This is a genomic window from Streptomyces vastus, assembly GCF_039532825.1.
Taxonomy (GTDB): domain Bacteria; phylum Actinomycetota; class Actinomycetes; order Streptomycetales; family Streptomycetaceae; genus Streptomyces; species Streptomyces vastus.
Map to the genome: position 1 here is coordinate 57672 of NZ_BAAASJ010000021.1, position 115343 is coordinate 173014.

The 115343-nt window shown below is 69.6% G+C and carries 95 protein-coding genes and 10 pseudogenes (1 of these 105 only partly in view); 53 read left to right on the forward strand and 52 right to left on the reverse strand.

The genetic code is table 11. From position 1 onward, the window contains the following. The 5 genes from ABD357_RS09210 to ABD357_RS09230 all read left to right on the forward strand — a co-directional run. Positions 1 to 2571: the 3' portion of a glycoside hydrolase family 38 N-terminal domain-containing protein gene (locus ABD357_RS09210; RefSeq protein WP_344388884.1), read on the forward strand. 1722 nt of this gene lie to the left of the window's left edge; only the last 2571 of its 4293 coding nucleotides appear in the window; the start codon falls outside the window, past its left edge; it ends in the stop codon at positions 2569 to 2571. Continuing rightward, positions 2568 to 3236 carry a peptidyl-prolyl cis-trans isomerase gene (locus tag ABD357_RS09215; protein ID WP_344388885.1) on the forward strand — a complete coding sequence of 223 codons (669 nt, stop codon included), beginning with the start codon at positions 2568 to 2570 and terminating at the stop codon, positions 3234 to 3236. Before ABD357_RS09210 ends, ABD357_RS09215 begins: the two co-directional genes overlap by 4 nt. 177 nt (positions 3237 to 3413) lie before the next feature. Then, positions 3414 to 4784: an extracellular solute-binding protein gene (locus tag ABD357_RS09220; protein WP_344388886.1), complete on the forward strand. Its 1371-nt coding sequence runs from the start codon at positions 3414 to 3416 to the stop codon at positions 4782 to 4784. Next, complete coding sequence (locus ABD357_RS09225; protein ID WP_344388887.1) at positions 4784 to 5803, forward strand: carbohydrate ABC transporter permease; 1020 nt, start codon at positions 4784 to 4786, stop codon at positions 5801 to 5803. Before ABD357_RS09220 ends, ABD357_RS09225 begins: the two co-directional genes overlap by 1 nt. Further along, positions 5800 to 6714 (forward strand): carbohydrate ABC transporter permease, encoded by a 915-nt coding sequence (locus tag ABD357_RS09230; RefSeq protein ID WP_344388888.1) that lies wholly within the window; start codon positions 5800 to 5802, stop codon positions 6712 to 6714. Before ABD357_RS09225 ends, ABD357_RS09230 begins: the two co-directional genes overlap by 4 nt. Here ABD357_RS09230 and ABD357_RS09235 read toward each other — a convergent pair. Further along, a complete protein-coding gene (locus ABD357_RS09235; RefSeq protein WP_344389038.1) occupies positions 6678 to 8921 on the reverse strand; it encodes a glycoside hydrolase family 3 N-terminal domain-containing protein in 2244 nt (747 codons plus the stop codon). The two genes, ABD357_RS09230 and ABD357_RS09235, sit on opposite strands and share 37 nt — an antisense overlap. A 62-nt stretch (positions 8922 to 8983) precedes the next feature. Then, a complete protein-coding gene (locus ABD357_RS09240; protein ID WP_344389040.1) occupies positions 8984 to 10222 on the reverse strand; it encodes a glycoside hydrolase 5 family protein in 1239 nt (412 codons plus the stop codon). Positions 10223 to 10330: 108 nt separating this feature from the next. Between ABD357_RS09240 and ABD357_RS09245 the strand changes: the two genes are divergently transcribed. Next, positions 10331 to 11356 carry an N-acetylglucosamine kinase gene (locus ABD357_RS09245; RefSeq protein ID WP_344388889.1) on the forward strand — a complete coding sequence of 342 codons (1026 nt, stop codon included), beginning with the start codon at positions 10331 to 10333 and terminating at the stop codon, positions 11354 to 11356. 183 nt (positions 11357 to 11539) lie between these two features. Here the strand turns inward: ABD357_RS09245 and ABD357_RS09250 are convergent, their stop codons facing one another. From ABD357_RS09250 to ABD357_RS09265, 4 genes are all read right to left on the reverse strand, one after another. Then, positions 11540 to 11926, reverse strand: coding sequence for a PIN-like domain-containing protein (locus ABD357_RS09250; protein ID WP_344388890.1), 387 nt, complete (start codon positions 11924 to 11926; stop codon positions 11540 to 11542). Beyond that, positions 11916 to 12572, reverse strand: a complete 657-nt coding sequence (locus ABD357_RS09255; RefSeq protein WP_344388891.1) for a DUF433 domain-containing protein — start codon at positions 12570 to 12572, stop codon at positions 11916 to 11918. The genes ABD357_RS09250 and ABD357_RS09255 overlap by 11 nt, the downstream gene beginning before the upstream one ends. A 140-nt stretch (positions 12573 to 12712) precedes the next feature. Continuing rightward, positions 12713 to 12916 (reverse strand): DUF397 domain-containing protein, encoded by a 204-nt coding sequence (locus ABD357_RS09260; RefSeq protein WP_344388892.1) that lies wholly within the window; start codon positions 12914 to 12916, stop codon positions 12713 to 12715. Then, a complete protein-coding gene (locus ABD357_RS09265; protein ID WP_344389041.1) occupies positions 12913 to 13785 on the reverse strand; it encodes a helix-turn-helix domain-containing protein in 873 nt (290 codons plus the stop codon). The genes ABD357_RS09260 and ABD357_RS09265 overlap by 4 nt, the downstream gene beginning before the upstream one ends. Positions 13786 to 14032: 247 nt before the next feature. Between ABD357_RS09265 and ABD357_RS09270 the strand changes: the two genes are divergently transcribed. After that, a complete protein-coding gene (locus ABD357_RS09270; protein WP_344388893.1) occupies positions 14033 to 14659 on the forward strand; it encodes an ATP-binding protein in 627 nt (208 codons plus the stop codon). Positions 14660 to 14753: 94 nt separating this feature from the next. Next, a pseudogene (locus ABD357_RS09275) lies at positions 14754 to 15251 on the forward strand (MerR family transcriptional regulator); the annotation flags it as partial. On the opposite strand, the pseudogene ABD357_RS09280 reads toward ABD357_RS09275, so the two are convergent. Further along, a pseudogene (locus ABD357_RS09280) lies at positions 15232 to 15999 on the reverse strand (glycoside hydrolase family 3 N-terminal domain-containing protein); the annotation flags it as partial. The pseudogenes ABD357_RS09275 and ABD357_RS09280 sit on opposite strands and share 20 nt — an antisense overlap. A gap of 173 nt (positions 16000 to 16172) precedes the next feature. Between ABD357_RS09280 and ABD357_RS09285 the strand changes: the two are divergent. The 11 genes and pseudogenes from ABD357_RS09285 to ABD357_RS09335 all read left to right on the forward strand — a co-directional run bounded on the left by ABD357_RS09285 (position 16173) and on the right by ABD357_RS09335 (position 26378). Then, positions 16173 to 17105, forward strand: coding sequence for an SCO3242 family prenyltransferase (locus ABD357_RS09285; RefSeq protein ID WP_344388894.1), 933 nt, complete (start codon positions 16173 to 16175; stop codon positions 17103 to 17105). Between the two features lie 40 nt (positions 17106 to 17145). Further along, positions 17146 to 18063: a sugar phosphate isomerase/epimerase family protein gene (locus ABD357_RS09290; protein ID WP_344388895.1), complete on the forward strand. Its 918-nt coding sequence runs from the start codon at positions 17146 to 17148 to the stop codon at positions 18061 to 18063. A gap of 26 nt (positions 18064 to 18089) precedes the next feature. Further along, positions 18090 to 18482 (forward strand): EboA domain-containing protein, encoded by a 393-nt coding sequence (locus tag ABD357_RS44590; RefSeq protein ID WP_425584782.1) that lies wholly within the window; start codon positions 18090 to 18092, stop codon positions 18480 to 18482. Between the two features lie 2 nt (positions 18483 to 18484). Continuing rightward, a complete protein-coding gene (locus tag ABD357_RS09300) occupies positions 18485 to 19351 on the forward strand; it encodes a TatD family hydrolase (protein ID WP_344388897.1) in 867 nt (288 codons plus the stop codon). 7 nt (positions 19352 to 19358) lie between these two features. Next, positions 19359 to 19529: pseudogene (locus ABD357_RS44595) on the forward strand (metabolite traffic protein EboE); the annotation flags it as partial. Next, positions 19528 to 19797: pseudogene (locus ABD357_RS09305) on the forward strand (metabolite traffic protein EboE); the annotation flags it as partial. The pseudogenes ABD357_RS44595 and ABD357_RS09305, both read left to right, overlap by 2 nt. Next, positions 19794 to 21215 (forward strand): alkaline phosphatase family protein, encoded by a 1422-nt coding sequence (locus tag ABD357_RS09310; RefSeq protein WP_344388898.1) that lies wholly within the window; start codon positions 19794 to 19796, stop codon positions 21213 to 21215. The pseudogene ABD357_RS09305 and the gene ABD357_RS09310, both read left to right, overlap by 4 nt. After that, positions 21212 to 22403, forward strand: a pseudogene (locus ABD357_RS44600) (cytochrome P450). Before ABD357_RS09310 ends, ABD357_RS44600 begins: the two are co-directional and overlap by 4 nt. Positions 22404 to 22670: 267 nt before the next feature. Continuing rightward, a complete protein-coding gene (locus ABD357_RS09325) occupies positions 22671 to 23264 on the forward strand; it encodes a polysaccharide lyase family 7 protein (protein WP_344388901.1) in 594 nt (197 codons plus the stop codon). 3 nt (positions 23265 to 23267) lie between these two features. Next, positions 23268 to 24017 (forward strand): polysaccharide lyase family 20 protein, encoded by a 750-nt coding sequence (locus ABD357_RS09330; RefSeq protein WP_344388902.1) that lies wholly within the window; start codon positions 23268 to 23270, stop codon positions 24015 to 24017. A gap of 48 nt (positions 24018 to 24065) precedes the next feature. Continuing rightward, complete coding sequence (locus ABD357_RS09335; RefSeq protein ID WP_344388903.1) at positions 24066 to 26378, forward strand: glycosyl hydrolase family 95 catalytic domain-containing protein; 2313 nt, start codon at positions 24066 to 24068, stop codon at positions 26376 to 26378. A 229-nt stretch (positions 26379 to 26607) separates the two neighbouring features. On the opposite strand, the gene ABD357_RS09340 is transcribed toward ABD357_RS09335, so the two are convergent. Then, positions 26608 to 27486 carry a PhzF family phenazine biosynthesis isomerase gene (locus ABD357_RS09340; protein WP_344388904.1) on the reverse strand — a complete coding sequence of 293 codons (879 nt, stop codon included), beginning with the start codon at positions 27484 to 27486 and terminating at the stop codon, positions 26608 to 26610. A 383-nt stretch (positions 27487 to 27869) separates the two neighbouring features. Between ABD357_RS09340 and ABD357_RS09345 the strand changes: the two are divergent. From ABD357_RS09345 to ABD357_RS09365, 5 genes and pseudogenes are all read left to right on the forward strand, one after another. Next, positions 27870 to 29828, forward strand: a pseudogene (locus ABD357_RS09345) (sensor histidine kinase); the annotation flags it as partial. A gap of 1256 nt (positions 29829 to 31084) precedes the next feature. Beyond that, positions 31085 to 31510: a roadblock/LC7 domain-containing protein gene (locus ABD357_RS09350; RefSeq protein ID WP_344388906.1), complete on the forward strand. Its 426-nt coding sequence runs from the start codon at positions 31085 to 31087 to the stop codon at positions 31508 to 31510. A 1-nt stretch (position 31511) separates the two neighbouring features. Further along, positions 31512 to 31868 carry a DUF742 domain-containing protein gene (locus ABD357_RS09355; RefSeq protein ID WP_344388908.1) on the forward strand — a complete coding sequence of 119 codons (357 nt, stop codon included), beginning with the start codon at positions 31512 to 31514 and terminating at the stop codon, positions 31866 to 31868. After that, positions 31855 to 32493, forward strand: coding sequence for a GTP-binding protein (locus ABD357_RS09360; protein WP_425584783.1), 639 nt, complete (start codon positions 31855 to 31857; stop codon positions 32491 to 32493). Before ABD357_RS09355 ends, ABD357_RS09360 begins: the two co-directional genes overlap by 14 nt. A gap of 243 nt (positions 32494 to 32736) precedes the next feature. Next, entirely contained in the window at positions 32737 to 33744 is a 1008-nt protein-coding gene (locus ABD357_RS09365) for a lysylphosphatidylglycerol synthase transmembrane domain-containing protein (protein ID WP_344388910.1), read from the forward strand. Positions 33745 to 33877: 133 nt separating this feature from the next. On the opposite strand, the gene ABD357_RS09370 is transcribed toward ABD357_RS09365, so the two are convergent. After that, positions 33878 to 34447, reverse strand: a complete 570-nt coding sequence (locus tag ABD357_RS09370; protein ID WP_344388912.1) for a hypothetical protein — start codon at positions 34445 to 34447, stop codon at positions 33878 to 33880. Positions 34448 to 34497: 50 nt separating this feature from the next. Here ABD357_RS09370 and ABD357_RS09375 point away from each other — a divergent pair, with 50 nt between their 5' ends. Further along, positions 34498 to 35367 (forward strand): SDR family oxidoreductase, encoded by an 870-nt coding sequence (locus ABD357_RS09375; RefSeq protein ID WP_344388914.1) that lies wholly within the window; start codon positions 34498 to 34500, stop codon positions 35365 to 35367. Here the strand turns inward: ABD357_RS09375 and ABD357_RS09380 are convergent, their stop codons facing one another. The 6 genes from ABD357_RS09380 to ABD357_RS44605 all read right to left on the reverse strand — a co-directional run bounded on the left by ABD357_RS09380 (position 35368) and on the right by ABD357_RS44605 (position 43051). Further along, a complete protein-coding gene (locus ABD357_RS09380; protein ID WP_344388915.1) occupies positions 35368 to 36465 on the reverse strand; it encodes a fatty acid desaturase family protein in 1098 nt (365 codons plus the stop codon). A gap of 134 nt (positions 36466 to 36599) precedes the next feature. Continuing rightward, complete coding sequence (locus ABD357_RS09385) at positions 36600 to 36803, reverse strand: cold-shock protein (RefSeq protein WP_344388916.1); 204 nt, start codon at positions 36801 to 36803, stop codon at positions 36600 to 36602. Positions 36804 to 37103: 300 nt separating this feature from the next. Further along, positions 37104 to 38459 (reverse strand): FAD-dependent oxidoreductase, encoded by a 1356-nt coding sequence (locus ABD357_RS09390; protein WP_344389044.1) that lies wholly within the window; start codon positions 38457 to 38459, stop codon positions 37104 to 37106. A gap of 364 nt (positions 38460 to 38823) precedes the next feature. Continuing rightward, entirely contained in the window at positions 38824 to 40101 is a 1278-nt protein-coding gene (locus ABD357_RS09395; RefSeq protein WP_425584784.1) for an MFS transporter, read from the reverse strand. A gap of 17 nt (positions 40102 to 40118) precedes the next feature. Continuing rightward, positions 40119 to 41240, reverse strand: coding sequence for a PLP-dependent cysteine synthase family protein (locus ABD357_RS09400; protein WP_344388918.1), 1122 nt, complete (start codon positions 41238 to 41240; stop codon positions 40119 to 40121). A gap of 1526 nt (positions 41241 to 42766) precedes the next feature. After that, the gene (locus ABD357_RS44605; protein ID WP_425584785.1) at positions 42767 to 43051 is read right to left on the reverse strand and encodes a DUF305 domain-containing protein; all 285 of its coding nucleotides are present in this window, start codon (positions 43049 to 43051) and stop codon (positions 42767 to 42769) included. A gap of 378 nt (positions 43052 to 43429) precedes the next feature. On the opposite strand from ABD357_RS44605, the gene ABD357_RS09410 reads away from it, so the two are divergent. Continuing rightward, positions 43430 to 43966, forward strand: a complete 537-nt coding sequence (locus tag ABD357_RS09410; RefSeq protein WP_344388919.1) for a DUF4396 domain-containing protein — start codon at positions 43430 to 43432, stop codon at positions 43964 to 43966. Between the two features lie 85 nt (positions 43967 to 44051). On the opposite strand, the pseudogene ABD357_RS09415 reads toward ABD357_RS09410, so the two are convergent. From ABD357_RS09415 to ABD357_RS09445, 7 genes and pseudogenes are all read right to left on the reverse strand, one after another. Continuing rightward, positions 44052 to 44241: pseudogene (locus ABD357_RS09415) on the reverse strand (peptide-methionine (R)-S-oxide reductase); the annotation flags it as partial. Between the two features lie 12 nt (positions 44242 to 44253). Beyond that, the gene (locus ABD357_RS09420; RefSeq protein WP_344388920.1) at positions 44254 to 44739 is read right to left on the reverse strand and encodes a hypothetical protein; all 486 of its coding nucleotides are present in this window, start codon (positions 44737 to 44739) and stop codon (positions 44254 to 44256) included. Further along, the gene (locus ABD357_RS09425; protein ID WP_344388921.1) at positions 44736 to 45065 is read right to left on the reverse strand and encodes a plasmid mobilization protein; all 330 of its coding nucleotides are present in this window, start codon (positions 45063 to 45065) and stop codon (positions 44736 to 44738) included. The genes ABD357_RS09420 and ABD357_RS09425 overlap by 4 nt, the downstream gene beginning before the upstream one ends. A gap of 70 nt (positions 45066 to 45135) precedes the next feature. After that, positions 45136 to 45543, reverse strand: coding sequence for a peptide-methionine (R)-S-oxide reductase MsrB (gene msrB, locus ABD357_RS09430; protein WP_344388922.1), 408 nt, complete (start codon positions 45541 to 45543; stop codon positions 45136 to 45138). Positions 45544 to 45556: 13 nt separating this feature from the next. Beyond that, entirely contained in the window at positions 45557 to 46945 is a 1389-nt protein-coding gene (gene murC / locus ABD357_RS09435) for a UDP-N-acetylmuramate--L-alanine ligase (RefSeq protein WP_344388923.1), read from the reverse strand. A 193-nt stretch (positions 46946 to 47138) separates the two neighbouring features. Beyond that, a complete protein-coding gene (locus tag ABD357_RS09440; RefSeq protein ID WP_344388924.1) occupies positions 47139 to 47612 on the reverse strand; it encodes an indole-3-glycerol phosphate synthase in 474 nt (157 codons plus the stop codon). Between the two features lie 158 nt (positions 47613 to 47770). Further along, a complete protein-coding gene (locus ABD357_RS09445) occupies positions 47771 to 48556 on the reverse strand; it encodes a pyrimidine reductase family protein (protein WP_344388926.1) in 786 nt (261 codons plus the stop codon). A gap of 36 nt (positions 48557 to 48592) precedes the next feature. On the opposite strand from ABD357_RS09445, the gene zapE reads away from it, so the two are divergent. From zapE to ABD357_RS09490, 9 genes are all read left to right on the forward strand, one after another. Then, positions 48593 to 49687 (forward strand): cell division protein ZapE, encoded by a 1095-nt coding sequence (gene zapE, locus ABD357_RS09450; RefSeq protein ID WP_344388928.1) that lies wholly within the window; start codon positions 48593 to 48595, stop codon positions 49685 to 49687. Between the two features lie 135 nt (positions 49688 to 49822). Further along, positions 49823 to 50188, forward strand: a complete 366-nt coding sequence (locus tag ABD357_RS09455) for a hypothetical protein (RefSeq protein WP_344388929.1) — start codon at positions 49823 to 49825, stop codon at positions 50186 to 50188. Positions 50189 to 50368: 180 nt separating this feature from the next. Further along, the gene (locus ABD357_RS09460; RefSeq protein ID WP_344388930.1) at positions 50369 to 50959 is read left to right on the forward strand and encodes a carbonic anhydrase; all 591 of its coding nucleotides are present in this window, start codon (positions 50369 to 50371) and stop codon (positions 50957 to 50959) included. A 7-nt stretch (positions 50960 to 50966) separates the two neighbouring features. Continuing rightward, the gene (locus tag ABD357_RS09465) at positions 50967 to 52424 is read left to right on the forward strand and encodes a SulP family inorganic anion transporter (RefSeq protein ID WP_344388931.1); all 1458 of its coding nucleotides are present in this window, start codon (positions 50967 to 50969) and stop codon (positions 52422 to 52424) included. A gap of 142 nt (positions 52425 to 52566) precedes the next feature. After that, positions 52567 to 53448, forward strand: coding sequence for a slipin family protein (locus ABD357_RS09470; protein WP_344388932.1), 882 nt, complete (start codon positions 52567 to 52569; stop codon positions 53446 to 53448). A gap of 90 nt (positions 53449 to 53538) precedes the next feature. After that, positions 53539 to 54915: a PhoX family protein gene (locus ABD357_RS09475; RefSeq protein ID WP_344388934.1), complete on the forward strand. Its 1377-nt coding sequence runs from the start codon at positions 53539 to 53541 to the stop codon at positions 54913 to 54915. A gap of 127 nt (positions 54916 to 55042) precedes the next feature. After that, positions 55043 to 55903 (forward strand): aldo/keto reductase, encoded by an 861-nt coding sequence (locus ABD357_RS09480; RefSeq protein WP_344388936.1) that lies wholly within the window; start codon positions 55043 to 55045, stop codon positions 55901 to 55903. An 84-nt stretch (positions 55904 to 55987) separates the two neighbouring features. Next, positions 55988 to 56185: a hypothetical protein gene (locus ABD357_RS09485; RefSeq protein WP_344388938.1), complete on the forward strand. Its 198-nt coding sequence runs from the start codon at positions 55988 to 55990 to the stop codon at positions 56183 to 56185. Positions 56186 to 56282: 97 nt separating this feature from the next. Then, positions 56283 to 57113, forward strand: a complete 831-nt coding sequence (locus ABD357_RS09490; RefSeq protein WP_344388940.1) for a peptidyl-tRNA hydrolase — start codon at positions 56283 to 56285, stop codon at positions 57111 to 57113. A 506-nt stretch (positions 57114 to 57619) separates the two neighbouring features. On the opposite strand, the gene ABD357_RS09495 is transcribed toward ABD357_RS09490, so the two are convergent. After that, positions 57620 to 58993: an NAD-binding protein gene (locus ABD357_RS09495; protein WP_344388942.1), complete on the reverse strand. Its 1374-nt coding sequence runs from the start codon at positions 58991 to 58993 to the stop codon at positions 57620 to 57622. A 470-nt stretch (positions 58994 to 59463) separates the two neighbouring features. Further along, entirely contained in the window at positions 59464 to 61863 is a 2400-nt protein-coding gene (locus ABD357_RS09500; protein WP_344388944.1) for a beta-alanine-activating enzyme beta-propeller domain-containing protein, read from the reverse strand. 375 nt (positions 61864 to 62238) lie between these two features. On the opposite strand from ABD357_RS09500, the gene ABD357_RS09505 reads away from it, so the two are divergent. The 4 genes from ABD357_RS09505 to ABD357_RS09520 all read left to right on the forward strand — a co-directional run bounded on the left by ABD357_RS09505 (position 62239) and on the right by ABD357_RS09520 (position 67364). Then, the gene (locus ABD357_RS09505; RefSeq protein ID WP_344388946.1) at positions 62239 to 63384 is read left to right on the forward strand and encodes a GNAT family N-acetyltransferase; all 1146 of its coding nucleotides are present in this window, start codon (positions 62239 to 62241) and stop codon (positions 63382 to 63384) included. 109 nt (positions 63385 to 63493) lie between these two features. Beyond that, on the forward strand, positions 63494 to 64723 hold the full coding sequence (locus ABD357_RS09510) for a DegT/DnrJ/EryC1/StrS family aminotransferase (RefSeq protein ID WP_344388948.1): 1230 nt from the start codon (positions 63494 to 63496) through the stop codon (positions 64721 to 64723). A gap of 115 nt (positions 64724 to 64838) precedes the next feature. After that, a complete protein-coding gene (locus ABD357_RS09515; protein ID WP_344388949.1) occupies positions 64839 to 65948 on the forward strand; it encodes a class I SAM-dependent methyltransferase in 1110 nt (369 codons plus the stop codon). Between the two features lie 105 nt (positions 65949 to 66053). After that, positions 66054 to 67364: an MbnB/TglH/ChrH family RiPP precursor modification enzyme gene (locus tag ABD357_RS09520; protein ID WP_344388950.1), complete on the forward strand. Its 1311-nt coding sequence runs from the start codon at positions 66054 to 66056 to the stop codon at positions 67362 to 67364. A 9-nt stretch (positions 67365 to 67373) separates the two neighbouring features. Here ABD357_RS09520 and hemQ read toward each other — a convergent pair whose 3' ends face one another. Together hemQ and hemG are read right to left on the reverse strand one after the other, a co-directional pair. Beyond that, entirely contained in the window at positions 67374 to 68105 is a 732-nt protein-coding gene (gene hemQ, locus ABD357_RS09525) for a hydrogen peroxide-dependent heme synthase (protein ID WP_344388951.1), read from the reverse strand. A 4-nt stretch (positions 68106 to 68109) separates the two neighbouring features. After that, positions 68110 to 69591, reverse strand: coding sequence for a protoporphyrinogen oxidase (hemG, locus tag ABD357_RS09530; RefSeq protein WP_344388952.1), 1482 nt, complete (start codon positions 69589 to 69591; stop codon positions 68110 to 68112). A gap of 169 nt (positions 69592 to 69760) precedes the next feature. Here hemG and ABD357_RS09535 point away from each other — a divergent pair, with 169 nt between their 5' ends. Both ABD357_RS09535 and ABD357_RS09540 read left to right on the forward strand, forming a co-directional pair. Then, positions 69761 to 70783, forward strand: coding sequence for a DUF4349 domain-containing protein (locus ABD357_RS09535; RefSeq protein WP_344388954.1), 1023 nt, complete (start codon positions 69761 to 69763; stop codon positions 70781 to 70783). Between the two features lie 27 nt (positions 70784 to 70810). Then, complete coding sequence (locus ABD357_RS09540; protein WP_344388956.1) at positions 70811 to 72199, forward strand: FAD-dependent oxidoreductase; 1389 nt, start codon at positions 70811 to 70813, stop codon at positions 72197 to 72199. Positions 72200 to 72470: 271 nt separating this feature from the next. Here the strand turns inward: ABD357_RS09540 and ABD357_RS09545 are convergent, their stop codons facing one another. Then, entirely contained in the window at positions 72471 to 72803 is a 333-nt protein-coding gene (locus ABD357_RS09545) for a hypothetical protein (RefSeq protein WP_165341865.1), read from the reverse strand. A gap of 113 nt (positions 72804 to 72916) precedes the next feature. Between ABD357_RS09545 and ABD357_RS09550 the strand changes: the two genes are divergently transcribed. Continuing rightward, complete coding sequence (locus ABD357_RS09550) at positions 72917 to 73750, forward strand: rhomboid family intramembrane serine protease (protein ID WP_344388959.1); 834 nt, start codon at positions 72917 to 72919, stop codon at positions 73748 to 73750. On the opposite strand, the gene hemE is transcribed toward ABD357_RS09550, so the two are convergent. After that, on the reverse strand, positions 73747 to 74814 hold the full coding sequence (hemE, locus tag ABD357_RS09555; RefSeq protein ID WP_344388961.1) for a uroporphyrinogen decarboxylase: 1068 nt from the start codon (positions 74812 to 74814) through the stop codon (positions 73747 to 73749). The two genes, ABD357_RS09550 and hemE, sit on opposite strands and share 4 nt — an antisense overlap. 293 nt (positions 74815 to 75107) lie before the next feature. Between hemE and ABD357_RS09560 the strand changes: the two genes are divergently transcribed. Beyond that, on the forward strand, positions 75108 to 75794 hold the full coding sequence (locus ABD357_RS09560) for a DUF3000 domain-containing protein (protein WP_344388963.1): 687 nt from the start codon (positions 75108 to 75110) through the stop codon (positions 75792 to 75794). 327 nt (positions 75795 to 76121) lie between these two features. Then, positions 76122 to 76787 carry a helix-turn-helix transcriptional regulator gene (locus ABD357_RS09565; RefSeq protein ID WP_344388965.1) on the forward strand — a complete coding sequence of 222 codons (666 nt, stop codon included), beginning with the start codon at positions 76122 to 76124 and terminating at the stop codon, positions 76785 to 76787. 92 nt (positions 76788 to 76879) lie between these two features. On the opposite strand, the gene ABD357_RS09570 is transcribed toward ABD357_RS09565, so the two are convergent. Continuing rightward, a complete protein-coding gene (locus ABD357_RS09570; RefSeq protein ID WP_344388966.1) occupies positions 76880 to 77899 on the reverse strand; it encodes an aldo/keto reductase in 1020 nt (339 codons plus the stop codon). A 109-nt stretch (positions 77900 to 78008) separates the two neighbouring features. Here ABD357_RS09570 and ABD357_RS09575 point away from each other — a divergent pair, with 109 nt between their 5' ends. Both ABD357_RS09575 and ABD357_RS09580 read left to right on the forward strand, forming a co-directional pair. Next, positions 78009 to 78689 (forward strand): TetR/AcrR family transcriptional regulator, encoded by a 681-nt coding sequence (locus ABD357_RS09575; RefSeq protein ID WP_344388967.1) that lies wholly within the window; start codon positions 78009 to 78011, stop codon positions 78687 to 78689. After that, positions 78686 to 79978 carry an HRDC domain-containing protein gene (locus ABD357_RS09580; RefSeq protein ID WP_344388968.1) on the forward strand — a complete coding sequence of 431 codons (1293 nt, stop codon included), beginning with the start codon at positions 78686 to 78688 and terminating at the stop codon, positions 79976 to 79978. Before ABD357_RS09575 ends, ABD357_RS09580 begins: the two co-directional genes overlap by 4 nt. On the opposite strand, the pseudogene ABD357_RS09585 reads toward ABD357_RS09580, so the two are convergent. After that, positions 79956 to 80129: pseudogene (locus ABD357_RS09585) on the reverse strand (carbohydrate ABC transporter permease); the annotation flags it as partial. The gene ABD357_RS09580 and the pseudogene ABD357_RS09585 sit on opposite strands and share 23 nt — an antisense overlap. A 257-nt stretch (positions 80130 to 80386) precedes the next feature. On the opposite strand from ABD357_RS09585, the gene ABD357_RS09590 reads away from it, so the two are divergent. Next, positions 80387 to 81604: a thiolase family protein gene (locus ABD357_RS09590; RefSeq protein WP_344388970.1), complete on the forward strand. Its 1218-nt coding sequence runs from the start codon at positions 80387 to 80389 to the stop codon at positions 81602 to 81604. Between the two features lie 73 nt (positions 81605 to 81677). Beyond that, positions 81678 to 83807, forward strand: a complete 2130-nt coding sequence (locus ABD357_RS09595; protein ID WP_344388972.1) for a 3-hydroxyacyl-CoA dehydrogenase NAD-binding domain-containing protein — start codon at positions 81678 to 81680, stop codon at positions 83805 to 83807. Positions 83808 to 83938: 131 nt separating this feature from the next. On the opposite strand, the gene ABD357_RS09600 is transcribed toward ABD357_RS09595, so the two are convergent. Next, on the reverse strand, positions 83939 to 84982 hold the full coding sequence (locus ABD357_RS09600; RefSeq protein WP_344389045.1) for a PLL family lectin: 1044 nt from the start codon (positions 84980 to 84982) through the stop codon (positions 83939 to 83941). Between the two features lie 69 nt (positions 84983 to 85051). On the opposite strand from ABD357_RS09600, the gene ABD357_RS09605 reads away from it, so the two are divergent. Continuing rightward, complete coding sequence (locus tag ABD357_RS09605; RefSeq protein WP_344388973.1) at positions 85052 to 85426, forward strand: PIN domain-containing protein; 375 nt, start codon at positions 85052 to 85054, stop codon at positions 85424 to 85426. A gap of 39 nt (positions 85427 to 85465) precedes the next feature. Here the strand turns inward: ABD357_RS09605 and ABD357_RS09610 are convergent, their stop codons facing one another. The 9 genes from ABD357_RS09610 to ngcE form a co-directional block, all read right to left on the reverse strand. Next, a complete protein-coding gene (locus ABD357_RS09610; RefSeq protein ID WP_344388975.1) occupies positions 85466 to 86992 on the reverse strand; it encodes an amino acid permease in 1527 nt (508 codons plus the stop codon). A gap of 148 nt (positions 86993 to 87140) precedes the next feature. Next, complete coding sequence (dxs, locus tag ABD357_RS09615; protein ID WP_344388977.1) at positions 87141 to 89069, reverse strand: 1-deoxy-D-xylulose-5-phosphate synthase; 1929 nt, start codon at positions 89067 to 89069, stop codon at positions 87141 to 87143. A gap of 120 nt (positions 89070 to 89189) precedes the next feature. Further along, entirely contained in the window at positions 89190 to 90488 is a 1299-nt protein-coding gene (locus tag ABD357_RS09620) for a sugar ABC transporter permease (RefSeq protein ID WP_344388979.1), read from the reverse strand. Continuing rightward, on the reverse strand, positions 90485 to 91276 hold the full coding sequence (locus ABD357_RS09625; RefSeq protein WP_344388981.1) for an ATP-binding cassette domain-containing protein: 792 nt from the start codon (positions 91274 to 91276) through the stop codon (positions 90485 to 90487). Before ABD357_RS09625 ends, ABD357_RS09620 begins: the two co-directional genes overlap by 4 nt. A gap of 123 nt (positions 91277 to 91399) precedes the next feature. Then, the gene (locus tag ABD357_RS09630) at positions 91400 to 92503 is read right to left on the reverse strand and encodes an ABC transporter substrate-binding protein (RefSeq protein WP_344389046.1); all 1104 of its coding nucleotides are present in this window, start codon (positions 92501 to 92503) and stop codon (positions 91400 to 91402) included. A 134-nt stretch (positions 92504 to 92637) separates the two neighbouring features. After that, positions 92638 to 93837, reverse strand: coding sequence for an ROK family transcriptional regulator (locus ABD357_RS09635; RefSeq protein WP_344388983.1), 1200 nt, complete (start codon positions 93835 to 93837; stop codon positions 92638 to 92640). Positions 93838 to 94034: 197 nt separating this feature from the next. Then, on the reverse strand, positions 94035 to 94958 hold the full coding sequence (locus ABD357_RS09640; RefSeq protein WP_344388985.1) for a carbohydrate ABC transporter permease: 924 nt from the start codon (positions 94956 to 94958) through the stop codon (positions 94035 to 94037). Between the two features lie 3 nt (positions 94959 to 94961). Further along, the gene (locus tag ABD357_RS09645; protein WP_344388987.1) at positions 94962 to 95891 is read right to left on the reverse strand and encodes a carbohydrate ABC transporter permease; all 930 of its coding nucleotides are present in this window, start codon (positions 95889 to 95891) and stop codon (positions 94962 to 94964) included. 92 nt (positions 95892 to 95983) lie between these two features. Then, positions 95984 to 97435 carry an N-acetylglucosamine/diacetylchitobiose ABC transporter substrate-binding protein gene (gene ngcE / locus ABD357_RS09650; protein ID WP_344388989.1) on the reverse strand — a complete coding sequence of 484 codons (1452 nt, stop codon included), beginning with the start codon at positions 97433 to 97435 and terminating at the stop codon, positions 95984 to 95986. A gap of 519 nt (positions 97436 to 97954) precedes the next feature. On the opposite strand from ngcE, the gene ABD357_RS09655 reads away from it, so the two are divergent. Continuing rightward, a complete protein-coding gene (locus tag ABD357_RS09655) occupies positions 97955 to 101764 on the forward strand; it encodes a GH92 family glycosyl hydrolase (RefSeq protein ID WP_344388990.1) in 3810 nt (1269 codons plus the stop codon). Positions 101765 to 101828: 64 nt separating this feature from the next. On the opposite strand, the gene ABD357_RS09660 is transcribed toward ABD357_RS09655, so the two are convergent. From ABD357_RS09660 to ABD357_RS09715, 11 genes and pseudogenes are all read right to left on the reverse strand, one after another. Continuing rightward, positions 101829 to 102245, reverse strand: coding sequence for a PIN domain-containing protein (locus ABD357_RS09660; RefSeq protein WP_344388991.1), 417 nt, complete (start codon positions 102243 to 102245; stop codon positions 101829 to 101831). Next, positions 102245 to 102490 carry a type II toxin-antitoxin system VapB family antitoxin gene (locus tag ABD357_RS09665; RefSeq protein ID WP_344388993.1) on the reverse strand — a complete coding sequence of 82 codons (246 nt, stop codon included), beginning with the start codon at positions 102488 to 102490 and terminating at the stop codon, positions 102245 to 102247. The genes ABD357_RS09660 and ABD357_RS09665 overlap by 1 nt, the downstream gene beginning before the upstream one ends. Before the next feature lie 127 nt (positions 102491 to 102617). After that, on the reverse strand, positions 102618 to 103664 hold the full coding sequence (locus ABD357_RS09670) for a lytic polysaccharide monooxygenase (protein WP_344388994.1): 1047 nt from the start codon (positions 103662 to 103664) through the stop codon (positions 102618 to 102620). A 994-nt stretch (positions 103665 to 104658) separates the two neighbouring features. Then, positions 104659 to 105252: pseudogene (locus ABD357_RS09675) on the reverse strand (ferredoxin reductase); the annotation flags it as partial. Positions 105253 to 105265: 13 nt separating this feature from the next. Then, on the reverse strand, positions 105266 to 105931 hold the full coding sequence (locus tag ABD357_RS09680; protein WP_344388995.1) for an MSMEG_1061 family FMN-dependent PPOX-type flavoprotein: 666 nt from the start codon (positions 105929 to 105931) through the stop codon (positions 105266 to 105268). A 63-nt stretch (positions 105932 to 105994) separates the two neighbouring features. After that, the gene (locus ABD357_RS09685) at positions 105995 to 106393 is read right to left on the reverse strand and encodes an acetamidase/formamidase family protein (protein ID WP_344388996.1); all 399 of its coding nucleotides are present in this window, start codon (positions 106391 to 106393) and stop codon (positions 105995 to 105997) included. A gap of 4 nt (positions 106394 to 106397) precedes the next feature. After that, positions 106398 to 106919 (reverse strand): acetamidase/formamidase family protein, encoded by a 522-nt coding sequence (locus ABD357_RS09690; RefSeq protein WP_344388998.1) that lies wholly within the window; start codon positions 106917 to 106919, stop codon positions 106398 to 106400. A gap of 117 nt (positions 106920 to 107036) precedes the next feature. Then, positions 107037 to 107351: an NIPSNAP family protein gene (locus tag ABD357_RS09695; protein ID WP_344389000.1), complete on the reverse strand. Its 315-nt coding sequence runs from the start codon at positions 107349 to 107351 to the stop codon at positions 107037 to 107039. 34 nt (positions 107352 to 107385) lie between these two features. Continuing rightward, entirely contained in the window at positions 107386 to 107871 is a 486-nt protein-coding gene (locus tag ABD357_RS09700) for a nuclear transport factor 2 family protein (RefSeq protein ID WP_344389002.1), read from the reverse strand. After that, positions 107868 to 109654: pseudogene (locus tag ABD357_RS09710) on the reverse strand (CocE/NonD family hydrolase). Before ABD357_RS09710 ends, ABD357_RS09700 begins: the two are co-directional and overlap by 4 nt. Continuing rightward, a complete protein-coding gene (locus ABD357_RS09715) occupies positions 109651 to 110772 on the reverse strand; it encodes an FAD-dependent oxidoreductase (protein WP_344389007.1) in 1122 nt (373 codons plus the stop codon). Before ABD357_RS09715 ends, ABD357_RS09710 begins: the two are co-directional and overlap by 4 nt. A gap of 191 nt (positions 110773 to 110963) precedes the next feature. On the opposite strand from ABD357_RS09715, the gene ABD357_RS09720 reads away from it, so the two are divergent. After that, positions 110964 to 111884, forward strand: a complete 921-nt coding sequence (locus ABD357_RS09720; protein WP_344389009.1) for a LysR family transcriptional regulator — start codon at positions 110964 to 110966, stop codon at positions 111882 to 111884. 250 nt (positions 111885 to 112134) lie between these two features. Then, positions 112135 to 112743 (forward strand): NAD(P)-dependent oxidoreductase, encoded by a 609-nt coding sequence (locus ABD357_RS09725; protein ID WP_344389011.1) that lies wholly within the window; start codon positions 112135 to 112137, stop codon positions 112741 to 112743. On the opposite strand, the gene ABD357_RS09730 is transcribed toward ABD357_RS09725, so the two are convergent. Next, the gene (locus tag ABD357_RS09730; RefSeq protein ID WP_344389013.1) at positions 112744 to 113643 is read right to left on the reverse strand and encodes a LysR family transcriptional regulator; all 900 of its coding nucleotides are present in this window, start codon (positions 113641 to 113643) and stop codon (positions 112744 to 112746) included. A 56-nt stretch (positions 113644 to 113699) separates the two neighbouring features. On the opposite strand from ABD357_RS09730, the gene ABD357_RS09735 reads away from it, so the two are divergent. Further along, complete coding sequence (locus ABD357_RS09735) at positions 113700 to 114479, forward strand: inositol monophosphatase family protein (protein ID WP_344389015.1); 780 nt, start codon at positions 113700 to 113702, stop codon at positions 114477 to 114479. Positions 114480 to 115343: the final 864 nt, after the last annotated feature.

A 115343-nucleotide genomic window follows, 5' to 3' on the forward strand; every position in this document is an offset into this window, starting at 1 on the left:
GTACCGCAGGTGCCGGGCATGGGCCTGCGCGCCCTGCCACTCGCCGAGGGCTCCGTGGCCGGGTGGACGCCGGGCGAGGGAACCACCATCCGCAACGACTTCTACGAGGTGACCGTCGATCCGGCGCGCGGCGGGGGCGTCAGCCGGTTGCGCGCGATGGCGGAGGGCGGCCGGGATCTGCTGCGCGCCGGGGACATCGGCAACGAGCTGGTCGTGCAGGAGGAGTACCCGAGGCATCCGCGTTTCGGCGAGGGCCCCTGGCATCTCACCCCGACCGGTACGACCGTCGCCCGCAGCCGCGAGGTGACCGCCGACGTACGGGTCGAACACTCGCCCGCCGGATCCCGTGTCACGGTCACCGCGGACCTCGGCCTCTTCCGCTACACCCAGCGGCTGTGCCTCTGGGAGGGGATCGCGCGACTCGACGTGTCCACCACCATCGACGGTTACGACGGCGCCGACCGGCTCATCCGCGTGCGGTGGCCGTCGGACGTGCGGGGTGGGCTGCCTGTGCATGAGGTGGCGGACGCGGTGATCGGGCGCGGGTTCGGGTTCGTGGACGTCGACAGCGAGCAGTTCCCCTGGACGTTGGACAATCCGGCCAACACTTGGTTCGGGCTTGGCTCCACCGCACGGACCGAACTCCGGGACGACGCGGGCACGTTGCTCGGGCACCGGGCGATCGGGGTCGCCGAGTTGATCTACGGCTCCTGGGAGGAGGCCGGCGAGCTCGGGGCCCCGCTCGCTGCGGCCCTCGTCCGCGCCGGCGTCACGGCGACTTCGACGGTCGCGGACGGTCCTCGGTACGGCGACCTGGAGGTCGACTCCAACCTCCCCGACATCCGTATCGCCGTCGGCGCCCCCGACCGCAACGCTGTGGTCGCCGAGGCGCTGGGCTGGGACCCGGCCGCCGGGCGCGAGCTGCGGCGGCAACTGGCCGAGCGGGGTGTGGCGGCGGTGTGGGTCGCGCCGCGCGCGGGGCTGCGCGAGGAGTGGGTGCCGGGGGCGGACCTCCGTGACCTGGAGCGGCTGCCGCTGCTCGTGGTGGCGGGCGCCCGCCCCGAGGACGACGCGAAGGCGGTCGCCGAGCTGGTGACCGACCTGGAGGAGGCGACGGTACGGGCCACCGCGGCGGGCGGTGGTGAGGCCCTGCCACCGGGTGACGCCTGGGACGGCCGCAGCTTCGCCGTCCTCAACCGCGGCACGCCGGGCTGCGTGGTGACCTCCTCCGGCGACCTCTACATGTCCCTGATGCGCTCCTGCACCGGCTGGCCCTCGGGCATCTGGATCGACCCGCCCCGCCGCACCACCCCCGACGGCTCGTCCTTCCAGCTCCAGCGCTGGTCCCACACCTTCGAGTACGCGGTGATGGGCGGCGAGGGCGACTGGCGCGAACTGCAACTCCCGCAGGCGGGCCATGAGTTCAACCATCCGCTCACGGCGCGGTTGCGTGCGGCTGCCGGCCAGACGGCGGGCGCCCCCGTACTCGCGAGGCGGACGGCTCTGCTGGCGCTCGAGCCGGAGGGCCAAGTACTCCTCGACGCCCTCAAGCCGCTCGGCTCCCCGCTGGCGCGGGGCAGCGTGACACCGGCCGACCCGGCGCGTGGGGTCGCGGTGCGCATGCACGAGGTGTCGGGCCGGCCGGTGCCGGCGCGGGTGCGCGGGCCGTTGCCTTGGACGGGCGGCTCGCGGGCCGACGTTCTGGAGACGCCGGGGGAGCCACTGGTCCTGGAGGGCGGTGTCCTCGGTGTCGGGCTGACCGGGTTCGAGGTCGCCACGATCCTGGCGACGCCCGGGGACGGCTCCCCCGGCTCGACGCAGGGGCCCGGGATCGCCGCGTACGAACCCGCCGAACCCGTCCCGACCCGGTACTGGCTGCACAACTGCGGGCCCGCGCCGCGCGGGAACATGCCCGTGACCGTGTACGTCTCGCCGAGTGCGCTCACCGTCGACGGGCAGCCCGTCACCGCCACCGTGCGGGTCGCCTCGGAGCTCACCGACGCACCCGTGTCGGGCGACGTGACCCTGCACGTACCGCCCGGCTGGCTCGCCGAGCCCGACCGGCTGCCGTACGCGCTGGGGCCCGGTGGATTCACCCTCGCGGAGTGCACGGTGACACCCGCCCCTGATGCCGTACCCGGCCGGCACTGGCTCGCGGCACGGCTGTCGTACGGCGGGCAGGTGTACGAGGATGTCGTGGCCCTCGATGTGCCAGGCGCGGTTCAGGAGGGCGAGCCGGACGGGCGTACCGGTCCAACTCTCGTGGCGCAGTTGGGAGTTGAGTGGATCCGGGTGCGCAGGGGTGAGCGGACACGGGTTCCGGTGAGCGTGCGCAACACGACCCGTGGTCCGATCAATGGCACCCTGTGGGCCGTTTCCTCGTGGGGCACTTGGCCGGGTGTGGATCCCGGCTGCCAAGGGTTCGCCGTGGCGCCCGGGGAGCAGGTGGAGTGCGTCATCGAGGTGGACGGCGGGGCGGTGCCGCCGGGCTCGTACTGGCTGCTGGCGAAGGTCGCCTGGCACGGCAACGTCGCCTACACCGAGGCCGTTCCGCTGGAGGTGACCCCGTGACGGGGCACGCACATGCAAATCCGCGCGCGCGTCCGCCCCATGGTGCCGCCGCCCTGGTGCACGGCGAACCGCTCGCCGAGGAGCGCGTGGACGCCCTGCTGGAAGCCGTACCGCCGCGTGACCGCGAGGCGCGTCCCGAGGGCCTGGCGCGTGCGGAGCGGCAGCGTCGGCGGTGGGCGACCCAGGTGGCCGTCGCGGACGAGCTGGCGCAACGCGCCTGCGCCGAGCGGGGGTTGAGCCCTCCCGACGAACCCGCGTCGCACCACCAGGTGCTCGCCGTGGCCGAGGCCGACGTCGCCGGACTCGGCAGCATCGTCGCAGTGGTACTCGCCTACTCCCCCGCTGCACGCACGCTGCTCGCCAGTCTCACCGACGAGCAGGACATCCCCGAAGCGGCGGTACGGGACTACTACGACCGCAACCGGGACCGCTTCCTCACCCCGGAGGCCCTGCGGCGAGGGGTCGACCCCTTCGGTGGGGCGGCGCCTGCCGACTTCCTGCCGTACCGGCGGGTGCGGGAGGGCATCGCCCGCGAGCTGCGACGGGCGGCGGGCCGTCGTGCCTTCTTCGCCTGGCTCGACGGGGCTCGTACCGGCGTCGTGTACGCCGTCGGCCACGAGCACCCGGGCGACCCCTCGCACCCGGACCACGAGCACCGGCACTGACCGGCATCGGGCGTCGGGAACAAGTACCGGTCCCGACCCCGAGCCGGAACCCAAAAGCAACACGTCGCCCCATTGACCTCCGATGAATTTTGGTCCACATTTTCATCAATCAGTGTCCAAGTTGGTGAATTGAACCAGCGGCTGAACCAGCGGAAGCCTGGTCGCAGGAGGGCAAAAATGCACGCAAGAAGACTCACCGGATCCCTGGCCGGCCTCATCGTCCTGTCGCTGACAGCGGCCGGCTGCGGTCTCTCCGGAGGCTCCGGGGACGGCGAGGCCACCGCCGGCGGCTGCAAGGTCGACAAGGGCAACGTCGGTTCCGGCAAGCTCACCGGCGACGTCAAGGGCAAGATCACCTTCCAGACGACCAACTTGAAGAAAGACTTCGGGACGTTCTTCAACGGAGTGATCAAGGCGTTCGAGAAGGAACACCCCGGCACCTCCGTCAAGTGGGTCGACGACCCGGGCGACGCCAAGTTCACCGAGCGGAACGTCGCGGACGCGCAGGCCTGCACGCTGCCCGACGTGATCAACCTCAACAAGGTCACCGCCACTGCCCTCACCAAGTCCGGCTACCTGCTCAACCTCGACGAGAAGGACCCCGAGGCGTCGAAGCCCTTCGTGAAGGCGTTCTGGGACTCCAGCGCCCTCAAGGACACCTCCGGCTCGGACATCCACACCGTGCTGCCCTGGTACACCGGCGGAATCAACCTGACGTACAACACCGAGATGCTGGAGAAGGCCGGTATCGACCCCGAGAAGCCGCCGACGACCCTCTTCGGGTTGTTCGAGGACTACGAGAAGATCGCCAAGTCGGCCAAGGGCAAGTACTACGCGACGATGGCCAACCCGATCTGGCGCATCCCGGCCGACTGGCAGCAGATGGACATCAAGGTGTACTCCGACGACGGCAAGTCCTTCGTCTTCGCCGACGACCCCAGGACCACCGAGTGGGTCGCCTGGATGAAGAGGCTGTACCAGGGAGGCGCGATGCCGAAGGACTCGCTGTCGTCCAGCGACGACCCCTCCACGCCCTACAGCAACGGCCAGGTGGCCTACGGATCGACGAACCCCAGCTTCGTGCGCTTCGTGCAGCAGAACAGCCCGTCGGTCTACGACAAGACGGGCGTCGGCCAGTACCCGTTCGACAAGCTCGGCCACACCACCGGCGCCCCGCAGTACATCTCCGTCCCCGCGACCAGCAAGAACGCACCCACCGCGCTGGCGTTCGCGAAGTTCCTCACCAACGCGGAGAACCAGACGGCCTGGTGCAAGGACCCGAACGTCGTGATCTTCCCGACGACCACCGAGTCGCTGGAGGACCCGTTCTTCACCACGGTGACCGGAGACGACCCCTTCGCCGAGGCCCGCAAGGTGGTCGCCGAGCAGCTCAAGACCGCCACCGCTGACGAGGTCGTCCTCTCCGACCCGCAGCGGAACGCGATCGTGGCCCAGGTGCAGCTGGCCATGCAGGGCAAGAAGAGCCCCGAACAGGCGGTCAAGGACGCCCAGGACAAGGCCAACGAGCTGCTGACGCAGGGCAGTTGATGACAGCGACACAGACCGCGAAGCCGACGGCCGGGCCAGGTGGGGCGAGCAGCGCCGCACCGGGCCCGGCCCCGGGCCGTCTGCGGCGTCTGGGCCGGGCACTGCGGCCCGGGCCCGCGCCGGGCGCCAACGGCGCCGCCCTGTACCGCCGCTGGTGGCTGCCCTGGGTGTGGGCCCTCCCCGCCATCGTGTGCGCGGCGGGCTTCGGCGTGTTCCCCTTCCTCAACACCCTCCTGCTGTCGTTCACCGACGCCAAGCCGCTCGGCGGCGCGGCGAACTTCGTCGGGCTGTCCAACTACACCCGCATGCTCGGCGACGACGACTTCTGGCTGGCGACCCGCAACAGCGTGCTGTACGCGGTGATCGTGGTGCCGCTGATGGTGCTGCTGCCGCTGCTGCTCGCCGTGCTGGTGGAGAAGAAGCTGCCCGGCATCGGGTTCTTCCGGTCCGCCTTCTACACGCCGGTGATCGCCTCCAGCGTGGTCGTCGGACTGAGCTGGCAGTGGCTGCTCAAGGACGAGGGACTGGTCAACGTCTGGCTGGAGAAGGCGCATCTGATCAGGGAGGCCATCCCCTTCCTGTCCGATCCGTGGCTGATCCTGCTGTCCGCGATGGGCCTGACTCTGTGGAAGGGGCTCGGCTGGTACATGATCTTCTACCTCGCCGCCCTGGGGAACGTCTCGCAGGACCTGCACGAGGCGGCGGCCATGGACGGCGCGGGCGCTGTCCGGCGCTTCTGGCACATCACCGTGCCGGGCGTGCGTCAGACGATGCTGCTGGTCGGCGTGCTGACGGGCATCGGCTCGCTGCGCGTGTTCACCGAGATCTACATGCTCGGCAGCCCCACAGGCGGCCCCGGCGGCCAGGCCCGCACGCTGCCCTTCTACATCCGCGACGTCGGGCTCGATCCGCTGAGCGGCAACGCCGGGTACGGCGCCGCGGTCAGCGTCGCTCTGTTCGCACTGACCTTGGGCCTCACACTGCTGGCGCAGCGCCTCACCAGGGGGGATGAGGAATGACCACGAGCACCCCGACCGCCCCGAGCACGCCGAGCACCCCGGCCGCCCCGCGGCCCGCCCGGCGGCGCTTCCGCTGGCGGGACTACGGACGCCCCCGCGAACTCGTGGTCCGCTATCTCCTGCTGCTCTTCGTGCTGGCGATCACCGTCGGTCCGCTGCTGTGGCAGTTCCTGGCTTCGCTGAAGGGGACGACGGAGGACGTCTTCGGCGCGAACGCCACCCTCCTGCCCCAGGAGCCGACGCTGCGGGCGTACCAACAGGTCTTCGACCAGGTGCCCGTGGCGACGTACATCAGGAACAGCATGATCGTGGTGGTGCTGTCCCTCGTCAGCCAGCTGCTGTTCTCCACCCTGGCCGGCTACATGCTCTCCAAACCGGCGTGGCGGGGCCGAAAGGCGGTCTGGGTCCTGCTGGTCGCCTCGATGATGTTCCCCTTCGAGGCGATCATGGTGTCCCTCTTCCTCAGCGTGAGGGACCTGGGGCTGGTGGACAGCCTGGCGGGCGTGTGGCTCCCGGGCTTCGTCGGCGCCATCAATGTCCTCATCATGCGGGCCGCGTTCCTCGCCGTCCCCCGGGAGATCGAGGATTCGGCCATGCTCGACGGGGCGGGAGAGTGGCAGCGCTTCCGGCTTCTGTACCTTCCGAGCGCCTTCGGTGCGATGTCGGTCGTCGCCATCAACACCTTCATCGCCGCCTGGGACGACTTCCTGTGGCCGCTGATCGTGCTGCGCTCCGAGGAGAACTTCACCCTCACGCTGGGACTGGCCCGGCTGCAGACCTCGTCGTTCGGCTACGACCAGCGGGTGGTGATGGCCGGGTCGGTGATCTCCCTGATTCCGGTGCTCGTGCTGTTCGCCATCACGCAACGGTGGTTCTACAAGGGCGTCGCGTCGGGAGCTGTGAAGTTCTGATCCACGCGGAACAGGACGGGTACCGCGTCCAGCGCGGCCCGCGCCGACTCGGCGATCCGGACCTCCAGCGTGCCGGGCAGCACGGCGCTCTCCAGGTCGGCGCCGACCTGGGCCAGTTGGTCGGCGCCGAGGGGGAACGTGACGGTACGGCACTCGCCGGGAGCGAGGTCGAGGGAGCGGAAGGCGCGTAGTTCGAGGGTGCGCGGCCACACGGGGGTGAGCAGCCGCCGTATGTACAGCTGGACGACGGTACGGCCCCGCCGCTCCCCCGTGTTGGTGACATCGACCTCGACGGTGTGCCCCGACAGGCCCGACAGACGAGGCGGGCCGTACGCGAAGGTCGTGTACGACAGTCCGTGCCCGAAGGAGTACAGCGGCTCGGCGCTGTCGTCCACGTAGGCGCCGTACTCGGTGTCCTTGTGGTTGTAGTAGACGGGGAGTTGGGCTGCCGACCGCGGGACGGAGACGGGAAGCCGGCCGACCGGTTCCGCGTGCCCGAGCAGGACCTCGGCGATCGCATCTCCTCCCCACGGGCCCGGATACCAGACGGTGAGCAGTGCCGCCGTGAGGTCCGCCGCCTCCGGGACGGCGTGTGGGCGCCCCTGCACCAGGACCACCACGGCGGGGGTGCCGGTCACCGAGGCGGCGCGCAACAGCTCGTACTGCGCCTCGCCGAGCCGCAGCCCGGCGAGGTCGACGCCCTCGCCACAGGTCATCTCGGAACCCGTCTGTTGTGCCGCCCCGTTGGCCGCGAAGCCGGTCTCCGGGGTACGGGCACTACTGCCGCCGAGCACGAGCACGGCCAGGTCCGCGGCGTCGGCGAGGGCGACGGCTTCGGGTACGCCGGAGGTGTCGTCGCCGGTGAGGGCGCAGCCGCGGGCGTGGGTGATCTCCACCCCGGGCGGGGCGAGCCGCCGCAGCCCGTCGAGCACGCTCGTGCCGGTGCCGGGGCGTTGCGGGGCCGTGTAGTCGCCGAGTTGGTGCGCGGTGGTGGCGGCGTGCGGTCCCAGGACGGCGATACGGGTCGCGGTCGAGGGGATCGGGAGGACGCCGCCGTCGTTGTGGAGGAGGGTGACCGCGGCTCGGGCGAGGGCCGTGCTCAGATCCCGGCCGAGGGCCGCGAGGGTTGTGGGAGCGGTTGCCAACCGGTCTGCTGCACAGGGGCGTTCGAAGAGGCCGAGGCGGAACTTCAGGCGCAGGACTCGGGCGACGGCGGCATTGAGGGACTCCTCGCTCACCAGCCCTCGCTCGACGGCCTCCTCCAGGTGCGTGAAGCCCTCGTCCCACAGGCTCAGGTCGACACCGGCACTGAGGGCGAGCGCACCCGCGGAGATCGTGTCGCCGGTGATCCGGGCCAGCCGGTCCACGGCCAGCCCGTCTGCCATGACCAGCCCCTCGAAGCCCCAGCGGCGGCGGAGCAGGTCGTGCAGCAGGGCGCGGTTGCCGGAGCAGGGCATCCCGTCGACCTCGTTGTACGCGGCCATGACGGCGGCGGCCCCGGCCCGTACGCCGGCCCTCGCGGCGGGGAGGTGGATCTCGTGCAGCTCGCGGGAGCCGAGTTCGGACTCGGCGGAGTTGCGGCCGCCGATGGTGGCGCCCTGGCCGGCGAAGTGCTTCAGCACGACGGGGGCCTTGTCGGGGGCGAAGAGATCGCCGGGGTTCCCCTGCATGCCGCGTACGAGCGCCTCGGTGAGACGGGACGCGAGGTACGGGTCCTCGCCGAAGCACTCCTCTGTGCGGCCCCAGCGGGGGTCACGGGCGATGTCCAGTGCGGAGACGAGCGCCAAGTGGCCGCCACGGGCCCGGAGTTCGGCCGCCGCATGGGCCGCGGCCTGCTCGTACAGCTCTGGATCCCAGGTGGCGCCAACGGCCAGGTTCACCGGGAAGACGGTGCCGTCCAGGGCCATGTGACCGTGGGGGACCTCCTCGACGAACAGGGCCGGTATGCCGAGCCTGCTTTCGCCCACGACGTGGCGCTGCACCATCTCGGCGAGCGCCGCGCTGTCCGCGGCGCCGGCTCCGGTGGCGTGGTCAACGCCTGACCAGGCGTCGGCTCGGAGCAGTCCGTACAGGGCGCCGAGGCCGGCGAAGCGCTCGGTTTCGGCGTACAGCGCCTCGGTGAGTTCGAACCCTGACGGAGTGCGCCGGTAGGCGTCCCAGCCGTACATGCGCTGGTTGAGCTGCCCGACCTTCTCGCGCAGGGTCATCCGGCCCAGCAGGTCACGGACGCGGGCTTCTATGGGGGCGGTGGGGTTGCGATAGAGGGCGTTCACGGCAGCCGAATGAGTTCGCTGATACGCCGTGCCGCCATGTACTCCGCGTCATCCGCCCGCGCCGCCGGCACCACCGCCGGGCGGAGCCCTTCCATGCGCAGCCGCATCCACTCCTCGAAGTACGCGCCCCCCGGGCCGGACACCGACCGGGTGGCCGGCGTGCAGTCCAGAACCAGCGCGGTCTCGCGAGGCTGCGCCGGGTGTGACCCGGTGCGCAGCTTCGCCACCGTGTCGGCGAGAGCCGAGGCGATGGGCTTGGCCCGGCCCGTGGAGTCGAAGAGGCCCAGGGTGTACTCCAGTTCCGGGAAGTCGGTCAGGGAGCGGTCCACGTCGTGGGAGCACCACCAGGTCACGCCCCACAGGTCCGTGCAGTCGGCCGCGTTGAGGACGGTCGCGCGGGCGAAATCCGGGGCGTCGGGCGCGGGGATGTGCGGCTCGGGCGCTCCGGTCTCCTGGACCCAGACCGGGCGGCGGGCCGGTTCGGTGGCGTACGCCTTGGCGAGTTCCACTCCGTACTCGGCGAGGTGCCGTACCTGCGGGGAGCGGGGGCCGTAGCGGCGGGCGCAGTCGGCGGAGAACACCCAGGGGTGGACGGTGGTCAGGTCGCCCTTGCGGGCGGAGGCCTCGGGGGTGAAGGGGTGGTCGTCGCCGTACCAGGCGGCGTCGTATGCGGAGTGGGTGACCAGGCCTTTTGCGCCCAGTCCGGAGCGGGCGGCGGTCAGCAGCGTGTCGAGGTAGTGGTCCACCTGGGCCGGGGTGACCGGGTTGTGTTCGACCAGGTTGTTGAGCTCGTTGCCGAGCTGGAGGCCGAGGAGGTTGGGGCGGTCGGCGAGGGCGCGGCCCAGGACCCTCAGCAGTTCGGCCTGGGCCTCGATGGCCTCGGGGTCGGTGAACACATTGCGGTGGTGCCAGCTGCGGGTCCACTCCGGGTAGAAGTCGAAGCTGGACAGGTGGCCCTGAATGCCGTCCACGAGGACGTCGAGGCCGGCCTCGGCAGCCAGGTCGACCAGGCGCACCAGTTGGTCGACGGCGGCGGTGCGGATGAGCGTGCGGTTGGGCTGGAGGAGCGGCCAGAGGTGGAAGATCCGTACGTGGTCGAGGCCCAGGCCGGCTATCTGCGCCAGGTCCTCGCGCGCGTGCGCCGCGTCGAAGTCGTGCCAGGAGTGGAACCAGCCGCGACGGGGGGTGTAGTTGACGCCGAAGCGCGGGTTTGCGGGCGCGGTGGGAGTGTTGATGGGTACCTCCTCCTGGTCTGGCCCGCCGGAACACGTCAGGCCTCCTCGGACCTGTCGGCCCTCGTCGGACCTTGTCTGCGGCGAATGTATCAACCACCATGGTCACCAATGAACAATGATTTGAACCAGGATTTCGTGGTCGGCCTGGACGCGGGCGGCACACGTACGCGCGCCGTTCTGGCGTACGCACGCGACGGCCGCCCGCGAGGGGCGGGCGCGGCAGGACCGGGCAACGCCCTGACCGTCCCCGTACCTCAGCTCACCGACCACCTCGCCGAGGCGGTCGCGGAGGCCGTGCCGGAAGGGCTGCGCGGCCGGGTGGTGGCCGTGGCGGGCGGGTTCGCGGGCGCTTCGCGGACCGCCGATGACGAGCCCGGCCGGCTCAACGCCCACTCCGCCCTCACCTCGGCGCTGCGGCGGTTGGGCATCGCCGCCGCATCGGTCGAGGTCTACAGCGACATCGAGGCCGCCTTCGCCTCCGCGCCCGGCGCCCCCGCGAACGGCCTCGCCCTGGTCGCCGGTACCGGCGCGGTCGCGGCCCGCATCACCGACCGCCGCTGCACCGCCACCGCGGGCGGTGACGGGTGGCTCCTCGGCGACGACGGCAGCGGCTTCTGGATCGGGCGCGAGGCGGTGCGTTCGGCGCTGCGTATGGCGGATGGGCGGGGTGGTTCCACGGTGCTGGCGGCGCTGGTCGGCCGGGCGTTCGCCCTCCCGGACGACGTGTTGCCGGGCGGTGGTGGGCCTGAGGGGCCTGCCTTCACGTCGCGGGCACAACGCGAGGCGTATCGCATGCGGCTGCTGCCCGCGGTCATGGCTCAGCCGCCGATCCGGCTCGCCGGGCTCGCGCCGCTGGTGAGCGAGGCGGCCCGGGGCGCGGATGCCGTCGGCTCGGCCATTCTCCGCGAGGCGGCCGATCAACTCACCGAGACAGTCCGCGCGTTGGGCTGCCGCCCGGGGGAACGGCTGGTCGCCACTGGCGGGCTGCTCGGCGCGGACGGGCCTCTCACGGTGGCCGTGCATCGTCGCCTGGAGGAGCTCGGACTTGAGGTCGACCGGGTGACGGACGGCTGTGGCGGTGCGGTGGCGCTGGCCTGCCTGGAGCGCGAGCTCGCTCCGCGGGTTGTGCGGTAGGGCGGCTGTGGGTTCGTCGCGGCTGTTCACGCCCCTGCCGATGAATGGGTCGCAGCCGCCCATACGAACCTGTTAAGCGCAATCGAGCAGGAGAGAGAACCGAGCTGATAAACGCGCTCTACGCGCGGGGAGTGAATTACTGAACGTGACGATGGTGCTTGCCCGTGCGATGGTCAGTGCGAGTCACGGCCAGGTGCGTTCGATTCGATCTGCTCGGACGGCATATGCGGCGGGGCCGCCCCGTGCCACTGCCTTGTGGATGCTGTCCTGGCTGGCATGCAGACGCTCTACCATCTCCATGGTCCGCAGTTGCTGGTTGTCGAGGTAGAACAGCACGGCCGAACTCTCCCGCACCGGCTCGATCTCCCGGTCCCGGGTCTTGATCCGGCCGTCCTTGGAGAGAGGAACCCATCCACAGCCCAGGCCGTGCCTGATCCAGTCCTCGTCGGGTACGTCCTGAGCGTCGGCCGGAAAGACTTCGGCGAGGCGGTGCACGATCCACCCCAGCTGCCTGAGCTCCTCTGCTACCCGCCGACCGAGATTCCGGTCAAGAAAGAACTCAGGCGGCAAGACGCACCACGGCTCGGCAGAGCTCCTCCACCTCTTCGGCGGTCATGTCGTATTCGTAGGCGATGTCGTCGATCGACTCGCCCGCGTCCCACAGGTCTGTCACGGCTTTCACCGGTACGCGGTTGGCCTCAACCACCGGGAGCCCGTGGCCGAAGCGCGGGTCAATGACGACCGGCACCGACTCCGGGTACTGGCGGAGCCTGAGGCTGGAAGGGAACTCGTCACCGGCGTCCCATGACAGATAGCGCAGATAGTCCGCCACGACCTCATGGATGGGGGCCTGGCCGTCGCGGGCACGGCGCAGATCACCCAAACCGTGGTCGATGAAGATGTCGACGCCGTCAGTTGCGATGCGTTTCGACACTAGACCGTAAGGCGTGTCGAAGGCCCTGCGCACGGCTGCGGCGGCTTCCCGGATCTCCGTCATCCTCAGGCCCAGATCGCGCAAGGAACGCAGGACGTAGGCCTCGGCCACAGCTACGAAAGGAACGGTTGGCTGGCCTCGCCGCACGGAGGCAATGTGATGGACCAGAGGAGCGCCGGCGGCCTGCCCGCGCAGCCACGTGTCCAGTGTGGACCGAGGAATCTGCAAGTACTGGGAGGTCTCCGTCGGAGTCAGCAGACCCTCATCAAATCTGTCGATCATGATCCTCGCCTCCCTTCGCTACGTCGTGCGCTGCCGCATGCTTGCACATTCAGGATGCCATCGGTCCAGGTCGGTCGAACGTTCACCCGATGGCGTGGGGCTCGGGTGCCAGTGCGGAGGTCGGGCGTCGGCGCGGGCGTTCAGTCCATGTGAGCGATGAATGTGCGCCAGGCTTGAGGGGTGAAGGTGATCACTGGGCCGGTGGGGCGCTTGCTGTCGCGGACGGGGATGAGGGCGGGGATGTTGTCGGCGACTTCGACGCACTCGCCTTGCCCGCCGCTGTAGCTGCTGACGCGCCATATCGCTTCTGCGGGAACAGGCGAGAGGAAGTGGTCACGGCTCATTGCGTGTACTCCTTGGCGATGCGACGGATCAACCTGAGCGATTCCGTTGGCGGCAACGCCGATGTGCGAGCGTCGTCGAAGAGTTCGCGATAGTGGGCCACCTCGGACTCCTGCTCCATCCAGATGTTGCCGATCGGGGTCTCTGTCAGGACGAGGTCCAGCGCTGATACCCGCGGGAAGCTCAGCAGTAGGTACGGGCCGAACATACCTGAGTGCGCACCGCGCGAGAACGGCAGTACCTGGACGGTGATATTGGGCATTTCGGCCATGGTGGCCAGGTGTTCAAGCTGGTCGCGCATCACGGCGGGTCCCCCAACCTGCTGGCGGAGAACGCCTTCGGCGAGTACGGCCCAGAGCTCCAACGGCGCCTCACCGGCGAGTCGTTCCTGCCGGGCGATCCGCACTTGCACGAACTGATCAATCTCCTCCGCCGTCTTCCATGCGCGAGACGCCACGGTGATCGCTCGTCCATAGGCGGGTGTTTGCAGGAGCCCCGGGATCAGCTGAGCCTGGAACGTCTTGATGCCGTCGCAGATGTTCTCCATCTCGATGTAGTCCCGGTACGTATCAGCGAGGACGGCACCGTACTGATGCCACCAGCCTTCGCGTCGACGCCGGTTGGCTCTGCGGGCGAGGGAGCCGAGGCGTTCGCGTGTCTCAGAGTCCCCCACTTCGTACGCCTGCATGAGGGCGATCAGGTCTGGGGTGCGCACGGGCACGTGACCGTTCTCGATGCGGCTGATCTTCCCCTTGGTGCAGTCGAGCGCGTCGGCCGCTTGTGTGGTGGTCAGCCCCGCAGCTTCACGCAAGCGCCTTAGTTCGTCCCCCAGTTGGCGCCCGAGCACGGTGGATGGTTTGACGTTTGGCATACGTAACTCCCTACCAGGGCTATTGCCGCACTGCCCGCAGGTTACCCGAAAGGGTGAATTGAGGTCTGGCTCTCCCTTCAACGTTGCGCCATCTCGCCGTTTCGCGGCACCCTTTTCGTGGCGGGAGTCCGAACTTCCGCAGGCTCGCGGGGACTTGAGCACCATCTATCGACCCTCAGGGGGCGTCATGACAGAGAGCTTCGGCTCGAACGAGGTCACCTTCCGACTGTCCCGTTGCCATCGAAGTGTGCCGAGGTCCCGAGCGGCGCTGCATGCCGTACTCGGCGAATGGGGCGTGGCCCAAGACGTCCTAGACACCGCCGAGTTGGTGCTCTCGGAGCTGGTGACCAATGCGCTGCGCGTACCTGTGCCGAGTGATCGACAGGTGGGCGTACGGATCGCGCGATCGCTGGAGGACGGCCTGCTGCGGCTGGAGGTCAGCGACGCGGGCGCGGGCAGGCCCGAAGTGCGGGAGCCCGGTGACGACGAGACCGGAGGGCGCGGGCTGTTGCTCGTGGAGACGTTGGCTCACCGCTGGGGAGTTGACGAGCGCGTGGGCGGGATCGGGAAAACCGTATGGGCGGAGCTCAAAGCGCCGGACATCGTGGCTCAGCCCGTCGACAGAGAGGTCGCCGCCGTCATGGTCCGGCCCGGACAGCGCGTGCAGGTGCGGGGCGAGTGGCGCGCTGTCCGTACCGTACGAAGTGAGCAGTACGCGACCGGTGGAGTCGCCGTGGTGCTGGGGCTGGACGAGGGCCCGGCACTGCGCATGCCCGCGGCCGAGCCGCTGACCGTACGGAGTGAGGGAGATGTGAAGCGGACCGGCCGGGGCTCACTGCGGGGGCACATCCACACCTCCGACGACTTCGATTGAACTGCCCGACGACCTGGCTGTTGCTGGCCATGAGGTTGGTGACGCCCCACGTTGATGTTGACCTTCGAGTTGGTTGAAGCTCAATGATGGCGAGGTGCCAAACTCTGAGCTGATGCCGATCGGGGTCTTTGCCCAACGCAGTGGCCTGACCTCCAGCGCGTTGCGGTTCTACGCCGACTCCGGGCTGCTGCTCCCTGCCGAAGTAGACCCGGTCTCGGGCTACCGCTACTACGGCGCTGACCAGGTGGCGCGGGCGACCGCGCTGCGTCAGCTCCGTGAGATCGCTATGCCCCTCGCTGCTGTCGAGGCGGTCCTCGACGCCGGGGCTGACGAGGCATCCCGGCTGCTCGATGAGCATGTCGCGAAGATCGTCGGGGATGCGGCAGCGGGACTGCAGAAGGCTGCTGTCATCAAGTCCGCGCTTGGCGGCAACGTGCCGGGTCTGCTGTTTGCCACGCTGAAGGGTCCCGTGCTGGCGGACGCGGTCGAGCAGGTCCTGACCGCGACCGCACATGAGCCGGGAATGCCGGTACTCGCCGGCCTGCACATAGAGGCGAGTCATGAGGCGGTCGCTCGTCGCGCAGCAGGCCGCTCAGGATGCGGGGGCTCAGTGTGGCCGGGCGGTCGGGATCCAGTGCGGGGAACACGACATGCGCGCTCATCAGCATCGGTACGCCTACGGCGATCGCGGCCCGGAAGGGGGCGAGGTCGAGTTCGTCGTACGGACGCGGGTCGACCGCCACATCGTGGTGGCTGTCGGTGACGGTGCCCCCGTGGCCGGGGAAGTGCTTGGCGCATGACGCGACGCCGCGTGCCTGGGTGGCGGTGATCCAGGCGCGCAGATGCCGGGAGACCAGCTGGGGGTCGGCGCCGAAGGAGCGGGTGCGCACGATCGGGTTCAGGGGATGGTGCTGGAGGTCGGCGACAGGGGCGTACGAGGCCGTGATGCCGAGGGAGGCCAGGTGTCCGGCCAGGGCGTCGGCGCAGCGGGCGGTGAGCCGGGTGTCGTCCACGACGCCCAGGGCGAAGGAGCCGGGGACTTCCGGTGCGCCCGCGCTCACCAGGTGTCCGATGCCGCCGCCCTCGTTGTCGATGGCCACGAGCAGATCGGGGCGGATGCCGCGCAGCGTGTCCGTGAGTTCGCGGACCTGTTCCGCGTCGCGCACATTGCGGGTGAACAGGATGACGCCGCCGAGGCCGCGGTCGATGAGCCGCTTCAGGGTGTCGGGGACGGTCGTGGTGCCGTCGAATCCGGCGACGAGACAGCGGTGGACGGCCTCGTCCAGGTCGGGAGGGAGGGGGGCCGGACCGCCGGCGTACGGGTGCTCGGTGTGGGTCACCCCGGAAATACTCTGGTTCACTGAACCGGAAGTCAATAAGGTGGATGGATGGCCAATTCAGCTATGGACACACTCAGCGCACAGACGGAAACATCCACCCGTTGCCACATTCATCACAGAATTCCCACAAAGCTCAAGAATGAATGTTCAAGCAGCGCGTGTAACTTGCTGTCATGAACGACCGGAAAGCGGACGTCCGCTTCGGATCCCGGCCCGTACGCCTCGCTGGCCTGGCAAGTCTCGTACGCGCCCCGGCCGCCCTGAGTGTGCCCGGCGACATACTCGCGGGGGCCGCCGCCGCGGGGCGCCCACTGGGACCGCGCACGGTCGGCACGATGGCCTCCTCCGTCTGCCTCTACTGGGCCGGGATGGCCCTCAACGACTACGCCGACGCCACCATCGACGCCGTCGAACGCCCCCAGCGCCCCGTCCCCTCCGGCCGAGTCCCACGTCGTACGGCCCTCTCCCTGGCCGGCGGACTGACCGCCGCGGGGCTCGGACTCGCGGCCCTCTCCGGCGGTCGCCGCGGCCTCGGTGTCGCGCTGCCGCTGACGGGGCTGGTCTGGGCATACGACCTCAAGCTGAAGTCGACGAAGGCCGGTCCCGCCGCGATGGCCGGGGCACGGGCCCTGGACGTGCTCGCGGGCGCGGTCGCAGCCGGCGGGGCGAAGTCCGGGCGGCGTGGGCTCGTGCCCGCGGCCCTGGTCGGGCTGCACACGTACACGCTCACCGCCCTCAGCCGGCACGAGATCTCCGGCGCCCCGGCGCGGCTGCCCGCGGCCACGCTCGGAGTGTCGGCCGCGACAGCGCTGGCGGCAGCGGGCACGGCACCCTCCGGACCGGGGCGGCACCCTGACGCGCGTACCGCCGCGGTCGCCGCCGCCGGAGCGCTCGGCTACCTCGGCACGTACGGACTGGCACAGGTCAAGGCCGTACGGGAGCCGTCCGGGGAGAACGTACGGCGGGCCGTGGGGGCCGGGATTCTAGGGCTGGTGCCGTTGCAGACGGCGTTGACCGCTCGGGGCGGGTCGCCGGTGGCGGCGGCCGCGCTGGGGGCCGTGCATCCGCTGGCACGGCGGCTGGCCCGGCGCGTGTCACCGACCTGACCCGAAGAGCGACCTCAAAGCAACCCGAGGACAGCCACTCATGGATCTGCGATTCGGCTACGGCACCAACGGTTTCACCAACCACCGCCTGAGCGATGCGCTCGCCGTGCTCTCCGACCTCGGCTACGACGGGGTGGCCCTGACCCTCGACCACGGCCACCTCGATCCGTACGCCGAGGACCTTCCGCGCCAAGTCAACGCGCTCGCTGGGGAGTTGGCGTGGTACGGGCTCAGCGTCACGGTCGAGACGGGGGCGCCCTATTTACTCGACCCGTGGGGCAAGCACGAGCCGACGCTGATGTCGGAGGGGGCGCAGCGGCGCGTCGATCTGCTGCGGCGGGCGATCTGGATCGCGGCCGACCTGGGTTCGCCCACCGTCCATCTGTGCAGTGGCGCCGCGCCGAAGGGACTGCCGGAGGAGGACGCGTGGAAGCGGCTCACGGCAGGTATGGAGACCGTGCTGCAGACGGCGGAGGCCAATGGCGTAACCCTCGCCTTCGAGCCGGAGCCGTACATGTTCGTCGACACCGTGGGGCGGTGCCTGGAACTCGGGAAACGGCTCGGCGGGCATGAGCTGTACGGGATCACGCTGGACATCGGGCACGCGCACTGCGTCGAGGAGATCCCGCTGCTGGAGTGCGTACAACTGGCCGCACCCCAGCTGCTGAACGTGCAGATCGAGGACATGCGGCGCGGTGTCCACCAGCATCTCGAATTCGGTGAAGGCGAGATCGACTTCGTCCCGGTGCTGGCCGCCCTCGGTGGACTCGGGCATCAGGGGCTGGTCTCCGTCGAGATCCAGGGCGGCTCGCTCGACGCCGCCGAAGTCGCCCGACGCTCCATCGAGTTCCTCCGACGGACGGCACTCGAAGCACCGACGGTTCAGAAGGAGCAGAGAGAGCAGAAGGCACAAGAGGAAGTACAAGAAGCGCAAGCAGCACAGAGAGCGCGACCATGATCTCCGGCATACCTGAAACCCGTTCAGTGCTCGAACCCGGGGCCCGCGCCCGGCTCGACACCTCCGTCGACCGCGTCCCCGCCGATCCCACGGCCATCGGCGTCCCCTTCCCCGCCGTCCGCCGCCGCTGCGGCCGGGCCAGGATCGACGACCACTGGACCGTCGACGAGGCCGCCCTCGGGCCGTACGCCGCGAGACACCTGCCGGACGACGAGTACCGGCAGGCCGTCCTGAAGTGCGTGTTCCACGAGATCCCGCTCGACCGTGTCGCCGGACTCGGCAAGCGGGCCGACACCGAACTCGCCCGGATGCCGGCCGACTTCGCACGCGAGCGGATCGCGGCCGGACGTGGCGTGCCCGAGGACACCACTTCCGTCATCCGAGCCTTCGCGCCCGCCGCCCTCGATGGAGTCCCCTGATCATGCGCATCTTCGATCCCCACATCCACATGACGTCGCGTACGACCGACGACTACGAGGCCATGTACGCCGCCGGGGTGCGCGCCCTCGTCGAACCGGCCTTCTGGCTGGGCCAGCCCCGTACCTCGCCCGAGAGCTTCTACGACTACTTCGACTCGCTGCTCGGCTGGGAGCCGTACCGCGCCGGGCAGTTCGGCATCCAGCACTTCTGCACGATCGCCCTCAACCCGAAGGAAGCCAACGATCCGCGCTGCATGCCGGTACTGGACGAGCTGCCGCGCTATCTCGCCAAGGACCGGGTCGTCGCCGTCGGCGAGATCGGCTACGACTCGATGACCAAGGAGGAGGACGAGGCCCTGGCCCGCCAGCTCCAGCTCGCCATCGAGCACGAACTCCCGGCCCTCGTCCACACCCCGCACCGCGACAAGGCGGCGGGCACACGGCGGACTCTGGATGTCGTACGGGAGTCGGGGATCGCCCCCGAGCTGGTCGTGCTCGACCATCTCAATGAACTCACCGTCGGCATGGTCCTCGACAGCGGCTGCTGGGCCGGGTTCTCGGTCTATCCGAAGACGAAGATGAGCGAGGAGCGGATGGTAGGGATCCTCCAGGAGCACGGGACCGAGCGGGTGATGGTCAACTCGGCGGCGGACTGGGGGCGCAGCGATCCGCTGAAGACCCGCAAGACCGGTCTGTCGATGCTGGCCGCCGGGTTCGCAGTGGACGAGGTCGACCGGGTGTTGTGGCGCAACCCGGTCGCCTTCTACGGGCAGAGCGGCCGGCTGGACCTCGACCCGGTCCTGGACGAGCCGAAGCCCGACGAATCCGCGACCCATCAGGGCAACTCCATCAAGCGCGGCGGAGAGTGAGCGGGCGATGCGCCTGCGCCATCCCGACGGGACACCCATCCACCTCGCGTACTGCAGCAACGTCCATCAGGCGGAGGACCTGGACGGGGTGCTCGCGCAGCTCGCCGCGTACGCCGAACCCGTACGGGAGCGGCTCGGCATCGGCCTGTGGCCGGCCCGCGATGTCGTCACCGAACTCCGACCGAGGCGCCTGGCGGGTGCACTTCCATGCCCCGTTGCATGCCGAGCCCGAAGCCCCGCTCCGTACGACCGCGCCACAGCTCACCGCCGTACTCTCCGAACTGCTCGGTGGTCCGGTCGCCGACTGTGACCACATAGAGGTGGAGACCTACACCTGGTCCGTGCTGCCTCGGCCGCCCGCCGACCTGGCCGGGGGCATCGCCGCCGAACTCGCCTGGGCCAGAGACCGGTTGACGGGGCTCGGCCTGAAGGAGGAAACGTCATGACCGACCGGCTCGTCGTGCTCGACATCGTGGGGCTCACCCCGACGCTGCTGCGCCATATGCCCGCCGTCGCCGCCCTCGGTGAACGTGGGTTCCAGGCCACGCTCGGGACCACCCTGCCCGCGGTGACCTGCACCGCCCAGTCCACGTTCCTCACCGGGGAACCGCCGAGCACCCACGGCGCGGTCGCCAACGGCTGGTACTTCCGCGACCTCGGCGAAGTCCTGCTGTGGCGGCAGCACAACGCGCTCGTCGGCGGCGAGAAGATCTGGGAGACGGCCAGGAAGAGCGACCCCAACTACAAGGTCGCGAACATCTGCTGGTGGTACGCGATGGGGGCGGACGTCGACTTCACCGTCACTCCGCGGCCCGTCTACTACTCCGACGGCCGCAAGGAACCCGACTGCTACACCTGGCCGCCCTCCCTGCACGACGAACTCACCGACCGGCTCGGCCCGTTCCCCCTGTTCACCTACTGGGGGCCGAACGCAGGCATGCCCTCCACCCAGTGGATCCTCGGCGCCGCCCGGCAGGTCTTCGACGAGCACCGCCCGGACCTGACCCTGGTCTACATCCCGCAGATGGACTACGAGCCCCAGCGCTCCGGCCCGGACTCCCCCGCCACCGCCCGCGCCGCCCGCCAACTCGACGAGGCGCTCCGCCCGTTGATCGACCACTTCCTCGCCGAAGGCGCCACCGTCGTGGCGCTCAGCGAGTACGGCATCACCCCGGTCTCCCGCCCCGTCGACATCAACCGCACCCTGCGCCGTGCCGGACTGCTGGACGTGTACACGCAGGACGGCATGGAGTACCTGGACCCCTGGACCTCCCGCGCGTTCGCCGTCGCCGATCACCAGGTGGCGCATGTGTACGTGCGGGACCCGGCCGACACCGCGGCCGTCGCGAAGATCGTCGGCGAACTCGGCGGTGTGGAGCGGGTGCTGGACGCCGAGGGCAAGGCGGCCTACGGCCTCGATCACGAGCGCTCCGGCGAGCTGGTCGCCCTCGCCGAGTCCGATGCCTGGTTCACGTACTACTACTGGCTGGACGATGAGCGCGCCCCGGACTTCGCCCGCCAGGTGGAGATCCATCGCAAGCCCGGCTACGACCCCGCCGAGCTGCTGTACGACGAGACAGTCCCGGCGGTGAAGTTGAAGGCCGTGGGTCAGATCGCCCGGAAGAAGCTCGGGTTCCGCTACCGGATACAGACCGTCCCGCTGGATCCGTCGGGGGTGCGCGGCAGCCACGGCCGGCTGCCGGAGGATCCGGACCACGGGCCCGTACTGCTGTGTTCGGAGCCGGGTCCCGCGCGTACGGAGTTCGCGGCCACGGACGTCAAGCCGCTGCTGCTGCGGCTCGCGGGACTTGAGCAAGAGGGACTTCCGGAAGAGGAAGAGAAGGAAGAAGGGCACGCCGAATGACCTCCCCCACGCACCCGGCCCTGCCCACGGACCGTCCGCTCCTCGATCCCCCGCCCGAGTACGCCAAGTGGCGTGCTGAGGAGCACGTTCAGCGGGTGACGATCTGGGGCGAGAACAGCCCTTGGCTGATCACCCGTCACGAGGACGCCCGCGCGGTGCTCGCCGATCCGCGCTTCAGCGCGGACGCGACGCTGGCCGGTTTCCCGGGGATGCGGCCGCAGGCGCCGCCGCGTGCGCCGGGCCAGTTCTTCATGATGGATCCGCCCGACCACACCCGGCTGCGCCGGATGCTGATCCCCGCCTTCACCTTCCGGCGCATCGAGCAACTGCGGCCCGCGATCGGCCGGATCTGCGAGGAACTGATCGACGCGATGACGGTCCGACGCCGCCACCGGCGCCGATCTCGTCGAGTCGTACGCCCTCCCGCTGCCCTCCCTCGTGATCTGCGAGCTGCTCGGGGTGCCGTACGAGGACCATGACTTCTTCCAGCGGCAGTCGAAGTCGATCAGCAGCCTCGCCTCGGGCCCGGAGGAGATGCTGGCGGCGCGCAAGGCCCTGCACGCCTACCTCGGTGAACTGCTGGCCCTGCGGATGAAGGAGCCCGCCGACGATCTGGTCTCGCGCCTCGCGACCGAGCGGGTGGCGACCGGTGAGGCCACGGAGGCGGAGGCGGTCGGGCTCGCCTCGCTGCTGCTCGTGGCGGGGCACGAGACGACGGCGAACATGTTCCCGCTGGCCGTGGTCGTGTTGCTGCGCCACCCCGAGCAGTTGGCCGCCCTGCGCGCGGACCCGGAGGCGTGGCCGGGCGCGGTGGAGGAGCTGCTGCGGTATCTGACCGTGGTGCACTCCGGGCTGCGGCGGATCGCGACCGAGGACGTGGAGGTGGCCGGGGTCCGGATCCGGGCCGGGGAGGGCGTGGTCGTGGCCCTGCAGGCCGCCGACCGCGACGCGTCCGTCTTCGCCGATCCCGACGAGCTGGACATCCGGCGCGACACGAGCGGTCATCTGGCCTTCGGCCACGGCCTCCACCAGTGCATCGGCCAGTCCCTGGCCCGCGCGGAACTCCAGATCGGCCTCCCGGCCCTGTTCCGCCGGCTCCCCGGGCTGCAACTGACCGCCCCACCCGAGGACTTCGCGCTCCGGGCCAGCTCCGTCCACGGCGTCCGCGCCCTCCCCGTCACCTGGTGAAAGGTCCTCCCTTCACGTATCACTCAGTACCACGCCCGCTGAGTAAGGTCCAGACCTAGCGACCAGTACATCGGATCTATCCTCGACACGTCCGACATGTTGACGCGCTTCTGCGCCAGCTTCTACGTTGCGTCGAGAGATAGCTCCGATGAATGCTTTCGCTGAGGGAGTGACATGAACCCATCAAGACGTAGCCCGTCGAGACGTTCGGTTCTTGCCGCCGGAGGCTTACTCGCGGGGGGCGCCGCCTGGGCTATGACCCCGTCGGTGTCCTCCGCCGTGGCCGCGTCTCCCACGGACGGCTGGCAGAAGACCTCGTTCACCTACGGCATGCAGAAACCGTGGAATCTCAGTCTGAGCGAGCGTTACAGCAACAGCGGTGGCGTCCACCGGATGTGGGTGTACGACACCGACGAGCCCATGTCGCAGGGCAGTTCCACGGACCCGCGCACCGAGATGCGCTGGAGGCAGGAGTACACGTCCGGGCAGCACATGTGGGACGCCGACGTGTATCTCCCGTCCGGTACGAACGGCGCGACCTTTGTGCAGATCCTCCGGGTGATCCACCCCGAGGGCACCCCCGCCACGGACTTCATGCTCAACGCGTACAGCGCGAGCGGCGGCACGGTGCGGGCGTACGACCGTACGGTCCTGAAGACCAACGCGTACAACACCTGGTTCAACGTCAAGCTGGAGCACAACGCCTCCAGCCGCAGCGTCAAGGTTTATTTCGACGACGAGCTGGTGCTGACGACCGAGGACCGCGGCCCGGCCACCCGCCACTTCAAGAACGGCGTCTACCACCACGGCAGCGGTCGCGCCGAGGCACGCTTCCGCAACATCACGTACTGGACGCGGTGAGCCGTGCGGAGACGAAGGGCACTCACCGCGATCGGCGGACTCGGCCTCGCCGGTGCCACCGCCGCGCTCCTGCCGGGACGGGCGGACGCCGCCGACGAGGTGTACTTCCAGAACCGTGGCAGCGTCGAGGGCTGGGACCACGCCTACACACAGAAGGACGGCGTGATCGAGACCGCCGACTCGCCCACGTACAAAGGCGCGCACGCTCTCGCGGCGACACAGACGTACATCGACGAGACCGGGGGCTACCACTCCGAAGTGATCAAGCGCGGCGCGCAGAGCGTCGGTGAGGACCGGTACTACGGCCAGGCGATCCGCCTCGCGTCCGACTGGACGTTCCACGACCAGAACGTCACCTTCCAGCAGTGGTCGCCCGAAGCCCCCGAAGGACCCTGGCTGTTGATGTTCGTCATCGGGTCCACGATCCAGTTCGGCGGCTCCGGCGGCATCAAGGGGACGGCCGGGTCGATCAGTGGCCTGCGGGGCACCTGGATCAGGATCGTCACCCGGCTGAAGCTCGCGGGCGACGGCCAGGGCGCCTTCGAGGTGTGGCTGAACGGCACGAAGACGGTGAGCCGGACCGGCGTCACCGTACTGCCGTCCACCTCAAGGACGATCCGCTGGTCCAACGGGATCTACTGCACCGCCTGGCGCGACGGCACGCCCAGCGGCCCGCGCACGCTGACGGTGCTGCACGACAGCCACCGGATCGCCTCGACGTACGCCCTGGCCGACCCGGCCGGCTGGGCCTGACGCCGACCCCCACCACCCCTCACTGTTGTCACTCTTGGAGGCACCCGCATGACCTCTCGCAGAGCAGTGCTCGGCTCGGCGCTGGGCGGTACGACGCTTGCCGCCCTGCCAGGAGTCGCCGAGGCTCTTCCCTCCCGGGCCACCGAAGCCGAAGACCTCGCCGCCGGGGCCGGCGATGGCCCCGGCCGCGGTCGCTGGAAGCTGCGTAACCGTATGGAGTCGGACGGTGCGTGGGCCGACTTCCTGCGCAAGCAGGATCTGGTGTGGCGCAGGCTGCCCGCGCTGTGGCACGAAGGGCCGTTTCTGGGGGACGGGCGGCTGGGCAGCATGGTGTACCGGGAGCCGGGGGCGAACAGCATTCGCTTCACCGTGCAGCACGGTGAAGTGCAGGACCACCGGCCCGAGTTCGGGAGTGGCTGGGGGACGTGCCGGCTGCCCGTCGGGCATCTGACGCTCGACCCGGTCGGCACCATCAGTGCGGTCGACTGGCGCTTAAGTCTGTGGAACGCCGAGCTCACCGGCACGATCAGCACCGACAAGGGCACCCTGACCCTCTCCGCCTTCATCCATGACGGCATCTTCGCCGCGCGCGTGACTCCCGACGGCGACGAGGAGGTGCGCTGGACGTTCCATCCCGAGGACGCCGTCAGCCCTCGGAAGATCAGCGAGGCACCGCCGGCCGGGTACGTCGCCAACCCGCCCTGGACCACCCGGACTTCGGGCGACATCGAGCAGGTACTCCAGCCGCTGATCGGCGGCGGCCAGACGGCGACGGCCTACCGCCGCTCGGGCGACACACTCCTGCTCGGCGTCGCCCACAGCCACCCCTCCGACACCCGCGCCGGGGAGGTCTCGCTGCGGAAGGTCCAGCGCGCCGCCCCGTACGGCGTGCTCCGCGCGCTCCACACCCGCTGGTGGCACGCCTTCTACCGCAAGAGCTTCGTCTCGATCCCCGACGAGCGGCTGCAGAGTTTCCACTGGATCCAGCTCTACAAGGTCGCGTCCGCCAGCCGCGCCGACGGCCCGGTGATGGCCACCTGCGGGCCCTGGCTGGAGCCCACGCCCTGGCCCGCCGTGTGGTGGAACCTCAACGTGCAGCTGGAGTACTGGCTCATCCACGGCTCCAACCACCTGGAACTCGACTCGCTCGCCACCACCCTGAGGCAGAACCAGCAACAATTGATCGCGAACGTGCCGGCCGCGTACCGCTCGGACAGCGCCGGAGTCGGCCGCAGCTCCGACATGTTCGCCAACCGCAGCGCCCCCACCCCGGGCAGCGGCGGTGAGTCGGGCAATCTGACCTGGGCGCTGCACAACGTGTGGCTGAGCTACCGCCACACCATGGACGATTCGTTGCTGCGCGACACGGTGTTCCCGCTGCTGCGCCGCTCGATCAACTACTACCTGCACTTCCTCCAGCCGGACAGCGACGGCAAGCTGCACCTGCCGTCGACGCTGTCGCCGGAGTATCCCGTCGTACCGCCGAAGGACACCAACTACGATCTGGCGCTGATCCGCTGGGGCTGCACCACGCTCCTGGAGGCAGCCGAGCGGCTGGGGGTCGACGACCCGCTGAAGCCGCGCTGGCAGGAGGTGCTGGCGAAGCTGACGCCGTATCCGGTGGACGAGAACGGCTTCATGATCGGTGCGGACACCCCGTACGCCCAGTCCCACCGCCACTACTCGCACCTGCTGATGGTGTACCCGCTGTATCTCGTGAACTGGGAGCAGCCGGAGCAGCGCGAGCTGATCGAGAAGTCGGTCGTCCACTGGCACGCGGTGACCGGATCCCACCGCGGCTACAGCTATACGGGCGCCGCGTCGATGTACGCGATGATGGGCCGCGGCTCCACGGCGCTGGAGTATCTGAAGAAGTTCTTCGACCCCAGCACGCGGTATCCGTGCCGGGCCAACACCCACTACACCGAGGCCGGTCCGGTCATCGAGACACCGCTGTCGGCGTCGCAGTCGCTGCACGACATGCTCTGCCAGAGCTGGGGCGGTGTCGTACGGATCTTCCCTGCCGTTCCGGATTCCTGGGCCGATGTCACGCTGCACGACTTCCGCACGCAGGGGGCCTTCCTGGTCAGCGCGGTTCGCAGGGGCGGGGTCACCCGTTTCGTACGCGTACGGAGCCTGGCGGGTGAGCGGCTCGAGATCCGGCACGGTCTGACGGGCGGGCCGGTGACCGCGGTGCTCGACGACGGCAGCCGGGCGCGCACGCATACGACGGACGACGGCACCCTGGTGATCGAGCTGGCCAAGGGCCGGGAGGTGCTGTTGTACGCCGGTGAACGCCCCGAACTCGACATCGCTCCGGTGGCCTTGAGCGAGCCGGGCGAGCCGTGGGGACTGCCGTAGTACGTCTTCATGGGTAGGCCTTCAGCTCCGCTGAGCGGAGTCCGGCGCTGTACCGCGCCCCGTCAGGGGCGCGGGGCTGTATCAATGTACGACTCCGCCGCGATGGGGGTCCCCCGCTCATGGGGGTCCCCCGCTCGAGCGAAGCCGAGGGTGGGGGAGAAGCCGAGCGTGGGGAGCGCCCAGCCTCGGACGGCCCGCACCTTTTGGTACCGCGCTCCGCGCGGAGCGCCTAGCGCGGGTCACCGATCGGGCGCGCCCGGCCGGTGACCCGTACCCGTGGATCCGTCGGGTCGACGTCCACGAGCAGTTCGCTGGGGCGGCCCATGTCCTCGCCCTGGCGGAGCGTGAGGGTCATCGGCTCGCGGACCAGGCCGAGGGTGCGCAGATAGCCGCCGAAGGCGGCGGCTGCCGCTCCCGTCGCGGGGTCCTCTTCCACGCCCCCGACCGGGAAGGGGTCGCGGGCGTGGAAGAGGTCGTCCTTCTCGCGCCAGACCAGTTGGAGCGTGGTCCAGCCATGCTGTCGCATCACGTCGGCGAGGCCGTCGAAGTCGTACGCGAGATCCGCCAGCCTGGCGCGGGAGGCGACGGCGAGCACGAGGTGCTCGGCCCCGCCGAAGGCCACGTGCGGCGGCAGTTCCGGGTCCAGGTCGCCCTCGGCCCAGCGCAGCACGGCGAGCGCCGGGGCGGTCTCGTCCGGGGTGGCCGGCCGGGAGCGGGTCGGGACGCTGGTGAGGGTGGCGCGCACCGTCCCGTCGGGGTCGGCGGCCGTGGACACTGGGATCTCTCCGGCCGGGGTATCGAAGACGAACTCCCCGGGCCCGTTCCGCTCGGCGAGCGCCACGGCGGTCGCCACGGTGGCGTGCCCACAGAACGGAACCTCGACGAGAGGGCTGAAGTACCGCACCCGAAAGCGGCGTTCGGCATCCTCCCGCGCCGTGACGAACGCCGTCTCCGAGTAACCGACGTCGGCGGCGAGGGCCAGCATCCGGCTGGGGTCGAGCCCGGCGGCGTCCAGAACGATCCCGGCGGGGTTGCCGCCGTCATCGCCGAACCCCTCCGGGGTGAAGGCGGAGTAGCGCAGAACGTCGGTGCTGGTTTCGGGTCTCATGGCTGCACGCTCCCACGAGGCAGCACGCTTGAGAAACGAGTTGTCGTCGACGAGTCGACGTGACCGTTCACCGATGAACGCAACCGTGGCCCGGACGCCGTCCGACTGATCAGCCCACGGTCACCAACGGACAGGTGCGGACGATGAGTTAGGAGACGGTCACCCACGGCTTTCATACCGCCTCATCACCAAGCTTTTAGGTCTCTCACGGTGCGTACGGACGCTGGTACGGATAGCATCCTGCGCACCCGTCGTGTGATGTCGGACACGCGGCCACCCACCGCTTTCGTCTCACCGCTCGCCTCCCCACTACCCGATACCGCTCACAGCTCATAGCTCATAGCTCACAGCTCACAGTTCTTCGCTCCCGCCCTAGGACGACGATGTCTCCACGGACAGGTCCCCGCCGTCTCGGCTCCATACGTCTCTCCCTGATCCTTCTGGCGTTGGTCCCCAGCGTCACCCTCGCTGCGATGTGGGGGGTGACGACGACGCAGATGTTCTCCGAAGGGCTACGGCTGCGGGCCCAGACGGAGCTGAGCAGGTCGACCGGCGCCATGGGCACCGACGCGACGCTCGCGCTGCAGCGGGAGCGGAGCCTGTCGGCTGCCTGGCTGGCCACTCCCGGCAGCTCCAGGGCCCTGCTGGACAAGCAGCGGGAACGTACGGACGCACAGGTCGCCAAACTGATCGGCCGGTCGGATGTGATCGACAAGGCGCCCGAACGGATAGGGAACCGGCTGTACTCCGTCATCGCCGCCGCGGGCAGCCTGGAGTTCTACCGGAACCAGGTCGACGGCCGCACCGACATCGCCCGGCAGTCACTGGACCAGTACACCGCGATCATCGACGACCAGATACACGCCTTCCAGGAGCTCTCCAAGGTCGACGACGGTGACCTCACCTCGCAGGCCGAACCGCTCGTCGCGCTGGAACACGCCGCGGAACTGGTCTCCCAGGAGAACACCCTGCTCACCCTGGCCTGGCCGTCCGGCAGGCTGGACGAGGAGTCGCACGCCGCCTTCGTCCAGTTGGTGAACGCCCGGCGCTGGCTCGTCGAGGACCAGATCGTCCACTCCGTGAGCGGCACGGCGAAGACACAGACCGAGCGCATCCTCCAGGGGGCCGCCTGGAAGGACCTGGAGGCCGTCGAGACCCAGGTGCTCCAGGCACCTGCGACGGGCCGCGGCGACACCCGGAAGATCAACCTGCCGGACGCGCGGGACCAGTGGAACAACGCGATGGGCCAACTCACGGTCCAGTACCCGGATCTGATCCAGCGGCAGACCACGGCACTGCTCGACCGCAGCAGTGACGACGCCCATGCACTGCTGGTCAAGGCCGCCGCGCTGAGCGCCGGCGGACTCGTCGCCCTGCTGCTGTGCGTCGTACTGTCCTGGCGCATCACCCGCTCCCTGTTCCGGCGGCTGCGCGGGCTGCGGATGGCCACCCTCAGCCTCGCTCAGGAGCGGCTGCCCGACGTGGTCGCACGGCTCGACCGGGGCGAGAAGGTGGACGCGGACTCCGCCGCGCCCCCGCTGGACTACGGCCGGGACGAACTCGGCCAGGTGGCGCAGGCTTTCAACACCGCCCAGCGCACGGCCGTCCACACCGCGGTGGAGCTCGCCGACACCCGGCGCGGCTTCCAGAAGGTGATCCTGGGGATCGCCCGGCAGAGCCAGAACCTGGTCAATCTCCAGCTCAGCAAGCTCGATTCGCTGGAACGCGAGCACCAGGACCCGCACATCCTCAAGGGCCTGTACGAACTCGACTCCAACGCGAGCCAGCTCCGCCGCTACGAGGAGAACCTCGTCATCATCAGCGGCGAGCGGCCGGGCCGCAGCTGGGCCGAGCCGGTCGCGCTGATCGACATCCTGCGCAGCGCCGTCGGCGAGGTCGCGGAGTACCAGCGGGTGGAGGTGCACACCGACGAGGAGGTGTCCCTCGCTCCGCCCGCGGTGGCGGACGTCATCCATCTGCTGGCCGAACTCATCGACAACGCGACCGCTTACTCGCCCGCTCCCAGCCCGGTCGGGGTACGGGCCGCGATGGTGGCCAAGGGCCTGGCCATCGAGGTCGAGGACCGCGGTCTCGGGATGTCGGAGGACGACTACGCGGCGTTCAACGCCCAGCTGGCGGTGAAGCCGCAGTTCGACGTGGTGGCGCTGGCCGACGATCTCCGGCTCGGCATGTTCGTGATCGCCCGGCTCGCCACGCGGCACGGCATCGCCGTCACGCTGCGGTCGTCTCCGTACGGCGGGACAACGGCGATCGTGCTGGTGCCGCACGACATCGTGGTGCGGGAGGGCCCCACGGCCGATACGGATGCCGCAGGCTCGGACTCGGCGTACGCTCCGGCGGGCGAAGCGGACGTCCCGGCCCAAGGGGGCCATAAACCCCGGACGCCCCCGGGGCCCCAAGAGCCCCAGGAGCCCCAGGAGTCCGCCAAGCCGCTCGCGGCCCTCGCGGAAACCTCGTCCGACATGTCCGGACCGGCCTCGCCCGGACCGGCCTCGACCAGACCGAGGTCGGTCGGACCAGGCTCGGCCGATACGCAGCGCCCTGACCGGCACAGCCACGCACGCAGCCACGTGACCCGGCCCGCGACCCGGCCAAGGACGGCCGATACGACCGGATCCGCATCCGGCCCGGGGTCCGGTTCCGCCGGATCCGCGTCCGAGTCTGTGTCCGCGTCCGCGTCCGGACCGGCGTCGACGTCCGCGTCCGGACCGGCGTCGACGTCCGGGCCCGGCCCGGGGTCCGCGTCCAGGTCAGGCCCGGGGTCCGCGTTCGGTTCAGGGTCGGGGTCCGCGTTCGGTTCAGGGTCGGGGTCCGCGTTCGGTTCAGGGTCGGGGTCCGCGTTCGGTTCAGGGTCGGGGTCCGCGTTCGGTTCAGGGTCAGGCTCCAGGTCAGGCCCGGCGTCCGGGTCTGCATCCAGACCCGGGGCCCCGTCCGGGTCCGGGCCGGGGTCCGGGTCCGGGCCGGGGTCCGGGTCCGGGCCGGGGTCCGGGTCCGGGCCGGGGTCCGGGTCCGCGTTCGGGTCCGCGTTCGGGTCCGCGTTCGGTTCAGGGTCAGGCTCCGGACCCGGCCCGGCGTCATCCAGGCCCGGGGCCCCGTCCGGGTCCGGGCCGGGGTCCGGGCCAGAGTCCGGGCCGGGGTCCGGGCCAGAGTCCGGGCCGGGGTCCGGGCCGGGGTCCGGGCCGGGGTCCGGGCCAGAGTCCGGGCCGGGGTCCGGGTCAGGCCCCGGGCCCGCGTCCGGCCGGGGTTCCAGCCAGCGCAGCGGCCTCGCTCCGCTGCCGCGCCGCGTACCGCAGACCAGCCTCGCCACCGAGTTGCGAGAGGACTCCGTGCCTGCCCGGGCTGACGACCCGTTGGAGGACTTCGACGCGGAGCGCGCGGCCTCCTCGCTGTCCGGTTTCCAGCGCGGAACGCTTCGGGCCCGTGACGAGGGTGAGGAGTGGACGTACAACGAAGGAGGAAACGAACTAGGAAACGGAGGAGAGGAAGCCCCACCCGCGAGCCCAGGTACGCAGGTCCCCGTCCCCGGAAAAACCGTCACCTCGACTCCACCGGCAGACCGCTCATGAAGGACACAGAAATGACACGCCCCATCCCCGCCACGCACAGCCAGCTCGACCAGCTGCTCACCGGACTGGTGGACCGGGTCGCCGAGGTGAACCACGCCGTCGTGCTCTCCGACGACGGACTGGTCGTCAGCAGGTCCACGGCGTTCCTGCGCGACGACGCCGAGCGGCTGGCGGCGACCGCCTCCGGCCTTGTGAGCCTCAGCAAGGGCGTCAGCATGGACTTCCGCGGCGGCCCCGTACGCCAGGCGCTCATCGAGATGCGCAACGGCTACCTGATCATCACCGCCGCCGGAACCGGCGCCCATCTCGCCGTGCTCACCCACCAAGGCGCGGACGTCGGCGTGGTGGCGTACCAGATGAACCTGCTCGTGAAGAAGATCGGCGAGCACCTGAGTGCGTCGCCGCGGGGCACGGTCGCCGCCGACCGCGGCGAGTGAGGTGAGCGGAGGCGAGGCGGCGGGTCGTCTCGTACGGCCGTTCGCGCTGACCGGCGGCAGGACCCGGCCCGACCGCAGCGACTTCTCCCTCATCACGACGGTGTCCGCGGTGGACCCGCCGCCCACCTGGGCCGCCCGGACGCAGCCCGAGCACGCCCGGATCGTGCGGCTGTGCGCGAAGCCGATCGCCGTCGCGGAGCTCGCGGCCCACCTCGACCTGCCGGTGAGCGTGGTCTCCATCATGCTGTGCGATCTGCTGGCGGCGGGCCGAATCACCGTTCATGCGCCGCGTCCTGTCTCCGGGACGCCGGACATGGACCTGCTGCAGAAAGTGAGGGACGGCCTTGGCCGGCTCTGACGCACCCGTCAACGGGACTCCAGTCCAAGGGACTTCGGCCAAAAGAGCCCAGGCCCAGGGGAACTCGGCACCCGACACGGTCAAGATCCTGATCGCCGGCGGCTTCGGGGTCGGGAAGACCACCATGGTCGGGTCGGTCAGCGAGATCGTCCCGCTGCACACCGAGGAACGGCTGACCTCCGCGAGTCTGGGCGTCGACGACCTCCAGGGCCTCGACGGGAAGAAGTCCACCACCGTGGCGCTGGACTTCGGCCGGATCACGATCGGCCAGGACCTGGTGCTGTATCTCTTCGGTACGCCCGGACAGCAGCGGTTCTGGTTCATGTGGAACGACCTCGCGATCGGCGCGCTGGGAGCCGTGGTCCTCCTCGACGTACGCAGACCCGAGTCCAGCTTCGCCGCGATCGACTTCTTCGAGCGGCGGGGCATCCCGTTCGTCATCGGCGTCAACGGCTTCCACGGGCAGCATCCGTACACACCCGAGGAGATCCGGGAGTCCCTGGCGCTCCCCGAGGGCACCAGAGTGCTGCTCTGCGACGCACGTGAGCGCGAGTCGTCCCGGGACGTACTGATCGCTCTGCTGGACCAGTTGATCGCCGCTTCGGCAAAGGCCTCGGCGTCGTAAGGAGAGCCGTAAGGAGAGCCCTAGGAGACAGGTCACAGGGAGACAAAGGCCACAGAGAGGCGTTCTTGCTGCGGAAACAGGGCATCATCCTCGGCACCGTCGCCCGCCCGCTGGCGCCTCTTCGGCTCCAGGACACCGTGCCGTCATACCGGGAGGGAACGGTTCCCGCTGTCCCCCTCTGCCTCGCCTTGCATCCGTCACGCCCGCCCCCCACGGGCGTGCCGCGAAAGGACGACGTGCGCTGTGTCCTTGCTCCCGCTCGACAAACTCCCCGGGCCGCTCCCCGCCACCACCCCCGGCCCCGTCCGCTCCCCCTCCCGTACCCGCCACGCCCTTCGGGCACTGAGTCTGCTCCCGCTCCTTCTGGTCGCGGCCTGGGCGGCACTCGACTGGCGCACCGTGTACGACGGCGCCGCCCAGCTGGCCTCCGCCGACCCCTGGTGGCTGCTGTCCGGTTTCTTCTTCATGTGCATGGGCTGGGTGGCAGCCGCGTGCGTCCGTCAGGGCGCCCTGCCGGAACGGCTCCCACCGGGGCTGCTGCTCGCCTCCCAGGTCGCCGCCGGCACCGCGAACCATGTGCTCCCGGCGAGCATCGGCGCCCACGCCGTCACGCTCCGCTTCCTCCAGCGCCAGGGCATATCCCTCACCAGGGGCACCGCCTCGCTCGCGCTGTACTCGCTGGTCAAACCCCTGGCGAAGACGCTGGTACTCCTCGTCTTCCTGGTGTTCTTCCCGGGCGTGCTGGGGCTGGGTGAACTCGTCCCGGACGAACGGACGTTGCACCTGATCGCCGGAGGCGTGGCGACCGGTCTGGCCGTGGCCGCGCTGCTTCTGACGTTCGTACGTCCGCTGCGGCGCCCGATCCTCAAGTTCGTACGCACCGCCCTGACCGACGCACGGATCCTGCATGCCCGGCCCAGCCGCGTCCTCGCCCTCTGGGGCGGAGCCGCCGCCACCCCGCTGCTCCAGGCAAGCGTGATCGCCTCGGTCGGCTTCTCGCTGGGCCTGCCGCTGTCCTGGGCGCAGGTGACGTTCGCGCTCCTCGTCGCCAGCACCGCGGTCGGAGCCGTACCCGCACCGGGCGGCATCGGTCCCATCGACGCGGCCCTGGTGTTCACCATGGTCCTCTTCGGCGCCCCCATGAGCCTGGCCACGGCAACGATCATCGGCTACCGGGTCCTGACGATCTGGGTGCCGCTGCTGCCGGGGATGTTCACGCTCTCGTGGCTGGTGCAGCGCAGGGTGTTGTGAGCCGAGCCAAGGCCCAGTGGCCGTTGGACCGACATGTCGAGGGCGACGATGCCGGTCTTGGTGTCGAGGTGCAAGTGCGCGCCGTACACGGGGTGGGCGCCGTCGTCCATGGGGCGGTGACGTCGATCGGGACTCAGCGGCCGGTCCCCGAAACGGCCGCGAGCAGTCCGTTGACCACCAGCTCCGCCAGTGCCTCCGCCGTGGCTGTGAGCTGCTGCGGTGAGGCGGCGTCGGCCCTGCCCGGGCGCCGCGCCAGAGGCATCTCCAGCATTCCCGCGACGGGAGGGATGACGGCGAAGAACAGCACGTCGAGCGGGACGGGTGTCATGCGTCCGGAGGCCACGAGCCTGTCGATGACGGACACCAGGGTCTGCAGGACCGGGCTGATGTAGTGCTCGTACAGGTGGTCCAACCGCTCGCCGTCCCGATTGAGTTCGTCGACGAAGAGCCGCCCGATCAGTGGCTCGTCGGCCGCTGTCCGGTAGAAGCCGGTGATGATCTGCCACAGCTGCTCGGCCTCGTCGAACGAGGGGTCCGGCTGCGGCAGGCTCGCGATCTGTGCCCCAGGGCGGCGTCCACCACCGCGCGCCAGAACGCCGCCTTGGATCCGTACCGGTCGTTGATGAAGTTGTGGCTGACGCCGAGGCGGCGGGCCAGCTCGCGTGCGGAGGGATGGTCGTAGCCCAGCTCGGCGAAGGCACATGTGAGACTCGGCCGGACGGCAAACTCACCCAACCGAAAGGGACGCCAACCATGACCGACCTTCCCGAATCAACGCTGGCGGTCACCGGAGCAACGGGACGCCTGGGTGGGCGCGTCGCCCGCCGCCTGGCCGAGCGCGGCATGGCGCAGCGGTTGCTGGTGCGTAACCCGGAGCGGGCGCCCGAGCTGCCCGGTGCCACGGCGATCGGCGGCAGTTACCACGACCATGACGCCGTAGTCCGCGGCCTGAGCGGGGCGAAGACCGTGTTCATGGTGTCCGCTTCCGAGAGCGCCGACCGGCTCGACCAGCACAGGGCTTTCGTGGACGCCGCGGCAGAGGCGGGCGTCGGGCACCTCGTCTACGTGTCCTTCTTCGGCGCCGCGCCCGACGCCGTGTTCACGCTGGCCCGTGATCACTTCCACACCGAGGAGCACATCCGGGCCAGCGGGATGGCGTACACCTTCCTGCGCGACAATCTGTACGCCGGGTTCATCCCCGACCTGGCCGGCGAGGACGGTGTGATCCGCGGTCCGGCCGGGCAGGGACGTGCGGCCTTCGTATCCCACGACGACATCGCCGACGCCGCCGCCGCGGTCCTCGCCCGGCCGGCCGGGCACGCCGGTGCCATCTACGACCTGACCGGTCCCGAGTCCCTGACGCTGGACGAGGCTGCGGAGATCGTGTCGGAGGTGCTCGGCCGCACCGTCACGTACCACCCCGAGACGGTCGAGGAGGCATACGCCTCCCGCGCCTCCTACGGTGCCCCGCAGTGGCAGCTCGACGCTTGGGTGTCCACCTACACGGCCATCGCGGCCGGCCGGCTCGACGGCGTCAGCGACGCAGTCCCCCGCCTCACCGGCCACCCCGCCACCCCCCTCGCCGACGTCATCCGCGCCGCCCGGGGAGGGGCCGGCAGGTGATCAGTACTCCAGCTCGGGGCGCAGGCGCAGCGGGCCGCCGACCGCGTGGAGGTGCTGTAGCACTTGGGCGTAGGAGTGGAATAGCCCGGTCTCGTGGTAGGCGATGTCGTGCCGGGCGCAGAACGTGCGCACGAGTTCTTGGGCATGGCGCAGGCTGGGCCGCGGCATGGAGGGGAACAGGTGGTGTTCGATCTGGTAGTTCAGTCCGCCGAGCATGAAGTCGGTGAGCCGTCGGCCGCGGATGTTGCGCGAGGTCAGTACCTGTCGACGAAGGAAATCGATCTTGTCGTCCTTGGCGAACATCGGCATGCCCTTGTGGTTGGGGGCGAACGAGCATCCCATGTACAGCCCGAACAGCCCTTGGTGCACGGCGACGAAGCACACGGCCTGCAGGGGAGGCAGCACCCAGAACACGGCGCCGAGGTAGCCGCCTAGATGCGCCGTCAGCATGCCTGCCTCGGCCACCTTCGTCCTCCGCGAAGTACGGGCACCGGCGCGCTCGAGCAGCGCCCGCACGCCGGCGACGTGCAGGGCGAGTCCCTCCAGAAGCAGCATCGGGAAGAACAGCCAGGCCTGGTGGCGGGTCAGCCAGGCGTACGCTCCGCTGCGGACGCGGGCGTGGTCCTGGGTGAAGGCGATCGCGCCGTCGGCGATGTCCGGGTCGCGGTCGACGTGGTTGGGGTGGGAGTGGTGCCGGTTGTGCTTGGAGATCCACCAGCCGTAGCTGAGACCGATCAGCAGGTCGGCGTGCACGCGGCCGAGCAGGTTGTTGACGCGCTTGGAGCCGGAGATCTGGTGATGGCCGGCGTCGTGCCCGATGAACCCGGTCTGGGTGAACATCACCGCGAGGAAGGCGGCGGTCACCATCTGCCACCACGACGGTCCGATCAGGGCGAATGCGGTCCACCCGGCGGCCAGCAGAAGCAGGTTCCCCCCGATCTTGACGGAGTAGTAGCCGGGTCGCCTCTTCAGCAGCCCGCTCCGCTTCACCTCTCGGGACAGAGCGGCGTAGTCGCTGCCCCGGCTGCCGGGCGACGGTTCGGTCGTCGCGGCGTAGTCCGCCGGATCAGTACTCCGGGCGCTGATGTCAGTGGCCACAGGGTTCCTTTCGGGGTGCACGGGCGCTGCCTGCCCGGCATGGGGAGGGGCGCCGGATGCGGCACCGTACGGAGGCAGCACGAGGCAGGCCCGCGGCGCGGGCCTGCCTCGGAATGGGGTTCGACTGGCTGTCCTCAGAGCGCGCGGACCTGGTCCGCCTGCATGCCCTTGGGGCCCTGGCTGGCGGTGAACTCCACCCGCTGGTTCTCCTCCAGAGAGCGGAAACCACCCGTGTCGATCGCCGAGTGGTGGACGAAGATGTCGGCGCCGCCCTCATCGGGGGCGATGAAGCCGAATCCCTTGTCCGGGTTGAACCACTTCACGGTTCCTTGAGCCATGTGATGTCTCCTTCGAGATGGCGAGTAGTGCGGGAAACGCGCGCTCGCACGATCCCGGGCTGCTGGTCGCCAGCCGTCGAAGAAAACCCCCGAAAACGACAAAGCGCCCGCTGTCAGAACTCCGCGGGCGCTTCCACGTTCGCAAACTTCAACTACAACCACTGCCTACAACGTCCGGAGGGCCGGGAACGTTCCCGGCCTCCGGCCACGGGCTCGAACCTTCCGCCCAGCGGGTTTTCCAGGGCGGACGGGCCGATGCGCGGACCGGCGCGAAAAGATGCCGTCGGCTGCCGGCCTCACTCAGGCCCTCGGTTCCTCCGGTGTCGCCGGCGGCTCGGTGGGTGCCGGCGGTGGCGGACGGAAGAGGACGGCCCGGGCCACGGGCGGGGCGAACAGTGCGCTGACGGGCGCGGAGAGGGTCAGTACGGAGCGGAAGGCGCGCCCCACGACGGCGTCGCCGGGGGAACGCTCCTGGACTCGCCGCAGGTACCAGTCTGCGACGCGGTCCGCGGGCTCGCCGGCGACCGCGGTGCCGACCGCGCCCGGCATCTTGCGGTCTGCCCCGGCGGAGATGTCCCATGCCTGCCGGGACGCCGCCAGGAGCGCCCGCTGCACGTGCCGCGTCGTGGGGGTCCGGCGCGGATCGGCCAGTGCGTCGCGCAGGGCTACCGCGCTCATCGCGGCGACGGCCATGCCCTGCCCGTAGATCGGGTTGAAGGTGCACAGGGCGTCGCCGGTGGCGAGGAATCCGGCCGGGCGGCGGCCGGGCAGGTCGTAGCGGCGGCGGATGTTCGCGGTCCGCCGGTAGCCGAACGCCGGTGAGAGCGGTTCGGCCTCGTCCAGCCACCGGTGCAGGAGCGGATGCGGCAGCCTCTTGGTGTACGTCACGAACTCGTCGTCGTCCGTGGGCGGTTCGTCGCCGCGTAACCCGGAGACGATGACCAGGTGGGTGCCGTCTTCCAGGGGCAGCGCACCGCCGCCGTGGACCTCGGCGGGGCTGGGGTAGACGTAGTAGCCGAGGGTGTCGCCGTCCAGTGCGCCGCTCTTGCCCCGGTAGACGCGGGAGGCGTACGCGAGCCCCGTGTCGATGGTCTCCTCGTGCGGGGCCTCGGCCCCGATCGCCGTGAACCACTGAGGGACCTTCGTGCCGCCGCCGGAGGCGTCGACGACCAGGTCGGCCTCGAGGGTCCGCTGCTTCTCGCGGTCGTCGCCGGAGCGGTCACGCAGCAGCACACCCCGCACGCGCGAGGCGTCACCGAGGAGCCCGACGACATCTGTCCCCTCCACCACGCTGATCACCGGGTTGGCGAGGACGCGCCTCCGCACCAGCTCCTCGAGCTGCGCGCGGGAACCGGTGTAGATGTGCGTCGTCGCGGGCAGCCGCCGGAGCCAGCGCCCGTCCTGCCGCTGCACCATGTCCGAGGGCATGCCCACGCGCGGCGCCCCCGCCGCCCGCAGCTCCGCCAGGAAGCCCGGCAGCAGCGATTCCAGGGCCACCTGCCCGCCCTCCAGCAGGACATGCGGATGCCGGCCCTGCGGTACGCCGGGCCGCGGCTTGATGCCGTCCGGGAACCGGTCGCGCTCGACGACGGTCACCCGCTCGGCGTGCCCGGCAAGGACATGCGCCGCGAGCAGCCCCGCGAGGCTCCCGCCCACGACGACCGCATGCCGCCCGCCCCGGCCGCCGCCCACACCCCAACGGGCTGTTTCTCCGGCAGAGTTCACCGATCCGCTCCCCTGGTCGCCACGTCGTGAGAAGGCACCAGTATCCCGCTCCGCAAAGGGGGTTGACCGTGTTCCAGCCCTTCTGCGCGTCCCGGATACGCCCGCCCCGGATCACTCCACCGGCCCCGCCATCAGGGCGCGTTGCGGCAGGAGGGTGTCGATCAGCGGCCGTGCTAGTGGGCGACCGGCGTGCCCCGCAGCCCCGGGCGCGCGGGGATCATGTGGCTTCTCCGGTGGACACTGGCAGGGGCGGGCGCATGCGGCGCCCGCCCCTGGTTCGTGGACCTGCGGCGGGTCAGGCGGCGACGGGCTGCGACTCGGGCTCGGGGGTCACCAGACGGCCGGTACGGTGCAGGCCGTACAGGGCGGCCGCACAGGCGAGGCCGAGCGCACACAGCGAGACCCACGGCAGCGCCGGCATCCCCGCCTCGCGGGCCGCGTCCAGCGCGGCACCGGTGAGCAGGTTGCCGAGCGTGATGCCGACCCCGCAGATGGTGTTGTACAGCCCGTAGTGCGTGGCCACGAGCCGATCACCGGAGAGGCGCACGATGGTGTCCATCTCGAAGGGGTACGCGATCATCGTGCCGATCGCGAGCAGCAGCGCGGCGAGCGTCGGCGGCACCGCGGCCAGCAGCCACAAACCCACTCCTGACCCGGGTACGGGCACGGCGGTGGCCATCAGCAACGGCACGAACGCCAGCCCCATGATCGCCAGCCCTCGGGTCAGCGCCTGGCCGGGTTCGTACCGGGCCTTGCACCAGGCGGTCACCCTCGTCTGCCCGACGATGGTGCTCAGCCCGGAGACCGCGAACAGCACCGCCACGGCGGCCGTACCGAACTCGCCGTCACCACCGAGCCTGCGCACCTCCAGCGGCAGGGACAGATACACCTGGAAGGTGAGGACGTACGAGCCGATCATGGCGCCGGAGAAGAGCAGGAACGGCCGGTTGGCGAGGATGCCGCGCCACTGGGCGAGCACACCGTCCCGGCCCTGGCTCTCCTTGCCCTTGGTGTCCTCGGCCCGCCGGGCGGGCAGCGCGCGGATCTGCACGACGGACAGCAGTGCGAAGATCGCGGCCGACACCAGGCAGGTGACGCGGAAGTCCACCCCGGTCAGCACCATGCCCACGAGCGGGCCAAGCAGGATGCCGGCCTGGTAGAAGACGTTGAACAGCGCGAACGCCTCGACCCTGCGCTCCCCCGCGTCCGCGGCGAGATACGCCCGGACCGCCGGGTTGAACAGCGCGCCGGCGAGCCCGGTGGCCGCCGACGCGGCGATCAGTGCGGCCAGCGAGTCGACCAGTCCGAGCGTCGCGAAACCGACCGTACGCAGCACGCATCCGGCCACGATCATCGGCTTGTAGCCGAGGCGGTCGGCGAGTGTTCCGCCGACGAGGAACATGCCCTGCTGGCTGAAGTTCCGTACACCGAGGATGAGTCCGACGACCCAGCCGGCGAGACCGAGGGTGCCGGACAGGTGGGCGGCCAGGTAGGGCATCAGCATGTAGAAGCCGAGGTTGATGGTGAACTGATTGACCATCAACAACTGGACGCTCCGGTCGTAGGAGCGCATCTGCGTGAGTGTCGCCCTCACCGCGAACCACCCGTCCCTGTAACCGTCTCCGAAACGGCCCCCGCCACCAGGGCGACCGGATCGGTGACCGCCGCGCAGCGGGTCCAGCGGGTGACTTCCTTCTCATCGGGACGGCCGACGACCTCCGGCTCGGGCGCCGGGGTCACGCCCAACAGCCCGTGTTCGGCGCAGTATTCGTCGTCGTAGACCGTCTCCAGATAGCGCTGGGGTCCATCGGGGAAGATCGCCACGATACGGGTGCCCGGCGGGGTCGTACGCGCGACCCAGCCGGCCACCAGCGCGACCGCGCCGACACTCCAGCCACCGGTGGCGTAGTGGGAGGCGGCCAACTGCCTGCAGGCCCAGACGGATTCGCCGGGGGCCACCCAGTGCGCCTCGCTGAAGTTCTCGTATGCCACGTTGCGCGGGTAGATGCTGGAGCCGAGACCGCGCATCAGGCGGGGCCGGGCGGGCTGGCCGAAGATGGTCGAGCCCACGGTGTCCACGCCCACCACCCGCAGCTCGGGGTACAGCTGACGCAGGACACGCGAGGTCCCCGCGGAGTGGCCTCCTGTGCCGACGCTGCAGACGAGTACGTCGATGTGGCCCATCTGCGAGGCGAGTTCGAGGGCGAGCGGAGTGTAGGCGGCGACGTTGTCGGGGTTGTTGTACTGGTCGGGGCACCAGGCTCCGGGGTGTTCCGCCATGAGTTCGGCGACGCGGTCGCGGCGGGCCTGCTGCCAGCCTCCGGTCGGGTGCGGGTCGGGGACCATGTCGACGGTCGCGCCGTAGGCGGCGAGCAGCCGGTTCATCGACGGTTCGAGGCCGGGGTCGGTGACCAGGGTGACGGGGTGGCCGTAGACCATTCCGGCCAGGGCGAGGCCGAGGCCGAGGGTGCCGCTGGTCGACTCGATGATCGGGCGTCCCGGCCGCAAGTCGCCGCGAGCTCGGGCCCGTTCAACCATGTGCAGTGCGGGGCGGTCCTTGATGCCGCCGGGGTTGAAGCCCTCCAGCTTCGCCCAGAAGCCGCGGTCCGGCTCGGTGAACGGCTGGGAGATCCGCAGAACGGGGGTGTTGCCGACTAGCCCCTGGAGCGTGGGGCCGGCAGGAGTGGGGTCGCTCGTGGTCAGTGAGTGCATTTCGTTCGCTCTCGTATCGATACGGACGCGTGCGGATGCTCATCTCGCGCGACGGCCAAGGCACGACGCGCGGCGGGCGACGAGGGTCGGCCCGCGAGGCGGCCTCTATATGCGCCACCTGCAGATGGCGGTGAGAGCGGACCGGCCGCCGCTCGGCAGCAGTCTTCGCACGGCGCCAGGGGGCTGTCGTACGGGAGTTGCTGTGGCGTCCGTCAACGACAGCGCGGTGACGGCCGGCGGCGGGACCCGTGGAGACGGCTGCGGGACGAAGGCATGTCCGAGGCGGGGGCCGTGGCAACGGTCGGGAGACTCGGACGCGTCGGGGTTCTCACCGTCGAAGCCCTCGGCGGGCGGAGGGGCTTCACTCGAGACCGCGGCCGATCGAACGGGCGGCTCCAGCGCGTGGCGTTGATCGGCGAGGCACGCCGGCAGCATGAACAGCAGGGCGAACAGCGTGCTCCGGATGAGCAGGCTCCTCCGGAGCGGACGTAACCGTGAGGCACGGGAACTGGAACGGGCAGGGATGGGCGGCACAGGTCCTCCGCGGGGCGGTCACTGCCCGTACGGGAGCACTCCCGGTCGGGGCAGGGATCAGTGGGGGGTGAGAGAGAGCCGTCGACCGTCCCGGCGCCACGCCGTGGGCGCTTCGCACAGGAGGTCGGACGTGATGTACCGGTCGCCGGGAGAAGGCATGACGCGGTCTTGGGCCGAGTCCAGGAATCCCGGGAAGGGGGCGACCGGTGCGGAAGGCGCCGACCTAGATACGAAGAACCGTGGAGTCCGCCGCTTGCGTTCTCGGAGCCGCGAAGTCCCGTGCCGCGGCGGCAGCATGGCGGGCGGGCGCGGAGCCGGGCCCCTCGTCGCCGTTCTCCGAGCTCAGCGGAGACAGGCAGGGCACCGCCACATCGGGACCCTGCGGAGGCTGCCCCATCACACAGTCCGCATCGGCGTGCTGCTGTCCGTGGCCGTCGTGATGACCCTCCGGCTGCTCGCCCGTCGGCTGCGCCGAGGTAGCACTCGCAACGTCTACGAGTTCGACGGCGGACCCGGAATGAACGCCCGACGCAGAGACGCCCTTTTCGGAGGCGAGGTGACTCACCGTGGCGTCAGGACTGACGGCATGCGTATACAGCAGACCGAAGAGGAACAGGCCCAACCCCATGACACGCCACAGAGCCGCTGATGAGCGGCTCCTTGGCGTGCGAGATGGAGACCAGGCCGTAATCATGCCGTGATCCTAACCCGACGGCGAGGACCCGGCATGCCGTCCCAGGAGAACATCGCGTGAACCCAGCCACATGAGGGCGCCAAGGTCACCTGATAGGGACAATTGCGCCGAGCTTGTGGGAATTTCACAGTTCGCAAACGACTTGTTCCGCCCCGCTCCAGGGCCGTGAGAAGAGAGGACCGGGTGGCCGGACGGCAGTGTGCACCGCCCGGCACCCCCGCTTCTGTCGCCGCGTCAGCTCTTACCGAGCTTCTTGTTCATCTGCTCGATCTCGGCCGCCTGGGCCGTGATCACGGCCTCAGCGAGCTTCATGGCGGTCCTGGACCCCCTTGATCTTCGCGGCGAGGTCCTTGACCTCCGGTGAAGAGGCGCGGCTGTCGGCCAGTTCGGCCATGTCGACGGCCCGACGGTGGTGCTGGATCATCTCCTCGACGAAGGAGACGTCCTGGTCGTTGTGGTCGCCGGCCTTTGCCGAGGCGGACGCGGACGGGCTGGAGCTGTGGAACGAGACGATCGAGGCGCACCGCCGCGCCGTGCGCGACGCGGGCCCACAGTGACCCTGTCCGGGCTGCGCGACGGACACCCCACACCGGACGGCCGGAGGCCGACGAGCGGGCACGAGCACGACGGCCGCCGCGCAGGGCACTCCGGCCGCTGACTCGTTGCACACAGTTGGCCGGCACCGCGACGCGAACCGCACCACCGCACCACCGCACCACCGCACCACCGCACCACCGCACCACCGCACCACCGCACCACCGCACCACCGCACCACCGCACCACCGCACCACCGCACCGACACCATCTGCGAATCCACAGACGTCGCACACAGCTGGGCCGTGCCCCACCGGCCGTCAGCAAAGGCTCGAAAACACCCTCGCATATATACCCCCGTGGGGTATAAAGTTCTCGACCGTGAGCTCGAGGACGGGCCGCTATCGAGGGGAATGGGGATAAGGACATGGAGCACAGCGCTCACCACACCGGCACCGGGCACGACCAGGCCGCCCACGAGGGCCATCACAGTCAGGCCGACCACGCGATGCCCCACGGCGCGCACGGGAGAGTGTCCTGGGCCATGGCGGCGAAGGCGACGCTCCACTGCCTGACCGGGTGCGCCATCGGCGAGATCCTCGGCATGGTCATCGGCACCGCCCTGATGTGGGGCAACGTGCCGACCATGGTCCTGGCGATCACGCTCGCGTTCCTGTTCGGCTACTCATTCACGCTGTTCGCCGTACACCGGGCCGGCCTGGACTTCAAGACCGCGATCAAGGTGGCGCTGGCCGCCGACACCGTCTCGATCGCGGTGATGGAGTTCGTCGACAACACCATCATCGCCCTCACCCCGGGCGCGATGGACGCCCACCTTTCCGACGGGCTGTTCTGGTTCGCCCTCCTGGGCGGATTCGCGGTCGCCTTCGTGATCACCACGCCCGTGAACAAGTGGATGATCGGCCGCGGCAAGGGCCACGCAGTCGTCCACGCCTACCACTGACAACCTGCCCCACCCACGCGCCGCCCGGGACACCCCCACAGCACGGGGGTATCCCGGGCGGCGCGTTCACACCACCGCACCAGCGTCATTCCTCGTCCGGCACCAACCGCAGTGAAACCGAGTGGATGCAGTACCGCTGGTCCGTCGGCGTCGGGTAACCCTCGCCCTCGAAGACGTGGCCCAGGTGGGAGCCACAGCGCGCACCGCACCTCGGTGCGCACCATCCCGTGCGAATGATCGGACACGAGTTCCACCGCGTCCGAGTCGCGTGGATCGTTCCGCCACGCTCACACCGGGACGACGTGAACGTCCGGCGGCTGCAGCACCTCCAGGTACGCGTGGATGTCATCCGGGTCACTCGTGAAGATCACCGCGCTGCCGTGCCGGGCAGCAGCCAGCGCCACCCACGCGTCCACCGCGTCCGGGCGCTTCTTCGCCGGCAGGGCCGCCTGTCCGAGCGCCGTCCCGATGCGCCGCCAATCGGTGACATCCGGGCCGGTCGCACAGGCCAGACACTCCGGCCGACCCGCCTTCGTCTCCCGCATCGCGGGCTCGGCCGACCGGGCCTGCGGAACCGTGCACCCCTTCAACGCCCCGGCCAGAGCGTGCACCAGGGCCGGGTCGGGACGCCAGACCTGCGCCAGAACAGGACCGAGCACCAGCGCACGGTGCTCGGAAGTGCGCAGCCCTTCGTGCAGAGCGACCGCTTTGGCCTTGCGGTCGGCGAGAGCGACCAGCATGCCGGAGTCGTACACCGGCACCCGCCCACTCACGCGGCGGGTCCCGATGTCCGGCTTCCCCGCCGATCCTCACCTCGCGCCAGCGCCAACGCCTCATCGACGTCTCGGCGCTCCTGCTCGGTCAGCTCCCCCGCCTGGGCCGTCGGCTCCGCCGCAATCGCACCGGCCTCTTCTTCCGCCCGCGCGATCAGTGCGTCCACCCCCGCGAACTGCTCCTCTATGGCATCACTCTCCGCCATCTGTCGCGTCGCCGCGTGCACCAGGTACGCCGAAACGTCCATACCCGCCCGCTCCGCATGCTGCCTGATTCGCTCGGCCTGTGCCTTCTCCAGACTGATGCTGATCCGCGTCTTCGCCATATTGGTAGCGTATGACGCGTATTACGGAGGTTCAAGGGCGGCCGGACCAACTACAAAAGGCGCTTTCTGGTCACTCCTCGCCCGCCACCAGCCGCAACGAGATCGAGTTGATGCAATACCGCTGATCCGTCGGCGTCGGATACCCCTCGCCCTCAAAAACGTGTCCGAGATGCGACCCGCACCGAGCGCACCTCACCTCGGTGCGCACCATCCCGTGCGAATGATCGGACACGAGTTCCACCGCGTCCGAGTCGCGTGGATCGTAGAAGCTGGGCCAGCCGCAGTGGGACTCGAACTTCGTGTCCGAGGTGAAGAGTTCGGCGCCGCAGGCGCGGCAGGAGTAGACACCCTTCGTCTTGGTGTCGGTGTACTCGCCGGTGAACGCGGGCTCCGTGCCGGCCTGGCGCAGGACCGTGTACTCGGCCGGGGTCAGCTCGGCCCGCCACTGCTCGTCCGGCTTTTCGATGTCGTACGACATGAAGCTCAGCCCCTTACTTCGACTGGAGGCGGTCCAGGATGCGCGGGCCCAGGTCGGTCACGTCACCCGCGCCCATGGTGAGAACGAGATCGCCCGGCACGGCCATTCCCGCGACCACGGCGGGGGCGTCCGCCTTGTCGTGCACCGGCGTCACCTCCGCGCCCGCCGCCCGTGCCGCGTCGACGATCAGCTCGCTCGTCACGCCGGGGATCGGGTCCTCGCGCGCCGGATAGATGTCGAGGACGATCGACGCGTCGGCCAGGGACAGTGCCTGGCCCATCTCCCGGCCCAGTTCCTGGGTGCGGGAGAAGAGGTGCGGCTGGAAGACGACGAGGATGCGGCCGGAGGCGCCCGCCCGCATCGCCTCCAGGTCGGCGGTCATCTCCGTCGGGTGGTGGGCGTACGAGTCGATGACCTGCACGCCCGCCGCCTCGCCCTTGAGCTGAAGGCGGCGCTTGACTCCGGTGTACGCCCCGAGCGCCCGCGCGAGCTCGGCCGCGGGGACGCCGAGCGCGACGCCCGCCGCCAGCGCGGCCACCGCGTTGCCCGCGTAGTGCCGGCCGGGCACCGAGACCGTGAAGGTCAGCTCCTCGCCGTCCAGCAGGACCGTGACCTCGCTCTTCAGGCCGTGCGGCACGATCGAGACGATACGTACGTCCGCGTCCTCGGCCTCGCCGTACGTGACGACCCTGGGCCCACCGGAAACTCGCGACGTCAGCTCCCGCGCGCCCTCGTGGTCCGCCGAGATCACCAGTGTGCCGCCGGGCACGATGCGGCCCGCGAACGTCTCGAAGGACTCGTAGATCTCGTCCATGGAGGCGTAGTTGGCGTGGTGGTCCAGCTCCACGTTCAGCACGATGGCCACCTCGGGCGCGTACTTGTGGAAGCTGCGGTCGCTTTCGTCGGCCTCGGCGACGAAGATCTCCCCGTCGCCGTGCAGCGCGTTCGAGCCGGGGGCGTCGAGGTCCCCGCCGATCGCGTACGAGGGAGCCAGGCCGAGCTCCGACAGCGACACCGCCAGCATGGACGTGGTCGTCGTCTTGCCGTGCGTACCCGCCACCGCGAGGGGCCGCAGCCCCTCCATCAGCGAAGCGAGGGCGTCCGACCGGTGGACCACCGGGATCCCGAGCTCGGCGGCCCGGGCCAGCTCCGGGTTGTCCGCACGGATCGCGGACGAGACGACCACGCACGTGGCGTCATCGGCAAGGTGCTCGGCAGCGTGCCCGATGTGCACGGTCGCGCCCAGCGCCCGCAGCGCCTCAGCCGTCGCGGACTCCTTGGCGTCACTCCCCGCCACCTTGGCCCCACGCTGAGCAAGAATCTTCGCGATCCCCGACATCCCGGCCCCACCGATCCCGATGAAGTGCGGTCGGTCCATGGCGGTAGGAAGGCCGGCTGCCATGCGTGTTTCTCCCCAGATGCGGTACGACGGTGAGTGCGCCCCGCTCAGGAGCGCGGCCCCAGCCTATTCGTTGTCGCGGGCGCACAGCGCCCCGACAGGGGCGCGGGGAACTGCGCGACCAGCCACAGCCGTCACGCAGCCGACAAACAAACAACAACCCCTACGGCGCTTCCTGCTCCAGCCCAGCGCAGCGCTACGCCTTGCTGTGCGAGAACAGCTTCAAAACCGGCACCCCCACCTTGTGCCGAGCCCGCGAGGCCCAGTCGCGGTGGAAGAACTCCTCCACGTAGTGGGGATCGGTGAGCACGATCACCTCATCGGCGTCGGCCTCCTCGACAAGGGACTTGAGCGAATCCAGCGGATGGTGCTCGATCAACCGCCCCACCGCCTGCGCCCCCGCCGCCCGCAGGGCGACCAGCGAGACGTCGAGGGCCCGCTGCCCCTCACTGACCGCCTGCTCCCCGGCGGGAGCCTCCAGCTCGTGCGCCGCCTCGTCCAGCGAGCCGAGTGCCACGTCGTCGATGGCCCGCAGCAGCCGGGCCGCCTGCTCGCCGCGGGGCTGGAGCAGCACATGGAAGGCGACCTCCTCGTCCCCGTGCAAACCGGTGACGAACTCCACGTCGGCGGACGTGAGGGCCTTCTCGATCATCAAAACGCTTGTGAACACGACAGGCGCCCCTTCTCCTCCGAGGGCCGTCGTTGGCCCTGCCTCCTCCGTGGACCCGTTTCCAGGCCCGCGAAAATCATCCTGCCCCGTACCCGTACGGATACCGCGAGAACTAGTGTGCCCGCGGAAGCAGACCCGGAACGATCAACTCCGCTGCGTCACGTCCGACGGTATCGGCTGAACAGGAACCCGGCCTCCTCCAGCAGAGACGTCAGCTCGAACCGCCTGGGCACGGCCACCCGAGGCCCCCCGGCGATGCGCTGCGCGTCCCCCGCCGTGAGCATCGGCGAGACCGTGAGGCACAGCTCGTCGAGTACCCCCGCCGCGACCAGCTGACCGAGCAGCCGCGGCCCGCCCTCGGTCAGCAACCGGTGCAGACCGCGCTCACCCAGGGCGCGTACGGCCCGGGCGGGGTCCACACCCATGCCGTCACCGGCGATCACCACCTGGACGCCGGCCTTCTCGGCGGTCGCGATCCGGTCGGGAGCCGCCGCGGCTCCCGTGAGCAGCAGCGTGGGCACCAGGGGCGAGGTGAACAGCGGCAGCGTGAAGTCCAGCTCGAGGCTTGCGCTCACCACCGCGATCGCGGGCGCCGGGCCTTGTCCGGCGGCCTCCCGGAGCGCGGCGAAGTCCTCACGCGCCCGTGCGGGCCGGTAACCCTCCTGCCGTACCGTCTCCGCACCGACCAGCACCACATCCGCGAGGCCCCGCAGCGTGCCGAAGATCCGCATGTCGGTGGCGCCGGAGATGGGCTGTGAGCGGCCGTCGTGCTGGGCGGCGCCGTCGAGCGTGGAGACCATGTTGGCCCGCAGCCAGGGCTCGCGGCCGCCCGGACCGTGCTCGGGATACGCATAGGCCGCGGCCAGCTCGGCCAGGCTCCACTCGCGCTCCGCGTCGCCCCCGGAGGGCGCTGTCTCGTCGGTCACAGGGAACAGGCGTCGCATGTCGGCAGTGTGGCACGCCCCGTAGAGTGAGTAAGCGTGTCCACCTCCACCGCAGCCTCCGGGACCGGCCCGCCCGCCGACGCGACCCCGCTGTCCCTGTGCGCCCGCGAGCCGCACGTCCCCGCGGACCGGCTGGTCGCCGAGATGGTGCCGCCGCCGCGTTTCGACTCGGTCCGCTTCAGTACGTACATCCCGGACCCGAACCAGCCCAGCCAGAGCGAGGCCGTCAGGGTGCTCGACGGCTTCGCGACCGGTCTCGGCGGGGCGCACGCCGGCGGGGCGGGCAGGCGGCGCTGGTTCTCCCGCAAGCCGGAGGCCCGGCCTGCCGGCCCTCGCGGTGTCTACCTCGACGGCGGTTACGGCGTCGGCAAGACACACCTGCTCGCCTCGCTGTGGCACGCGACCCCGGCGGAGCCCGCGCTCAAGGCCTTCGGCACGTTCGTGGAGCTGACGAACCTGGTCGGCGCGCTCGGTTTCCAGCAGACCGTGAAGACGCTGTCCGGTCACCGTCTGCTGTGCATCGACGAGTTCGAGCTGGACGACCCGGGCGACACGGTCCTCGTGTCCACGCTGCTGGGCAAGCTGGTCGAGGCGGGCGTGGCGCTCGCAGCCACCTCGAACACGCTGCCCGGCAAGCTCGGCGAGGGCCGGTTCGCGTCGGCCGACTTCCTGCGGGAGATCCAGGGGCTTTCCGCGCACTTCCGCGCGCTGCGCATCGACGGCGAGGACTACCGCCACCGCGGGCTGCCCGAGGCCCCGGCGCCGTTCTCCGACGAACAGGTCACCGAGGCGGCGTACGCCACCGAGGGCGCCGCGCTCGACGACTTCCCGCAGCTGCTGGCACACCTCGCCCGGGTCCACCCCAGCCGGTACGGCGCGCTGACCGGCGGCCTGAAGGCGGTGTGCCTCACGCATGTCGGGCCGGTCCCGGACCAGTCGACCGCGCTGCGGCTCGTGGTCCTCGCCGACCGGCTCTACGACCGTGAAGTGCCGGTCCTCGCCTCCGGTTTGCCCTTCGACCAGTTGTTCAGCGAGGAGATGCTGAAGGGCGGTTACAGGAAGAAGTACTTCCGGGCCATTTCCCGGCTCACCGCGCTGGCCCGCGACGCGAAGCCGTTGGTGGAGAGCTGACCGCGAGGAACTCTCACCGGCCCCTTCAGGTTCTCTTCAGGGTGAAACGCTAAGTTAACCCTGCAAACAACTTCCCGCGTTAACTTGGTTGTTGACGTGAGAAGCCTTGACCGGAGAGCGGCTGAGAGGGGGCGCATGTTACGAGGCACGACGGCCCGGACGCTGTACTGCGTACTCGCCGCCGTCCTACTGGCCCTGCAGCTCTTTGCTCCCACCGCCTCCGTCGCGTCCGCACACCCGAGGACCGAAACCGCGGGCGACGCCGAAGCGTTCGACTGCGGCGAGGGCAAGCATCTCAACGCCGAGACGCCACCCCTGAGGGTCCGCGACCGGCAGCGCTCCGCGGACTCCGCCCAGGAGAATCCGGCGCGCGCCCTGTGCGCCCGGAATCCCGCGGCCGAGCACGGGGACACAGCACACGCCGTGGCCGCCGAGTCGCTCCGTACGAGCAGACCGTCAAGAGCCCACTCCACGGCGGTACTTCAGGTCTTCCGTTGCTGATCTGACCGCCGGGAACGAACCGTTCACGACCCACCCTCACCACGCCACGTCTGCCGAGCGCGCGACGTGGGGGTCGTGCCGACGTGCCCGCATGCGCTCTGTCTCGTCAACCGACGTGCCGTCACGGCACGTCGGGTACACACCGACGCGCCCTCATGGCGCGCCAGGAGGAACTGACACATGCAGCCCCTCATCGATCACGCACGCTCCTTCCGCAAGCAGTCGGCTGAGCGCCCGGAGGAGTTCGCCCGCCTCGCCGAAGGCCAGTCCCCGCAGGTGCTGTTCATCACCTGCTCCGACTCGCGGGTCGTCCCGGCCCTGATCACCGGAGCCCGGCCCGGTGAACTCTTCGAGCTGCGCACCGCGGGCAACATCGTGCCCCCGTACGCCTCCGAGCAGCCCACCGGTGAGGCGGCCACCATCGAGTACGCGGTGGAGGTCCTCGGAGTCGACGACATCGTCGTCTGCGGTCACTCCCACTGCGGTGCCGTCGGCGCCCTGGTCCGCGACGAGGACCTGACCGCCGTACCCGCCGTCCGCGACTGGCTCGCGCACGCAACACCCAAGCCGACAGGCGCGGTTGAGGACCCGACCGTCACCGACGCCGTTCAGGGCCACATACTCACCCAGCTGCTGCGGCTCCGCTCGTACCCCTGCGTGGAGCGACGCCTGACAGCGGGTCAACTACGCCTGCACGGCTGGTTCTACGAGATCCACACCGGCTCCGTACTGGCCCACGACGCCCAGTCCGACGTCTTCGCGGAGCTCTGAGGCCGCGATGCTCACCAAGTTCCCCTATCTGCGGCAGGACTTCGCCGCCTCCCTCGTCGTCTTCCTCGTCGCCCTGCCGCTGTGCGTGGGCGTCGCCGTCGCCTCCGGCGTACCGGCCGAACTCGGCCTGGTCACCGGCATCGTGGGCGGGCTCGTGACCGGATTCCTGCCCGGCAGCAGCCTGCAGGTCTCGGGTCCGGCCGCCGGTCTGACCGTGCTGGTCTTCGAGGCCGTACGCGAGTTCGGGCTGCCCGTGCTCGGCGTCATCGTGCTGGCCACCGGACTGGTCCAACTCCTCATGGGTGCCCTGAAGTTGGGACGTTACTTCCGGGCCATCTCGGTGGCCGTCGTCGAGGGCATGCTGGCCGGGATCGGGCTCGTCCTGATCGCCGGGCAGCTCTACTCGGCGGCGGGCGTGGAGGCCCCGGCCTCCGGTCTGGCCAAGCTGGCCGGGCTGCCGGGGCTGCTCGCCGACTCGGCCGGATCCGCCGAGGCGATGGCCTCGCTCGCTCTCGGGGCCGGCACGATCGTCGTACTCGTCCTGTGGAAGCACCTGCCGCGACAGGTGCGTACGGTGCCGGGGGCTCTCGGCGCGGTCGCGCTCGCCACGATCGTGGCGCTGGTGTTCTCCCTGCCCGTGGCGACCGTCGAGGTCCAGGGCCTGCTCGACTCGATCCAGCCGCCGGGCTTCGACGCCTTCGGTGAGCTGGCGAGCGTGGGGCTGCTCGGCACGATCGTGGCCTTCGTACTGATCGCCTCAGCGGAGTCGCTGTTCAGCGCCGCCGCCGTGGACCGGCTGCACGACGGACCGCGCACCGAGTACGACGAGGAACTGATGGCGCAGGGCGCGGGCAACACCGTCTGCGGTGTGCTGGGCGCGCTGCCGATGACCGCGGTGATCGTGCGCAGCTCGGCGAACGTCCAGGCGGGCGCGAAGACCAAGGCGTCCCGGGTGATGCACGGTGTGTGGCTGCTGCTGTTTGCGGCGCTGCTGCCCGCGGTGCTCGCCTGCATTCCGCTGCCGGCGCTCGCGGGCATCCTGGTGCACGCGGGCTGGAAGCTCATCCCGCTGCGGGGGATCGTTTCGATGTGGCGTGATCACCGGGGCGAGGCGCTGATCCTGTGCGTCACGGCCGTGTCGATCGTCGCGGTGAACATGTTCGAGGGCGTCCTGATCGGGCTCGGTCTGGCCGTCGCCAAGACGGCCTGGGAGGCCTCGCACATCAAGCTGGAGATCATCGACAAGGGAGCGGGTCCGGTCCAGGCGTACCTGTCCGGCAACGCCACCTTCCTGCGGCTGCCGAAGATCCTCGACAACCTGGAGGCACTGCCCCAGGACCGGCCGGTGGAGCTGGACCTGTCCGGACTGCACCACCTGGACCACGCCTGCCGTACGGCCCTGGAGAACTGGGCCGAGCGGCACAGCGCGACGGGGACCGAGCCGGTGAAGGTCAATACGCCGTAGCCGACCGTCCACGCCGGCGATCAAGATCCTGGTCCGAGGCTCGACCGGAGCCTCGGACCAGGCATATTGTGAAAAGAGCGACATAAGGCTACGTAAGGGACGCCTCGAACGACAGGGCCTCGACCGGCAGGGGGTCGTCATCGTGCTTGAGGAGTTGCTGGCCGCGGGCGTGGCGGCCGGGAGCGCGGGGCTGGTGTACGTCGCGGCCGCGGCACGGATCGTCAGGCAGTACGAGCGGGGTGTCGTCCTGCGGCTCGGGCGGCTGATGGGTGAGCCCCGCCGGCCCGGATTCACCATGATCATCCCCGCCATCGACAAGCTGCACAAGGTGAACATGCAGATCGTGACGATGCCCGTGCCCGCCCAGGAGGGCATCACACGGGACAACGTGACGGTGCGGGTCGACGCGGTGGTCTACTTCAAGGTCATCGACGCGGCCAACGCGATCATCCGGGTCCAGGACTACCGCTTCGCGGTTTCACAGATGGCGCAGACCTCGCTGCGTTCGATCATCGGCAAGAGCGACCTCGACGACCTCCTGTCGAACCGCGAGAAGCTCAACCAGGGCCTGGAGCTGATGATCGACAGCCCGGCGGTGGGCTGGGGCGTACAGGTCGACCGGGTCGAGATCAAGGACGTGTCCCTGCCGGAAACAATGAAGCGGTCGATGGCCCGGCAGGCCGAGGCCGACCGGGAACGCCGGGCCCGGATCATCAACGCCGACGCGGAACTCCAGGCCTCGAAGAAGCTGTCGCAGGCCGCCGGGGTGATGGCCGAACAGCCCGCCGCGCTCCAACTCCGGCTGCTGCAAACGGTCGTGGCGGTCGCCGCCGAGAAGAACTCGACGCTGGTGCTGCCGTTCCCGGTGGAGTTGCTGCGGTTCCTGGAGCGGGCGCAGCAGGCCCAGCCCTCTCCAGCCCTCGGCGAACGGGGTGAGTCCACGGCTCCGCCGACTGCCCCGACGCCCCCGCCGTCCGGGCCTCCTGACGATCAGTCATCACCTGTGTCGCCCGACGATCAGTGAGACGCCACGCTACGCGCGTGGTTCACGCGGCCTCCGCCGCGTGGTACACACGTGCGGGTCACAGTCCTGTCCGCCAACAGGAAGGCCCCCATGTCCGCCACACGACGGCAAGTACTCGCCCGGTCCGGTGCCCTGGGAGCGGGCATCGCGTTCTCCGGTGCCCTGTCCGAACTCTTCACCGGTACGGCCACCGCGCTCGGCCACTCCGGATACGGCCCACTCGTCCCCGACCCCAAGGGCCTGCTCGACCTGCCGGAAGGTTTCCGCTACCGCGTGCTGTCCCGCGAGGGCGACGAACTCCGCTCCGGCGAGGGCAAGGTGCCCGGCAACCACGACGGCATGGCCGCCTTCGCCGGGCGTTCCGCAGGCAGGCACTCAGGCCGCGTCCACCTGGTCCGCAACCACGAGAACCGCAACACCGCGACGCTCGCCGTCCCGACGGTCAAGGGACTGACGTACGACCCGATGGGCAAGGGCGGCTGTACGACGCTGACGCTCGACGAGCACGGAAAGGTGCTCGGGGAACGGGTCGCCATCGCCGGTACCGCCGTCAACTGCGCGGGCGGACCCACCCCTTGGGGCACCTGGCTGACCTGCGAGGAGAACGAAGACAAGGCCGGCACGAACGGCTACACCAAGGACCACGGCTTCATCTTCGAGGTCGACCCGGCGGATCCGTACCGCACCGGTGCCGTGCCGCTGACCGCGATGGGCCGCTTCCAGCACGAGGCGATCGCCGTCGACCCGAAGCGCGGCATCGTCTACGAGACCGAGGACGCCTTCGAGAAGCCCTTCGGCCTCTTCTACCGCTTCCTGCCCAACAAGCCGGAGGGCGGCAGGAGTTCGCTCCGCGCGGGCGGCCGGCTCCAGGCGATGCGCGTGCCGGGCGTCCCGGACCTGTCCACGATCCAGGAAACGGGCGCCACGTTCGACGGCGTCGAATGGGCGGACGTACCGGACCCGCTCGCCGCCCAAACCCCCATCCGCCTCCAGGACTTCGGCCCCAAGGGCATCACCCACGCCCAGAAACTGGAGGGCTGCTACTGGGGCGGCCGGAGCGTGTACTTCGTCTCGTCCTTCGCCCGCAGCGCCGAGGGCTCCGCCGCCGACCACTACGGCCAGATCTGGCGCTACGACCCCGCCGCCCGCTGCCTCACCCTGGTGATCGTCTTCGGCCCGGACACCGACGTGCAACTTCCCGGCGAGTCCCCCGACAACATCGCCCTCGCCCCCACCGGCGGCCTGATGGTCTGCGAGGACGGCGAGGGAGCCCAGCACGTGTACGGCGTGACGCGGCGAGGCGAGGTGTACGCGATGGCCCGCAACCGCCAGAACATCGGCACGCCCGAGGAGCCCGAGTGGGGCGAGTTCGCGGGCGTCACCTTCTCCCCGGACGGCAAGACGATGTACGTGAACTGCTATCGCCCGGGGACGACGTTCGCGGTGACGGGGCCCTGGCGAAGGTAGCCCCGCCACGCGGTGCCGAGCGATTCATCACCACTGCTGCTCAAAGCGATCGGATTCTCGTGTTGGACGGCAAAAAAGTCGGGGAGGAGGCTGGGCGTACCGAATGACTCCCCCAGGAGGAACCTCCATGCAGACACGCACCATCGGCGAGGTCCAGGTCGGCGCGATCGGTCTGGGCGGTATGCCGATGTCCATCGAGGGGCGCCCCGACGAGCGGCGTTCGGTCGCGACGATCCACGCCGCGCTGGAGGCCGGCGTGACCCTGATCGACACCGCGGACGCCTACCACCTGCACGCCCACGAGGTCGGCCACAACGAGTCCCTGATCGCCCGTGCAGTGGCCGAGTACGGCGGAGACACCTCGGACGTGCTGATCGCGACGAAGGGCGGTCACCTGCGTCCGGGCGACGGCTCATGGACGCAGAACGGCTCGCCGGAGTACTTGAAGAAGGCCTGCGACGCGTCGCTTGAGCGGCTCGGCGTCGAGGCCATCGGGCTCTACCAGTTCCACCGGCCGGACCCGAGGGTCCCCTACGCGGAGTCGGTCGGGGCGATCCGCGATCTGCTGGACGCGGGCAAGATCCGCTTCGCGGGTATCTCGAACGCTGATCCCGATCAGATCCGGGAGGCAGGCGAGATCCTCGGCGGCCGGCTGGTGAGTGTGCAGAACCAGTTCTCGCCCAAATTCCGCTCCAGCGAACCGGAGTTGGAGCTCTGCGCGGAACTGGGCATCGCGTTCCTGCCGTGGAGCCCGCTGGGCGGGATCGCACAGGCCGGTGAACTGGGCTCGCGGTTCGCCGTGTTCGCGGACGTGGCGCAGGCGCACGGAGTGAGCCCGCAGCAGGTGTGCCTGGCGTGGATGCTCGCGAAGGCGCCGGTGGTGATCCCGATTCCGGGTTCCTCACGCCCCGAGACCATCCGCGACTCGGTCGCCGCGACGGAGCTGAAGCTGTCCGCCGAGGAGCTGACCCGACTCGACGCGGCGTGACGAGCTGACGAGGAGCGCGGAGGAGGCGGGTTCACCGGTGCGGGCATCGTCGCACCGGGTCCGGCCCCGGCCTACGCTGAAGCCATGAGCGACTACTGCGGCGCCGGTGGCTCCGAGGCCGCCCGGGAGGCCCCGGATGCTCCGGCGAGGGCCGAGGGCCCGCCATTCGCCGAGTGCGTGCTGTGCCAAAAGCCCACGGAGTACCCGGAGTCGTACAAGGGGATCACGCTGTGCCCCGTCTGCGAGTGGCAGGAGGCGCAGCGCACCACCTGCTCCGGGTGATCAACTGCGGCGCGCGGTGAGCGCGTACGCCACCGCCGTGCCCATACGTTCGGCCGCGCGCAGAGGAACCGATCTTGCGCCTGGCAGACTGGAGGGCGTGAGCAGCGACCAGACGACCACTCCGGGCGGCCAGGCCGGCAGTGAGGACAGCCCCTTCCGCCATGAGCAGACCGACCGCGACAAGGCGCCCCAGTTCGTACTGCCGTTGGTCGTCCGTATCGAGCGGAGCGAGCCCCCGGCGCGTACGGACGCACTGGAAACCGCTGCCCGCGCCGTCCTGGTGATGCTCAGCGACGAGCGGTCGCAAGGGGGTGGGGGTACCTCCCGCTCGTGGGGGTCCCCCCGCTCGAGCGAAGCCGAGAGTGGGGGAGAGTGGGCGCAGGCCATGCGGGACTGGGAGGACGCCCGGATCCGCAAGGTGGTGCGGCGGGCGCGGGGCGCCGAGTGGCGGCGGGCCGAGGCGTTGCCGGGCATCACGGTCACGGGCAGGTCGGCCGAGGTGCGCGTCTTCCCGCCGGTCCCCCTGGACGGCTGGCCCAAGGACCTGGCCCGCCTTCAGGTCTCCGGCACGGAACTCGACGACCCGGAAGCACCGGGGGACCCCGACCCGACGTCCCCCGTGCTCTGGCTCAGCCCCGATGTCGACATGTCGGCCGGCAAGGCCATGGCCCAGGCCGGTCACGGCGCCCAACTCGCCTGGTGGGAACTCCCCGACGAGGCCCGCAAGGCCTGGCGCGACGCCGGCTTCCCCCTCTCCGTCCGCACCGCGCCTCCTGCCCTGTGGGCCCAACTCACCACGAGCGGGATCCCGTTGGTACGCGACGCGGGTTTCACGGAGATCGCGCCCGGGCTGACCGTCGCGGTCGAGGGATACGAGCGGGCCGGCGCCCTGCCGGAAGGCGCGCGACGACCGGCCACCTGGCACTGAGTACGCGGCATCGTCCGGCAGAGCGACGGCTCCTGCCGCCTGGCCCAGGGTGACCCGCAGGATGCGGTCCGCGCCGTCCGGCCGGCCTCCGGGGGTGCGGATTTGCGGTGACCGAGGGGCGCAGGGTCCCCGCCCCACCCGGCAACCGTGCCCCCACGGCCCGGCCGGGTGGCAAGCGTCCGGCGCGGCGGGCCCCCACGCACCCGACCCACTCCAGCCAGGAGCGGAGAAGGCAGCAGGAACCGAACACGATCGGCACCCCCGACCGGCCACACCGGCCGGACGGGGCCAGACTCGGGGCAGGCTTCCACCGCCACGCCCACACCACCCCCGTCCGAAGACGGCCGTGGCCGAGTCACCCTCCGAAGCGGTCCCGGACACCCGGGATCACCCAGGAAGCCCAGGCCGATTAGAGATGCTGTAGACGTGGTTGCCGAAGGGCCCGGGGGCCGGATCCCCGGAGGTGGTCAGGCGCAGAATCACTTGACCCGGACCACTTGAACGAATCAGGTGTCCTGCTGGTGATGGCACCGCGACCCGTGCGGCCACTGGGTGAACGCCCCGTTCTCACGCTCCACCAGCAGCCGTCGGCCCTGAGCGAGCACGCCGCGTGGCCGTAGGCCAGTAAGGCTCGCGGTCGTGTAGGCGGCGCTCAGGCTGGCGAGGTCGCGGACGATGCCGATGCTGAACAGGGACTGAGTCTCGGCTATGGCCTCATGGTCGCCCGCCCGGATGACGACCCGCAGATCGGGTGCGACGGCCCGTGCGGCCACGGCCACCGCGATGTTGTCCAGGTCGTCGGAGGCGACGGCGGCCATGGCGTGGGCCATGTCGAGGCCGAGCTTGCGCAGCACGAACCTGTCCCGGGCGTCGGCGACGACGACGGGGATGCCGAGTGCCTTCGCCAGCCGGAGGTTGGGGGCCGCAGGGTTGCGTTCCACCGCGATCACACCGAGGCCGAGCGCCTGCAACCGGGTGCACAGCCGGAGCCCGACCTGTCCGAATCCGACGACCACCACGTGGCCCGCCCGGGGAAGTGCCCGGGGACCCACCATGCCGATCGAGCGCGGGGCCAACAGACGGTCGACCATTCCGGCGGTGAAGACGGCGGTGAACACGATGGTGATCAGCATGGCGATACTGCTGAACACCAGGTAGGCGGGCCCGCCGTGCGCGGCTGCGGGTCCGACGGTAGCCAGGGTTCGCGCCGCTTCGAAGAGGGCTTCCATCGGCGGCCGGTGGTTGAGGGTCACGGACCAGATCCAGTCCGCCAGCAGTACCGCGAAGAGACCGGCAAGGCCGGTCAGCATGATCCGTGAGCTGCCGTCGTGCGGTCGCAGCTGGCCCCTGACCTTGCCCAGCCGTGCCCGGTATCTCAGGGAGCGCGGCGGCCGGTAGGTATCGAGGCGTACGGCGTCCTCCTCCCAGCGGGCGCCGACATGTCCCGCGGGCGTCCGGCTGAGCGCCAGCAGCTCGGGCTGGAGGCAGGCGGCCAGCAGGACGGGGGCGGCGACATCGGCCGGTGAGGTGACCCGGCAGTTGGGGACCGTTCTCTCGAGTTGGCCCGCGACCGTCCGGTCGAAAACCGTCACCACCAGGGCTACGCCTGGACAGATGTGCTCGACCGCGAGCGCGTAGCGCAGGGACTCGACATCGTCGTCGAAGAGAACCGCGACGCCTGCCACCTTCCGGTCCAGGGCCCGCCGCAGTTCTTCGTCCGTGGGTTGGGTCATGTGGCACACGACGTTCCCTGCCGAATGCAGCGAACCGCAGACCCTGCGCGCCGCATCGCTGCCGATCACGACGTAGTACTGCTGCTGTGCCTCGTCCCCGGTGAACTCCGAGAGTTCAGAGGGGTCAGAGAGCGAAGGCGCAGTCATCTGAGCGGTAGGGGTCGCAGTCGAGGCATCGGAGGGTCCGGCAGCCGCCGCATCCGATGAGCAACCGGCCGCAATGGCATGTGGGGTCACTCGGATCATCGGATTCCCGGTCCGTGACCGGTTGGCGGCGGATACCGGCGGCTGCCGGCACGGGACGCCTGCTGGCGAAGCTCATGGACTACTCCCATCGGGGTGGAGCACGATTGGCGGGGCACGGTGACACGGCGCCGGCGCGTACAGGCAGTGGAGAGCGGTACGGGATGGAAGGCCCCCTCGGCGGCGGAGCAGGCCGAGCTCGTCGGCGAAGCTGGGCGGGGATCACCCGCGTGGAATGCCGCGACACCGAACGTAGGGCGATCCCGTCTCTCACGCTATGAGCAGATGTCACGCCCCTGACCCCCTTGAATCCGACAGATGCTCAAGGGACGTGGCGAACACCGGGGGCACACGCGCCAGTCTCCCCGCGGCGCTCAGCGGTTGACCGCGAACACCGTGCCGCTGTCGTTGCCCACGTACACCGTGCCGCCGGTCGCCGCGGGTGAGGAGCGGATGTCCTCGCCGGTGCGGTGCCTCCACCGCTGCTTGCCCGTGTCCTTTCGTACGGCATAGAGGTTGCCGTTCTTGCTGCCCACGTACACGACGTCGCCGAGGACGGTCGGCGACGAGTAGACGATGGTGCCGATCGTGAAATTCCACCTCTGCTTCCCGGTGAGGGCGTCGACCGCGTACAGATTGCCGTCGTCGCTTCCCACGTAGACCACTCCGTCGGACACCACCGGTGAAGAGCCCACGCCGCCCCGTGTGGCGAAGGTCCAAAGGCGTTTGCCCGTATCGCAGTTGACGGCGTAGAGGTTGCCGTCGTAGCTGCCCGCGTAGACGACGCGGTCCGCGATCGCCGGTGAGGACTTGACCTCGCCGTCCGTGTCGAAGGCCCAGGCGCGTTCTCCGGTCACCGCGTCGATGCCGTACAGCCGGAAGTCCTCGCTGCCGACGAAGACCTTGCCCCACGCGACCACCGGGGAGGAACGGATCCGGCCCTCGGCGGCGAACGCCCACTTCCGGTCGCCGGAACGGGCGCCCACGGCGTACAGCCGGCCGTCGTCACTGCCCGCGTAGACCACTCCCCCGGCGACCACGGGTGAGGAGTTGACCTCTCCGCCCGCGGTGAACTGCCAGCGCTGGTCGCCGGTCTTCACGTCGACGGCATACAGGTGATAGTCCGCGCTGCCGAAGTAGGCGAGGCCGCCGGCCACGGCGGGACAGGTGTAGACGCCGTTACCGGTGCTGAACGCCCAGCGTCGCTTGCCGGTTTCGGTGTCCAGGGCGTACATGTTCCCGTCCTTGCTTCCGGCGTACACCAGCCCGCCCGCGGCGAGGAGGGCGGGCGCCACCGGGCCTCCGGTGCTGTACGTCCATCTCCGGCTGCCCGGTGTCGGGCCGGTCCCGGGGTCGTTCAGGGGGTCGTTGCCCGCGCTCTCGTCGGGGTCGTCCTGGTCGCCGCGCCCCAGCCAGTAGGTGCCCGCGCCCACTGCGGCGACGGTGCCTGCTCCGGCGAGCGCGATCAGCACGCGGCGACGGGTGGGCGTATCGGGATCGCGGTCTCCCCCGCCACCCGGAAGCGGTCCGCCGGTCGGCAGCGGTCCGCTGCCCGACGGCCCGGGTGATGGATCGCCCGACGGCCCGGGTGGTGACGGCTGCGGTCGCAATCGCGCGTCCGTCCAGGTGGGCGGACCGCTCGGGGGTACGGGGCCCGGGACGCCCGGACCGGAGTACCGCGGGCCCTCGGGCGAGGCGACGGTCGGTGTCCGGAGCGCCTCGGATGCCCACGCGGTTTGCCCGGACGGCTCCTGCGGCAGGCGGGGATCCACCGCGACCCCGGTTCCCCCGACTCCGGCCCCGGCTGTGGCGGGCCGCCGGCCCGTCTCCGGCACCTGGCCGCCCATGCCGGCCTCCTCGGCCCGCCGCACCGAGGCGGCCACCGGCGCGGGCAGCCAGGCCCCGCCGTGCAGGGCGAGGGTGACTGTGTCCTTTCCGTACTGGCCGTACGCCGCCGTGGGTGACGGAAGGATGCGACGGGCGAACTCCGCGAGCAGCTCCGCGACCGTGGGCCGGCGTGCCGGATCCTTCTCGAGGCAGTGGGCGAGGAGCGGGCGCAGCCCTTCCGGTACCGCGGACAGGTCGGGCTCGTCGTGGACCACGCCGAAGCCGATCCCGGCCGCAGGGCCAGAGCTGAAGGGCGCCTCGCCACAAGCGGCGAAAACAAGCACGCTCCCGAGGGCGAACACATCGGCGGGCGTACCGGCGCGTCCACCCGTCAGCTGCTCGGGCGACATGAACGCGGGCGTGCCGACGACGACTCCGCTGCGGGTCAGCGAACTCGAACCGGCACTGATCGCGATCCCGAAGTCGATCACCTTGGGCCCGTCGGGAGCCAGCAGCACATTGGAGGGCTTGAGATCCCGGTGCACGAGGCCCGCCGCATGGATGGCCTGGAGCGCCTCGCTCAGCCCGGCGCCCAGCGCGAGCACCGAGGATTCGGGCAGCGGACCGTGCCGCGCGATGGTGGCGTCGAGCGAGATACCCGCGACATGGACGGTGGCGAGCCACGGCGGGTCTCCGTACGGATCCGCGTCGACGACCGCGGCCGTGAACGCCCCGCTGACAGCGCGGGCGGCGGCCGCCTCCCGGGCGAACCGCTGCCGGAACTCGGGGTCGTCGGTGAGTTCGGGCCGGATCGTCTTGACGGCGACCGCGCGCCCGCCCGGCGACCGCCCCAGGTAGACGCGCCCCATCCCGCCGGCTCCGAGGCGGCCCATGATGCGGTACGGGCCCACCTGCCGCGGGTCGCTGCTTTCCAACGGCTGTGCCATGGGCCCCCCTGACCCCGCCGGAGGGTCTCGCCCCCCGGATGTCTGTCCCGTCCATGATGTCCGGCAGGCGCAGAATACGCACCTCACTGTGCGCTCGGACGCGGGCGGAGTACGCGGGGGTTCCACAGCACGCGGCACCCCCCTGCTGCTGAAGAGCTGAAGGGGCCGGGAGTTACTGTAAGTCGCCGTAAGTTGCCGGGAGTTGCGATGGATATCCCTGAACAGACCTTGTCACCCGATCTATAGCATTTCATTGCAACGAACACTCTTGACATCCTGCGGGCTGTTTCGCCACGTTTGAGCTCTGCCGAGTAGCAGGACAAGGCAGGACGGACGCGGAGAACGCGTGTTGGGGGAAACGGGGGGCGGTCGCCCATGCGATCGATCAGCAGTGATGGCGACATCACAGACATCACCATCCACAGAGCCGAGCATCTCGACGCCTCGCTCAGCCGGGCCTGGCACAAGGCGATGGACGAGTCGCCCGACTACGCCAACCCCTTCCTGGCACCGGAGTTCGCGGCGGGGATCGGCGGTTGCCGCGGTGGCGCGCGGACAGCGGTCCTGCACGAGAGAGGCGAACCCGTCGGCTTCTTCCCGTACGAACGCAACTCCTTCGGCGTCGGCCGGGCCATAGGTCTCGGGCTCTCCGACTGCCAGGCCCTCGTGCACCGCCCCGGGATCACCTGGGACACCGAGCAACTGCTGCGCGCCTGCGGGCTGTCCGTCTTCGAGTTCGACCATCTCGTCGCGGAGCAGAAGCCGTTCGGCAGGCACGTCACGGGGACGTTCCCCTCACCGGTGCTCGACCTGAAGCCCGGCGACGGCGACTACGCCCAGTGGCTGCGGGCCGCATACCCGGGGATCGCCAAGACGACGCTGAAGAAGGAGCGGCGCCTGGGGCGCGACCTGGGCGAGATGCGGTTCGTCTTCGACGAGCGCGACCCGCGGGTGCTGCGCACGCTGATGCGGTGGAAGTCCGCGCAGTACCGCAGGACGGGACGGATGGACCGGTTCGCGCGGCCGTGGATCGTGGAACTGGTGGACCATCTGTTCCAGGTGCGCGAGGAGCACTTCACCGGTGTGCTGTCCGTGGTGTACGCGGGCGACCGCCCGGTGGCCGCCCACTTCGGGCCGAGATCGCGCACGGTGTTCGCGGCCTGGTTCACCGCGTACGACCCCGAGTTCCGCTACTACTCGCCCGGCCTGATCATGCACCTGCGGATGGCCGAGGCGGCGGCCCGGGACGGCGTACGGCTGATGGATATGGGCCGCGGCGACAAGGAGTACAAGGACTGGCTCAAGACCCGCGAGCTGCGCGTCGCCGAGGGCTTCGCGACCCGCCCCCACCCGGTGGCGACCGCGCACCGGCTGTGGCGCAGACCGGTGCGCGGCCTGCGGAACACGGTCCTGGCCCATCCCACCCTGCGCGAACCGGCCGACCGGCTGCTGAAGACGGTCGGCACGTTACGTACGTCGGGCCGGACGGGCTCCGGCAGCGCCGTACCCCGCACACGCTGAGCAGGACACCCTCGTACGCCACGTCGTACGCCCACTTGTGCACCCCTTGTAGCCCACTTGTGCACCCCATCGAACGACCCCTGACGGCCCTTCGACGTAAGAGGTGACCATGCCGTACGGATCGCGGCTCGCCGCGACGATGACACGGCGGCTCGGACGCGAATGCGTCTACACGCCCTCGGCACGGCTGGCGCTGTACCTGGCACTACGACGCTGGTGCCGGCCGGGCGCGCGCGTCCTGATGTCGCCGGTGAACGACGACGTGATCCTCTTCGTGGTCCTCGCGGCCGGGCTGCGCCCGGTGCAGGCCCCGGTGTCCAAGTGGGACGGCAATATCGACCCCGCCGCCGTACCCGAGTCGACCTGGCGGAACGTGGACGCCGTACTGACCACGAACCTGTACGGGTTGCCGGACCGCGTCGTCGAACTGCGGCGCCGCTGCGAGGAGTTGGGGATCCCGCTGCTCGAGGACGCGGCACACGCGATCGGCACGCATGTGGACGGGCAGCCGATCGGGACGTTCGGGAAGGCGGCGGCGTTCAGCCTGTCCAAGCATGTGGCGGCGATGGCCGGCGGTTTCCTCGCCGTCGAGGACGCGCGCACCCGGCGGGAGCTGGAACTGCTGCGCGACGATCTCCTCGAACCGGCCCGCCTGCGCACCGACCTGGCCGCGGCACTGCGTCCGCTGGCGCGTTCCGCCGTGCGCAGCCTCCATCTGGTGCGTCCCGCGTGGCGCACGATGCGGCGCCTCGGTCTGCTGGAACGCGACGGCTTCCGCATGCCCCTGCACGCGCCACGGCTGGCCCGCAGCGCTCGTGAGGCGCCCAGCCTGAAGGCGTACGAGCCATGGGTACGCGTCGACCTCCACGACTTCCGCTCCCGCCACGGAGCCCTGGTCCGCGGCCAGTTGAAGCTCCGCATGGCAGGCCTCGACGCGAACCTCGCCCACCGCAGGGTCGGCACCTCCCTGCTCTCGGGCACCGTCTGGGCCTCCCCGGCGCTGCGCGACCGAGCCACCCACGAGGGCCCTCCTCCCGTCTTCCGCGTTCCGCTCCTGGTCCACGACCGCGACGCCCTCGTGGAACGTCTGGTGAACCACGGCGTGGTCGCCGGATACATCTACGATCCCCCGCTCGACGACTACGCGGGCTCGGAGTTCACCGAACCGTCCCCCGCCCCGTCGGCGGCCCGCTGGTTCGCCTCACACGTGCTTCCGGCCGACCCGCTCCTGGCCCGCAGGATCACCGCCGCCCTGACCAGGGAGCAGGCCACGACCGCGTACCCGTCCCTCCTGGCACCATTGCCGGGCCCGGCGCCACGGACGCCCTTGGGACAGTGAGAAGCGCCCAACTCTGACTACACATCGTGACCATTCGGTGACGGCATGAAGTGTCGCGTGGGATTGTGGACAGGACCGGTCCGCCAGCGGAAACCCGAAACAGGAGGTCACGACCATGACCGACGCATCCGCGCCCACCCCGAACGCCGAACGGCTGGCCGAGGAGATCCTCACGGGCATGCGCTCGGCCCTCGAGATCCTCGCCGTCGAGGTCGGCGTACGCCGCGGCCTGTACGAGGCGCTGGCCGCGCACGGTCCCATGGCGCCCCGCGAACTGTCCAAGACGGCGGGCATCCATGCGCGGTACGCCCGCGAGTGGCTGGAGCAGCAGGCGGTCGCCGGGATCCTGACCGCGTCCGGGCCGGCCGCCTCCGCTCCCGACAACGACGGCTACGACCGGCGCTTCTCCCTGCCGGCCGAACACCGTCGCGTACTGCTGGACCGCGACGACCCGTGCTACATGGCGGCCGGTCCGCAGTTCATCGCCTCGATCGCCGAGACCCTGCCCGAGGTGCTGGAGGCCTTCGGCACGGGCGGGGGCGTGCCGTACGAGCACTACGGCCGGGGCACCCGTGAAGGCATCGCCGGACTGAACCGTCCCATGTTCCAACCGGAGACGCTCCGCTCCTGGGTCGCGGCCCTGCCGGACGTCCACCGACGGCTCACCCACGACTCCGGCGCCCGCGCACTCGACCTGGGCTGCGGCCTCGGCTGGTCGACGATCGCCCTGGCCCGCGCCTTCCCCACGGCCCGGCTGACCGGTATCGACCTGGACGCCGCCTCCGTCGAACAGGCCCGGCGCAACGCCGACGAGGCCGGACTCGGTGACCGGATCGCCTTCGTCCACACCGACGCGGCCGGGGCGGGCCTCGACGGCGCCGTGGACCTGGTCACCGTGTTCGAGGCGCTGCACGACATGGCGGATCCGGTCGGAGCGCTGGCCTCGGTGCGCCGGCTGCTGGCTCCGTCAGGCGCAGTGCTGATCGCGGACGAGAAGGTGAGCGAGGACTTCACCGCTCCGGGGCCGGACGTGGACCGCCTCAACTACGCCTTCAGCGTGCTGCACTGCCTCCCGGCCACCCGCGCGGAGGGCGCGAAGGTGGAGGCCGGCACAGTCCTGCGCCCCGCAACGGTGCGCGCGTACGCCCACGAGGCGGGATACAGCTCGGCGGAGATCCTGCCGGTCGCCCACGACCTGTGGCGCTTCTACCGCCTTTCGCCTTGATCCGCGCCCGCCGCTCGTACAGCCCCGACCCGGCGAACCTCAAATGTTGCTCTGAACGTTCCTGCCGCTGGGTTCGGCCCCACGTTTCGGGGCCATGACCCCGTCATGCAGCGACTGGGTACGGGAATCGGATGGCGGCCGGAAATCGCCGAGGCCGTCGAGCGCATGCCCGGCATCGACTGGGTCGAGGCCGTCGCGGAGAACGTGTGCCCGGGACACATCCCCGATTCACTGCGGCGCCTGCGCGACCGCGGCGTCACGGTCATACCGCACGGCGTCTCACTCGGCCTCGGCGGCGCCGAACGGCCCGACGAGGACCGCCTCACCGCCCTCGCCGAGCGCGCCGAGGCGCTCGCCGCACCGCTCGTCACGGAGCACATCGCGTTCGTGCGCGCGGGCGGCCTCCTCACCGCCTCGCCACGGCTGGAGGCCGGGCACCTGCTGCCCGTGCCGCGTACCCGGGACGCCCTCGACGTCCTGTGCGAGAACATCCGTGTCGCGCAGGCCTCCCTGCCCGTGCCGCTTGCCGTCGAGAACATCGCGGCGCTGTTCTCCTGGCCGGGCGAGGAGATGACCGAGGGGCAGTTCCTGTACGAACTGGTCGACCGTACCGGCGTACGTCTTCTCATCGACGTGGCCAACCTCCACACCAACCACGTCAACCGCGGCGAGGACCCCGCCAAGGCCCTCGACGAACTGCCCGTCGAGGCCATCGCATACGTCCACGTCGCCGGCGGCTTCGAACGCGACGGCGTCTGGCACGACAGCCACGCCCACGCCGTACCCCCGGCGGTACTCGACATCCTCGCGGACCTGGCGTCCCGGGTGCGCCCACCGGGCGTACTCCTGGAGCGGGACGAGAACTTCCCCGAACCGGCTGAGCTGGAGCGGGAGTTGGCGGCGATCAGGGGGACGGTGGAGAAGGCGAAGGCTCCGAACGCAATCGGCGAGCCTTCAGGCGTGCGGGACGGGGGCGCCCCGCAGGACACCACAGGCAACGAAGCTTCCCGTCAGCGCCTCGCCCTCGCCCAGGCCGCCCTGCTCTCCGCGCTCGTCGCCGGGACCCCCGCTCCCGAGGGCTTCGACCGGACGCGGCTGGCGGTGCAGGCGCGGGCCCTCGCCTCGAAGCGGGCCGACGTCGTCGCCAAGGTCGCTCCGGAACTGCCGGAGATCCTGGCGGGGGCGTACCGGCCGGAGTTCCTGGCGTACGCGAACGGCCACCCGATGACGGACGGCTACCGGCACGACGCGCTGGCCTTCGCCGAGCACCTGCTTCTGCACGGCCGCCTCGAAGACGCCGACGTACAGCGGGAGTTGAGCGACTGGTGGCTGGAGCGCTCAGGCCCCGCCCCGCTGTCGCGACGCCCGGCGGCCCGGCTGGCGCGGGCCACACGACGGGTTCTGCTGAGGCGCTGAGGCGGCTGCTCAGGCCAGGCCCGCGACCAGGTCGCCGATGTCCTTACGGCGCCCGGTGTAGAACGGGACCTCCTCGCGGACGTGCATCCGGGCCTCGGAGGCGCGCAGGTGGCGCATGAGGTCGACGATGCGGTACAGCTCGTCGGCCTCGAAGGCGAGGATCCACTCGTAGTCGCCCAGCGAGAACGAGGCGACCGTGTTGGCGCGCACGTCCGGGTAGCCGCGGGCCATCTTGCCGTGGTCGGCGAGCATGCGGCGGCGGTCCTCGTCGGGCAGCAGATACCAGTCGTAGGAGCGCACGAACGGGTAGACGCTGATGTAGTTGCGCGGCGTCTCGTCGGCGAGGAACGCCGGGATGTGCGAGCGGTTGAACTCGGCGGGGCGGTGCAGCGCCATGTTCGACCAGACCGGCTCCAGGGCCCGCCCCAGCTTCGTACGGCGGAAGAGGTTGTACGCCTCCTGGAGCTGGTCGGAGGTCTCCGCGTGCCACCAGATCATGAGGTCGGCGTCGGCGCGCAGCCCTGACACGTCGTACGTGCCGCGGATCGTGACGTCCTTGGCGGCGAGCTGGTCGAAGAGCTCCTGGACCTCGTCCGCGTAGCCGGCGCGGTCCTCGGGGAGGACGTCTCGCAGCTTGAAGACGGACCACAGGGTGTAGCGGATGACCTCGTTCAGGTCCTTGGCCAGCTTGCCCTTGTTCGGGATCTTGTCGGGGCCGGTGGTGGGGGCGTCGTCACTCATGGGGCTATTCTCCCGCGCCGCCGTGCAAGCTCTGCACCGGGTTGGTGATCAATTCGTCCAGCCCGCCGCGGTCGCCTCTCAGCTGGTCCACGGCGGCGTTGGCGCTCGCGATGCACGCCGGGATCCCGACTCCGTCGTACGCCGCACCGCACACGGCGAGGCCCGGCAGCTTGCCGACGTGCTCCCGGATGCGGGCCACCCGCGCGTAGTGCCCGACGGGGTACTGGGGCAGGCCGTCGGTCCAGCGGGTGACACCGGCCGCTATGGGCGTGGCGTCGAGGCCGGTGGCTTCGCGCAGGTCGTGGCGCGAGACGTCGACGAGTTCGCCGTCCTCGCGTCCGAGGATCTCCGTCTCGCCGTACCGCCCCACGGACGTCCTGAGGACCATCACGTCCGGGTTCTCCTCGTCGATCCACCCCCACTTCTGGGAAGCGAACGTCGACGCCTTGATGGTCCGCCCGTCAACAGGCGGCACCAGAAAACCGCTCCCTTCAGGGAGGCGGATGTCACCGCGGCGGTAGGCGAGCGTGATGAGCGCCATGGAGGCGTACTCGACACCGGCGAGCTCAGCCGCGGCAGCGGGCGCTTCGTCCCGCAGCAACGCGGCAGCCGCTGCGGCGGGAACGGCGACGACAACGCCGTCGGCGTGCAGCACGCGCCCTCCGGCGACGACGCGCCAGGCCAGTTCACCAGATCGCCCGGCCGCCTCCCCCGCGGACCTGCGCAGCTCTGTCACCTGCGCCCCGGTGACGATCTCGCCGCCGCGCGCCCGCACCGACTCGGCCACCGCGAGCGGCAGTTGGCCGCAGCCGCCCTCGATGCCCATGAAGACGGGGCCGGTCTGCTGCGCGGCAGCCGCCCGGGCCTGGATGCCGCGGACCGCCTCTGTCAGCGATGTGTGCGTACGTGCCGCCTCGAAGAGCTGGGGGACGGCCGAGCGCATGGAGATGCGGTAGGCGTCGCCCGCGTAGACACCGCCCAGGAGTGGCTCGATGAGGCGGTCCACCACCTCGTGGCCGAGCCGGGCCGCCACGTACTCCCCCACTGCCACGTCCTCGCCGATCTCCGTGCGCGGCAGGTCGGCGTCGCGCTCGATGCGCTGCACGCCCTCCGCGGAGAGCAGTCCGGCGAGGGCCGACGCGGTGCCGGGCACACCCATGACGTGGCCCTTGGGCATGGGCCGCAGCGCCCCCCGCGTCCAGATCGACGCGCTCGCCGTCGCGGGCGGCCGCAGCCGGGCGTCGAGGCCCACCTCGCGGGCGAGCGCCACCGCCTCGGGGCGCCGGGCCAGCATCGACTCGGCCCCGAAGTCGACCCGCGCACCGGCGATCTCGCCGGGGAGCAGCTTGCCGCCGAGCCGGTCCGAGCCCTCCAGGACGGTCACGCGCGCGCCGCTGTCCAGCAACCGGTGGGCGGCGGCCAGACCGGCGATGCCGCCGCCGATGACGACGACGTGACCGGGCCCGGTACGAGTGTCTGCGTGCATGTCTCCACTGTCCCACTCCCCACTGACAACCCTTCGGCCCCCTTCAGCCCGCGGTGTCCATGACGAGTCCGGACCGTGACCTGTTCGGGACCGGATACCTCCAACGTCCCGCCCCACTCGGGCGTCGAAGGAGCGTCAGTCATCACGAGACTCTCGGGGGTACGCAGACATGCAGACGCGTGGCACCACGCCCAGGCACGAAACGTCCAGGCTCCGACCCGTACGATCCCCACGGCCTGTCCGCACTCTCGCGACCCTCGCGGCACTGCTGTTGGCCGCCGCCCTCGCGCTCACGGGGTGCACCGGCGCGAACGACGCCGGCACCACCTCGGACAGCGGCGGTGAAGCCGCTTCCCGCGCCGACGCGGGCGCGGCCGACCACCGGCAGGAGGAGGACAGCAGTGGCAAGGACCAGCAGGCCACCGCGCCACCGAAGCTGAGCGCCACCCACATCATCCGTACCGCGTCCCTGACCGTGCAGGTCAAGGACGTACCCAAGGCTCTCGCCGCGGCCCGTACCGCCGTCGAGAACGCAGGCGGCATCGTCGGCAACGAGACCACCGACCGCGACTCCAAGGGTCGTGAGCGCTCGCGGGTCGTCCTGCGGGTGCCCACGGACCGGTACGAGGAGGTGCTCTCGGACCTGGAGGGCTCCGGCAAGCTGATCAACCGGACGGCGAAGGCGGAGGACGTCACGGACCAGGTCGTCGACGTGGAGAGCCGCATCAAGACGCAGCGCGCCAGCGTCATCCGGATCCGCGAGCTGATGGACCAGGCGACCAAGCTCAGCGACGTGGTCACGCTGGAAGGCGAGTTGAGCACCCGCCAGGCCGACCTCGAGTCCCTGCTGGCCCAGCAGGCGTCCCTGAAGGACCGTACGAGCCTTGCCACGATCACCCTGTCGCTGTCCGAGACGCCCGTGAAGGCGGCGGAGGACGAGGACCCGGGGCTGGCGGACGCGCTCTCTGGTGGCTGGAACGCGTTCGTCGCCACGTTCCGCTGGATCGCGATGGCCCTCGCCGCGGTACTGCCCTTCGTGGTGGGCGCGGCTCTGCTCCTGCTGCTGTGGGTGCGTTTCCTGCGCCACCGGCTGCCGCGCCGTCCGGCCACGGCGGACGCGGGAACGGGTACGGCGGGCATGCCTCTGCCGGTCGCCCGGCCGGCACCGGGAGAGGAGGGCCGGCAGGACTGAAATGCCGCACCCCCGTAGCGTGTTCGCATGAGCATGAGCCGTACGAGAGAACGCCTGGTGGTCGTCGGAGGGGACGCGGCCGGCATGGCCGCCGCGTCCCAGGCGCGCCGTATGAAGGGTCCCGACGAACTGGAGATCATCGCGTTCGAGCGCGGCCACTTCAGCTCGTACTCCGCATGCGGCATCCCGTACTGGGTGGGCGGCGACGTCGCCGACCGGGACCAGCTGATCGCGCGCAGCCCCGAGGAGCACCGGGAGCGCGGGATCGACCTGCGGATGCGTACGGAGGTGACGGCGCTGGATGTCGCGGACGGCCGGGTCCGCGCCCGTGACCTGGAGTCCGGGGCCGAGGCGTGGACGTCGTACGACAAGCTCGTGATCGCGACGGGCGCCCGGCCGATCCGTCCGCCGCTGCCCGGCATCGACGCCCCGGGGGTGCACGGCGTGCAGACCCTCGACGACGGCCAGGCCCTGATCGACACACTGGCCCGTACGTCCGGCCGGCGCGCGGTGGTGGTCGGCGCCGGCTACATCGGCGTGGAGATGGCCGAGGCGCTGGTGAACCGCGGGTACGAGGTGACAGTGGTCAACCGCGGCAAGGAGCCGATGTCCACGCTCGACCCCGACATGGGTCGGCTGGTGCACCAGGCCATGGAGGGCCTGGGCATCACGATGGTGAACGACGCCGAGGTCACCAAGATCCTCATCGGCGAGGACGGCCGGGTCCGCGCCGTCGCCACGGAGGACGCCGAGTACCCGGCGGACGTGGTGGTGCTCGGCATCGGCGTACGCCCGGAGACGACGCTCGCGCAGGCGGCGGGTCTGCCGCTGGGCGACCACGAGGGACTGCTGACCGACCAGGCGATGCGCGTACGCGGCTACGAGAACATCTGGGCCGGCGGCGACTGCGTGGAGGTCCTCGACCTGGTCTCCGGCCGCGAACGGCACATCGCCCTGGGCACGCACGCCAACAAACACGGCCAGGTGATCGGCGCGAACGCCGGCGGCGGCTACGCCACGTTCCTCGGCGTCGTAGGCACGGCGGTCAGCAAGGTCTGCGACCTGGAGATCGCCCGCACCGGCCTCCGCGAAAAGGACGCACGCAGGGCAGGGCTCCAGTACGAGAAGGTCACCATCGAGTCCACCAGCCGCTCCGGGTACTACCCGGGCGCCGCTCCCATGACGGTGAAGATGCTCGCCGAACGACGCACCGGCCGTCTGCTGGGCGTCCAGATCGTAGGCCGCGAGGGCGCGGGCAAACGAGTGGACATCGCAGCGGTTGCCCTGACGGCAGGCATGACGGTAGAGCAGCTGACAGCTCTGGACCTGGGCTACGCGCCCCCGTTCTCCCCGGTCTGGGACCCGGTACAGGTGGCGGCACGCAAGGCGGTGGGGGCGGTGTTCGGCAGACGGTAACTACCTGACTGGGGCCGGACTGCGATAAAGGCGCTGCGAAGCAGCAGCTTCAGGGGCGCGGGGAACTGCGCGACCAGCCACAACGGACCCGCAGCTCAGATACAACCTCTGCTCAAACGAACCCCCCTGTTCAACTGTTCAACCCGCGGAGCGACACGCGCGCATGGCCCTCCGCGCCGGCCACGCGCGCGTGCTCACGGCTCAGGGCGCCGAAGACGCCTGGGGGACGTCGGGCCCCGGAGCCCAGAGGGCAGGGGGCCCTGACGACGTCTCAGGCGCCCTGAGCCGCTCCGGGAGTGGTTCCGTTGATCTTCTCTATGGCCTGCCGAGCCTGCTCGCCAGGCGACCGCGGCAACGACGAGACCGGCGACACCTGCGGAGGCTGCGGCGCCGACTGGGGCCGCGCGTGCGTACCGGGCTGACGGCTGCGCAGCCGGTGGCTGGCCGCCTCGTCGAGGGTCACGGGACGCTGCATGCTCGCGGCAAGCCGACCCGCTTCCTGGCCGAGCGCGGCCACGTCCTCCCACGACAGTCTGAGCACGAGGGCTACTTCCGCCTCGCCGTCCGGCGTGGCGGTCATAGTCGGAGTGACTCGGTCGTTCATTGACCTGTTCCTCACGTGTTGCTGGGATCACGGCGGTTGCCGAAACATACGCAGACGCCCGCGCTCCCGTTCACACCCGTTCAGAGCGGCCCGGCCGCGGGCAGAAGTTCCTTGTGGTCATCCCCGTCCATGATGTGAACCCCGCACGCCGCACACCGTTCGTGACGTACGCGCTGATCGGCGCCAACGTCCTTGTCTTCCTGGCCACCCCGGGCGTGGCCGCCTCGCTGGTCGGCGAGAGCAGCCTCACGCAGCTGTGCCAGCTGCAGGCGTTCCTGGACCAGTGGGCAGCGGTGCCGCGCGAGATGATCCACGACCGGACGCCGACCGTCGTGCCCACCGGCGATGTGGCCGTGGGCCCACAGGGCCCGGGCTGCGTGCTGGGTCCGCCCGACTACGACAAGTCGCCCCCGCTGTCGGTGCTCACCGCCATGTTCCTGCACGGCAGTTGGCTGCACCTGCTCGGCAACATGCTCTTCCTGCTGATCTTCGGCAACAACATCGAGGACCGCCTCGGCCACGTGCGCTACCTGCTGTTCTACGTGGTCTGCGGCTACGCGGCGGGGTACGCCTTCGCCCTCGTCAACGCCACCTCCGGCGACCCGCTGATCGGCGCGTCCGGTGCGATCGCCGGTGTCCTGGGCGCGTATCTGGTCCTCTACCCGAAGGCCAGGGTCTGGGTCCTCGTACCGTTCCTGATCTTCCTGCCGCTGCGGCTGCCCGCCTGGCTCGTACTGGGCTTCTGGTTCGGCCTCCAGGCGGTGTACTCGTCCGGCGCCGGCGTCTCCGAGGCAGGCACCGTCGCCTACCTCGCCCATGTGGCCGGCTTCGTGGCGGGCATGCCCCTCGCCTGGCCCCTGCGCCCGGGTACCCCGCCTCCACCGGAGCCGCGCGGCCTGCTGTGGGGCAGGCAGGCCCGGCCGCGGCAGACCTGGAGACCTCGCTAGCGGGCGGTGCGTGTGTGGACGTACTCGACGAGCCTGGTCAGCGCGTCCGGGTCCGTGCTCGGCAGGACGCCGTGGCCGAGGTTGAAGATGTGGCCCTCCAGGCCCGCGGCGGCGTCGAGGATCTCCTGCGTCTTGGTCTCGACGGCCTCGGTGGTGGAGAAGAGGACCGCCGGGTCGAGGTTGCCCTGGAGCGCCTTGCCCGGGCCGACGCGGCGCGCGGCCTCGTCGAGCGGGACACGCCAGTCGACGCCGACGACGTCCGCGCCCGCCTCGCCCAGCAGACCCAGCAGTTCACCGGTGCCGACCCCGAAGTGGATACGCGGGACGCCGTACGACTTCACGGCCTCGAAGACCTTCGTGGAGGCGGGCATGACGGAGCGCCGGTAGTCGGCCGGCGCCAGCGCGCCGACCCACGAGTCGAAGAGCTGCACGGCCGAGGCGCCCGCCTCGATCTGCACCTTCAGGAAGGCGGCCGTGATCTCCGCGAGCCGGTCGAGCAGGTCGGCCCACAGCTGCGGGTCGCCGTACATGAGCGCCTTGGTGTGCTCGTGGTTGCGGGACGGGCCGCCCTCCACGAGGTAGCTGGCGAGCGTGAAGGGCGCGCCGGCGAAGCCGATGAGCGGAGTCTCGCCGAGCTCGGCGGTGAGCAGACCGATGGCCTCGGTGACGTACGCGACGTCCTCGGGCGTCAGGTCGCGCAGCTGCGCGAGGTCCGCGCGGGAGCGGATCGGCTTCTCGACGACCGGGCCGATGCCCGGCTTGATGTCGAGGTCGACACCGATGGCCTTGAGGGGGACGACGATGTCGCTGAAGTAGATCGCCGCGTCCACGTTGTGCCTGCGCACCGGCTGCAGCGTGATCTCGGCGACGAGCTCGGGCCGCATGCACGACTCGAGCATGGGGATGCCCTCACGCACCTTGCGGTACTCGGGCAGCGACCGCCCGGCCTGCCGCATGAACCACACCGGCGTATGCGCCACGGGTTCGCGCCTGCACGCCTTGAGGAAGGTGGAGTCGTACGCGGCTGTCGGCTGCTGGCCCGTGGGGCGTTCAGTGTCACTCACGCCAAAAAGTCTCGCATGCCGCGAGGAGCGCCCCGATAGGGGCGCGGGGCTGTGACACATGCGGCTCCGCCGCGATGGGGGTCCCCCCGCTCGAGCGAAGCCGAGAGTGGGGGAGCGACAAGCCACAACGAACCCGCAGCCGCCAACGAACCGAACAACCCCCGACGCTCCGCCCACGGCGACACCCAGTCACGTTCACAAACACAACGAAACCGAACCGTTCCCCGCCCAACCGCCAGAGGCACGGGTGTCTCTCCCTGCACGAAGGCGTCGTTCCCCTTAATCTTCCCCGCATGGCTGCGGCTCAAGGACGACTGTCGGACGGCGCTGGCGGAATGGACGACGCAAAGGAAGCCAGGGACGACAAGGAGGCAGTACAGAAGGGCGCGGACGCGACTCCGCTGCCCTTCCGCGCGGCCGTCGACGCGCTCGGCACGGTACGGCTGCGGCCGGAGATCGAGATCGACCCGACCAAGCCGCCGCAGCGGCTCGCCCCGTTCGCGTACGCACTCGAAGCCGCGGTCGTCGACGGCGACGACGATCTGGCGGACGGCCGGCTCATCCTCCTCCACGACCCCGCCGGGCACGAGGCCTGGCAGGGATCGTTCCGCCTGGTCACGCTCGTACGCGCGGAACTGGAACCGGAGATCGCCGCCGACCCGCTGTTCCCCGACGTCTGCTGGTCCTGGCTGACCGGCGCCCTCCAGGCCCGCGGCCTGTCGTACGGCGAACCCAGCGGCACCGTCACCCGCGCGAGCTCCCACTACTTCGGCGGTCTCGCCGAACGCCGCCCCGCCTCCCAGATCGAGATCCGCGCCTCCTGGACCCCCCGCGAGGGCCTGGGCGGCGTCCCGGACGCGGCCTCCCATCTCGCCGCCTGGTGCGACCTGCTGAGCCAGATCGCCGGCCTGCCCCCGGCGACTCCGGGTGACCCGTCGGTCGTGACGCTCCCTCAGCGACGCGGCCCCCAGCCCCGCTGAGCCCAGCCCCGCTCCGCCTGATCACCCCTGATCGCCCCTTCTGATCAGCCCTTCGGGTTTGCGGCCCGGCTCCTCACCCGCACGCAGCAATCTCTTTGTCGATACGGCCACTTTCAGCCGCGCAACGAAGCGGAGTGGACTCGTTCGATCTTCGGGTGATCGACCATCCGTCCGAATTGCACGGATTGTTACTCACCAAATCGTGATCTTTCTCTAAAGGCAGACGCGTTTAGTGCCGAAGACCTCTGTGACCTTGAAAGCACGGTTCCCCCCGGCTCCCTCCCCAGAGTCGGCCCCGTCCCACACCCCCCACCCCCAGGAGGCCTGGTGTCCGTTCTCCTCGAGCAGCCCGCAAGCCTGGTCGCCTACCGCCCGAACAAGCCCACCGCGATGGTGGTCGTGGCCGACCAGCGCGTGCGCTCCACCGTCACCCGACACCTGTGGGCCCTCGGAGTACGCGATGTGATCGAGGCCTCGTCCGTCGCGGAGGCTCGTCCTCGCATCGGCAACCCCCGTGACATCTGCGTCGCCGAAGTCCATCTGCCGGACGGCTCCGGCCTCACCCTCCTCTCCGAAACCCGAGCCGCGGGCTGGCCCAACGGCCTCGCCCTCTCCGCCGCCGACGACATCGGCGCCGTACGCAACGCCCTCGCGGGTGGCGTAAAGGGATACGTCGTCACCGGTACGCGTACGAACATCGGCCTCCCCACCCGCCCCGGCGTGGCCCCCATCGGCTCGGCCGCCGCCGCCCGTATGCACCGCCGCCCCCCGGGTACCCCGAGCCACCCGGGCGGCTACCGCGAACTGTCCGGCCGCGAGGTCGAGGTGCTCCGGCTGGTTGCGGAGGGCCAGTCGAACAAGGCCATCGGCGTCTCTATGGGTCTTTCCGCCCTGACCGTCAAGAGCCATCTCGCCCGCATCGCCCGCAAGCTCGGCACGGGCGACCGCGCCGGCATGGTGGCGGTGGCGCTGCGCACCGGCATCATCCACTGACCTGACTGCTTTACATATCCCAGGCGCCCGTCGACGGAACGTTCCGTCGACGGGCGTTGTGCGTGCCCTCGACGACGGCGCCCCTTGGGCGGTCAGCGGCGTCGCAGTGACGGGTCGAGCAGTGCGGGCGGAGTGTCGTACTTCTCGTGGGGGGCCAGGTCGGTGCCGGGGGCGACGATGGTGTCGATCGCGTCGAGTACGTCGTCGGAGAGCGCGGTGTCCGCGGCGGCGAGCTGTGCGTGCAGGTGGTCGAGCGTGCGGGGGCCGATGAGCGCGCTGGTCACGGCCGGGTGCGCGGTCACGAAACCGAGTGCGAGCTGGATCATGGTCAGGCCGGCCTCGTCGGCGACCTTCACCAACTGCTCGACCGCGTCGAGCCTGGCCCGGTTGGCGGGGATGCCGGTGTCGAAGCGGTCGGGCATGAACGTCGAGCGGCTGGTGGTGATGTCCCGGCCCTCGCGGATCGCGCCCGACAGCCAGCCCGAGGCCAGCGGGCTCCACACCAGCACACCGAGCCCGTACTCATCGGTCACGGGCAGTACATGGGTCTCGATGCCGCGCTGCAGGATCGAGTAGCTGGGCTGTTCGGTGACGTAACGGCTCAGGTGATGTTCGCGGGCGGCCCACTGTGCCTGCACGATGCGGTAGGCGGGGAAGGTCGAGGAGCCGAAGTAGCGGATCTTTCCCGCGCGTTGCAGGTCGGTCAGGGCCGACAGGGTCTCCTCGTCGGAGGTGCTCGGGTCCCAGCGGTGGATCTGGAAGAGATCGACGTGGTCGACGCCGAGACGGCGCAGGCTGTTGTCCAGCGCGGTGACCAGCCAGCGGCGTGAGCCGCCCCGGTGGTTGCGCTCGTCGCCCATCGGCATGGCCGCCTTCGTGGCCAGCACGATGTCGTCGCGGCGGCCGGCGATGGCCTTGCCGACCATCTCTTCGGACTCGCCGTCGCTGTACATGTCGGCGGTGTCGATGAGGTTGATCCCGCCTTCGAGGGCGGCGTCGACGAGGACGGTGGCCTCGTCCTGGGTGGTACGGCCGATCTTGCCGAAGTTCATCGCGCCGAGCGCGAGGGAGCTGACCTGCACACCGGTGCGGCCCAAGGTGCGGTACTGCATGACCTGTTCCTCCATTGCTAACATCGCGAACAAACGGAACATCGTTCCGGAACGACAATACGGAACACTGTTCCGCTTTGGCAAGCATGACAGTGGAGGGAGCGGCGCGGTGAACGACAGCGACGAGGGCTCGGGGCACGCGGCCCAGTCCAAAGCCCAGCCCGGGCGGAAGGACGCCCGGCGCAACAAGGAGGCCCTGCTCGACGCGGCCGCCTCCGTCTTCGTCACGTCGGGCGTGGAGGCGCCCGTACGCGACATCGCAGCCAAGGCCGGCGTCGGCCTCGGCACGATCTACCGCCACTTCCCGACGCGGGCGGATCTCATCATCGCCGTCTACCGGCACCAGGTCGACGCCTGCGCCGAGGCCGGTCCGGCCCTGCTCGCGACCAGCGCGACTCCGCACGCCGCACTGGGCCAGTGGATCAACCAGTTCGTCGACTTCCTGGTCACCAAGCACGGACTCGCCGCCGTGCTGCAGTCCGACAACGCCGGCTTCGAGGCGCTGCACGCCTACTTCCTCGACCGCCTCGTGCCCGTGTGCACCGAGCTGCTCGAAGCAGCGGCCGAAGCCGGCGAGATCCGCTCCGACCTGGAGGCCTACGAGCTCATGCGCGGCGTCGGCAACCTCTGCATCGGCGCGGACAGCGACCCCGACTACGACGCACGCCGGCTGGTCGAGCTCCTCATCGCGGGACTGCGCCACACCGAGACCGATTCTGGCCGGTCAGAGCCCACGCCGATCGACAGTGCGGGTCAGGCGCGGGGCCGGGCAGATACGCTTGACATGTGACCGACGCCCAAGAGACCGCAGCAGACACATCACTGCGAACCACCGGAGGCGCCCCTCCGGACGACGGCGGATCCTCCGAAGCAGAGGTGCCGATTCCGTTGCTGGAGCCCCGGGACGGGATTCCGCCCGTGATCGCCGATGAAGGGTCGCTCGCCGAGGTGATCGCCGCGTTCGCGGCGGGCAGCGGTCCCGTCGCCGTAGACGCCGAGCGTGCTTCCGGTTACCGGTACGGCCAGCGGGCGTACCTCGTGCAGCTGCGCCGCGAGGGTGCGGGCAGCGCGCTCATCGACCCCGTCGCGTGTGCCGATCTGTCCGGTCTCGGCGAGGCGCTGGCCGGTGTCGAGTGGGTGCTGCACGCCGCCACGCAGGATCTGCCGTGTCTGCGCGAAATAGGCATGATCCCCAGCCGCCTCTTCGACACCGAGCTGGCCGGACGGCTCGCCGGGTTCCCGCGTGTCGGCCTCGGCGCGATGGTCGAGGGCGTCCTGGGCTTCGTACTCGAGAAGGGGCACTCCGCGGTCGACTGGTCGACGCGTCCGCTGCCCGAGCCGTGGCTGCGTTATGCCGCGCTCGACGTGGAGCTGCTCGTGGACCTCAGGGACGCGCTGGAGAAGGAGCTCGACCGGCAGGGCAAGCTGGAGTGGGCCCAGCAGGAGTTCGACGCGATCGCCTCGGCGCCCGCGCCCGAGCCGCGCAAGGATCCGTGGCGGCGTACGTCCGGAATGCACAAGGTGCGCCGACGTCGGCAGATGGCGGTCGTACGGGAGTTGTGGCAGGCCAGGGACAAGGTCGCGCGGCGCCGTGACATCTCGCCGGGCAAGGTGCTCGGCGACGCGGCGATCGTCGAGGCCGCTCTCGCCCTGCCGGCCAATGTGCACGCACTCTCCGCGCTGAACGGCTTCGGCCACCGCATGGGCCGGCGTCAGCTGGAGCAGTGGCAGTCGGCCGTCGACCGCGCGAAGGCGCTGCCGGACCACGAACTGCCGCAGCCGGGGCAGCCGGTGACCGGGCCTCCGCCGCCGCGTGCCTGGGCCGAGAAGGACCCGGTGGCCGCGGCCCGGCTGGTCGCCGCGCGGGCGGCGGTGTCGGCGCTGGCGGAGACCCTCACCATGCCTCAGGAGAACCTGATCACCCCGGACACCGTGCGCCGCGTGTGCTGGGAGCCGCCTGGCGAAGTGAACGCCGAGTCGGTAGCGGCCGCGCTCGCCGGGTACGGGGCGCGGCCGTGGCAGGTCGAGCAGGTGACCCCGGTCCTGCTGCCGGCGCTCACTTCGTCGCCCGCCGGGTGAAGCCGTTGCAGATGTACCGCTGAAGGAACAGGAAGACGACGAGCGTCGGGAGAACGACGAGGACCGCACCGGCCGGGATGTTCTCCCCATGCGCTCCGAACGGTCCCTTGAAGCGGAACCGCGACGTCGAGATCACGCCAAGCTCTTCAGCATGTACTACACCGCGGGGGCCCACAGCGCCGCCGGGTCGCTCCTGACTGGGCGCCCCGCGGCGGAGCCGCAAATCGGCACAGCCCCGCGCCCCTGGAGGGGCGCGGGTCACCCCGACGCGTCAAAGTGACCATGTGACCTTCACCGCTCCCGTGTCTTGGACTGGGCAGCACGGTTACCCGCAAGTAGCATGGTGCTGAGCGCGCGCTCAGCCGTGCGTGCCGGCAGCGCCTATCCCGCATCTGGAGGAGAGCCATCGTGCCTCGTACCGTCAGGGACGTCGTCTTCGTCGACGGCGTCCGTACACCGTTCGGCAAGGCGGGCCCGAAGGGCATCTACCACGAGACCCGCGCCGACGACCTCGTCGTGAAGGCGATCCGGGAGCTGCTGCGCCGCAACCCCGGTCTCGACCCGAAGAAGGTCGACGAGGTCGCCATCGCCGCCACCACGCAGATCGGCGACCAGGGCCTGACCATCGGCCGCACGGCCGGCATCCTGGCCGGGCTGCCGCAGTCCGTCCCCGGTTACTCGATCGACCGCATGTGTGCCGGCGCTCTGACCGCCGTCACCACGACCGCGGGCTCCATCGCCTTCGGCGCCTACGACGCCGTCATCGCCGGTGGTGTGGAGCACATGGGCCGCCACCCGATGGGTGAGGGCGTGGACCCGAACCCGCGGTTCGTGAGCGAGAAGCTGGTCGACGAGTCCGCCCTGTTCATGGGCATGACCGCGGAGAACCTGCACGACCGCTACCCGCACATCACCAAGCTGCGGGCCGACGAGTACGCCGTGCGCTCGCAGGAGAAGGCGGCGAAGGCGTACGCGAACGGCAAGATCCAGGCCGACCTGGTGCCGATATCCGTACGCCGGACCAATGAGGAGGCGGGTGAGACGGGCTGGGGCCTGGTCACCGCCGACGAACCGATGCGTCCGGGGACCACCCTGGAGAACCTGGCCGGTCTGAAGACGCCGTTCCGTGTGCACGGCCGGGTCACGGCGGGCAACGCGGCAGGGCTGAACGACGGCGCCACCGCCTCGATCATCGCGTCCGAGGACTTCGCCCGCGAGAACAACCTGCCGGTGAAGATGCGTCTCGTCTCGTACGCCTTCGCGGGTGTCGAGCCCGAGGTGATGGGCTACGGCCCGATCCCGGCGACCGAGAAGGCCCTCGCCAAGGCGGGCCTGTCGATCGAGGACATCAACCTCTTCGAGATCAACGAGGCCTTCGCCGTCCAGGTCCTGGCCTTCCTGGACCACTACGGCATCGCGGACGACGACGCGCGCGTCAACCAGTACGGCGGCGCCATCGCGTACGGCCACCCGCTGGCCTCCTCCGGCGTCCGGCTGATGACGCAGCTGGCCCGCCAGTTCGAGGAGCAGCCGCACGTCCGCTACGGCCTGACCACCATGTGCGTCGGCTTCGGCATGGGCGCGACGGTCATCTGGGAGAACCCGAACTTCGAGGGGGACAAGTGAGCGAGCGTAGCGAGCGAACAATTGAAAGGTGCAGCACGTGCGAATGCTCGACCGAGCGAAGCGAGGGAGCGGCATGAGCACCACCGCTGAGCTTTTGAAGGGTGCGGCCGAGCTGTTCCCCGACGAGGTCGTCACGCAGGCGCACGTACGCCACTTCGACCTGCCCGCGGGCGCGGGCCGTTTCGCGCTCATCACGCTCGACAACGGCCTCGACCACACCAAGCCGACCACCTTCGGCCCGCAGTCCCTGGCGAACCTCGACACCGCCATCGACCAGGTCGAGCGGGAGGCCGCGGCCGGCGAGATCGTCGGTGTCGGCATCACGGGCAAGCCGTTCATCTTCGCGGTGGGCGCGGACCTCAAGGGCGTAGAGCTGCTCAAGAAGCACGAGGACGCGCTGGCCATCGGCAAGGGCGGCCACGAGGTCTTCAAGCGCCTGGCGGCCCTCGCGGTGCCGACCTTCGCGTACTACAACGGCGCGGCGATGGGCGGCGGCGTCGAGGTCGGCCTGCACTGCAAGTACCGCACGGTGTCGAAGGCGCTCCCGGCGTTCTCGCTGCCCGAGGTCTTCCTGGGCCTGGTCCCCGGCTGGGGCGGCTGCACGCTGCTGCCGAACCTCATCGGCGCCGACAAGGCCGTCTCGGTGATCATCGAGAACTCGCTCAACCAGAACAAGCAGCTCAAGGGCCAGCAGGTCTACGAACTCGGCATCGCGGACGCGATCTTCGAGGGCGCGGACTTCCTGGAGCAGTCGCTGCTGTGGACGGCCTCCGTCCTCAAGGGCGAGATCGTCGTGGACCGCCCGGTGATCGACCGCGGTGAGGCCTGGGACCAGGCCGTCGCCAAGGGCCGCTTCATCGCGGACAGCAAGGTGCACGGTGCGGCTCCGGCGGCGTACCGCGCGCTGGACATCATCGCCGCGGCCAAGAACGGCGACCTCCAGCAGGGGTACGACGCCGAGGACGTGGCCCTCGCCGACCTGATCATGGGTGGCGAACTGCGCGCCGGTATCTACGCGTTCAACCTCGTCCAGAAGCGCGCCAAGCGCCCGGCGGGCGCCCCGGACAAGAACCTGGCGCGTCCGGTCACCAAGGTGGGCGTCGTGGGCGCGGGCCTCATGGCCTCGCAGCTCGCCCTGCTGTTCCTGCGCCGCCTGGAGGTGCCGGTCGTGCTGACCGACATCGACCAGGAGCGCATCGACAAGGGCGTCGGTTACGTCCACACCGAGATCGACAAGCTGCTCGGCAAGGGCCGCATCAACCAGGACAAGGCCAACCGGCTGAAGGCCTTGGTCACCGGTGTTCTGGACAAGGCCGAGGGCTTCTCGGACGCGGACTTCGTCATCGAGGCCGTCTTCGAGGAGATCGGCGTCAAGCAGCAGGTGTTCGCGGAGGTCGAGGCGGTCGCCCCGGCGCACGCGATCTTCGCCACCAACACCTCCTCGCTCTCGGTGTCGGAGATGGCGTCGAAGCTCAAGAACCCCGAGCGGGTCGTGGGCTTCCACTTCTTCAACCCGGTCGCCGTCCTGCCGCTCCTGGAGATCGTGCGCGGCGAGCAGACGGACGACGCCTCGCTGGCCACGGCGTTCGCCGTCGCCAAGAAGCTGAAGAAGACGGCGGTTCTGGTCAAGGACGCTCCGGCGTTCGTCGTGAACCGGATCCTCACCCGCTTCATGGGCGAGATCCAGAACGTCATCGACGAGGGCACCCCGGTCGAGGTGGCCGAGAAGGCCGTCGAGCCGCTCGGTCTGCCGATGTCGCCGCTGGTGCTGCTTGAGCTGGTCGGCCCGGCGATCGGTCTGCACGTCTCGGAGACCCTCAACAAGGCGTTCCCGGACCGCTTCACCGTCTCCCCGAACCTCAAGGCGGTCGTCGAGGCGGGCAAGCGCGGCTTCTACGTCTACGACTCCGGGAAGCCGGAGCTGGACCCGGAGGTCGCCGCGCTGCTGAAGCAGGGCGACACCGTCCTGACGGAGGACCAGGTCCGCGCCCGTGTCCTGGACGCGGTGGCCCAGGAGATCGGCATCATGCTCGACGAGGGTGTCGTCGCCGAGGCCCAGGACATCGACCTGTGCCTGATCACGGGCGCCGGCTGGCCCTTCCACCTGGGCGGCATCACCCCGTACCTGGACCGCGAGGGCGTCTCCGAGCGCGTGAACGGGAAGAAGTTCCTGGAGCCTGGCGTGGCCAGCGTTCCCGCTTAGCGCTTGGCTGGAGCGGTCGAGTACCTGCGGGTCGTCGGTGGCTGGTCACGCCGTTCCCCGCGCCCCTTACGGGGCCCTGATGCCCCGGCACACCAACTGGTGTGCCGGGGCATCAGCGTTACTGCGCGGCGCTACGCATTCTTCGGGACGATGGGGCGCCACGCCTCCAGCGCCAGCCCCGGTTCGGCCTTCCTACGGGTCATCAGGAGTTCCCCGCCGGTCCCCTTGTCCGGCTGGAGTGTTGCCGCCACGAGGTCGCCCTGGTGGTCCTTGCTCAGGGACACCTGGGTGTCCGGGGGCAGTTGAGGGCCCGACTCGGTCCACCAGGCGCCCGCGGACTCCTGCTCGGTCGGGTAGGCGGCGAAGGCGGCTCGGCCGCTTCTGGAGCGCTGGGCGAGGAGGGTGCAGTCGACTCCGTCGAGGGTGAAGCGTATGGCGGAGACGGGTCCGGGGCCTGCGCAGGGCAGGAGCGCGACGGGCTCGGTGCCGGGGCGCCAGGCGCACAGGGTGTCCGACTCGTCCGTGAAGAAGACGGTGACGTGTTCTTCGGAGGTGGCGAGGGCTCGCAGTGTGCCAGGCCGGGCCGACGCCTTGAGGGGCTCGTCGTCGAGCGCAGGTATGTGGCCGGGCCCCGCCTGCGTCCAGCGCAGGATCCCTGCCGGCGAGGTCGCGTACAGCTCGACGCGGCCCGACAACCTTGTCACGGCGGCCAGTTCGCCCTCCACCTCGCGGCCCTTCAGGTCGCGCCAGGGGCCCCAGCCGCCGCGCTCCTTCTGGCCGCGCATACTGACGCCGCCCCCCGCGTTGGGCACGAAGACATGGGCGCGGCCCTCCGCGTCGACCGCGACGGCCGGAACGCCGGTCTGCGCACCCGCCTTGTTGGGGTGCCCGAGCCGGTTCCAGTCGAGGGCGGCGAGATGCGGGCGGAAGTGTGTGGTGTGGACGAGTCCCGCCTCCTGCGGGCCGGTGGGACGCCAGGCCACCAGGTGGGCGTAACCGTCGGTTCCCTGACCCACGGCGAGCACGGGATGCAGACGCTGGTCGCCGCCCACCGTACGGGGCGCGATCCACGAACCGCCCGGGGTTCGCTGAGCCCAGCACCACACCGCCTCGTCCCGCGGAGCGTAAGCGCTGAGCCGGCCGTCCCGGCCGCGTATGAGCCAGGCGCCGTTCACAGTACGGACCATTGACACTCCCCCACTGTAGTCGGGCCCACCAGAACCGCTCCGTGCGACCCTGGCCTCATGAGCGCCCCTCTCCTCATGATCGTCGACGCCGCCAACGTGGTCGGCTCGGTCCCCGACGGCTGGTGGCGGGACCGCCGCGGGGCGGCCGAGCGGCTACGGGACATGCTGGTGCCGTACGCCGACGATGGGGTGCCCGGTTTCCCGGGTCCCCTGGAGGTGGTGCTCGTGGTCGAGGGCGCCGCCCGCGGGGTGTCGTCCGTTGCGGGCGTACGGGTCGACTCGGCGCCCGGCAGCGGCGACGACCGCATCGTGGAGCTGGCCGCCGAGGCTGCGGGGCGCCGCTGTCTGGTGGTCACGGCCGACCGCGAACTGCGGGACAGAGTGGGCGTGTTGGGGGCGGAGGTCACCGGCCCTCGAACTGTCCGCCCCTGACCCGCCGTTCGCCGCCGGGCCCCTCCGGCAGGCGCGCGTCTACGGAGTCTCGCCGTTCGGCCGCGGCTTGAGGACGTCGTCGACCGTGGTTTCCCGTTGCTTACCGAGGCGGCTGTGCGTACGGCCGTAGAAGAAGTAGACGAGGAAGCCGGCCGCCATCCAGATGCCGAATCGCACCCAGGTCTCGGCGGGCAGGTTCAGCATCAGCCACAGCGAGGCGCACACCGACAGGATCGGGATGAACGGCACCCACGGGGTGCGGAAGGCCCGGTGCAGGTCGGGGCGGGTCTTGCGGAGGATGAGCACGCCGATCGCGACGACCACGAACGCGAAGAGGGTGCCGATGTTGACCAGCGCGGCGAGCTCGTTCAGCGGGGTGAAGCCCGCGAGGATCGCGATGACCACGCCGAGCAGGATGGTCGGTCGGTGCGGGGTCTTGAAGCGGGGGTGGACGCGCGAGAAGAAGCGGGGCAGGAGACCGTCGCGGCTCATCGCGAAGAAGACCCGGGTCTGCCCCAGGAGAAGGATCATGCAGACCGTCGTCAGGCCGACCGCGGCGCCGAAGCTGATGAAGCCCGCGTACCAGGGATGCCCGGTGGCCTTGAACGCGTCGGCGAGCGGGGCGTCGACGGAGAGTTCGCTGTAGTGCTGCATGCCGGTCACGACGATCGACACGGCGACGTACAGGGCCGTGCAGATGAAGAGGGAGCCGAGGATGCCGCGTGGCATGTCGCGCTGCGGGTTCCTGGTCTCCTCGGCGGCCGTCGCCACGACGTCGAAGCCGATGAAGGCGAAGAAGACGACGGAGGCGGCGGTGAAGATGCCCATCACGCCGAAGTTGGAGGGCGCCCAGCCGAAGATGAGTTGGATCAGCGGGGCTTGGAGGCTCTCCCCCGGCGGCACGTCCTGTGCCTTCGGGATGAACGGGTCGTAGTTGTCGCCGGTGATGAAGAAGGCGCCCGCGATGATCACGACGAGGACGACCGTCACCTTGATGGCGACGACGAGCGAGGTGATCCGCGCGGACAGCTTCATGCCGAGGACGAGGATGACGGTGAGCGCCAGGACCAGGGCCGCGGCGAGGATGTCGAAGCCGAAGTCGCCGGCGCCCTCTCTGCTGCCCAGCGCCGCGGGCATCTCCCAACCCGCATTGTCCATGAGCGACTGGATGTATCCGGACCAGCCGACGGCGACCACCGCCGTGCCCAGCGCGAACTCAAGGACCAGGTCCCAGCCGATGATCCAGGCGGGCAGCTCACCGAGGGAGGCGTACGAGAAGGTGTAGGCGGAGCCCGCCACCGGGACGGTGGAGGCGAACTCGGCGTAACAGAGGGCGGCGAGCGCGCAGACGACGCCGGCCGCGGCGAAGGCCAGGGCCACGGAAGGGCCGGCGTTGTTCCTGGCCACCGTGCCGGTGAGGACGAAGATGCCGGTGCCGATGATGACACCGACGCCGAAGACGGTCAGATCCAGCGCGGACAAGGATTTCTTGAGCGCGTGCTCCGGCTCTTCGGTATCGAGGATGGACTGCTCGACCTTCTTGGTCCTGAAGAGTGTGCTGCTCACGGGCTTACCTCCCACGCTTGGCGTCCTCGACATGATCGAGAGGGGGCGTGGAGCGTATGCCCCGGTGCAGGTGGTTTCACGCGAATGGGCCGGTTTCCCCACCGTAAGGATGGGTGAAACCGGCCCATTCGAAGCCGTCAAGTGGCCGTCAGTCGCGGGCAGGCTCCACGGAGTCGATGCCGGCGGTCGTGCGCTCGGTGGGCCCGTCGAGCTTGGCGACCAGGCCGGTGACCTGGCGGGCGATGTCCGGCGCGGTCAGGCCGATCTCCGCCAGGACCTCCTTGCGTGAGGCGTGGTCGAGGAAACGCGGCGGGATGCCGAAGTCGCGCAACGGGATGTCGACGCCCGCGTCGCGCAGGGCCTGCGCGATCGTCGAACCGACGCCGCCGACGCGGGAGTTGTCCTCGACGGTGACGACCACGCGGTGCTGCTCGGCGAGCGGGGCCATGGCCTCGTCGACGGGCTTGACCCAGCGCGGGTCGACGACGGTCGTGGAGATGCCCTGCTTGTCGAGCAGGTCGGCGATCTCCAGGCACATGGGCGCGAGCGCGCCGACGGAGATGAGGAGGACGTCCGGGGCGTCGGTGCCGGGCGCGCGCAGTACGTCCATGCCGCCGATACGGCCCACGGCGGGTACGGCGGGACCCACGGCGCCCTTGGAGAAGCGGACCACGGTCGGCGCGTCGTCGACCTCGACGGCCTCGCGGAGCTGGGCGCGGACCTGGTCGGCGTCGCGGGGCGCGGCGAGCCTGAGGCCGGGTACGACCTGGAGGATCGACATGTCCCACATGCCGTTGTGGGAGGCGCCGTCGGTGCCGGTGATGCCGGCGCGGTCCAGTACGAAGGTAACGCCGCACTTGTGCAGGGCCACGTCCATCAGGACCTGGTCGAAGGCGCGGTTGAGGAACGTCGCATACACGGCGAAGACGGGGTGCAGGCCACCCGTCGCCAGGCCCGCGGCGGAGACGGCGCCGTGCTGCTCGGCGATGCCGACGTCGTAGACGCGGTCGGGGTACGTCTTGGCGAACTTCTCGAGGCCGACCGGCTGGAGCATGGCGGCCGTGATCGCGACGATGTCCTCGCGCTCCTTGCCGAGCTTGACCATTTCCTCGCCGAAGACGGAGGTCCAGTCGGCGCCGGAGGAGGCGATCGGCAGGCCGGTGTCGGGGTGGATCTTGCCGACGGCGTGGAAGCGGTCGGCCTCGTCCTGGAGGGCGGGCTGGTAGCCGCGGCCCTTCTCGGTGAGGCAGTGCACGATGACCGGGCCGCCGAAGCGCTTGGCGCGGGCCAGCGCGGACTCCAGGGCCTCGATGTCATGGCCGTCGATGGGGCCGACGTACTTCAGGCCGAGGTCCTCGAACATGCCCTGCGGGGCGATGAAGTCCTTGAGGCCCTTCTTGGCGCCGTGCAGGGTCTCGTAGAGGGGCCTGCCGACGACGGGCGTGCGCTCCAGTAGGTCCTTCCCACGGGCCAGGAAACGCTCGTAGCCGTCCGTGGTGCGCAGAGTGGCGAGGTGGTTGGCGAGGCCGCCGATGGTGGGGGCGTACGAGCGCTCGTTGTCGTTGACGACGATGACCAGGGGTCGGTCCTTGGCGTCCGCGATGTTGTTGAGCGCCTCCCAGGCCATACCGCCGGTGAGGGCGCCGTCGCCGATGACCGCGACAACGTGGTCGTCCTTCTTCAGGACCTGGTTCGCCTTCGCGAGGCCGTCGGCCCAGCCGAGGACCGTGGAGGCGTGCGAGTTCTCGATGATGTCGTGCTCGGACTCGGCCTGCGAGGGGTAGCCGGACAGGCCGCCCTTCATCTTCAGTCTGGAGAAGTCCTGACGGCCGGTGAGCAGCTTGTGGACGTAGGACTGGTGGCCCGTGTCCCACAGCACCTTGTCCTTCGGGGAGTCGAAGACACGGTGCAGAGCGATGGTGAGCTCGACGACGCCGAGGTTGGGGCCGAGGTGGCCGCCGGTCTTGGAGACCGCGTCGACGAGGAAGGTCCGGATCTCCTCGGCCAGCTGGTCCAGCTGCTCCAGGCTGAGCCGGTCCAGATCGCGCGGTCCCGTGATACGGGTCAGCAGCGGCACCCGTGCCTCCTTGCTGTAGAGCTGTTCTGGCTTTCGCCGGGCTCGTCGAGTGTAAATGTCGCCCACGCACAGGGAAGAGCCCGGCACCGCCGTTGGTGCCGGGCTCTTGTTTGTAGGGGACTACGCGCGACCGGCGGTCCGCTGTGTCTTGCGGGTGACGGAGTCGATCACGACCGTGGCCAGCAGGACGCTGCCCGTGATCATGTACTGGATCGGTGTGGCGATGCCCTCGAGGGCGAGCCCGTACTGGATCGAGGTGATCACCATGACACCGAGCAGCGCGTTCCACGTACGGCCGCGACCGCCGAAGAGGCTGGTGCCGCCGATGACGGCCGCCGCGATGACGTTCATCAGCAGGTCACCGGCGCCCGCGCTCTGGTTGGCCGCGGCGATCTTCGAGGCCCAGAACAGACCGCCCACCGCCGCGAAGAAACCCGCGAGGGCGAACACCGAGATCCGTACCCCCGTGACGTTGATACCCGCACGCCGGGACGCCTCGACGCTGCCGCCGAGCGCGAAGATCTTGCGGCCGTAGCCCGTGCGGCGCAGCACGAAGTCGGTCAGCACCAGGACCACCAGGAACAGCAGCAGCGCCAGCGGCAGGCCCTTGTACTGGTTGAACATGATCGCTGCGGCGAACGCGACGACCGCCAGCAGGCCTGTGCGCAGCACGACGTCGACGAGCGGCCGGGACGGGACGCCCGCGGCCTCGCGACGACGGCTGTCCAGGAAGGACGTGACGAAGAAGACGGCGACCGCGACCGTGGCGAGCCCGTATGCGGCCGCGATGTCCGAGAAGTAGTACGTCGTCAGCTTGCCGATCACACCGTCGCCGTCGAGGTTGATCGTGCCGTTCTCGCCCAGGAGCTGGAGCATGAAGCCGAGCCAGAACAGCAGGCCGGCCAGAGTGACCGCGAACGCGGGCGCACCGATCCGCGCGAAGAAGAAGCCGTGGATCGCGCCCGCGACCGCGCCGCCGCCGAGGGCCATGAGCACGGCCAGCCACTCGTTCATGCCGTGCGTGACGCTGAGTACGGCCGCGATGGCACCCGCGACACCGCTGACGGAGCCGACCGAGAGGTCGATCTCACCCAGCAGCAGCACGAAGATGATGCCGACGGACATCATGCCGGTGGCGACCATCGCCACGGCGATGTTGTTGAGGTTCTCGGCGGACAGGAAGTTCGAGTTCAGGCTCTGGAAGATGACCGCGATGGCGATCAGGCCGATGACGACCGGGAGCGAGCCCAGGTCACCGCCGCGGATCTTGCGCTTGAACTCGATGACGTAGCCGGCGAAGCCGCGTTCACGCACCAGCAGCCGTGGGTCGACGGCGACGTCCGCACCGGCGGCGGCCTCCGGGTTCTCGACCACCACGCCGGTGGTCGGGGCGGTGTCCTGTGTCTTGTCGATACTCACTTCTGTACCTCCCCGTTGCCGCGCGCCGCGCGACGGGTCACGGCGTTGTCCGTGGCGCCCGTGATGGCGGAGATGATCTCCTCCTGCGAGGTCGACTTGACCTCGAACACGCCGTTGTTGCGGCCGAGGCGCAGCACGGCGACCTTGTCGGCGACGGCCTTCACATCGGCCATGTTGTGGCTGATGAGAAGCACCGCGTGGCCGCGCTCGCGCAGCCGCTCCACCAGGTCGAGGACCTGTGCGGTCTGCTCGACACCGAGGGCCGCGGTGGGCTCGTCGAGGATGACCAGCTTGGGCTCGCCGAGCATGGAGCGGGCGATGGCCACGGTCTGCCGCTGGCCACCGGAGAGTGAGGCGATCGGGATGCGCACACTGGGGATGCGGATCGACAGCGTCTGCAGCAGCTCGCGGGAGCGGCGCTCCATTTCGACCTCGTCGAGCACGCCGCGCCTCTTGAGCTCGCGGCCCAGATAGAGGTTGCCCACGACGTCGATGTTGTCGCACAGCGCGAGGTCCTGGTAGACGGTCGCGATGCCCAGGTTCTGGGCGTCGTGCGGCTTGTTGATCTGGACGGAACTGCCGTCCCACTCGATGACGCCCTCATCGATGGGGTGCACGCCGGCAATCGTCTTGACCAGCGTGGATTTTCCGGCACCGTTGTCGCCGACCAGGGCGACCACCTCACCGGCGTGGACCTCGAGCTCTACGTCGGTGAGCGCCTGGACGGCACCGAACCGCTTGGAGACCCCGCGCAACGCCAGCACAGGCGTAGCGGACACGTAAACCATCTCCTTCGCCGCCTGACCCGGCGGAGAGGTAGTACAGAAGTTTGGGGAGCTGTTCCGTCCGGCGCCCCGCGCGAGCTTGCGGGGCTGTTGGTGGCGGGGCGCCGGAGGGGCTTTGCGGACCTACTACTTGAGGCCGATCTGGTCGCAGGCGGCCTTGAACTTGGCCGTGCAGATCTCGTCGACCGTGTAGATGCCGTCCTTGATGACCGTGTCGTTGATGTTGTCCTTGGTCAGCGAGATGACCGGGACGAGGACCGAGGGGACGCCCTTGGTGGTCGGGCTGTCGACCTCGGTCTTGGCGATGGAGTCGAGCTTCTCACCCTTGGCGAGGGCGACGGCCATCTCCGCCGCGATGTCCGCCTCCTGCGGGTAGGGCTTGTAAACGCTCATGTACTGCTCACCCGCGACGATGCGCTGCACACCGGCGAGCTCGGCGTCCTGGCCGGTGACCGGCGGGATCGGGTTGACACCGGCGGCCTTCAGGGCCGTGATGATGCCGCCCGCCATGCCGTCGTTGGCGGAGTAGACGCCGACGATGTTGTTCTTGCCGATCGCGGAGATCGCGCCTTCCATGTTGGCGTTGGCGTTCTCCGGCTTCCACTCCTTGGTGTCGTACGACTTGGCGATGTCGACCTTGCCCTCGAGCTGGGAGAGCGCGCCCTTCTTGAAGAGGGCTGCGTTCGGGTCGGTGACCGCGCCGTTCATCATGACGATCTTGGCGGAGGGCTTCGCCTTGTCGCCGAGGGCGTCCAGGAGCGCCTTGCCCTGGACTCGGCCGACCTCTTCGTTGTCGAACGAGACGTAGCCGTCGATGTCGCCCTGGGCGAGACGGTCGTACGCGACGACCGGGATGTCCGCCTCCTTGGCCCTGTTGACGGAGTTCTCGATGGCCTTGGAGTCCACCGCGTCCACGATCAGCACGTCCACCTTGTTGGTGATCATCGTGTCGACCTGCTGGTTCTGGGTGGTGGCGTCCTGCTTGGCGTTGGCGTAGACGATCTCGCCCTTGTTGTTCGTGAGCTCCTTGACCTTCTTCTCGATCAGGGGCTTGTCGAACTTCTCGTAACGCGCGGTCTGGTTCTCCGGAAGCAGCAGACCGACCTTGATCGCGTCGCCCTTGTTCGTGGCGGCTTCGTCGTTGTCACCGCCGGCTTCCTCGGCGCTGCCACAGGCAGCCAGCGAGATGGCCATCGCACCTGCGGCAACGGCAATGGCAGCACGACGCATACGCGTATTCACTTTCAGATACCTCCCTGACGAGGCCGCGACAGTGCGGCCGAGGTGGCTGGCAGTCAACTCGGCCATTAGTGCGACGTCAAGAAGTAAATCCTTAACGAGATGGCAACGGTGCCATCCGTTCTCTAAGTGAAGGCAGGAGCGGCCGTAGGGAGAGTCCCGTCCAAAAGGGTTGAATCCCCCATCTCGCTGAGTGCGAGAGCGAGAGCTCCGAGGACCTCCGCCCGACCGCCAAGTGCCCCTGGAAGAACGGATAGTTGACGCGCTGCGCTGGGGATCGCGTAACGGCCGACCGACTCCCTTATGGGCCCGAGCACCAGCTCACCGGCCTCGGCGAGATCACCGCCGAGGACGACCCGGCTCGGGTTGAGCAAGTTGCAGAGATTGGCGACTCCACTGCCGATGTGTCGGCCGACGTCGGCGATCACGCGACGGCAGCCAGGGTCGCCGTCCCGCGCCAGCCGTACGACGCCTTCCATGGTCAGATCCGTGCCGTGGCTGGACTGGAGCAGCGGCAGTACGTAGCGCGCGGCCGCGAAGGTCTCCAGGCAGCCCCGGTTTCCGCAGCGGCAGACGGGGCCGGACTCATCAAGAGTAATATGACCGATTTCTCCCGCCGTGCCACCCGGTCCGCGGTAAATACGTCCGCTGATCACCAGTCCGGCGCCGACACCGCTGGCGACCTTGATGTACGCCAGGTCCCGCACCCCCCGGCCGCTGCCCCAGACGAGCTCGCCGAGGGCGCCGAGGTTGGCGTCGTTGTCCACGTGCACCGGTACGCCGAGCCGCCCCCGCAACTCCTCGGCGGGCTTGGTGCCGGTCCAGCCCGGCAGGATCGCCGTCGAGCCGAGGGTGCCCGACTCCACGTCGATCGGCCCCGGCACGCCGAGACCCACGCCCGCGATCTTGCCGCGGTCGACGTCGGTGGCCTCGATCAGCCTGCTGACCAGCTGTTCGGCCCGGTCGAGGCCCTGCGCGGCGGAGGCGTCCACATCGAGGGGTTCGGATTCCTCGGCGAGCACCTGATGGGCGAGGTTCCCGATTGCGACGCGCAAATGCGTGTGCCCGAAGTCGACCCCTATGACGATGCCGGCGTCGCCGCTCAGGCTGACGCTGCGGGCCCGTCGTCCGCCCGCCGATGTGGGCGTGACCTCGACGGTTCCGCCTTCCTTGAGCTCGCGGACGATGTTGGAGACCGTCGCCGCGGACAGGCCCGTCGTCCTCGCGATCTCCGCCTGGGTGAGCGATCCGGCCAGGCGCACGGCGCGTACGACCCGCTCGAGATTGGCTCGGTGCAGCGACGACTGCGACCCCGGAGTCTCCACGACGACCTCCTGCGTACGGGGTCGCCTCGGCGAGACCCCGTCTATGTGCAACTAGTGAACTCTAAGCTGAGCTGTTTGTGCTGCCTCCCGTCAAGAGGTTGAGCGGAGGGGCACATGCCAGAGCACGCACACACGCAAGGGTGACCCCACGGACCAATCCGGGATCACCCTCGCAAAGCGAACCGACGGCCGGACCGCTACTTCAGTGCGCCCGCCGTCAGACCCGCGACCACCTGGCGCTGGAAGACGATGTACGCGGCGAGGACCGGGAGCATGGCCATGACCAGGCCTGCGAAGAGTCCGGACCAGTCGCCCTTGTAGCCCTGGCTCACCGCGAGCTGGACGAGACCCTGGGTGAGGACCTTGCGGTCCTCATCGGTGTTCAGAACCGTCGGCAGCATGTACTGGTTCCACTGCCCCAGGAAGTTGAAGATGCTGATGCTGATCAGTCCGGGCTTGGCCATCGGCAGCATCACCTGGAAGAACGTCCGCGTGTGCGAGGCGCCGTCCACGAAGGCCGCCTCGGCCACGGAGGTCGGCAGCGTACGGAAGAAGGCCGTCATGAAGAACACGGTGAACGGCAGCGAGTACGCGATGTAGACCAGGATCAGCCCGGGCAGTGTGTTCAGCAGCGAAAGGTTCTGCATGACGTAGAACAGCGGAACCAGCGCCAGGATGATCGGGAAGCTCATCCCTCCGATGAAGAGGAAGTAGATGAAACGGTTCCCGGGAAACTCGAAACGCGCGAGGACGTACGCCGCCATCGAACCCAGCAGCATCGTGCCGACGAGCGAGAACCCCACCACGATCACCGTGTTGAGGAAGTAGTCGCTCATGTTCGCCTCGGTCCAGGCCCGCGACCAGTTCTCGAAATGCAACGAGTCCGGCAGCGCCCAGGGCGAACTGAAGATGTCCCGGTCCGTCTTGAACGAGGTCATCACCGCCCACAGCAGCGGCATCACCACCATGAACGCCCAGAGAATGAGCATGCCGTGCGAGAAGAAGTTGAGGGTCCTGCCCTCGGACGGCTTCTCCAGCGGCCCGGGTACGGCCGTCGTCTTGATGACGGGCGGCCGCTCGTCCGAGGTGGCGTCGGCGGGAGGGGTGTCGGTCGTCTTCATAGGTCAGTACTCCAACCGCTCACGCCGGCCCAGTCTCATCACGACCGCAACGAACAGCAGCGTCAGGATGAGCAGGGCGACACCGATCGTCGTCGCATAGGCGGCCTGGCCGTCCCGGAACGCCTTCTGGTAGACGTACAGCGGCAGAACCGTCGTCGAATAGTCGGGGCCGCCGCCGTTCGGCCCCACGGTCATGATCTGCACCACCGCGAAGGACTCGGCGCCCAGCGCCAGGATGCCCATATACGCCCAGCCGGACTGCACGGTGTCCCAGAGCAGCGGAAGTGTGATCCTGAAGAACGTGGTGATGCGGTTCGCGCCGTCAAGGAGCGCCGCCTCGTAATAGTCCTTGGGAATGGACGCCATTCCGGCGGAGAAGAGCACCACGAAGAATCCGACGGTGACCCAGACGAGAACCGCGAAGACGCACCACAGCGCGAGATCGGGATCGCCCAGCCAGTTGGGCTGGACATCGTCCAGACCGACCGCCTTGAGCGCGGAGTTGAGCGCACCGCTGTTGGGGTTGTACGCGAACTGGAACAACAGGGCGACGATCGCGATCGACAGCACCTGCGGGAAGAAATAGACGACCTTGTAGAAGGCCGAACCCCGTACGCCCGCGATCGCGGCGTTCTTCCTGCGCCGTCCGCCGACATTCAGCATGAAGGCGAAGAACAGCGCCAGTGTCAGCGTCACCAGCGGCAGCAGCACCACGAACATCACGCTGTGCTGGAACGACTTCCAGAAAACCTCGTCGTCCAGCATTCTCGTGAAGTTGGCGAAGCCCACCATCTTGAACTCGGGGCTCAGACCGCTCCAGTCCGTGAACGAATAGTAGATGGACTGGATGAAGGGCCAGATGACGAAAAGGGTGTAGATCGCCAGAGGGGCAGTCAAGAACCCCACGATGAAACGGTATTTACCGTGTTGCATTCCTACCGACCCGATCTTCCCGCGGCGCTGCCGCCGACGCCGCGCATCGAGAGCGGGGGACCCCGGTCACGGCCCGGGGTCCCCCGCCGCGCTCACTGGTGCTTGTAGTGCTGGATGGTGTCGTCGTTGGCCGCCTCGTCGGCGTAGGCCTGGATCTTCTTGATCGCCTCGGCCGGGGTGAGCCGCCCGGCCATCATCTCGCCGAGGCCTCCGACGCCGATCTTCTCCTTCTGCAACGCCACGTACCAGTCCTGGAGGCGCGGGTTGACCACGTTCTCGCCGGCCTTCTCCAGGGCCGCGACACCGGACTTCAGACCCGGGGTCAGCTCGATACCGTCGGTGCCGCCGTTGAACGCGGACAGCGACTTGACGGACGAGGTGAAGTTCTTCGACGACTCCTCGCTGAGCATGATGCGCAGTTGCTCCATACCGCCATCGGGGTTCTTGGCCTTGGCAGGAACGATGAAGGGCTCGCCACCGGACGCCCAGATGGTGCCGAAGGGCATCTTGTCCGAGCTGTCGATGCCGGACGGCGCCGACACCGCGAGGTTGAAGTCCTTCGGCATGGTCTTCGCCGCCTCGTTCTCCACCCACGAGCCGTTGGGGATGAAGAGCGCCTTGCCCTCGGTCCACGCCGTCTGGGACTGGATGTGGTCCAGACCAGGAGTGCCCTTGAGGATGTAGCCCTTCTTGAAGAGCTCGTAGTACGCCTCGAAACAGGTCTTGACCGCGGGGTGCTTCCAGGCGTTCGGCTCAAGGTTGTCGATGGCGTCGAGGACCTCGGGGCCGCCGACCTTGGCGATCATCGGGTAGAGCGAGAAGGGGATGTAGTACGGGTGTTTGCCCGCGTACGTCCAGCCCGCGATGCCCTTCTTCTTCGCCTTCTCGCAGACCGCGAGCATGTCGTCCCAGGTCTCCGGGTACGTGGCGTCGAGCGAGTCCAGGGCCTTCTGGGAGTACCACACGCCGTACACGGTGTACGCGTAGTACATGATCCAGACCGGGTCGCCGTCGAACTGCCCCATCTCGACGATGCCGGGCCGCAGCGTGTCGCGGACCTTCTTGTTCGGGTCGTCGACGGACGGCGCGTCCAGCAGCGGCGTGAGGTCGGCGAGCTGCTTCTTGCCGACGAGGACGCCCATGTCCATCTGCTCGGCCCCTGAGTTGTCGATCAGATCCGGCGGGGTGCCCTGGTTGAAACGCGGCTGGAGGACCGACTGGATCTTCTGGGTCGCCGAGAACTTGACCTTCGCCTTGGGGAAGTTCTTCTCGTAGACCGCCTTGGCGTCCTCGGCGTACTTCGTGCCGAAACCGCCGTCGAAGATGACGATCTCCAGCGGCGCGCTCTCGTTGACGGCGAGCGGGTTCTCCGCGGTCTTCTTGCCCTTCTCGACCTTCTCCTCGCCGCCGCTGTCACCACCGCTGGCGCACGCGGACAGGAAGCTCATCGTGGGCACGGCGATCAGGCCGAGCGCCGCGGACCGCTTGATCAGATCACGCCGGCCCAAACCCTCATGGCCGCTGTGGGCGGAAGTGGATCCCATGCTCAAGTCCTCGCCTTCTCCAGGACTCAGGCGGTGAACCGGATCCTCCCCGGCACCGCGATGATGTGCTGTGTTTTCCCGGCGACGCATGGCCGAAAGCGACTGCGTCACGGGCCGGACCCCCGGCCCTGAGGCCGGGTAGGACGACGTACTCGGTGCGCCCCTGCGAGGGGTTTCGGTTGAACTCGGTCGTGCGGCGCCGCCCGCGGATGGGCGAGCGACCATGCGGACGCTGACAGGTATAGTCCACTTCCCGATGCGGGGGCAAGATCGAAAGCAGGTTCGGTCGGCAGTCTTTCCCGAGTTGAGATCTCGCGGATATATGACACGCCATTGGATTCCCCGTGGCGCCTTTGAACCTCTCCTGACCTCGGCCAATTGAGCGATGCCGGCAACTTGCGGCTCTTCACATCGCATACGCGCCTTTCAACACCCTTGACACCACTGACAACTTGACGCCCTACTGGACCCCGCACAGCGGATTGACAACGTTGTCCACTTCGCGAGGGATTCTGGTAGATGCAGCGCAGATCTCGGCACAGATGGGGTTCCACGGCATTTCTCGGAGCGACGGCATTAGCGCTGGTGGTGGCCTCGCATGGCGCCGCCGTCGCCCGGCCGGGCCAAGCGGCGACGCCCGACCGGGAGTTCTCCTCGTCGTTCGAGGCGGACGATCCGGCCCCCGACTGGCTCAATACGGTCGATACGGCACCTGACGGTACGAAACGCTCCTCGGGCGTGGACGGCGGCTACAGCACCGGCATCCCCGGCAATGTCACCGACCATGTCAGCGACGTCCGCGCGAGCGGCGAGAACACCAGCGGCGGCGAGGTGAAGGAGAACCTCGTCGACGTCGAGCCCAGCACCAAGTGGCTCACCTTCGCTCCCACAGGCTGGGTCGAGTTCGACCTGGACGCCCCGGTCAGGCTGGTCACCTACGCGCTGACGTCGGCCAACGACCACGACGAGCGCGACCCCGTGGACTGGACCCTGAAGGGCTCCACGGACGGCAAGGGCTGGAAGACCCTCGACAGCCGCACCGGCGAATCCTTCGGCGAGCGCTTCCAGACAAAGTCGTACGACCTCGCCGAGCCGGCCGAGTACCAGCACTTCCGGCTCGACTTCACGAAGAACCACGGCGCCTCCGACGCCCTGCAGCTCGCCGACGTGCAGTTCTCGACCGGCGGCGACGATCAGGATCCCGCGCCCAGGGACATGCTCTCGCTCGTGGACCGCGGCCCGAGCGGCTCCCCGACCGCCAAGGCCGGCGCCGGCTTCACCGGCAAACGGGCCCTGCGGTACGCGGGCACCCACAAGGCGGACGGCCGCGCGTACTCGTACAACAAGGTCTTCGACGTGAACGTCCGCGTCGGGCGGGACACCCAGCTGGCGTACCGGATCTTCCCGTCGATGGCGGACGGCGACCGCGACTACGACGCCACCAACGCATCCGTGGACCTCGCCTTCACCGACGGCACCTATCTGAGTGACCTGCGCGCCACCGACCAGCACGGGTTCGCGCTCACACCACAGGGGCAGGGTGCCGCCAAGGTCCTCTACGTCAACCAGTGGAACAACGTCGTCTCGCGGATCGGGTCCGTCGCTGCCGGCAAGACGGTGGACCGGATCCTGGTCGCGTACGACTCCCCCAAGGGCCCCGCGAAGTTCCGCGGCTGGCTGGACGACGTGGCGCTGCGGTCCGTAGCTCCCGAGAAGCCCAAGGCGCATCTGTCGGACTACGCGCTGACGACCCGCGGCACCAACTCCAGCGGCGGCTTCTCGCGCGGCAACAGCTTCCCCGCCACGGCCGTGCCGCACGGCTTCAACTTCTGGACGCCGGTCACCAACGCGGGTTCGCTCAGCTGGCTGTACGACTACGCACGTGCGAACAACGCGGACAACCTGCCGACCATCCAGGCGTTCAGCGCCAGCCACGAACCCAGTCCCTGGATGGGCGACCGGCAGACCTTCCAGGTGATGCCGTCGGCCGCCTCCGGCACACCGGACACGGGACGTGAGGCCAGGGAACTCGCCTTCAAGCACGAGAACGAGACCGCGCGCCCGTACTACTACGGCGTGCGCTTCGAGAACGGCCTCAAGGCGGAGATGGCGCCCACGGATCACGCGGCGGCCCTCCGCTTCACCTATCCCGGTGACGACGCGAGCGTGCTCTTCGACAACGTCACCGACCAGGCCGGCCTGACGCTGGACAAGGAGAACGGGACTGTCACCGGCTACTCCGACGTGAAGTCCGGACTGTCGACGGGCGCGACACGGCTCTTCGTGTACGGGACCTTCGACGCGCCCGTGACCGACGGCAGCTCGTCCGGCGTCAAGGGCCATCTGCGCTTCGACGCGGGCTCCGACCGCACCGTCACCCTGCGCCTGGCGACCTCCCTCATCAGCGTCGACCAGGCCAAGGACAACCTCCGCCAGGAGATCCCCGACGGCACGTCCTTCGACACGGTCAAGTCCCGCGCCCAGAAGCAGTGGGACCGGATCCTCGGAAAGACGGAGGTGGAAGGCGCGACCCCGGACCAGCTGACGACGCTGTACTCCAGCCTCTACCGGCTGTACCTCTACCCCAACTCCGGCTTCGAGAAGGTAGGTTCGAAATACCAGTACGCCTCCCCCTTCTCGCCGATGCCCGGCCCGGACACCCCGACGCACACAGGGGCGAAGATCGTCGACGGCAAGGTGTACGTCAACAACGGTTTCTGGGACACGTATCGGACGACCTGGCCGGCGTACTCGCTGCTGACGCCCAGTCAGGCGGGCGAGATGGTCGACGGTTTCGTGCAGCACTACAAGGACGGCGGCTGGACCTCGCGCTGGTCCTCGCCCGGGTACGCGGACCTGATGACCGGTACCTCCTCGGACGTGGCGTTCGCGGACGCGTACGTCAAGGGCGTCGACTTCGACGCCAAGTCGGCGTACGAGGCGGCGCTGAAGAACGCGACCGTCGTCCCGCCGTCCTCCGGTGTCGGCCGCAAGGGGATGGGCACCTCGCCGTTCCTGGGCTATACGAGCACCGACACGCACGAGGGCCTGTCATGGGCGCTGGAGGGCTACCTCAACGACTATGGCATCGCGAAGATGGGCCAGGCCCTCTACAAGAAGACGGGCGAGACTCGCTACAAGGAGGAGTCGGAGTACTTCCTCGACCGGGCCCAGGACTACGTCAACCTCTTCGACTCGAAGGCGGGCTTCTTCCAGGGCCGTGACGAGAAGGGCGACTGGCGGGTCGAGTCGTCCAAGTACGACCCGCGCGTGTGGGGTTACGACTACACCGAGACGAACGGCTGGGGGTACGCCTTCACCGCGCCCCAGGACTCGCGCGGCCTCGCGAACCTGTACGGCGGACGGTCGGAGCTCGCGGAGAAGCTCGACGAGTACTTCGGGACCCCGGAGACCGCCTCGCCCGAGTTCAAGGGCTCGTACAGCGGCGTCATCCACGAGATGACCGAGGCGCGAGACGTACGGATGGGCATGTACGGCCACTCCAACCAGGTGGCCCACCACGTGAACTACATGTACGACGCGGCCGGTCAGCCCTGGAAGACCCAGAAGAACGTCCGCGAGGTGCTGTCGCGGCTGTACACCGGCAGCGAGATCGGGCAGGGCTACCACGGCGACGAGGACAACGGCGAGCAGTCGGCCTGGTTCCTGTTCTCCGCGCTGGGCTTCTATCCGCTGGTGATGGGCAGCGGTGAGTACGCCATCGGGTCACCCCTGTTCACCAAGGCGACGGTGCATTTGGAGAACGGCAAGGACCTGGTGGTCAAAGCGCCGAAGAACAGCGCGAAGAACGTGTACGTGCAGGGGCTCAAGGTCAACGGACGTACGTGGACGTCGACTTCGCTCCCGCACTCGCTGATCTCGCGTGGCGGGGTCCTGGAGTTCGACATGGGCTCGAAGCCGTCGTCGTGGGGTACGGGAAAGAACGCGGCGCCGCCGTCGATCACGCAGGACGACAAGGTGCCGTCGCCGCGGTCAGATGCCGTGGTGGGCGAGGGGGCGTTGTTCGACAACACGTCGGCGACGGGTGGGGCTGCGGCCTCCGTCGATCTGCCAATCCCCAAGGGAGCGAAGGCAGTTCAGTACACGCTGACATCCGCGGACCGCGCGAAGGCGCCCAAGGGCTGGGTCCTCCAGGGCTCGTCCGACGACGGCAGCACATGGAAGGACCTCGACAAACGCTCCGGCGAGTCCTTCACCTGGGACAAGCAGACACGTGCGTTCTCGGTCGCGACGCCGGGGACGTACCGGCACTACCGCCTGGTCCTCGACGGTGAGGGAACGCTGGCGGAGGTGGAGTTGCTGGCGTGAAGTACTCCCCCCACGGGAGAGGGGCGGGCCCGGATGTCACTCCGGGCCCGCCCCCTGTGCTCGGTCAATTGCGAGGGCCGTCGTGGACGTTGTGCTGGCTCAGTTCCACAGCGAACCGGGACGCTGTGACGAAGTCGGCGTCATCATGGAGAACGACCAGTCCGAGGTGGGCCGCCGTTGCGCAGATCTGGAGGTCGACGGCCGAGAGGGCCCTGTGCGCACCTTGGTCTGCCGCGCGCTCCTGGAATGCGCTGACCCATTGGCCTGCGCTCTTGGCTACGGAAACATCGTCGTAGAGATCTGCGAACATGTCGCTGAACGCTCTGTACTCCTTGGAGTCACGTGCGGACCGGAGGAACTCTGCTCGCTGCGGATAGCACGAGAGAACGTCTCCGTCCATGACCACCGGCCGCCATGTCTCATGCAGGTCGCGGTCCCGGAGCAGGCGCCACAGCGCCGAGGAATCGAGTAGGTAGCGCATCACGGACGTACGGCCTTCTTGTCCGCTCGGTGAGCCTGTTCGGCCCCCTCGATGTCCCAGTCCTGGGCCATCTCGAAATATCTGTCGTACGCCGCTGCGCGAGCCAGTCGCTTGTTGTACGCCTCCAGTGCCGCTGCCACCGCGGCCGTCTTGGTCCGGTGGCCGCCCAGACGTTTGGCTGTTTCCAGGGTTTCGTCGTCGATATCGATGTGGGTGAGCGCCACCGAGACCTCCCGAATGTACATACTGACTCTACGAAGGTGTGGATTATTGTACATCGACACAGAGCGTCAACGCCTGAAGGTCATCGCCGGGGGGCGGGCACGGTGGCCAATGGTTGTCACCGACCACCGGGCCCGCCCGAGCGGCGGTTCAGCCGACCCGACACGCGAGGGCCGTCCCCGGATCACCCCCGGAACCCTCGACGGTGTACCCGAACGTCGTGCTTTCTCCCGGGTCCAGCGAGCCGTTCCAGCCGGCGTTGTGGACCATCACGTTCTGCCCGGAGTAGGTCGCGTTGCCGCTCCACAGGCTCTCGACCTTCTGACCGCCGGGCAATGTCCAGTCGACCATCCAGCCCAGCATCGGAACGTCGCCGGTGTTGGTGACGGTCACCTCGGACTGGTAGCCGCCGTTCCAGCTTCCCGTCGTCCTGCGGGTGGCGGTGCAGGTGCCCGGCACCGGGTCGGTGGGGTTGCCTGGCTGCTTGATGCCGGTGACCTCACCGTTACCGCCGTCGAAGACGACGTCGGAGCAGGAGTAGAAGGTCTCCTGGCTGTCGGAGCGCTGCCAGACCATGTAGATGATGTGGCGCCCCGACTTGCCCTCAGGAAGCTTGCCGGACCAGGAGTAGTTGGCCTCGACCGTGCCCGGGCTGCCGTTGAGCGGCGGGTGGTCGACGCTCAGGAACGGCTGCTCCTCCATGTCGTTCCAGGTCAGAGTCTTGGTCGGGTCGAAGCCGTCCTTGGTGATGTACACGTAGAACCAACCAGGATGCGCGGCCCACGCGTTGTACGAGAAGTCGACGGTCGCGCCCGAGGTCAGATGGGTCAACGGCCAGTCGCTGCTTGGCGTGTTGAAGCCGGTGAAGTTGGTGTTGCCGCCGCTGCACAGTTCGCCGTCGGGCACGAAGCCGCGGGTGCGGCCCGCGCCGTCCGAGCGGAGTACGGAGAACCAGTTGTAGAACGGCGTCGTGCCGCTGACCTGCTGCGCCGCCTTGCAGGCCGGGTTGACCGGCTTGATCTCGCCGGTGTCGGTCAGGCCGTCCTGCCAGCACAGGAAGGTACGGCTGCCGGGCTTCATGGGGGTGCCGTGGGCCTCCGCCTCGCCGCCGGACGCGACCACGAGGCCGAGCGCGGGGACGGTGACGACGAGGGCGAGCAGCACAAGAAGCCATGCTCTGAGGCGAGTTGATGCCATTGCTGGAAGTAATCGAGGACTCATGACGTACGTCCCTTCGCGCTGCGGATGTGGGGTCGCTGCGGTTCTGTGAGGACGTGCGGGTGAGGTGGGAGGGCCCCTGTGGTTCGGGCAGGTTCCGGTCTACCACTCCACGAGTTGATGGGAGCGCTCCCACCTCACTCGAGGTGAACATAGCGCCGCGCGTGCGGCTTGTAAACGCCTGGCGCACGAGGCGTCATGGGCATCTCACGCAGGTGACATACCCAGCTCTTCACCCTTCGCCAGACGGTTGATCGAGGATCGCACAAGTACCCCGTAACCCATTCGCCACCTTGGCGTCAGTCCGTTTGACATCAGGGAGGCGGACCATGAGGGCGGACGCCGGGCGGAAATACCGCGCCTGCCCACGGGCAGATCAGGAGCAGATGGCCATGCAAGTGGCATCCGGATGCGTGCAGCACTGGCCGCCACCCAGTGAAGGGCGACGGCCAGAACCCTAGGCAGTCAAGCCAAGGGGCACATCAATTGCGGATCAGGCTGCGCAGCACGTACTGAGACATGCTTCGATTGCCGTTCTTAACCCTATTCACCGCCGCCGTTTGACCTCACTCTCGACCAACCACACAAAGCGCCTGGTCAGAGGCGTGCCGACGGATACAAATAGGCACTAACTCGTAGTTGGTGAAGCACCTCAGTTCACATGCTTCGGTTGCGGTACTTGAGATCGCCACCTCCCCTGAAATCCGACGTTGCGATCGACCCGGGGTCCGAGCCGAGCTTCCGCGCTTGGCACCGGCTTCGTCAGTGATGGGTGGGCATGGCAGCGCTGCTGCGGGCAGGCGAAGACCAGTCGTCCTGAGCGAAACCGACGCGTTCGGCTGACGAGTCGAGAGCGGCTCGTACTTGAGGAAGGAGGCTGTCGGTGGGCGGCGTGCTGACTGTGCCCTCGATCAGGCCACGCGTTGACTCGCCCCGGTAGTAGCGGGCGGAAGGGTCAGCCGATGGTTGTGTCCGCTGCGACGGCAGCGTCGAGCATCGACGTGGGGCCGCAGCAGTACACCAGCGCCCGAGGGCCCAGCGCTGCTGCCTCCGCGGCGAAGTCGGGCCTGCCGTGCTGGTCGGTGGCGTGGATGCGCACCCGGCTGCCGTGCGCAGCCCGCAGTTCGTCGGCGAACGGCATGGTGGCCGGGGACCTGCCCACGTACACCAACGTCGCCGAGGCGCCCGCTTCGACCGCCGCCGTCAGCATCGGCACGATGGGGGTGATGCCGATCCCGCCGGCGAGGAACAGGTACTCCTGTGCGGGCAGCAGGGGAAAGTTGTTGCGTGGCACCGAGACGTCGAGTGCGCGGCCCTCGTTGAGGAACAGGTGGATGTACTCCGAGCCGCCCCGGCTGAGCCGGTCGTGACGGACGGCGACACGGTACGTGTCGCGGTCGGCCGGGTTCCCGCACAGCGAGTACTGCCGGGTCAGCCAGTTGGGCAGTGCCAGATCGATGTGCGCGCCCGGTTCCCAGGGGGCCAGCGGGCCGTCGGCGCCGCGCAGGAGGAGCGAGACCGCGCCCTCGGCGACCGGCTCCGCCTTCTCAAGGATTGTTCGTTGCATGGCCGTACCGCCTTCAGTACAGGTGCCGGTAGTCGTCTTCGAGCATCTCTTCCAGCACCGTCGGATCTGCGTCGTCGATCCCCATCTGGTCGACGGCGATCTCACCCATCGACGGCATTTCCTCGGCCAGGGCCTGGCTCGCCGGATCCCACAGCCGGGAGCGGATCAGTGCGCGGCCGCAGTGGAAGAAGACCTCCGTCAATTCCACGACGATCGCCAGCTCGGCCTCCTTTCCCTCGGTGCGCATCCGGGCGAGCACGTCCGGTTCGTCGGTGGGATAGGCACGACCGTTGACACGCAGCACTTCCCGCACTCCGGGGATGACGAACATCAGCCCGATCCCGTCGTTCTCGGCGAGATTGCGAAAAGAGTCGGCGAGGTTGTTGCCTGGCCGATCGGGAATGGCGAGCGTGCGCTCATCGAGTACTTTGACGAATCCCGGATAGTCACCGCGCGGTGAACTGTCGGGGAGTCCTGTCGCGTCCGACGTGGCCATCGCCAGGAAAGGGGAGTGGGCGATGAAACGGCGGCAGTGCCGGTCGAGGCGGTCGTGTATTTTGCCCTTGATCAGGTCCTCGGGCTCGCCGATCCGGGCGCGTACCTGCGCGAAGGAAATCCGGCGCGGACGGGCCTCGGATATTGCGTCACCGCTGGTCACATGATGGTCATGAGTGATCATTCAGGTTGCTTTCTACTCGCTTCCACAAGGTCCGCGACAGGCCCAGCCGGCGTCCCGTGGGGGTCACCGGACGGCGTCGTACGGCAGCACGGCGTGCACCCCCCACGTGTCGTTGGCCACTTGGGTGATCCGCAGGTCGACGGTCGCGCCGGCCAGGGCCGGCGCGGCCGTCCTGTCCAGATCGAACAGTGAGCGCAGCCAGACCAACATGGCGTCCAGCGCATCCCCCGTCGCCACGTGCAGGTCCTCGTCGAAACCGAAGGTGACCCGCCCTTCAGGCGTCTCGGCGTGGATACCGGGAACCGGGGCCCGCTCCCGGAGGTTCAGTGTCACCTCCGTGGTCATGGGACACTCGATCGCCGTGCCCGCGACCTCACCGTTCCCCTGCGCCGCGTGGCCGTCTCCCAGGTGGAGCATCGCATCGGGCACGGTCACCGGCAGGTACAGCGTCGAACCCGCCACCAGTTCACGGCAGTCGATGTTTCCCCCGCTCCCCGCTCCCCGCTCGCGGCCGGATGGTGGAATGCGGGCCCGGCTCCACGGGAGGGACACCGACCACACCCAGGAAAGGCGCGATGTCCACGGTCCGGCCGCGGTCGTTGGTGGCCGTCCCGTCGCCGATGTCCCACAACAGCCATGACGCGGGCCCGTCGGCGACGCCGAGTCGGCGCGTCAGCGGGTTGTCCTTCACCCCGGCGAGCGTCCACCCCCAGGTGCCGGCCCTGACGGACCCGAAGCGCACCTCGAGGACCATGCCCGGCTCCGCGCCCCGAACCGCGATCGGCCCGGTGAGACAGTGGCCGGTCCGGTCCTCGAACATCCTCGGCCTCGGGTCACCGGGTGTTCGCATCGGCTCCAGGTACCCTGCGGCGTCCAGCGAGCCGACCACCACCGAGTCGCCGGCGTCCACGGTGAGAGCCGGTGGGGTGTCCCGGCCGAAGACGTTCACCACGGTGTCCCGTGTCGCCGGCAGTTCGTGTCGAACCATTCGAAGCCTCCCTTCGCGTCGTCGATCGATCCAGGTCGTGTACCGCAGCCCCGGTCCGCGGCAGCCGGGAGGGATGTGGTTGCCGGCGCCGCGGCACGGGCAGGTGCGCGGGCGGGGTCAGCGGAGCCCGGACCGTGGGGCAGGTTCCAGCCGGACCGTGGAAGCCGTCCCGCCCGACAGCGCGGAAAGGGTGTCGACGACGGTTGCCCACCGGGGATGCCCATGGACGGCGGCCAGGACGCGTTCCCGGTCGGCGGCGTCCTCGAAGCGCCGGATCCAGACGAAGGCGTCCTTGTCATCGGCCACCGTGAACGCTCCCACCACGTGCATCCCCATTTCCTGGTGCAACGGGATGACGGTCTCGTCCATGTAGCGGGCCATTTCCGTGCCGCGGCCGGCGCGGGCGCGTTCCGTGCGTATCTCGTAGAACATGGGTTCCTCTCCGTTGCGTCCTTCGCGGCTGCCGTCAGGACGGAGGTCTGGTGCGGGCGGCGGCGAGCTCGTAGACGCCGACGGAGCCCTCCCACGGGGCGGTGCGCACCACGGCCCAGTGGTGTATCAGCCAGCGTTCGCCGGATCTGCGGAGCCTGAGCCGCCAGAGGCCACGCATCGTGCAGTGGTCGGTGACACCGGGGTCCGCGGGGACGTGGTGGTAGGCGACCATGTGCGCGCGGCACTCGGCCTCGTCACCCGATAGCTGTATGACGAGGCCGGTGGCCGCGTGGTGGGTGGAGTCGAAGCCCTCCAGGGTCGTACGGGCGAGCTCGACCAGCTCGGCGGCCGGCACAGTCGTCGGCGGGCTGCCGTGGTAATGGGCCGACAGGTCCAGATGCACCGCGTCGGCGAACAGCCGCCGCAGAGCGGTCCAGTCCCGGTCGTCCTGGGCGTGGGCGAGACCGGCGACGACATCGGCGACGGCTGCCCGGTCCACCAGGTCCTGAAGTGCGCTCATGTCGGCTCCTCCGTTGCCGTGGGGTGTTCGGTCTGCGGCCGTTCGACCAGCGGTAGGACCAGGCGGCTCGGGTGGGCCGGTCCGTGGTGGACCCGGTTGACCGCGACGGCCAGGTCGTCCTCGGTGTCGGCCGCGATCGTCTTGCCCGTGTTGGTGTTGCGGTCGTAGCGGGGGAAGTTGCTGCTGGAGACTTCGAGTCGGATGCGGTGCCCGGGCAGGAACACGTTCGCGGTGACGCTCAGGTCGATGGTCAACTCGTAGACCGTTCCCGGCTGCAAGGGCTCAGGATCGGTGAGTGACGTGCGGTAGCGGGCGCGCTGGATGCCTCGCACAGCAGGATCGCCCTGCCGTCGGGGTGCACGTCGACGAGCTTGCCGGTGAAGTCGGTGTCCGGTGCCGAGGAGGAGACGTACAGGACCAGGGTGACGTGGCCGGTGACCTCGACGGGATGCTCGAGGACGGGAGTGGTGAAGCACAGCACGTCCTCGCGCGTTTCGACGGCCGCCTGGTCGGCCGGTCCGGGGAAGGCGCCGGAGGCGGCAGCGAGCACCGTGCCACCCAGGCTCGGGACCGGGCGGCGTGGGTCGTAGAGGAACGTGTCCGCCGCCTCCACCGACACGGCGTCGGGCGTCAGGACGCCGTCGCCACCGGCGGTGTTGGCGCGGCCGCCCCCGGCGAGGAAGAAGTCGGTGTAACGGGTGTCGGGCAGCGGCCAGTCCACCTCGTCACGCCACCGGTCGACGCCCATGACGAAGATCCGGACCTGGTGGGCGTCGTCGGGGGCGTCCGTGAGGCCGCGGACCCAGCGGTCGAAGAACCGCAGGTGCGCGCCGGTGACCTCGGCGGACTTGATACCGCTGTGGAGTCCGAACGACCGGTCGGGGAAGGTGCCGAGGTCGGCGCCGTCGGCGTGGCACCAGGGGCCGATGAGCAGCCGTTGACCGTCGCGGGCAGCGGCGCTGCCACCGTGGCGGCGCATCATCGTGTAGGACCGCACGGTTTCGCCGATGAACACGTCGTACCAGCCTCCTATGTGGAGCGCGGGGACGGTGATGTCACCGCAGTGGTCGATCGAGGCGACCTCCTGCCAGAACGTGTCCCGCTCCGGGTGGTCGAGCACCTGGCCGACCCAGGGCAGGTGGCGGGTGACCGCGCCGCGGTCGGCGACCGGCAGCGGGTCGTGCAGCAGCCGTGGTTCGGACAGGCCGGACAGAAGTGCGTGGGCGTCGCCCGGGTCGCCGTGTCCGCCGGCGGGGCTGCGGCGCAGGTTGCGCAGGGCCGAGAGCGTGCCCCAGGTCAGGACGGCGTCCTGCGAGAGCGCTCCGCCCGGGGAGTACCACGGTGCCGCGTACGGGTCGGCGGAGGTCATCACGGGCGCGATCGCGCGCAGTGCCGGTCCACCGTGCACGGCCGCCTGCCACTGCGCGAATCCCATGTAGGACCCGCCCCACATGCCGACCGCGCCATCGCACCACGGCTGTCCGGCCAGCCACGCGAGGGTGTCGGTACCGTCACGGCCCTCGTTGGCGTGGGGCACGAACGGTCCGGGTGAACGAGAGGTCCCGCGGACGTCCTGGGCCACCACCGCGTAGCCGGCCTCCACGAAGGCGAACACGTCCGGCAGCTTCGGGTTGCCGTACGTTCCGGCGTCGTCCTTGCCGTAGGGGGTGCGGACCAACAGCACGGGAAACGGTCCAGGCCCTTCGAGCCGCCACACGTTGGTCGCGAGCGCAATGCCGTCACGCATCGGCACCCGCACGTCCACTTCGACGACGAACGTCATGCGTTCACCCGGTTCTTCCCGGGCCACTGCGGTCGCTGGGTGATCATCCAGTGGCTGAACGCGACGTAGTTCTGCGCGAACTTCTGCGGTGTGGGCGCGTGTTCCACCGCCGCGGAAAGTCGCGCGATGTGGGCGTACCGCGGGATCTGGCCGGCCTCGTAGGCGGCCAGCGCGACGGGCACGTCGCCGGTGGGGGTGAGCAGGCGGCCGAGCAGGGCAGCGTCCTCGATGCCCAGCGTCGCGCCTGCGGTGATGTGCGGAGACATCGCGTGGGCCGCGTCCCCGGCCAGGACGACCCGCGCGGAAACCCAGTGGGAGAGCGGCGGCACGAGCATGACCTGGTTGTGCAGGACGAGATCCTCGGGCGTCGCAGCGATCAACTCAGCCAGAACCCCGTTCCGCCCTCCCTCCTCCAGATGGACGATCCGTTCCATGGCCTGCTGCTTCGGACTGCCCGTCAGTGGCGGCGAGTCGAATTGGTTCAACAGCCAGTAGACGCCGCCGTCGTAGGTACGTACGTAGCCGCCCCGGCAGCCGTGGGTGCCCAGGATCAGCCGGTCCTCGGGCACCGTGATCCCGGTGGCGGGGATGACCGCGCGCCAGGCGTGGTGGCCGGGGTGTTCCCGCGCCGGAGTGCCCGGCACCAACTGCGCGCGTACCGCCGAGTACGTCCCGTCCGCCCCGACGAGCACGTCGGCGTCCTCGCTGCTGCCGTCGGCCAGGTGGACCGTGACGTGGTCCGCGTGTTCCTCGTACGCGGTGAGCCCGGTGGACAGGCGGATGTTGTCCCGCCCTACGGCGTCGGCGAGCAGGTCGTTCAGCTTGGCCCGGTGCACCAGCAGGTACTGATGGTCCTCGGGACCGAACCCCGGGGTGTCGAGCAGCCGCCCGGCGGGATCGTGGAAGTACATCTCGGTGGGTGCGCCGATGCAGCGCACCTGCTCGCCGACGGCGAGGTCGTCGAAGACCGCCAGCGCATTCGCCCAGAGCCCCAGCGAGGCCCCGTCGGCGCGGATCTTCGGCGCGCGCTCACAGATCACCACCTCGATCCCTGCATGGCGCAGCGCGAGCCCGGTTGTCAGGCCCACGATCCCGGCACCGATCACGACCGCGCGCATCACAGCCCGTCCTTGGTCGCGCCGGCACCGCGACCACCAGCGTCACGGTGCCTGCTGTCGCGAGGTGGGCAGATGCGGATGTCCACTGCGACCTCCTTCATGTCGTCGAGTGAGTTCGACGTTAGGAAACGCAGCCGATTCACACCAGTGCAACCTTCGTAAGTAGTCCTTTCGTAAGTGATAATCCGAGGATGGACTACGTCGATCTGAACCTCATCGAGGCGTTGGACGCACTGCTCGCCGAGAACAGCGTGACGAAGGCCGCGGCGCGCCTGCACACCTCGCCACCGGCGATGAGCCGCGCCCTGGCCCGATTGCGCCGCGCCTTCGACGACCCGCTCCTCGTGCGTGCCGGACGCGACCTCGTGCCCACACCCCGGGCCCTGGAACTGCGTGGTGAGGTGCACGCGGTCGCCACCCGGGCGCGAGCACTTTTCGCACCGTCGAACACCGCTGATCCCCGAGCCGCTGTGCGCACCTTCGACCTGCAAGTCGACGACATGCTGTCCACGACCTTCATCCCGTCCCTCCTCGACGATCTACGGGTCCAGGCGCCCGGTATCTCACTGCGGTTGCGTCCGGAGAACCTCGAGGACACCCCGGCCCTGCGCGAAGGACTGGTGGATCTGGAGATCGGGATCGTGCGTCCCGGTGATCCGGAGATCCGCTCGGAAACACTTCTCACGGAGACACTGATCGGCGTTGTGCGGCCGGACCATCCACTCACGAGGACGAAAACCGTCACACCGCGGCGGCTCGCCGCCACCGACCACGTCGCCGTGTCGCGACGCGGCCGAGCTCACGGCCCGATCGACGAGCAGCTCGCCGAACTGGGCCTGAGCCGACGCGTGGTGGCCGTGGTCCCCAGCGTCGCGACCGCGCTGTTCCTGGCCCGCGAGACCGACGTCGTCAGCGTTGCCCCGGCCGGACTCGGACGGCCGATGCTGAACACACTCGGGCTGCGCACGTTCCCGATCCCCCTGGCGCTGCCGCCCCTGACAATCGGCATGGCGTGGCACCCACGTAACCACCGCGACCGCACGCATCAGTTGCTACGCGAACGTATCCGCCACATCATGATCACCGCTGTCGACGGAGCCGTGCAGACGTGACCTGCGCTGCTGCTCGGTTGGGTCGCGCGAAGGCGATGAACCCGAGCTTGGCGTTCATGCAGCTTCGCTGCTTGTGGTGGCTGCCACGAGGTTCGTTTTTTCCTGTTTCCCGACGGGGTGCTCGCGGGCACGGTGTTTGTTTCCCGCGCGGCTGCGCCCCGCCCTCTGGGGTATTGATTGCGTCTGGGTAACTTATCAAGTCAGATATTTGCACTGGATGTTAAGTTGCTTGGTCTCTAGCGTTCTCGGCATGAACCTCACCATCCTCGCGGCCTCCGGCCGGACCGGAATCGCCCTCACCCGACAGGCGCTGGGACGTGGTCACACCGTGACCGCCATCGCGCGTGATCCCCAGCGGATCGCTCTGCCCCACTCCCCGCACCTGCGCAAAGTGGCGGGTGATGTGAACGACGCGGCCAGTATCGCCAGCGTCGTGGACGGGGATTCCGTGGTCCTTTCCGCGCTCGGCACGGAACGGGCCGGGGTTCTCCTCGCAGGTGCCCGGGCCGTGGTCGCCGCCGGCCCACGGCATGTCATCTGGCTCGGTGCCTACGGCACGGGCAAGTCGGCCGAAGTGGCGGGGGAGGGCGCGGGTGTGCTCGCCAAGGTGCTGGGCGACCGGCTGGCGGACAAGGTCGAAGCCGACAACACCGTTCTCGCGGCCGGGGGCACCGTCTTCCATGCCGGGATGCTTGCTGACGGGCCGGAAAGCCCTCGTCGGCGCACGGTCGGCCTGGAGGCCGCGCCTCCCTTCGACCTCGGTGCGCGGGTCAGCCGGGAAACCGTCGCCGCGGCGATGCTCGACGAAGCCGAGGCGCCTGGTTTTCCCGGTGTCGTGGCCCTGCCGTTGGCGGAGTAGTCAGCAGGCGGTGATCTCCTCGATCGACGCCCGGACCTGCTCGCGGAGCCAGGCGTGGGCGGGGTCGGAATCATAGCGCTGGTGCCAGTTGCAGTTGATGGTCGCCGCCGGGGATTCGATCGGCAGCGGCCGGGCGACCAGGCCGAACGCCTCGATCAGCGGGCGGCCGAGGATCGCTGTGCAGGTGACCAGCGCGTCACTGCGGGCGGCGATCTGCAGGGCGGTGGGCACCGTGGCCACCGCCGCGACCACCCGGCGCCGCAAGCCCTCGGCGGCCAGCGCGTCGTCGATCGGCGCGGTCAGGCGGCCACGCCGGGAGATCACCACGTGCGGCTGTGCCGCATAGGAGGCCAGGTCCAGTGCGGCGGCACAAGGGTGGTCGGCGCGCATCGCCACGACGAGCCGGTCGTCGCCGAGCGGCTCGGACCGGAACTCGGGCTGAGTGGGCCTGCCGCCACCGAGTTCCAGGTCGACGCGGCCGTGTCGCAGGTCGTCGGTGTCGACGCGGTTCTCCGCCAGCACCCGCAACTGCACCCCGGAAGCCCGCTGCTGGATCCTGCCGACCAGTACCGGCACCAGTGACGCGGCCACCGCGTCGTGACACTGGATCGTGAAGGTGCGCTCCAGTTCGGCCAAGTTCAGCTCACGGATCGGCGAGAGCAGTTCGTGCGCCTGCCGGACCAGCCGGGCCACGTCCTCTCGCACCGACACCGCGTACGGAGTGGGGGCCATGGAGTGGCCGGTGCGCACCAGGATGTCGTCCCCGGTGACGGCGCGCAGCCGGCCGAGCGTGCGGCTGACCGCGGGCGAGGACAGGTGCAGCCGCCGGGCCGCGCCCATCACGCTGCCTTCTTCGAGCAGGGCGTCCAGCACGGTCAGCAGATTCAAGTCCAATTGCATAGAAGTAAATGCTAGCCAGATATAGATCCACTTCAATCAACTCCGGGAGTGTCCCCATGAACCAGAAACTGCTTGCCGCGACCGTCGCCGCCGTCCGCCACGCCGGCGCCCGGATGATGACGCGCTATTCCACCGAGTCCCGTCAGTCCGGCCTCCCCGAACTGCTCGCGAACCTCCAGGCCAATGACGCGGCCGTCGTCGACACGTTGCGTCCCGCCTTGACCGAGGTGCTGCCGAGCGCGGGCTGGCTGAATGACGAACACGGATCGGGACCGATGGCCGCGGGCGAGTGGTGGCTCATCGACCCGGTCGGCGGCAACGTCAACGCCGTGCACGGCATGCCCGACTGGAACATCGGCGTGAGCCTCGTCCGTGACGGCCGCCCGGTCCTGGCCGTGGTCTACTCTCCGGTCCTCGACGAGATGTTCACCGCGACCGAGGGCGGCGGGGCGTTCCTCAACGGTGTACGGCTTCAGGTTTCGGCCAAGACGTCGCTGGACGGCGCACTGGCCGGGACCGGCCAGGCCAAGCCGGGCCACGACCCCGACCTCGCCAAGCGGATGGGCGCCGCCCTCACCGCGATGCTGAACTCCGCTCTGTGCGTGCAGGTCTCCGTACCGGTCACCGGCCAGCTCGCCCAGGTCGCCGCCGGCCGGATGGACCTGCACTGGCAGTTCGACAACGTCCGCTCCCACGCCGCAGGCGTGCTCCTGGTCCAGGAGGCCGGTGGTCTCGTGACCGACATCGACGGCAAACCATGGGAGCCGGCCACCAAGAGCTACCTCGCCGCCGCGCCCGGCGTGCACGCCGCCGCGCTGGACGTCCTCACCGGCTGAGAGAAGTCCGGATCCATCATGCTCATCACCGCACCAACAGGAGCATCACGCATGACGACCACGGTGTGTAGGGCCGTGGTCCCCCGAGTTGTGGTCGTGCGGAGCGGACTCGTACGCACCCATTCGGTCCCGGGCCGACCGGGTCGGATCATGACCTTCCCTGTCGATGCTTCCGACTCCGATGTACGCCGTCGCCACGTCGTCTCCTGCGTGGGGTGCGAGTGCACTCGTCACGCCCGCTGAACGGCGACGGCAGGGTGAGGATCTGGGATATGCGGGCCGGCCGTGTCGAGGCGCAGCGTCTGCCGGCCGACGACGGAGCCGAGATCAGTCCGAGCGGCCGCACCCTCGTCCTGTACAACACCCGGGGACCCCAGGCGGCGATCCAAATCCGGGACATGCAGACCCGGCGCGTGCTGCTGGAGCGCCGCATGGACAGCGTCCTGCCCCAGGTCGGTCCCGGGGAACCATACGATGTCTCGGACTGGGCCATGCGGCGGCTGCACCAACAGCGCTGGATGAACACCTATCCATTGCCCGATGCTCAGGTGAGCGCGGACGACCGTCTGATGGCGCTGTGCCTGCCCGGCGCCCCCTGCAGATCCGGGACATCCCCCGGCGCCGCAAGCTGCCGACCAAGTGGGCCCCCAAGACGTCCGCCGCCAACTGCTCCGAGGAAGACTTCCAGTTCACCCCCGACAGCCGGCACCTGGTCCTGCGCGGTCCAGCAGGAATCCGCAGCTGGGAAATTACTTCGGGGCGGGAACTCCCCAAGCTCCAGCACGAGGGACTGGAAGATCTCGAATTCAGCCCGGACGGCAGGTTCCTGGCCGCCACGGACCCCGACGAGGTCCTGTTGTGGCG

Excerpts from the sequence above, each read along its gene's own strand:
- ABD357_RS09220 (WP_344388886.1), top strand. The coding sequence starts at position 3,414 with ATGCACGCAAGAAGACTCACCGGATCCCTGGCCGGCCTCATCGTCCTG.
- ABD357_RS09225 (WP_344388887.1), top strand. The coding sequence starts at position 4,784 with ATGACAGCGACACAGACCGCGAAGCCGACGGCCGGGCCAGGTGGGGCG.
- ABD357_RS09230 (WP_344388888.1), top strand. The coding sequence starts at position 5,800 with ATGACCACGAGCACCCCGACCGCCCCGAGCACGCCGAGCACCCCGGCC.
- ABD357_RS09235 (WP_344389038.1), bottom strand. The coding sequence starts at position 8,921 with ATGACCCTGCGCGAGAAGGTCGGGCAGCTCAACCAGCGCATGTACGGC.
- ABD357_RS09245 (WP_344388889.1), top strand. The coding sequence starts at position 10,331 with ATGAACAATGATTTGAACCAGGATTTCGTGGTCGGCCTGGACGCGGGC.
- ABD357_RS09255 (WP_344388891.1), bottom strand. The coding sequence starts at position 12,572 with ATGATCGACAGATTTGATGAGGGTCTGCTGACTCCGACGGAGACCTCC.
- ABD357_RS09260 (WP_344388892.1), bottom strand. The coding sequence starts at position 12,916 with ATGAGCCGTGACCACTTCCTCTCGCCTGTTCCCGCAGAAGCGATATGG.
- ABD357_RS09265 (WP_344389041.1), bottom strand. The coding sequence starts at position 13,785 with ATGCCAAACGTCAAACCATCCACCGTGCTCGGGCGCCAACTGGGGGAC.
- ABD357_RS09285 (WP_344388894.1), top strand. The coding sequence starts at position 16,173 with ATGAACGACCGGAAAGCGGACGTCCGCTTCGGATCCCGGCCCGTACGC.
- ABD357_RS09290 (WP_344388895.1), top strand. The coding sequence starts at position 17,146 with ATGGATCTGCGATTCGGCTACGGCACCAACGGTTTCACCAACCACCGC.
- ABD357_RS09300 (WP_344388897.1), top strand. The coding sequence starts at position 18,485 with ATGCGCATCTTCGATCCCCACATCCACATGACGTCGCGTACGACCGAC.
- ABD357_RS09310 (WP_344388898.1), top strand. The coding sequence starts at position 19,794 with ATGACCGACCGGCTCGTCGTGCTCGACATCGTGGGGCTCACCCCGACG.
- ABD357_RS09335 (WP_344388903.1), top strand. The coding sequence starts at position 24,066 with ATGACCTCTCGCAGAGCAGTGCTCGGCTCGGCGCTGGGCGGTACGACG.
- ABD357_RS09340 (WP_344388904.1), bottom strand. The coding sequence starts at position 27,486 with ATGAGACCCGAAACCAGCACCGACGTTCTGCGCTACTCCGCCTTCACC.
- ABD357_RS09350 (WP_344388906.1), top strand. The coding sequence starts at position 31,085 with ATGACACGCCCCATCCCCGCCACGCACAGCCAGCTCGACCAGCTGCTC.
- ABD357_RS09370 (WP_344388912.1), bottom strand. The coding sequence starts at position 34,447 with ATGTGCCTTCGCCGAGCTGGGCTACGACCATCCCTCCGCACGCGAGCT.
- ABD357_RS09375 (WP_344388914.1), top strand. The coding sequence starts at position 34,498 with ATGACCGACCTTCCCGAATCAACGCTGGCGGTCACCGGAGCAACGGGA.
- ABD357_RS09385 (WP_344388916.1), bottom strand. The coding sequence starts at position 36,803 with ATGGCTCAAGGAACCGTGAAGTGGTTCAACCCGGACAAGGGATTCGGC.
- ABD357_RS09395 (WP_425584784.1), bottom strand. The coding sequence starts at position 40,101 with ATGCGCTCCTACGACCGGAGCGTCCAGTTGTTGATGGTCAATCAGTTC.
- ABD357_RS09400 (WP_344388918.1), bottom strand. The coding sequence starts at position 41,240 with ATGCACTCACTGACCACGAGCGACCCCACTCCTGCCGGCCCCACGCTC.
- ABD357_RS09410 (WP_344388919.1), top strand. The coding sequence starts at position 43,430 with ATGGAGCACAGCGCTCACCACACCGGCACCGGGCACGACCAGGCCGCC.
- ABD357_RS09425 (WP_344388921.1), bottom strand. The coding sequence starts at position 45,065 with ATGGCGAAGACGCGGATCAGCATCAGTCTGGAGAAGGCACAGGCCGAG.
- msrB (WP_344388922.1), bottom strand. The coding sequence starts at position 45,543 with ATGTCGTACGACATCGAAAAGCCGGACGAGCAGTGGCGGGCCGAGCTG.
- murC (WP_344388923.1), bottom strand. The coding sequence starts at position 46,945 with ATGGCAGCCGGCCTTCCTACCGCCATGGACCGACCGCACTTCATCGGG.
- ABD357_RS09445 (WP_344388926.1), bottom strand. The coding sequence starts at position 48,556 with ATGCGACGCCTGTTCCCTGTGACCGACGAGACAGCGCCCTCCGGGGGC.
- ABD357_RS09455 (WP_344388929.1), top strand. The coding sequence starts at position 49,823 with ATGTTACGAGGCACGACGGCCCGGACGCTGTACTGCGTACTCGCCGCC.
- ABD357_RS09460 (WP_344388930.1), top strand. The coding sequence starts at position 50,369 with ATGCAGCCCCTCATCGATCACGCACGCTCCTTCCGCAAGCAGTCGGCT.
- ABD357_RS09465 (WP_344388931.1), top strand. The coding sequence starts at position 50,967 with ATGCTCACCAAGTTCCCCTATCTGCGGCAGGACTTCGCCGCCTCCCTC.
- ABD357_RS09475 (WP_344388934.1), top strand. The coding sequence starts at position 53,539 with ATGTCCGCCACACGACGGCAAGTACTCGCCCGGTCCGGTGCCCTGGGA.
- ABD357_RS09480 (WP_344388936.1), top strand. The coding sequence starts at position 55,043 with ATGCAGACACGCACCATCGGCGAGGTCCAGGTCGGCGCGATCGGTCTG.
- ABD357_RS09485 (WP_344388938.1), top strand. The coding sequence starts at position 55,988 with ATGAGCGACTACTGCGGCGCCGGTGGCTCCGAGGCCGCCCGGGAGGCC.
- ABD357_RS09495 (WP_344388942.1), bottom strand. The coding sequence starts at position 58,993 with ATGACTGCGCCTTCGCTCTCTGACCCCTCTGAACTCTCGGAGTTCACC.
- ABD357_RS09500 (WP_344388944.1), bottom strand. The coding sequence starts at position 61,863 with ATGGCACAGCCGTTGGAAAGCAGCGACCCGCGGCAGGTGGGCCCGTAC.
- ABD357_RS09505 (WP_344388946.1), top strand. The coding sequence starts at position 62,239 with ATGCGATCGATCAGCAGTGATGGCGACATCACAGACATCACCATCCAC.
- ABD357_RS09510 (WP_344388948.1), top strand. The coding sequence starts at position 63,494 with ATGCCGTACGGATCGCGGCTCGCCGCGACGATGACACGGCGGCTCGGA.
- ABD357_RS09515 (WP_344388949.1), top strand. The coding sequence starts at position 64,839 with ATGACCGACGCATCCGCGCCCACCCCGAACGCCGAACGGCTGGCCGAG.
- ABD357_RS09520 (WP_344388950.1), top strand. The coding sequence starts at position 66,054 with ATGCAGCGACTGGGTACGGGAATCGGATGGCGGCCGGAAATCGCCGAG.
- hemQ (WP_344388951.1), bottom strand. The coding sequence starts at position 68,105 with ATGAGTGACGACGCCCCCACCACCGGCCCCGACAAGATCCCGAACAAG.
- hemG (WP_344388952.1), bottom strand. The coding sequence starts at position 69,591 with ATGCACGCAGACACTCGTACCGGGCCCGGTCACGTCGTCGTCATCGGC.
- ABD357_RS09535 (WP_344388954.1), top strand. The coding sequence starts at position 69,761 with ATGCAGACGCGTGGCACCACGCCCAGGCACGAAACGTCCAGGCTCCGA.
- ABD357_RS09540 (WP_344388956.1), top strand. The coding sequence starts at position 70,811 with ATGAGCATGAGCCGTACGAGAGAACGCCTGGTGGTCGTCGGAGGGGAC.
- ABD357_RS09545 (WP_165341865.1), bottom strand. The coding sequence starts at position 72,803 with ATGAACGACCGAGTCACTCCGACTATGACCGCCACGCCGGACGGCGAG.
- ABD357_RS09560 (WP_344388963.1), top strand. The coding sequence starts at position 75,108 with ATGGCTGCGGCTCAAGGACGACTGTCGGACGGCGCTGGCGGAATGGAC.
- ABD357_RS09570 (WP_344388966.1), bottom strand. The coding sequence starts at position 77,899 with ATGCAGTACCGCACCTTGGGCCGCACCGGTGTGCAGGTCAGCTCCCTC.
- ABD357_RS09595 (WP_344388972.1), top strand. The coding sequence starts at position 81,678 with ATGAGCACCACCGCTGAGCTTTTGAAGGGTGCGGCCGAGCTGTTCCCC.
- ABD357_RS09605 (WP_344388973.1), top strand. The coding sequence starts at position 85,052 with ATGAGCGCCCCTCTCCTCATGATCGTCGACGCCGCCAACGTGGTCGGC.
- ABD357_RS09625 (WP_344388981.1), bottom strand. The coding sequence starts at position 91,276 with ATGGTTTACGTGTCCGCTACGCCTGTGCTGGCGTTGCGCGGGGTCTCC.
- ABD357_RS09630 (WP_344389046.1), bottom strand. The coding sequence starts at position 92,503 with ATGCGTCGTGCTGCCATTGCCGTTGCCGCAGGTGCGATGGCCATCTCG.
- ABD357_RS09640 (WP_344388985.1), bottom strand. The coding sequence starts at position 94,958 with ATGAAGACGACCGACACCCCTCCCGCCGACGCCACCTCGGACGAGCGG.
- ABD357_RS09645 (WP_344388987.1), bottom strand. The coding sequence starts at position 95,891 with ATGCAACACGGTAAATACCGTTTCATCGTGGGGTTCTTGACTGCCCCT.
- ngcE (WP_344388989.1), bottom strand. The coding sequence starts at position 97,435 with ATGGGATCCACTTCCGCCCACAGCGGCCATGAGGGTTTGGGCCGGCGT.
- ABD357_RS09655 (WP_344388990.1), top strand. The coding sequence starts at position 97,955 with ATGCAGCGCAGATCTCGGCACAGATGGGGTTCCACGGCATTTCTCGGA.
- ABD357_RS09660 (WP_344388991.1), bottom strand. The coding sequence starts at position 102,245 with ATGCGCTACCTACTCGATTCCTCGGCGCTGTGGCGCCTGCTCCGGGAC.
- ABD357_RS09665 (WP_344388993.1), bottom strand. The coding sequence starts at position 102,490 with ATGTACATTCGGGAGGTCTCGGTGGCGCTCACCCACATCGATATCGAC.
- ABD357_RS09670 (WP_344388994.1), bottom strand. The coding sequence starts at position 103,664 with ATGGCATCAACTCGCCTCAGAGCATGGCTTCTTGTGCTGCTCGCCCTC.
- ABD357_RS09680 (WP_344388995.1), bottom strand. The coding sequence starts at position 105,931 with ATGATCACTCATGACCATCATGTGACCAGCGGTGACGCAATATCCGAG.
- ABD357_RS09690 (WP_344388998.1), bottom strand. The coding sequence starts at position 106,919 with ATGGTTCGACACGAACTGCCGGCGACACGGGACACCGTGGTGAACGTC.
- ABD357_RS09695 (WP_344389000.1), bottom strand. The coding sequence starts at position 107,351 with ATGTTCTACGAGATACGCACGGAACGCGCCCGCGCCGGCCGCGGCACG.
- ABD357_RS09700 (WP_344389002.1), bottom strand. The coding sequence starts at position 107,871 with ATGAGCGCACTTCAGGACCTGGTGGACCGGGCAGCCGTCGCCGATGTC.
- ABD357_RS09715 (WP_344389007.1), bottom strand. The coding sequence starts at position 110,772 with ATGCGCGCGGTCGTGATCGGTGCCGGGATCGTGGGCCTGACAACCGGG.
- ABD357_RS09720 (WP_344389009.1), top strand. The coding sequence starts at position 110,964 with ATGGACTACGTCGATCTGAACCTCATCGAGGCGTTGGACGCACTGCTC.
- ABD357_RS09725 (WP_344389011.1), top strand. The coding sequence starts at position 112,135 with ATGAACCTCACCATCCTCGCGGCCTCCGGCCGGACCGGAATCGCCCTC.
- ABD357_RS09730 (WP_344389013.1), bottom strand. The coding sequence starts at position 113,643 with ATGCAATTGGACTTGAATCTGCTGACCGTGCTGGACGCCCTGCTCGAA.
- ABD357_RS09735 (WP_344389015.1), top strand. The coding sequence starts at position 113,700 with ATGAACCAGAAACTGCTTGCCGCGACCGTCGCCGCCGTCCGCCACGCC.